We start from the raw sequence: 115,343 nt of genomic DNA, 5'->3' as shown, positions 1-115,343 counted from the left end.
CGAACTCATTAAAATGACACCATATGACCCTGTCATCGTCATGTTCGATGACAATGGAGATTACGGCAAGGGTAGAGGGGAACGAGCACTCGAATACGTGGTGAAGCATCCTGATATCGAAGTAATCGGTGCGATTGCAGTAGCCTCGAATACACACTGGGTCAAGGGAGCGACGGTCTCTTATTCCGTAAACAACCAAGGACAAATTGTAGATGAAGCGGTGGACAAGGACGGGTACGCAGACGAGCAACTTCAACATCATATTTATGGAGATACCGTAGACATCTTGAATTCCCTGCATATACCAAATGTCATCGGCATTGGAGATATAGGCAAAATGGAAGGCAGGGATAGTTTGCAAAACGGTTGTCCCATCACAACGAGAGCGGTGCAATGGATAATGGAAAGGAGCGGCGCTCATGACACAGGTCACGGAAAAACGGCATCCCATCTCGACTTATCTTGAAGAGAATCAGAGGTATTTGAACGACAGACTCGGTGTTGGTAAGAGCTTTGATATTGGGGTTCATGATTTTTATGTGGGTCATACACGAATGTTGTTGTATTACATAAATGGCTTCGCAGAAAGCTTACTGATTTCGCAGATCATGCGTGAGCTGAACGATGTGCGTGAGCGGGATCTGGCTGATAACGCTTTCGACCATTTGTTTCACAAATTCATCCCTTTCTACCAACTGAGCAAGGTAGAAACGACTGACGAATTTATTGATAAATTGCTCGTAGGTCAAGTAGGTCTGATTATTGACCGATCTCCCCACGCCATTATTCTCGATGCAAAAATCCTGCCGAATCGCACACCGCAGGAGCCAGATACGGAGAGAATCGTCCGCGGGGCGCATGACGGCTTTACAGAAGTACTCGTAACCAATACGACTCTTACGCGTCGAAGGATTCGTGACGAACGGCTCCGATTCGAAATCATGCAGATTGGAGAGCGGACAAAGACAGATGTTGCCGTTGCCTACTTGCATGATGTGGCGAATGAAGAGCTGATCCATACGTTGAAAGAGCGTCTACAAAATATCCAGATTGACGGGATACCGATGGCAGAAAAAACCGTCGAAGAATTTATCATAGGAAAAACGTTGAACCCCTTCCCTCTGGTTCGATACACAGAGCGTCCCGATGTAGCCGCTGTACATCTATTAGAAGGTCACGTACTGATTTATGTGGATACTTCGCCGAGTGTCATGATCACACCCGCCACTTATTTTCATCATGTACAGCATGCGGAGGAGTATCGACAAACACCAGTAATCGGTGCTTATCTGCGCTGGGTTCGCTTTTTGGGAATCTTTGCTTCAGTTTTTGTTTTGCCGATCTGGTTGCTCTTAGTCATGCACCCTACCATGATACCGGAGCCACTTCACTTCATGGGGATCAAAAAGATGGGGAGCATTCCTATTTTGGCACAATTCGTGATCGCTGAGGTTGGACTGGACTTGATGCGGATGGCCGCCATTCATACGCCAGCGCCGCTCTCGATTGCCGTAGGTTTATTGGCCGCGATTCTAGTCGGGGATGTGGCGATCAAGGTAGGACTCCTTGCACCTGAGGTTATCTTGTATCTGGCAGTGGCGGCAATCGGGATGTATGCGACTCCCAGTTATGAGCTGGGCTTGGCCAATCGACTGATTCGTTTGTTTCTAATTCTCATGGTGGGCTTTTTCTCTACGCCGGGTCTGATGATCGGACTTACGATCATCCTTATTTTCTTGGCTTCCACCCGTTCGCTCAATACGCCTTACTTATGGCCGTTCATTCCATTCAACTACAAAGGGATGAAGGATATTGTGGTACGACTGGCTGTGCCAAGCAAAAACAACAGGCCAAGTATCGTTCGCGCGCAAAATTCCTCTCGGCAATAATATTCTGAAAACGGTTGGCTTCACCCATTGTCAAACGCACAACCTTGTAGTAAATTGTAGGGAAGCCTTACGAACAAAAGTTTCTGTATGGCAACTGACGCTCCTCGTTGGTTGCCTTTCTCTATAACAGGTTGTCTATATACATCATCGGTGCGAATGCATTGGGGAGGAAACGAAACATGTACTTACACGGGACAAGTCGAGTGAATGAACAAGGAAACTTGGAAATCGGAGGCTGTGATACGACACAGTTAGCTGCTGCTTACGGAACACCTTTATATGTGTATGACGAACAACAAATTCGCACCAAATGCCGGGAATTTGTCAATGCGTTTCACAATACGGGTTTTTCCTTCCAGGTTGCTTACGCGAGCAAAGCTTTTTGCACGATGGCGATGTGCAAGTTGGTTGAAGAGGAAGGCTTGTCACTTGATGTAGTATCTGGTGGCGAATTGTATACGGCTCTGCAAGCTGGATTCCCCGTAGAACGCATCCATTTCCATGGCAACAACAAATCTCGTGATGAGTTAATCATGGCACTAGACGCCAAAATTGGCTGTTTCGTTGTGGACAACTTTTATGAGTTGCACATCTTGGCGCAATTGGCCGAAGAGCGGAACGAAAAAGTCTCCGTTCTCTTGCGTGTCACACCGGGTGTAGAAGCTCATACGCATGAATACATTTCTACAGGACAGATCGACTCCAAGTTTGGCTTTGACGTGCAAAACGGCCAGGCTCTTGAGGCGATTCAATTCTCTCACGAAAGCAATCATCTCCATTTATTAGGAGTTCATAGCCATATTGGTTCACAAATATTTGAAACAGAAGGTTTCCTCGTCGCTGTCAAACGATTGACAGAACTGTTGGGCGAAGCAAAAGGAAAGCTTGGATTCCTGCCGGAAGTACTAAATGTAGGAGGAGGCTTCGGTATTCGGTATGTAGAAGGCGATACACCGCAGCCAGCGGACACGTATATCAAAGCTATTACAGATATCGTTCGCCAAGAGCTCACAGCGCTGGAGATTCCTCTACCTGATATCTGGATCGAGCCAGGTCGGAGTATTGTAGGGGATTCAGGGACAACCTTGTACCGAATTGGATCGCAAAAGAACATTCCAAATGTCCGGAAATATATTGCGGTCGATGGTGGCATGACAGACAATCTGCGACCAGCTTTGTACGATGCAGAATATGAAGCAGCGATTGCGAACAAAATGAATGCACCTACTACAGAGGTGGTTTCCATTGCAGGGAAGTGCTGTGAGTCAGGTGATATGCTCATCTGGGATGTAAAGCTGCCAGAAGCGCAGGCGGGTGATATTCTCGCAGTCCCAAGCACAGGTGCATATGGATATTCGATGGCGAACAACTATAACCGGATCGCTCGTCCTGCTGTTGTATTTGTCAAGGATGGAGAAGCAGAAGTGGTCGTACGACGCGAAACGTACGCAGAAGTAGTCGGTCACGATGTTTTGCCAAAACGCGCGCAGCTTATGCGCTAAACTTCATAAAAAATGCACAAACCTTCCCGATCGTTTGGGAAGGTTTTGTATTTCCTTCATCTCCCATTCATGATTGCTTAATGTTTGCTCGGCATAATGGAAGGGTGAGGGGGAGCGATTCATCATGTTGTCGACTCTTATGAAGCGGTTTCGACGAATACCCTATATTTCATTGGATAAACGTCAATGGATGAAGGCGATGATTCGGCAAGAAGTGGAGAGAGAGAAGAAAGTCGTCATGTTTTATATAGATATCGTCAAGCTGACAGAGGTAGAGAATCGCTATGGCGATACGAGTGCCAAGAGAGTACTTCATATATTTGAAAGCATTTTGCCAGCAGTAGCTCGTCAAGCATTTGAAATCAAAGGGAGAATCATCGCGATTCAAAAGCTGTGGGGCGATGATTTTGCGATCTACACTTCCTTTTCAAAAATGATGAGTGAGGAAGACTGTCAAATGCTCTCGATTCATTTTCAGGAGTTGGCTGAACGACAGTTAAATCGACAAGTGAGCTTCGTCAATCGCGAGGAGCTTCGTGTCCATATCGGGTATGCGGAAATCATCGGAGAAGATATCGTGAAAGAGATGTATACCTCTGTCAAACATGCTGTTCATATGGCCAAATATGGGATTACCTCAGAAAAATATACGAACATCAGACAATTTCACAAGCTGCTTGCAGAAGAAAACGTTCAGATGCACTTCATGCCGATCATTCATTTGCCAAATGGCGAAGCTTTAGGATGGGAGGCGTTGGCGCGAGGGCCAGTCAACAGCCTCTTTGCAACTCCTGCTGCTTTGTTCAATTATGCGCAAGAGACGGATACGGTGTTTCGTTTGGAGCATATATGTCGCAAACGGGCATTGGAGCATATAAGCTACCTGAAACCGCATGAAAAATTGTTCATCAATTTGGACCCTAGGGCGATTGACGATCCGTTTCTATTGCGTGGGAAGGTGCAGATGCTTTTGGCAGAGTATGAGCTGACGCCACAAAACATTGTCTTTGAAATTACAGAGCGCCACGCGATTACGAATTACACTGCTTTTCGAAAAATCATCGAGGAATACCGCAAGCAGGGCTATATGATTGCCGTAGATGATGCGGGTGCAGGGTATTCCAGCTTGGAATCGATTACAGAAATCTACCCAGACTTTATTAAGCTCGATATGTCATTGATCCGCAATATCGATGTCGATCCGATTAAGCAGGCGTTGTTGGAAACATTCGTATCCTTTGCTGACAAAGTAAACTGCAAAATCATAGCAGAAGGGATCGAGACGGAGCGTGAGCTGGAAACGCTCATGGAGGTCGGTGTCATCTATGGCCAGGGTTACTATTTAGGCAAGCCGGACAAAGGGATGGCGCAGCTATGTGGAACGGCTATGAACTTCCTGCGGATTACGATGGAAAAGCGGATTGAGCAAGAAGCAAAACCAATGCTGCCTACTCCGGCTATGACGGAAATCTTGGCGAAAACAATCAGTGTTGAAAAACATGTGAAAGTAAGACGCATCCATGAGATTTTCGAACAAAATCAACGGATTGAAAGCGTGGTAGTGCTGGAGAACAGCATACCGGTTGGACTTGTCATGCGTTTTTCCCTGTATCAAATTCTCGGTGGTCAATACGGAATCGCACTGTATTATGAAAGGCCCGTTTCTCAAATCATGAATACGAACCCGCTCAAAGCTACCAAAGACGACAAGTTGGATGAGGTAGCGAAGCGGGCGATGGCCAGAGATGCTTATCATTGTATGATGTGGTCATTATCATTGATGAGAATGGCGAGTACATCGGTATCGTTACCGTGCAGAAGCTGTTGGACAAAATGGCTTCCATCAAACTCGAGCTGGCGAGCTCTGCCAATCCGCTGACAGGATTGCCGGGGAATGTGCAGATTGAAAGGGAATTGAATCAACGGCTGAAACGGAATGATCATCAGGTGGTCATCTACTGTGATCTCGACCGTTTCAAATGGTTTAACGACCGCTACGGGTTTGAAGTGGGGGATCAGATTATCGTTCGAACTGCGAACTTGTTGCGGGAAGCCTCGAAATGGTACGGAAGCGGGTCTGACTTCATTGGGCATATTGGTGGAGATGATTTTATCCTGATTACGACAGCACAATGTGCGAATGATGTCGTCCTGTTTATCATGGATGCGTTTACGCCGTACTTTTCGGACATTTATGAAAAGCGTAGAATGGGGGACGGTCAGGAGCTCTCGATGTCGATGGCAGGTGTCGTCCTATATGCAGGGAAGTACACCAGTGCGGAACAAGTTGCAGAGAAGGCAGCGTATGTGAAAATGGTGGCAAAGGCGAAGGTAGGAACTGTTTTTATTACCGACTGTGAGCTGCCTGGCGAAGAGCAGATCCGCATCGAGGGATAAATTGGACGTCAATCGATCTCCATGGTAGAATGGGTACGTTAACTTTACAAGGTATGGAGGTCAACATATGAAAAAGGCGCTCATCACCATGGAAAATGGTAACCAAATCGAGCTGGAATTGTTCGATCAAGAAGCTCCGGGTACAGTAGCAAACTTTGAGAAATTGGCGAACGAAGGCTTCTACAATGGTCTGTCTTTCCACCGCGTTATCCCTGGCTTCGTAGCACAAGGCGGTTGCCCTTACGGAACAGGTACAGGCGGTCCTGGTTACACAATCAAATGTGAAACAAAAGGAAACCCACACAAGCATCTGCGCGGTTACCTGTCCATGGCACACGCAGGAAAAGACACAGGCGGAAGCCAATTCTTCATCTTGTATGATGCTTTCCCTCACCTCGATGGCGTACATACAGTATTTGGTCGCGTCACTTCCGGTCTGGAACACATTGATGCAATCAAACAAGGCGATAAGATGGGTACAGTAAACGTAGGATAATAGAAGTTTCATGAACACCGATGAGGGATACCTTGTCGGTGTTTTTTCGTCAGGATGCATACTGGGTCAAGCTGGAATGGGGTTGTAAGCCTATCTATCTGCTGGTATGCTAGAAGATAGGAGATTTTTATATGGGGTTGTTCAAAAAGATGACTTTTTGAACTCGCATGATTGGAGGAAGCAATGGATCTTTTTCATTTTGAATGGAAAACGGTACCGTTTCGCTTAATTGCGTTCGTTATCGCTTTCACTTTGCATGAATGGGCGCATGCCTTTGTTGCCTGGAAGCTGGGTGACAATACGGCGAAATCGGAGGGTCGCTTAACATTAAATCCAATCCCGCATATTGATCCGTTTGGTTTGATTCTCATTCTGTTTGGTCCATTTGGTTGGGCAAGACCAGTGCCGATCAACCCACTGCATTTCCGTGGGAACAAGCGATTAGGGATTGTTTACGTTTCATTTGCAGGTCCATTAATTAACCTGATTCTCGCGGTATTGTTTTACATGGTGTATTTCGTAGTAATTAATTCCGGAGTACTGGTTGGAATGCAAGAAAAAGTGGCTTATGCAATTGATTTGACACTACGTTTTTCTGTTTTGATCAATACAGCTCTTTTTATCTTCAACCTTTTGCCGATTCCGCCATTGGACGGTTACAAAATACTACGATTTTTGTCTCCACGGAGTTGGGATGGAAAGTTTTACAATTATGAAGTCTACGGGCCGTGGATTCTCCTATTACTGATCTTTATTCCGGGGGTTAGCACAATCATTTTTGGTATTCCCCATGGGATTGCACTAGCATGGGTTCAACAAATTGGAAATAGTATCTTAAGCGTGTTCATCTAACGGAAACGAGGGACGTCTTTTGGCTTACAGCATCAAACTTGATTCTTTTGAGGGACCACTCGATCTGTTGCTCCATCTGATCGACAAGGCTGAGGTGGACATCTACGACATACCGATAGCGGAAATTACGGAGCAATACCTCGCGACGATTGACAAGATGCAAGAGCTCCAACTGGATGTGGCCAGTGAGTTCGTAGTCATGGCGGCTACGCTCCTCTCTATTAAAAGCAAGATGCTGTTACCCAAAAAGGAGGAGCATGTCTTTCAGCAGTTCCTCGATATGGATGTAGACGAGATAGACCCGCGTGAAGAGCTGGTTGCGCGTCTGTTGGAGTACAAGCGCTACAAGATGCTTGCCGAGAACTTGCGGGAAATGGAGATCGGTCGTAATCAAGTTTTCACGCGTCCCGCAGAGAATTTGTCACCTTATGCGCGTGAAGATGATCATACCGTAACGAATGTGTCCCTTTACGATTTGATCAACGCGCTGGAAAAGCTGGTGAAGAAAACGAAAGAAAAAGAACCGATGACCAAGGTGTCGCGCGACGAAATCTCCATCAAGGATCGAATGACGGAGATACGACAAGCGGTACGCAGCGGTGGGATGGTTCGCTTTTCTGAGTTGTTTTCCCAAGGTGCGACGCGCACAGAGATTGTAACTACCTTTCTCGCCTTGCTTGAGCTCATGAAGGCTAAGCACATTACGTGTGTACAAAATCAATTGTTCCAAGACATCATCATATGTGAAAACGGAACGGAAGGAGCCCATACCGATGGACTATGACAAGCTGAAAGGCGTAATCGAGGGCTTGCTGTTCATCTCGGGTGATGAAGGAATCGATGCCAAAGAAATCAGTGAAATCACTGAGGTGTCGGAAGAAGAGGTCATCGACTTGATCGAAGACATGAAAGCTGACTTCCGCCGGGCAGGACGCGGTATTCAAATCGTGGAAGTGGCAAAAGCGTATCAGCTGACCACTCTGCCCGAGCATGTGCCCTATTTTGAACGGCTAGCAACATCACCAGGTCAGTCAACGCTATCCCAAGCAGCACTGGAGACTCTCGCCATTATTGCGTACAAGCAGCCCCTGACCCGTTCGGAGATTGAAGAAATCCGTGGCGTTAAATGCGAAAAAGCACTGAACACCCTCTTATCCAAACATCTCATTCGCGAAGCGGGGAGAGCAGAGGGGATCGGACGCCCCATTTTGTACGCGACCACCAAAGAATTTTTGGAGCATTTTGGTTTACGGGAACTGGGCGATTTGCCAGAACCACCAGTCAATCTTGATATTGAAGAAGCGCGACTGGAAGCATCAGCGCTATTCGGAAAAGCAGAAGAACCGACAAACGACTAGTTACAGCCCGGACAGTTTTTCGTACTATCATACGACTCGTCCCCATATACTATGGTACAAACCTGTGTATTGTGGTATAACGACGGCTTTTCTCTTGCCTAATAGGCAGGGTTGAGCCCAAGTTTTCAAATGGGGAGGACGTTTATGAGCATACGAAAATATCTGTCCGGCGTACTCGTCGTTTTTCTTTTTATACAGATGGCACTTACGCCGGCAGCGATGGTAAAAGCGGCTGCAGCTCCACCTAGCTTGTCAGCAGAAGGTGCAGCGCTTATCGATGTAGAGAGTGGGCGGATTCTTTATTCCAAAAACGGTACGAAAAAAATGAGGATCGCGAGCCTGACAAAAACGATGACAGCAATCGTAGCGATCGAGATGGGCAAGTTGGATGCACAGGTAACGGTACCGCCACAAGCAGTAGGCGTAGAAGGCTCATCGATCTACTTGAAAAATGGGGAGAAGCTCACGCTTGAAGAACTGCTGTATGGTTTGATGCTGCGATCTGGCAATGACGCGGCCGTCACCATCGCAACGCACATCGGAGGGTCAGTGCCTGGATTCACTTACTTGATGAATGAAAAAGCTGCGATGATTGGAATGGAGCATACGAATTTCACCAATCCGCATGGGTTAGATGACAGTAACCAGCATTACTCCACCGCGGAAGATATGGCAAAGCTGTCCGCCTATGCCTTACATAATCCGGTGTTTCGTCAAATCGTCTCAACGAAAGTCAAGGATATATCATGGGAAGGCGAGCAGTGGGACCGGCGTCTACTCAACAAAAACAAGATGCTTCACCTATACAACGGTGCTGACGGTGTGAAAACGGGATATACAAAACTCGCGAAGCGCTGCCTGGCTTCCTCTGCTACAAGGGATGGAAGGCAGTTGGCGACGATTACTCTGAATGCTTCTGATGACTGGAACGACTCCTCCAAGCTGATGGACTGGGGCTTTGCGAATTATCCGCTACAAGAGCTGGTCAAGAAAGGGCAGGAGGTAAAGCCTGACACGCCAGTCACATTTGAAACAGGAACTCATCTTGTCACAACAAACGCTTTTCAATATCCGTTGCAAACGGCAGAGGCAGATGGGATTCACAAGCGTGTCGTTATGGGTGAATCAACGGTTACCACGAAGATGAATGGCCAACTGGCAGGGTTTCTTCAACTCTATTTAAAGGAGAAGATGATTGGGCAGGTTCCGTTGCTAGTTAGTGTGGATGCGCCGACTTTAGCAGCTCCGCAAGCTTCACGCTCAATGTGGCAGCCATTTTGGGACATCGTGTCAGGGGGGCTGTGGAGTGCTTAATGTCATCTGGCTCGGTCTCATAGTCATTAGCATTGTCGTTGCCGCCATGACGGGGCGGATGGAAGCAATTAACGCAGCAGCGTTTGAGGGAGCTAAGACGGGAGTAACCGTTAGTCTAGGTCTTCTCAGTGTTCTCGCCTTTTGGATGGGAATGATGCGGATTGCAGAAAAGTCAGGACTCCTTGAGCTATTGGCACGGGTATTGTCACCGATCATCCAAGTCCTTTTTCCCGATGTACCAAAAGGGCATCCTGCTATGGGATACATCCTCTCAAATATGAGTGCAAACTTACTCGGGCTGGGTAATGCAGCAACTCCCATGGGGCTGAAAGCCATGGAGGAGCTCCAAAAGCTAAATTCAGATAAGCAAAACGCTTCGCCTGCCATGTGTACGCTACTGGCGATCAATACGGCGAGCATTACGATTATTCCTACGACGATGATCGCGATCCGCATGCAGTATGGCTCCGTGAACCCCGTAGAAATCGTAGGTACAACGCTATTATCTTCCTTTGCTGCCACCATTGTCGCCCTGTTGATTGATCGCATGTATCGCTATCGGCATATACGAAGACACAGATAGGGGGAGTCCTTATGTACCAATGGGTATCCCTGCTCTCTCTTTGGGCCATTCCCGTTACGATTGCCTTTGTCTTGTTGTATGGGTGGCGAAAACAAGTCCCCGTCTACGAGACGTTTGTAGATGGAGCAAAAGGTGGCTTAACCACTACGATTCGCATACTCCCGCACCTGATCGCCATGATGGTCGCGGTGAGTATGTTTCGGGAGTCAGGAGCATTGGATTTACTGCTTCGCGCGCTCAAACCGCTTCTTGACCTGTTGCATTTTCCGGAAGAACTGGTCCCATTGGCGTTGCTTCGTCCGTTGACGGGAACAGGCTCACTTGCGATTGCAACTGATCTGATCGCGCAGTACGGTCCCGATTCTTTTTTAGGCAGATTGGCAGCTACTATGCAAGGGAGCACAGATACGACACTGTATGTCCTAACCGTTTATTTTGGCGCAGTTGGCATTCGCAATTCTGCTTATGCGCTAAAGGTAGGCTTGTGGTCGGACCTGGCTGGTGTCATATTCTCGCTGCTCATTGTCTCCTACTTTTTCGCTTAAAAAGAGTTCAAATAGCGTAGGCAGTGAAAACTTCCTTATGGATATGGGGAAGTTTTTCCCTTTTTCTTGTCCACACTAGTAAGAATGGGTATGATGTTGTAGAGGTGAACCAACGATGGAACGTTTACAGAAAGTATTGGCGCATGCTGGAGTCGCCTCTCGTCGCCATTGTGAAGAATTGATTGCGCAAGGCAAGGTGCAGGTAAATGGCCAAGTCGTACGAGAGCAGGGAATAAAAGTCGATCCGCTCAAGGACAAAATTGTGGTGAATGGACAGCAGGTTAAGCTGGAGCAACATGTCTATCTTTTGCTGTACAAGCCTACTGGTGTCATTACGAGCGTCACAGACCCACGCGGCAGACGAGTAGTGATCGATCTGTTGAAGGGAATTAAAGAACGGGTATATCCAGTAGGTCGCTTGGATTACGATACTTCCGGTTTGCTGCTCTTGACGAACGACGGGGAGCTCGCCAACAGGCTGGCACATCCAAGCTATGAAATCGATAAAGTGTATCGGGCATGGGTAAAGGGAATCCCTAGTCAGGACGAAGTGCGAAAGCTAGCAACCGGCATTCGTTTGGAAGACGGCATGACTTCTCCCGGTCAGTCCAAATTGTTGAAGACAGAGTCAAGCAGCCAAAGGGCATTGGTAGAACTGACCATCCATGAAGGACGAAACCGCCAAGTGCGCAGAATGTGTGAGGCAATCGGTCATCCGGTGTTAACATTGGAGCGAATCCGTTTAGGGTTTCTCACATTAGATGGGCTAAAGCCGGGCGAATTTCGCAAGCTCACTCAAGAGGAAGTGGAGTGCTTGAAGCGGGGATTGGTTCAGAAGAAACGCAGTTCGCGGTCGAAACATTGATTCGTTCAAAATCTGTTCATAAGTTGTGCGCTGTCGGAAAAACTAGGAACGCTATAATAGAATGGGAAAAGGATGCAATTTATTAGCAGTAGATGGGAGTATGGCGTCATGAACAAAAGCAATCGTACATATGTCAGGATCGCGGTATTGGGTGTTTTGCTTGTAGCGCTGGTCTTTGCACTCTATTCCAGCTTTGTGAAGGACCCCGGTGCTGTGAAAGTAGGAAGCGATGCTCCGAATTTTAGTTTGGAGCAACTGAATGGACCAGAGCTGACTCTGGAAAGTTTGAAAGGAAAGGGCGTTATCCTCAATTTCTGGGGCACCTGGTGTGAACCCTGTAAGGAAGAAATGCCGGCATTACAACAGCAATACACGAAGTTTAAAGACAAGGGATTGGTTGTAGTCGGCGTCAATATCGGAGAATCGCCAGTTGCCGTAGAACCATTTGTGAAGCAGTTCGGGATTGACTTCCCTATTTTGCTCGATCGCCAATCGCAAATTACAAAGCTGTATCGAATCGGTCCGATTCCGACGACCTTTTTCATCGACCCAGATGGAGAAGTGCAAGAAATTTTCATCGGGCAGTTAGATGAAGCGATGATTGAGTCAAAAATAACAAAAATCTTGCCGTAAGTGAGGAGCAACGATGGATCAGAGAAAATGCGAATGCGGTCATACCAACCCGGTTGGGACGCTGCTCTGTGAGTCTTGCGGGAAGCCTTTGAATGTGGAAGTCCACGAGCAGACATCGTTTCCTGACATGCGTTATGAAGGAATGGCAAGACGTTCTCAAACGAATAAGACGAAGGTAATCGATCGAGTCTGGAACTTTTTTTCTTCGGTCAAAATTGCAATCGGTATCATTATTGTCATTTTGGTGGCATCTGCTGTCGGAACTATCTTTCCGCAACAAATGTACATACCGGTTCCCGTACCAACTGATGCAGATGTTGCCCGTTTTTATACGGAAACATATGGAACGATGGGAACGATTTTCTACGGCCTTGGATTTCACAATATGTACTCGTCCTGGTGGTTTGTGACGCTTCTGGTTATGCTCGGTACGTCTCTGGTTATCTGTAGTCTGGACCGCGTAGTACCGCTTTATAAAGCGTTAAAGAAGCCAAGATTGAACCAGCACAAGTCCTTTCTGAAAGGGCAAAAGCTGTTTGCAGAAGGTGAGCTTGCTCCAGAAGCCAATCAGGAAGCGATACTGGACGCCTCCGCTCTGGCCTTGAAAGAAAAAGGATACCGCATTTTCCGCACGGAACGAGCCATTATGGCTGAAAAAGGCCGTTTTAGCCGTTGGGGTCCTTACATTAATCACATTGGATTGATCTTGTTTTTGGTCGGTACCCTGATGCGAAGCCTGCCGGGCTTTTACTTGGACGAGTATGTCTGGGTGCGTGAAGGACAAACAATGGCGATTCCGAATACCCCTTACTACATAAAAAACGAGAACTACACGACAGAGTATTGGTCGAATGAAGAAATGCCGGAGCAACTGGAGCTTAAGGGCGGCGCCATTGTGAAGAGCTACCAGACAGAGGCCATTTTGTATGAAAATAAAAGTGCTGACGTTCCAGGGAAAAAGCCGGATTTGGTAGAAATACAGAAGGGGCCGATCGTCGTGAATCATCCGATGGAGCAGGACAGCCTCTACATTTATCAGAGCGGCGTGCAAGAGATGCAGCTTGGAGCGCTCAATTTTACATTGGTCGATTTGAAAAACAATAAAAAAGAGATCGGCCTTATTAAAATTGATCTGTACAATCCACAGCCCGAGCAAACCATTGCGGATGGGTACACGGTGCGGATTTTGGATTACTTCCCCGATTTTATAATGGGAAAAGACGGGAAGCCAGCGACGAAGACCAATTTGCCTAAAAATCCGATGGTAGCGTTAGAAATCATTGGTGAGAATGGCAAGCATAACGAAAAAGTGGTTTATCTAGAAGGAACCATTCTTACACAGAAAAATGATCCGCGTTACGGACTCGACATCAAAATGCCTGATTTAATCGATATTGCAGGGCTGAATGTACGGGTGGACAAAGCATTGCCACTGATTTATTTCGGTTCATTCATTTTCCTTGCGGGCGTTGTAATCGGGATGTTCTGGCAACATCGTCGGGTTTGGGTACAGACGCAAGAGGGAAGTATCTTGGTAGCAGCTCACACGAATAAAAACTGGTTCGGTCTTCGCAGAGAAGTAAATGGGCTGGTTAAACAAGCGGAGCTCCCTGTCACGATAGAAGATAAAACGCAGGCCAAGGCCTAAAGCTTCAAAGGGGGACAAACAACGTGCAGCTCATTCAACTGAGTGACTGGTTACTGGATATCGCGTTCCTGCTCTACGTCATCTCGTCTATCGTCTTCGCTGTAGCCGTGACGGGTAAAAATTGGGCAGGGCGTGATCCCAAGAAACATGAAGAGCGCTTTGGACGGATTGCGTATTGGTTAGCCGTTATCGGTTTTGTGGCGCAAACGGGGTATGTGATGGCTCGCTGGATTGCCGGCGGCCATAGCCCGACGAGTAACATGTTTGAGTTTATGGCATTCTTGGATTACTGTATTATCCTGGCCTACTTAATTATTTACCGGATCTACAAGCTGACCTCGATTGGAGCGTTCGTCCTTCCGCTTGGGGTTATCATGCTCGCGTACTCGTACGTGTTTCCGAAGGAAATCACTCCATTGATTCCGTCTTTGCAGAGCTACTGGCTGCATATTCACGTGACGACTGCTGCACTGGGTGAAGGAATTTTGGCGGTTGGTTTTGCAGCGGGTCTGATGTATTTGATCCGTACCGTTCCGCAGCATATTTCGACGAAAAGTACGAAATGGCTGGAGATCGTGCTGGCTGTGGTCCTGATGCTCGTTGGATTCATTTTGATGGATTCTACGTTTGCTCGGATGGATCAAAAGACGGTATTTGAGATGAAAAAGGAAGAAATGAATGCAGCAGGACAGATGGTAAAACCGAAAGTGGAGTACATCCTTCCTGCAATTGTTGCTCCTGCTGATTCAACCATCATCAAGGAAGGTCCAATGTCACCACTCTTTGAGGCACCTACCTGGATGGAAGGAAAAGACGCCGCACGCAAATTGAACACGATGCTGTGGTCAGTCCTTACAGGGGTAATTCTGTATGGCGGATTGCGTTTGATTTTCCGAAAACGATTAGGGGCTGCTATCAAGCCGTCCGTTGAGAGTGTCGATCCTGAACTTCTAGACGAGATCAGTTATCGAGCAATCAGTATCGGATATCCTGTGTTTACCCTCGGGGCCCTTATCTTTGCGATGATTTGGGCAGAAGAGGCATGGGGACGATTCTGGGGCTGGGACCCGAAGGAAGTATGGGCATTAATCGTCTGGCTCTTCTACAGTGCCTACTTGCACTTGCGTCTATCCAGAGGATGGATCGGTGCAAAATCAGCATGGATGTCCGTTATCGGGTTTGTCATTATTTTGATTACACTGGTCGTGGTCAACTTGGTCATTGCTGGTTTGCACTCCTACGCTGGGGTGTAAAATTTCCTCGAAAAGCTGGTTTTACCACCAGCTTTTTGGACTATCTTCTAACGGTTTTACGATATTATGAGAGCAAGAGGTGTTTCAGATGGAAAAAATGGCACGTATTCTCGTAGTGGATGATGAAGAGCGCATTCGCAGACTTCTGAAAATGTACTTGGAAAGAGAAAACTTCCTGATTGATGAAGCAGATAATGGAGAGCAAGCAGTCGAAATGGCTGTGGGAAGCGACTATGATATCATTTTGCTCGACCTGATGCTGCCAGGAATGGATGGGATCGAGGTATGCCAGCGTGTTCGTGAATTCAAGGCAACCCCAATTATTATGCTGACAGCAAAAGGGGAAGAAACGAACCGCGTTCACGGGTTTGAGGCAGGGGTAGACGATTATGTTGTGAAACCGTTCAGCCCGCGTGAGGTCATGTACCGGGTAAAAGCGATTCTTCGTCGCTCTTCCGCGACAGCTTATTTGAAGACAGAGACATTCAACAGTCATTCTGTCCTTGTTTTCCCGGAATTGACCATTGACCACGATGCACACAAAGTCATCGCAAGTGGCCAAGAGGTGAGCCTGACTCCAAAAGAGTATGAGCTATTGCACTACCTGGCATTGTCGCCGGATAAAGTGTTTACGCGTGAAGAATTGTTAAAAGATGTGTGGCACTACGAGTTCTTTGGCGATTTGCGCACGGTGGACACGCATATCAAGCGTCTCCGCGAAAAATTGAACCGTGTTTCTCCGCAAGCTGCCAATATGATCGCCACGGTTTGGGGCGTCGGATACAAGCTAGAGGTGCCTAAGTAAAGTGGACGTTATTTTTCGCAGTGTAGTCGGAAAGCTATGGATGACCATTATTGCCTTATTTGCTCTCGTCTTGACGATCTTCAGCTTGTTGCTTGTTCAATCCTTTGACAGCTTTTATAGCAATCGGCAGTCCAAGAATTTGCACGATCTGGCAGATGGCATCGCAATCGGTTTAGCGCAGAGTCCGGATATGACAGCAGCTATGGAGATGGCTTCCAGGTTTGGCTTGGTCCATCATACGGGCATGGTCATTCTCGATGAAACAGGCAAGCAAGTCGGTATGAGCGAGGGGGCTGGGCTCCCGCGTATTCCAGTAGAGCAATTGCTCCAAAATCCTGCCTTGCGTTTGCCTGATGCGCTGGCAGGTAAGCATCCTGCTCCCAAAACGATTTATATTAATGTGGAGAATTCCGCTGATCACACGAACAACAAGCATGAAATGCTTGCGGTCGCTGTGCCTTTAGAAATAGCAGCAGGGAAAACGGGTGCAGTGGTCATGTATCAGGCGATTGAAGATTTTGACGATACGGTTAGTGAAGTCAGATTTTTAATCTTTGTGGTTGGAGTCATCGGATTCGTCTCTACCACTGTATTCGCCTTTTTCCTCTCATCGCGTCTTACGATTCCATTACGTCAGATGAAAGAAACGGCGCATCGCATAGCGGAAGGGGACTTTCATGCTGAAATCCCGATTAGGACCCAGGACGAAACAGGTGAACTGGCGGCTTCGTTTAACACGATGGCAAGCAAGCTCAATCAGTTAGTCGATGCACTGTCCAAAGAGAAGGAGCAGCTGGCGAGCGTTCTTAGAAGCATGGTAGATGGTGTTGTGATGATAGATGCGAGCGGCAAGCTGGCTGTAACGAATCCTCCAGCAGAACGATTCCTGCGAGATTGGGATTTTGAGCATTCGGATGAGCCTGTGCCGCTGTTCTTGTTCTATCAGCGGGTTTTGCAAACCGGACAGGAAGTGACAGAGGATATCCCTGTTCAAGGGCGGATATGGTCCGTTGTCATGGTGCCTTTGAATGATCGGGATCAAATCCGTGGAGCTGTTGCAGTTCTTCGGGACATCACACAGGAGCGTAAGCTGGATAAGATGCGTAACGATTTTGTGGCTAACGTATCACATGAGCTGCGAACACCTTTATCCATGTTGCAAGGATACAGTGAAGCGATTGTGGACGATATCGTGGCTACACCGGAAGAGCATAAAGAATTAGCGCAGATCATCTATGACGAGTCAGCGCGTATGACCAAGCTGGTGAATGAATTGCTTAGCTTGGCACGGATGGAAGCGGGGCATGTTGAATTGTTCCAGGAGACGATGGAACTGCGTCCGTATTTGGAGCGTATTCAACGTAAATTTACCAATTTGGCGAGAGAACGCGAAATCCATCTCTTCCTGAAGTATCGACGATGCACACCCATGTGTTTATGGATCCTGATCGCATGGAGCAAGTGTTAACGAACTTGATCGATAACGCACTGCGCCATACGCCAAGTGGGGGAAGCGTCACCATACGTGCTCGCGGAGATAAAACGTTGCTGGTTGAGATAAGCGATACAGGCAGTGGTATTCCGCAAGAAGATTTACCGTTTGTTTTTGAGCGATTCTATAAAGCAGACAAGGCTCGCACGCGTGGACGACTAGGTGGAACTGGCCTTGGACTAGCCATCGCGAAAAACCTTGTCGAGGCACACGGGGGTACCATCAGTGTGCAAAGTAAACTGGGTGAGGGAACGACTTTTACAATCGCCATGATGCTGCATAAAAACAAATAGGAGTGTAGAGAGAAATGATCAAAACGATCTTATTTGATGTTGATGGGGTTATGTTGAGTGAAGAGCGTTACTTTGATGCTTCTGCATTGACAGTGTGGGAATTTTTGTATAGCCAGCAGTATGTGGGGCTTGCAGGGGAGGAATTCTCACCTGCTCCAGAAGAAGCGCAAATCAGACGAGTGCGCGAGCAAGTTTTCGCTCATGATGAAGTGCTGAATTTCATCAAGTCACGTGGAATCAACTCCAACTGGGACATGGTTTTCCTCGCGTTTTCCTACCAGTTGATTCGTTTAATTGAAGCGGTTAAAACGCAAGTGCCAGAAGCAACGAGCCTTCTCAGCGAACAAATTGATCGACCGCAACTGGCAAAAGTGAAAGAGTGGGCAGCCACTTATGCTCCTGATTTCCAAGTAGACTACGCAGCGTTCACCGCTGATTTTGCCAAAGGTTCCGCACAAAAAGCAGACATGCTGCTCTACTTGAATCAAATTGCAAAAGAGCGTTGCAGTGTTTCAACAGAAATGTTCTCTCGCAATAGTGATCTTTGGCAGCTGATTCAAAAGACGTTTCAAGAATGGTATCTCGGTGATGAGCGCGTGGCGGCATCAATTGGCCGTGAAACCATGCAGCCAGGCAAGAAGGGCTTCTTGTCAGACGAGATTCCGATTGTACCACCTGCAGAAATGGTCGAGTTGTTCCGCACGTTAAAAGAAAAAGGATACACACTGGGGATTGGAACAGGGCGCCCTACCATCGAGACGCATGTTCCCCTCAGTGAGATGAACATATTGGAATGGTTCGACCCGAACCGCGTCGTAACTGCCTCTCACGTGCTCGATGCGGAAGAAGAGTTTCCTAGCTTTGCGCCGATGTCCAAGCCACATCCTTACTCCTATGTAAAAGGATTGCTCGGACTCGATGCACCGATTAGCGATGCTGTCCATTTTTCATTGCCAATCGAAAATGGAGAAGAGGTGCTGATCGTAGGCGATTCACTCGCAGATTTTCTAGCGGCTCGCTCCATCGGTTGCAAGTTTGCAGCGACATTGACTGGACTGTCTGGTCAAGACGCGCGCAGCAAGTTTGAAGAGGAAAAAGCAGATTATATTCTGGATGATGTTCGCGATATCCTTTCCATTCTGTAGATAAAAAAACTCCGCCGTATGTAGAAACGGCGGAGTTTTTTTATTCCCAACAAATCGATTGTAAACATTTGAAACGAAAGGCATCAATCAAAAAGGATTCAATCATGTCCGTCCTAACGATTACTTCAAAAGAACCGTCTTCACGAGAAAAAAACATGACATCCGTATAGTCTTTGTTCCCTTCAAAATAACGGCGAACTTCTTTCACACGCTCTCGCATTGATTCGGTTTTGACGATGAATTGGAAAGAAGCGCCCTGCTCTGAAACAATTTCCTTTATCTCGATTTCTTTTTCATCATAGGTGTAATGAAACAAAAGGATTCCTCCTCACCAAATAAAATAGCGCAGGTAAACGTAGAGATGAGCAATCATGATAGAGATAATCATCAACGGAAAGGCGACCTTCATAAAGCTGAAAAAGCCGATATGATATCCTTCCTTTGAGGCCAAGCCAGCTACAATCACGTTGGCACTCGCGCCAATCAAGGTACCGTTTCCTCCTAAGCACGCCCCGAGTGCAAGGCTCCACCAAAGAGGCTCCAGGTTGGTGATCCCGAGGGCTCCCATTTCCTTGATCATCGGAATCATGGTGGCAACGAACGGGATATTGTCAACAAAGGCAGAAGCGATTGCACTCAACCAGAGGATCAATAGGGAGGTCTTCAATGGATCTCCACCCGTCAGATTCATTGCTTCTGTTGCGAGCTTTTTGATCACGCCTGTTTCCACTAAACCAGAGACGAGAACAAACAAACCGATGAAGAAGAAAATCGTATTCCACTCGACTTTGCTGATCGCGTCTTCTAAATAATGCTCTCCAGTAAGGAGGAGCAAAAGAAAAGCTCCAGTTAAAGCGATAGTTGCCGACTCCAAATGAAGGGCCCCATGGAGCATGAAACCAATAATGGTTAACCCCATCACCGTCAAAGACTTTTTCAATAAACGGCTGTCGGTAATTTCATCGCGCTCATTTAACTGCATGATTTTTGCACTTAACTCAGGTGACGTTACTAACTGCTTGCGATAAATCAAGACCAAGCAAACAACGGTTACAGCCATAATCACGATGATTATTGGGCTCAAGTTCACAAGAAACTTCATAAAATCAAGCTCCGGTACAGAACTGCCAATCATGATATTCGGTGGATCACCGATCAATGTAGCCGTTCCTCCGGCATTAGAAGCGATAATCTCACTGATTAAAAAAGGAATCGGATTGAGCTCGAGCTGGCGGGCGATGCTAAACGTCACAGGTACGATGAGAAGGACAGTGGTAACGTTGTCCAAAAAGGCGGAGGCAACGGCCGTGATCAAGCTCAGGTAGACGAGGATGCGAATCGGTTGGCCCTTTGCGACCTTTGCCGCACGGATGGCCACATACTTGAAAACGCCGGTCTGCGCCGTTATGGCAACCAAGATCATCATCCCAATGAGTAGACCGAGCGTGTTAAAGTCGATATGGTGAATTGCTTGTTCTTGTGTAACGATCCCGAACAAGACCATAAGAATTCCGCCGGACATGGCGACGATGGTTCGATGTAACTTTTCGCTAATAATAAATGCATAGGTAACTAAAAAGATAGCAATAGCGAATAATGCCTGGTTCGTCATAAGAAGCTCCTTCCAAGATGTATAGAATTATCTTGTCCCATTATAGCGCTAACCAAAATAAGGGTAAAGAAAAAGACCCGGCATATGGCCAGGCCTTTTTCGTATGGAAAGGAGAACCTACAGCTCAATTTGTGTAACGCTTTTCACTTCCGCCAGCTCGCCCATCGTATCGAGAAGCTCTGGCGTCAATGGTTTGTCGACAGAGAGCATCATGATCGCGTCTCCACCAATATCACGGCGTCCTACCTGCATCGTTGCAATGTTCACGCTGTTTTCACCCAAGATGGAGCCGACACGACCAATTACACCCGGACGGTCATTATGGTGAATGTAGAGGAGGTAGCCCTCAGGCGCTACGTCAATAGCAAAGTCATCAATTTTCACAATGCGCGCACCGTAACCATTGAGTCGTGTTCCAGCCACTGTGCGTGTCTCTTGCGTCGTTTTTAAGCTAACGGTCAATAAGTTCGTAAAGCCTTTGTTTTGTGCTGCCTTTTGCTCCGTTACGGTGATGTCACGCACTTTTGCCAGAATCGGTGCGTTCACATAGTTGACTTCCTCGCCTAAGCGGAAGGACAGTACACCTTTAAGGACAGTACGAGTCAGAGGAGAGGTGTCTACTTCCGTCAACTCACCGCTATATTTAATCGATATCTCCGAAATGGAACCTACCGTCACTTGGGCAAGGAAATGGCCCAGCTTTTCACCCAATGTAAAGTAAGGTTGAACTTTTTCCATTACGTGCGCAGGGATCGAAGGCAAATTCACTGCGTTTTTGAATGGCTCGTCACGAAGAACCTTCAGGATTTCTTCCGATACGTCTACGGCTACGTTTTCCTGTGCTTCAATGGTCGAAGCTCCTAGATGTGGAGTCGTTACCACTTGTGGCAGACCGACGAGAGGGTTGTCTACAGGTGGTTCTTCTTCGAAAACGTCCAGAGCTGCCCCCGCGACTTTTCCAGTGGTAATCGCTTCGTAGAGAGCCTTCTCGTCAATGATTCCCCCACGAGCGCAGTTGATCAAGCGAACGCCATCTTTCATTTTCGCGAATTCACGCGTGCTGATGATATGGCGCGTTTCTTTTGTCAGCGGAGTATGGACGGTAATGAAATCTGCTTTGCGGCAAATTTCATCGACAGTTGCGTTGGTTACACCGATCTTTTGTGCACGTTCCTCGGTCATGAAAGGATCGAAGCCCATGACGGTCATGCCAAATGCTTTCGCACGCTTCGCAACCTCTGAACCGATACGGCCCATCCCGAGGACTCCCAGTACTTTGTTATTCAACTCAACCCCTTGGAAGCTTTTGCGATCCCATGTACCGTCTACCAGCTTCTTATGCGCTTGAGGGATGTTACGAGCGACAGCCATCAGCATGGCAAACGAATGCTCTGCAGTAGAGATGGTGTTGCCGTCTGGAGCGTTGATGACTGGAATACCTGCTTGGGTGGCAGCGTTGATATCAATGTTATCGACCCCAACACCCGCACGACCGACTGCCTTCAGCTTTTTGCCGGCAGCGAGTACTTCTGCTGTTACTTGGGTTTGGCTGCGCACGAGGAGTGCATCGTAATCGCCAATCACATCGATCAGTTCGGCAGGGGAGAGGTTTGTTTGACGAACCACTTCTACATCAGAAGCGTCCAAGAGCTGTTGAATTCCAAATTCGCTAAGTGGGTCAGTAATGAGTACTTTATACATGTGCAATGAGCACCTCCTGAGCAGCTTTTACACCAGCACCCAGCTCTACTGGGGCACCGATTTGGTGAAGCGACAATTCGATGGCAGAAATGACTTGCAGTACATCCAATGGCTCGCAATAACCCATGTGCCCGATACGGAAGATCTTGCCTTTCAGGTGCTGCTGGCCGCCAGCAATCGTGATGTTGAATTGCTGAGTTAACATTTTGCGGAGAGCTTCTGCATGAAAGACACCAGCAGGATCACAAGAAGTTACGGTCGTCGATGCGTACTGATCTTCCGCCATGAGTTTGATGTTTAATGCTTTCATCGCTGCGCGAGTCATGTCTCTCATCAGTTCATGGCGCTTTACGATAGCTGGCAAGCCTTCTTCCTCCAACATATCCAATACTTCAGCGAGACCGAAAATAAGGGATACAGCAGGCGTATATGGTGTTGTTTGCTCTGCCAAGCTCTTGCGGTATGCTTTCAGGTCCAAATAGAAAGCGAGCGATTTGTTTTGCTCAATCACTTGCCATGCGCGTTCACTCGCAGCGAGGAAGGCAAGGCCTGTTGGCAGCATGAAAGCCTTTTGCGAGCCTGTTACCACTATATCGACACCCCAAGCGTCCATCTCGCATGGAACCGCACCAAGGTTGCTTACCGCATCCACAATGAAGAGGGCGTCCGAATGTGTGCGGATTGCTTTCGCCAAATCAGCAATCGGATTTTCTACCCCAGTGGATGTTTCACAGTAGGTTGCAAATACGGCTTTTACCTGCGGCTTTTTTTGCAAGAATGTTTCAACTAGCTCAGGTGTTACGGCGTTTCCCCAAGGCACTTCTAACCGATGGGCGATTACACCGTAACGTTCGCAAATTTTTGCAAAGCGCTCACCAAATGCACCGCTGACGAGGACGGCAGCTTCATCGCCTGGTTGGAGCGTGTTTACGACGCCCATCTCCAGCGCGCTCGTTCCGCTACCTGCCAAGATGTATACGTCCTGCTTGGTGCCAAAGTAAGGCTTCAGTCTTTCAGCAGTACGGGCGAAGAGAGCGGAAAATTTGCCGCTGCGATGTCCAATCATCGGTTGATTCATTGCTGTTTGAACACGTGCTGGAATGGGGGTAGGACCAGGGATTCTCAAGATCATTTTGTCTGTAAACATGGTTTTCTCCTCCTATATATGTGCATATCAAAAAAACCTCCCGTTCTCACACTGCTCCTATTACAGAACAGTGAGGGACGAGAGGCTTTGCTTCGCGGTGCCACCCTCATTCGCTCTTTTTTTCTCAAAAAAGAGCCTTGGTAGGTACATGACCTAAAAGAGATAACGGATCTACCGTTTGCGTCTACTGGGGTGGTGAACCCTCTTTTCAACGCAGCAGCTCAGAAGTGCTTAACCGTGGGAGAAATCGCCGATTCGCAGCAACCATCGGCTCTCTGGGGATTTCTCGATCACAGCGTTTCTTCGTCAACGCCGTTGTTTTATAAAGTGTTTCGTAAGATTTGTACTTACGATATCACGTCAAAATAACACCGTCAAGAAGAAAAACGAGAAAAAATGAACATTATTTATTTTAAGACGGTTATCGTTCGTGAATAATACTCATTTTTGTGCTGGGAACACGTTGAAAATGACCAAAACACGAACATTAAGATATTGACATCACAAAAAATGGAAAAAACACGTTTTAATGTTCGGTTTTTGCTGTTGCTTTTATCATACCGAAAAATATCACAGAAGAAAGAACAGGAAGTTGTCGATCATTCGTTCAGTGGAGGAGAGGAGGATATAATGAAAAACCTCTTACATACCGGAGTACGTAAGAGGTCTCTTCCATTAGTAGATGGAATACTATTCCACTTTAATAGAGTCGGTCGGGCATCCTTCAGCAGCATCACGAACATCGTCATGCAGGATATCCGGGATTTCAACGCTGTTAGCATTGTCATCCAACTTGTTGAACGCAAGGCCCTCATCGTCGTAATCAAAGACGTCAGGAGCCGTGGCGCCACAAGCACCGCAAGCAATACAAGTATCTTTATCTACCCATGTAGTCATCGTGGTTTCACCTCCCATACCGAAGTGGTACGTCCACTATCATAGACCATTGTATGCTCTTGGTGACAAGATTTCAAGATTGAATCAGTCTAAAAATGTACGACTACTTATAAAGAGGGATTTCAGGTGCCCTCAGCACGGAGTAGAGCTGTGTATTTAAGCGTTTAAAATCTCCCGCAGATACTGCATCTGTCGCGTTCAAAATCTTCACGGCAGCGGCTAAATCCTTGATTCCTAGTGCTTGAACTTCATTAGAAGCGATGAGCAAATCAAGTCTTGCAGTCAGGTCCTCAGGATTATAGCTGCTCCATTGATTGCTTGCCGACATGGCCACAGCTGCGAGATAGGTGCGGTAGTGAAACGGATACTGCTTCCACTGCGCGGTGTTAACGGCTCCAGGTACTTGCTTCGGTATGGCTTGCTTCACCACGTAAGCCGATTCCCAAGACGCGATGGAGTGATAGACCATTTCCTGTGCGGTTAGCCAATTATTTTGGAAAAGCGTCAGGCTAGCTCCAATAGAAGCTGGCGTAGCATTATTTTGATCGGAACGAATCTGCTCCATACTATCCAAATACGCCCGTACACTGTTCGTAAAAGTGGCATGAGCTTGTCTTAGCATGGGTGACGTCGGCAAGGGAACATTTTTCTCTAGCTCTTTCCTTGTCTGGTCAGCTAATTTGCTGAGCTGCTTCAAGCCATCCGTCCGTTCACTTTCGTTCATTTGATTCCATTTATCCATCGTATCAAAATGTGCTTGCTTCAGATCAAGCAGAGGTGCATAAACGGCATAGTAAAATCGGATAAAGTCCTGTTCGTTGTACAGCTTTTGCTCACGCAGCAGTTTTTCTTTTTCGGCTTCCTTTTTCTCTGCTTCGAGTACGGCGGCTTGTTCCGACTCCAATTGTGTCTTCATATAATGGGCCCCGAAAAAAAATCCACCAACTGTGCAGGCAAGTGTTATGATGATCATGTACGCCATCATAAATTCAGTTCTTTTTAATCGTTTTGTCATACTATCCTCCAAATCCAATGATGCAGTTTACTTCGCTTACTATAGAGCTTTGAAAAATATAGAATGATGTAAGGAGTACCAATGAACAGTCGGAACAGTGCGGCAGAGGAGCAAGACCTTTTATGTGCGGTCGCCTTGAATGCCATGTTACCTCTGGCCAATGAACGAACGCTGCAGTCAGCCTACTACATACTGCGTGGCAGAAAAGCCAATCAGACACTGCAAGATGTGCATTTGTATACCCTTTATCCGTATTATCGGATGTTTTCTCGTTTTCCAAGAGAGGATTGGGAGAAAATAGTTTCAACTTTATTTCAGGCGGGCTGGATTTTACCTGTGGATGCAGGTGGAACGAATTCGAAGCCGACATTTACCTTTTCTGATACAGGATGGCAGCATGCCAAGCATACGTACCAAAAATATCGGTTTGATGTATGGTTCGCACCTTTTACTCAGTCCGATTTGGCGGAGCGAATCGAACCATTTTGGAGCAGGCTTCATCTTATGGTGCAGACGATATCGCAAATGCATCATGGTGATCTTGGTTTCATTCCGGTCGTTTCGGACAAGACGGCACAGCGTTGGGTAAAAAACCAATTGGCTGATGGGGCAATAAGAAATGTGTGGAAACAGCAATTGTCTGCCGAGCTATATCGATTGTGGGAGCCTTTGGATGAAGATGTGCAGGAGCTTTTGTTTTGTCAACTGTCAGGGGCGGGACAAGTTGGCAAAACCATGGGACAAGTAGCAGATATTCGCCAAACGAGTCGTAGCTATCTCATGCTGCAATTTCGATACGGGCTTGCCGCGTCGATTCAGACGCTGCTTGCAGAGAGCAATCACTATCCTCTTTTATCAAAACTTGTGACAGAATCGCACAAGCTTGATCCACGTCTAACCGAAAGTGCTGCTCGAACGTACGCCCTTCTTCAGACTGGCTGTGACAAAAAAGAAATAGCGAAGAAACGACAAATGAAAGAAAGTACAATAGAAGATCATTTGGTAGAGATTGCCTTGCGCTGTCCAGAATGGGATATGACAACGTATTTGCCGAATGAGCTGGCAAAAGAGATCGTGGAGACAAGTGAGCGACTCGATACAAGCAGACTCCGGCTCATCAAGGATCAATTGGAAGCAACAGTGACGTATTTGCAAATCCGATTGGCACTGGCACGAGCGACAAGGGGGACAAAATGAATAAACAGCTCATGTACGACAGATTAAAGCTGCATTTTGGATACGACTCATTCCGTCCCGGTCAAGAGTCTATTATTGAACGTCTATTGCATGGACGAAGTGTTCTCGGGTTATTAGCAACAGGTGGCGGGAAATCAGTGACGTATCAGCTGCCAGCAATGCTTTTTCCAGGACTGACCGTCGTGGTTTCCCCGTTGATTTCCTTGATGGTCGATCAGGTGCAGCAGCTACGAGCGCGAAAGAAAATTCCGGCTACCTATTTGAACAGCATGCAGGATCCGACAGAGTCTCGCGAAATCTTAAAAGGGCTCTCAGAAGGCGCGTACAAGCTGTTGTATATTTCTCCAGAAAAGCTTCAACAGCCCTATGTCCAACAAGTGTTAAAGCGGGCGAGGGTGTCTTTGATCGCCATTGATGAAGCGCATTGCATCTCGCAATGGGGACATGACTTTCGCACAGATTACTTGCGATTGCCACAAGTCGTGAAACAATTGGGAGCACCTCCTGTTCTAGCTGTGACGGCAACCGCGACGGCGACTGTTCGTGAAGAAATTTGCAGCTTGTTTTCCATTGAAAAAGAAGACATCGTGTTGCAATCCCTTAATCGGGCGAATATCGCCTATGATCTGGTTGAAGTTGCGGAGGAAAGTGACAGGCGTTCGTATGTATTTGATCAGATCGATCGTTTGCAGGGCCCTGGGATCGTTTACTGCAGCACGCGACAAGCGGTAGATGTATTGGCAGCCTCTTATCAACTTGATGGAAAAAAACGCGTTCACGGTTACCACGGGGGGATGAACAGCATGGAGAGAATGCTGATCCAATCCCAATTTCTCGAGGGTGAGCTGGATGTTATTATTGCAACCAATGCGTTTGGTATGGGAATCGACAAGTCAGATATTCGCTACGTCATCCATTACCAAATGCCAGCCAGTTTGGAGGCATACGCACAAGAAATCGGGCGGATCGGCCGTGACGGCCAGCCTGGGTATGCGCTGCTTTTATTTTCGTGGGACGATTGGCAGATTCATCAACACATGCTGGAGAAGGAGTACCCAACACAAGCGCAAGTTCAAAAATACGAGCAGCTGTGCAATACTGGAGTACCCTTGACGAACGAGGCATTGGCGATGATGGACATATCCGAAGAAATGGGCGCACTTCTTGCCTTTTATGCGGAAAGAGTGCTGGCCTCCCACGAAGCTGCAGCTGCCGGAGAATCGTATCCGAAGGCTCAAATTATTTGGCAGGAAACGGAAAAAAGAAGAAGCTTTAAGCAAAAAAAGCTGGCAGAAATGGTGTCTTACGTAAGAGGAGAAAACTGTTTGCGTGCGAGCATCAATACGTATTTCAAAGAGAATGATCATCAATTTGATCTGTATTGCTGTAAGAAATGCGGCCTAAATAAGGATGCGTATTTCCAAACGAATGACAATGCAATTGCAAAGGATGAACAAATCAAATGGAATTTGCGGCAGGCGTTAGACACTCTTTTGCCGAACAAATAAAGGAGAGAAACATCGAGTGAGGGAAGATCGGCTAGAGGTGGATGAAGCCACGCTTTGGCTGAATCTATGGTTGACACAAGGAATCGTGATGGGAGTGGCTGCTGCCGGTAGCTTATTGGTGCTGGGTTGGGATGCTACTCTGTCCTTGTTTACTTTGCCAGACTGGAATGCCGTACTGTGGGCTGTGTTTGTAGCCGCAGGTATTATCAGCGCGAGTATTGCGATGGATCGTTACTTGCCTAAGCGATGGCAAGATGATGGCAGTATCAATGAGAAAGTTTTTGGGGCCATGTTACCATCCACTACGATTCTCGTCTGTATGGTAGTAGGAGTGGGAGAGGAATGGCTATTCCGGGGAGTCATTCAATCTCTTACGGGGAATTTTTGGAGCAGTCTTATTTTTACACTGATCCACGTGCGTTATTTGAAAAAACCGCTCATGATCATAAGTGTATTTGGTACAAGCTGGATCTTGGGACTCTTGTTTTCCCACTATCAGTCCCTTTGGCCCTCGATTGTGGCTCATATCCTTATTGACGTCATGTTAGCATTTTATTTACAAAATACGATCAAGAAAAGGGGGAGGAAGAGTGAATCTCGAGCATAATCCATTACCACCCCGACGCTCCCGTCATACTCGCCCTAAAGCGTCGTTCTCGTTTAAAAAGTGGATTCAACCGGGATTATACTTGTTTGGATTCGTCTTTTTCGGGTTAATTGGTTTTGAGTTGTACAGGGCCAATGTCACACACGAGTCAGCAGCTTCTGGTAGTGTTGAAGTGAAAGATGTTAGCAAAGCGAGTACCACTTCACAAGGAAGCAAGGCAGGAGAAAAGGAGCCTGTATCCGTCGTTCTTGCTGCTACGCCTGATCCCGGTGCAAGTGTGACCACCCCACCTGCCAAGGTGAAAACGATCGAATCAAAACCAGCTGAGCCTGGAGTGAAGGCAACCACAAGCATACAGACACCTGCTGTAAGCCCAGTCCCAGCCCAAACTTCGAATGGTACACCTGTAAACAAGGCAAACCAGATCGCGAGTACTTCTACTAGCAAAGTAGCTACACCGGGAAAACAAGCTTCAACGCCGCCTACAACAAAATCGAAGGTCGTCAAGCATGTGGTGAAGAAGGGTGAAACGCTGTTTATGCTGTCACGAAAGTACTATGGAAATAATTCGAACGTAGGACGAATCGCAAGATATAACGGACTTCATTCAGAAGCAGGGCTCGTTGAAGGAAAAATTGTTATGGTTCCCCTCCTTCAGTAATGAGATCGTGCTCCACTGGCAATGCTATCTGGAAAAGGATAAGCAGGTGGATGCAAGTGGAGTATGATACGGTCATTGTCGGCGGCGGGATTGCAGGGCTTCAAACCGCAATCCAACTAGCAAGATGCCTTCGACGCGTTGCAGTCATTGACATGCCGGGTGGTCGATCAACAGTCGCCAAAGCCTACCGAAACATTCTCGGATTTTCGGAGGGGGTTAGTGGCGATTTTTTGCGTCAAGCGGGCAGGGAGCAAGCACAAAAATATGGCGCACTCTTGATAACAGATGAGGTAACAAGGCTTGCTACTGACTCAAGCGGCTTATTTACAATAGGTACGAAAAGTGGCATACATACGCTTACTTCGCGAACGCTGGTATTGGCAACCGGCATTTGTGATCCGTTTCCAACGATTCCTGGCTTCTCCGATTGTGTAGGGATATCGATTTTCTTGTGTCCCGACTGTGACGGCTATGAAACAGTTGAGAAAGACACGGCAATCATTGGGGCGGGCCCACACGCTGTTTCGATGGCCGACGAACTTATTTATTATACAAACAGGTTAACAGTCATTAACCATACACAAGTGCAGGTGGATACGCAGGCTGTCTTTGGACTGAGCCAGCGAGGGATTATGTATCGGGAGGAAAAAGTATGCGCCCTTCATCATACAGCGGGGAAATTGCAAGAAATCGAACTCTCTTCAGGGGAACGCTTGTCTGCAGAAAGAGCATTTCTTGCCTTTCCTGGTGCTCATGCTCTGACAGAGCTTTTGCGTGGTTTTTCCGTGCAAATTCATGAAAAGGGCCACATCCATACGAATCCGCGAACAAAAGAAACCGATCATCCCAACCTATGGGCTGTCGGCGATATTAATGAGCATTCTCAACAAGTGTCGATTGCCATGGGTGATGGAACACAGGCGGCCATTTGGATTCAAAAGCGGCTGCGTGAATATGAGACGTAGAAAAACGCCTGATTCTGGGCGTTTTTTCATGTACAAACCTTTAAGAATGAGAAGGAACCCGAACTAGCAGGGCCAAATATAAATACAGAAGAAGAACCAAGAGGGGGAACTTTTCCTGGGAAAGCGCAGGAAATGACAGGCAACAACAAAGTTTCTTTTTTCGTGAGTGGATTCGACATCGAAAGGTGAACGCAGCGTAGGTGTCATGGTAGCTTTGTTCCAGTAAATAAATGTGATATGATAGGACTACCCCGTATTTTCCAGTCCATCAAAAAATGGATGAATGCCAACAGGTATTCGCCGGAGAATGTGGAGAACTCTTACAGGCTTACCATCATATTTTGTAGTACGACTGGATGGCGAGGAGGGACAGTCATGCGTGTTGAACGCCTTGGTCAAGATAAAATACGAATCTTTTTAACTTTTGACGACCTCTCAGAGCGCGGGATAGAAAAAGAAGACATGTGGCGTGACATTCCTAAAGTTCATGAACTGTTCAACGACATGATGGAACAGGCTTATCACGAATTAGGATTTGAGGTATCAGGGCCTGTTGCAGTTGAAGTGTTCGCCTTGCCAGCTCAGGGAATGGTCGTAATCGTAACACGTGGCAAGACGGGCTCAAAGGACGGAAAAGAGGAAGAATTCGAAGACGAGGATGTATATGAGCTAGAGGTTACATTGGAAGAAAGCGATCTAATCATGTATGCCTTCCGAGACTTTGAGCATATGGTTGAAGCCGCCCATCGCATTAACGCCCTTTTGACCAATGGCGGAGCTGCCTACTTCTACCAGGGGAAATATCATCTGGTGCTGGAGGAGGTCGACTTGGATCAGGAGCGTTATCACAAGTTAATTGCGATCCTCTCTGAGTACGGAGAAGCGACGCCGATAACGATTTATGTGTTGGAAGAATACGGGAAAGTGATCGTTGCCGACGATGCTGTGAAAGAAATATGCAGGCATTTCGCGTAATCGAAAAAGAAATGTCTGGGAATATAAAACAGCACCTAGTCAACCAACTAGGTGCTGTTGCTGTCTGTACAGATTATGCTAGGCCGTCAAAAAAATCAGCCTCTTTACCTTGAATGGTATAGTTCGGAAGGCTGTGCCAAGCCAAGATGTAATGATTGTTCGGCGGAACAGAATGGTGCTCGCCTTTTGTTACACCTGGGAAAACGCGTTCTACTGATAGGTGCTGTGTTCTGTGCGCCCGCAAGGCATCTGCTACTTTTTGCATGCATTCGGGGGCGTGAATGATCGTCGTAATGCTCTCGATTGGATCCGTAAAGGGAGGTTTCATTGTACCAAATCCTTCGTCGGATGAGCGAGTCGCATAATAAAGCTTTCGCACACTCGTATCTGGGCCTAAAGAAAGGATTGCCTGGGTGGTAGCATGACTAATCGCCAAATGGTCAGGATGTCCGGAGATGCCATGCGGTGCAAACGTGACGACGATTTCCGGTTGGATCTGGTGAATAGCCTGATGGATACGAGTAACGAGCTCATCTACAGATACTGTGTTTAGGAGCTTATCCTGATATTCCCAGACGTCTACCTGATCGAACCCGAGTATGGCACAAGCGTCGCGAAGCTCTTGCTCGCGAAAGCGAGGGAGTTCTTCCGGTGTGCATAACGGTGGCTCACCAGCTTTTCCTGCTTGCCCTTTTGTTGCACACAATAGATGAGTGCTGGCCATATTGGTTTCACTATATTTGGAAATGGAAATCCCACAAGCAAACGTTTCGTCATCGGGATGGGCAAAAACAAACAAAATAGACTTTTTTTTCATAAAAACACCTCCATGAATAAACTTCCACCATTACTTTTTCCATTATGGCATAAATTCACTATTCCTGTAATGAAAGAAACAAGTTTGGGGACAATACAAGCATGACTGGACGTGCATTTGAAGCTTTTTGGACAAAATGCAGTCTGTAAAAGCGATTTCAAAATGGATGGTAAATAATTGAATGATTATGCAAAACAAGGTACGAAAACGTTTTCGAAATGGAAAAAAAACATTTTTAAGCTTCTCATAAATGATACAAGCGTGTATACTAAAGGCGGCATTGACCGAAAACATTTTTGAGGTGGTAAGTAATGGGTAATCAAGACGTGGTAACCGAAAGCACCGAAGGGAAAGAAAAGCAAGAATCATTGAACTTGCTCCATTCAACTCAAACGGTGATCAAGGAAGCACTGGAGAAACTAGGTTACCAAGAATCGATGTTTGAACTCTTGAAGGAACCGCTACGCGTTTTGACTGTACGTATTCCGGTTCGCATGGATAATGGCGAAGTAAAGGTATTTACGGGCTATCGTGCACAGCACAACGATGCAGTAGGTCCGACCAAGGGGGGCATTCGTTTCCACCCGGAAGTTACTGAGGATGAAGTTAAAGCACTTTCTATCTGGATGAGCCTCAAAGCAGGTATCGTCGATCTGCCATATGGCGGTGGTAAAGGCGGTATCATTTGCGACCCGCGTGAAATGTCCTTCCGCGAACTGGAAAGACTGAGCCGCGGTTACGTTCGCGCAATCAGCCAGCTTGTGGGTCCTACTAAAGATATTCCAGCTCCGGACGTCTTTACGAACTCACAGATCATGGCATGGATGATGGACGAATATAGCCGTATCCGTGAATTTGACTCGCCTGGTTTCATTACGGGTAAACCAATTGCGCTGGGTGGATCCCATGGCCGCGAAACAGCTACGGCAAAAGGTGTAACGATTTGCATCCGTGAAGCAGCGAAGCGTCGCAACATCGACGTAAAAGGTGCTCGCGTAGTTGTACAAGGCTTTGGTAACGCTGGTAGCTACTTGGCAAAATTCATGCATGACGCAGGTGCTAAAGTTGTAGGTATCTCTGATGCTTACGGTGCCCTGCATGATCCGAACGGTTTGGATATTGACTACTTGCTGGATCGTCGTGATTCCTTTGGTACAGTTACAAAACTGTTCAACAACACGATTTCCAACAAAGAGCTTTTGGAACTGGAATGCGACATTTTGGTTCCGGCAGCGATCGAAAACCAAATCACAGCTGCAAATGCTCACAACATCAAGGCGTCAATCGTAGTAGAAGCGGCAAATGGCCCAACTACTTTGGAAGCGACCAAGATTTTGACTGAGCGTGGAATTCTTCTGGTTCCAGACGTACTGGCAAGTGCCGGTGGTGTGACTGTTTCCTACTTCGAGTGGGTACAAAACAACCAAGGCTACTACTGGTCTGAAGAAGAAGTAGAAGAGAAGTTGGAAAAAGTAATGGTTCGTTCGTTTGAAAATGTATACAACATGTCGCAAACTCGTCGTATTGATATGCGTCTGTCTGCTTACATGGTTGGTGCCCGCAAAATGGCTGAGGCTTCTCGCTTCCGCGGTTGGGTATAATTTTTCAAACAACCCTCCATATATTGAGAAAACATGGCTTCGCCTTTATGGCGAGGCCTTTTTTATTGGGGCGTGTGATGTGGCTGTAGGGGAGAGAAGAATACTTCCAGGCTAGGCTCCAGGCTCCGTCCTGCTGAGGGCTGGGACGGTCCGCTCCGAAGGGATTCGCGGGGAAACGCAAAAGTGGTAGCCGCTTCGAAGTAGGAGCACGGTTGCGTTTCTTTTGCCCGCAAATCCCTTCTCCGCTAGGTAGGACTCCACAACTCGCTACGCCTGGCAATATTCTTCTCTGTCGTAACAGGTAACACTCTTCAATCTTTTAAGGCATTTAAAACCTGTCTAAAACGGTAAGCTTGTAGAGGAAACAGGAGAAAAAAGCGAAGATCTTAGGGATACCGACCGAGACGGAATGCAAAAAGCGAAACACGTTCTTAAGCGTCCACCTCTGAAACACATCCTGAAAGGACTACTTTGGACGCGGTTTCGCTTTTTGCATGGAGGCGGGTAGTCAATCCCACAGGGGGTGGCCCTAGAAGTTGAGCGTTTTCTCCTGTTTCCTCCCCTCCACAACAGCTTCGTATAACATATTTTCAAAGAAGAAAAAACCTCCTGATGGGCAGGAGGTTGTAGTCATATTATTTACTGGTCGAACAACTGCTGTAGCTCTTTGAAAGTCCGTGTTTTTTGCAGCGTTACAATTAACTTGAGACGAGCCTTTTGCCCGTTCAAGCCATTGGAGAAGATGATGCCCATCTCTTTTAGTTTGCGGCCTCCACCTTCATAGTCATAGATATCCTGCACCTGGCCATTGTAGCAGCGGGAGACGAGCACGATGGGTACGCCTTTGTCAAGTAGTTGCTGCAGGGTAGGGATGATAGCGGGTGGAAGATTTCCTAATCCAAACGCCTCTACGACTAGTCCATCAATAGGCTGCTCCAATAAAAACTGCAGCCAAGCAGGCTCCATGCCAGCAACTGCTTTGATCAGCGGCACATTCGCATTAGCGTGGGTAATGGCGTAATGCTCTCGATCCAATGGAGCATGGTGGTATTGCACACTTTTTTTCGCAATGGTTCCAATCGGTCCGTATTGTGGCGACTGGAAGGTAGCGACATTGCTCGTGTGTGTTTTGGTTACGTGACGAGCCGCGTGAATTTCATCATTAAAAACAACGATAACGCCTTTGTTCAAACTGTAGGAGTCAGCGGCTGCACGAACGGAAGAAATGAGATTAACGGGGCCGTCCGCTCCGAGTTCATTGCTGCTGCGCATGGCTCCGGTAACGACAATTGGGACGTTAACGGATAAAGTCAGGTCGAGAAAGTATGCCGTCTCTTCCAACGTATCAGTCCCATGGGTAATAACAATGCCATCGTAGTGATCATTGTGAAAGGCTTCCTCAATATCGAGTCGTAGCTGATTCATGATCGCAGGAGTCATATGAGGGCTAGGTAGGTTGAGTACATTTTTCATGGTGACATCCGCGTGTTTTTCTAAAAAAGGAAGGATTTTGTTGACTGCTTGATCATCCAATGGCTTTACGCCTTCTGAGTCATCGACAGACATGGCAATTGTACCGCCTGTGTTCACTACCAAAATTTTTTTTGACATGATCTCTCTCCTGTAGCGGGTTTTCATCAACCAGTATTCATGGTACGATGAACAATAGTCTTGTGTAAAGGAGTAATAAAAGATGATTGCTTTGATCGGCGCGGCAGTTGCCCCCGGTATCGCCATCTTAAGTTACTTTTACCTGCGTGACAGTCTCGAACCGGAGCCGATTTCGATGGTGATCCGGTCGTTTATCTTTGGGATGCTGCTGGTCGTACCGATTATGGTGCTCCAGTACATCATGCAGAATGAATGGAACTGGCGGGATGGCATTGTCGCGGAAGTTTTCCAATCCGCTGTCGTGGAAGAATTTTTTAAATGGATGGTCATCTATTTTACGGTTTATAAACATTTGGAATTTGATGAGCCATACGATGGAATTGTTTATGCGGTTGCGGTGTCACTTGGTTTTGCTACGTTGGAGAATTTGTTCTACCTCATTATCAACGGAACGAATATCGCCATCTGGCGAGCCTTTCTGCCGGTATCCAGCCATGCGTTGTTTGCAGTGTGGATGGGCTATTATCTCGGACGGGCCAAGTTTTCCAAGGACGCCAAACATGAGCGGCTTTTTTTATGGATGTCGATTACCTTGCCAATCGGATTGCACGCACTGTACAACGTGATTTTTTTGGCAGTGCAAAACTGGTTGGTAGTGATTGTGCCGTTCATGCTCGTTTTGTGGTGGCAGGGTTTAAAAAAGGTACAAAGAGCACACGATTTCGGTTCTAAAAATCTCTCTTCACGTCCACAATAGACGGTAAGGAGGAGACGTACGTGCTAAAAACCGAACGAGCAAAAGTGACAATTCAATGCAATGTATGTGGAGAAAAGTTTACACTGCGTGGTCATCGAGAACCTGGAGGGCAAGTAGAAACAGGGTTCAAGCAATGCCTGTGTGACAATGATAAGCATTTTCGGATTAACGAGTCCTGATCTTTTCCTTTCCCAACTAAAAATGCGTGACAAATCTATGTGGGCCGATGCAAGTAGCATCGGTCTTTTTCTATATCCAGATTTACATGCATAATCCATTCTTCCTCCACCAACACTATGCAAAGATTTCAATACATGCCAAGGAGGATTCAGCCGTGCGTACAATCTGGATCGCAGGTGTGTTGGTGATGTTGGTAGCAGCGGGGTTAAGTGGATACAAGGTTGTCTGGAAAGAAAAGAATGTAGCTGCCGTACAAGAACAGCAGATAGCTGCACCTGCTGCAAAGAAAAATACGGCCAAAACCAAAGCCAGCTTTCACCCTTCACGGGTCTCTGACAATGATTTAAAAATCATGGCGAATGCTGTTTACGGGGAGGCAAGAGGAGAGCCGTTTGAAGGGCAAGTAGCTGTCGCAGCCGTTATTTTGAACCGAGTCAAGAGCCCTTCGTTTCCTGATACGCCATCGGCTGTGATATTCGAACCACGTGCTTTTACGGCAGTTGCTGATGGTCAAATATGGCTTACACCGAATGAAAGCTCAACGAAAGCGGTGAAGAATGCACTAAACGGCTGGGATCCGACAGGAGGGTGCACGTACTATTTTAATCCGGATACAGCAACATCCGGTTGGATTTGGACCAGGCCGCAGGTCAAAAAGATCGGGAAACACATCTTCTGCAGATGATGGATGCATAATCAAAGGAGGAGTGGCAAGGGATGGTATATGGAGCAACAGCACGCGTGTTATTTCCCATTGCCCTGGTCGCCTTAATAGGCGCTGGCGTGTGGGGATATCAGGAGCACAATGAGAAGAACTCGGTCCTGATCAAAGCGGAAAACTCATACCAACGAGCTTTTCACGATCTCACTTATCATGTGGATAAGTTGCACGATGAGCTTGGCAAATCGCTGGTGGTCAACTCGCGCAGACAAATGACACCAATTTTGACGAATGTTTGGCGGCTTTCCTATGCGGCACAAGCGGATGTCGGACAACTTCCACTGACCTTGATGGCGTTTAGCAAAACCGAAGAAATGCTATCGAGGGTCGCAGATTTTTCTTATCGCGTCGCTGTGCGTGATCTGGACAAGCAGCCATTGAGCCAGAGTGAATACAAGACATTGAAGAGCCTGCACACCCAAGCAAAGGATATCCAGGATGAGCTACGTAAGGTACAAACCCTCGCGATGGACAAACAACTGAGGTGGATGGATGTCGAGACGGCATTGGCCTCGAATAAAAGCAAAGAGGACAATTCCATCATCGATGGTTTCCAAACCATTGAGAAAAAAGTGCAGGAATACCCTGATTTAGACTGGGGCGTCGGGATACAGAGTCTCGATAAGAAAAAGCAGCAGCGAATCAAAGGGATCGATGGCAAAGCAGCCACCAAAGAGGAAGCAGAGAAGAATGCACTGGCGTTTCTCGGGTTGAAGCCAGGGGATGCGAAAGTAGAAGTGAATGAGAACGGCAAGGGGCAAGAATACTCGGCGTATAGTGTACGTGTCACGCCAAAAGGACACAAGACAGGCATTAACCTCGATGTCACTAAACGCGGCGGCAAAGTGGTTTGGATGATGAACGAGCGTGGGGTTGGCGAGGAAAAGCTGGACATGACACAGGCGGAAGAAAAAGGTCGAGTGTTCTTGCGCAACCACGGATTTGACAATATGCAAGTCTCCGAGATCGACAGCTACGACCGCAACGCACTCTTTACGTTTGTGCCTGTTCAGGATGGCGTCAGAATTTATCCTGACGGGGTGGTCGTCGAGATTGCGTTGGACAATGGAGAGGTTACTGCCTTAAACTCGACGGAGTATCTGTTTAATCACAAAAAGAGAATTCTCTCTGAGCCTCGTCTCACGAAAGAAGAAGCAAGGAAAAAAGTCAATCCAAGCGTAAAAGTGACGGATCAACGGCTTGCTCTCATCGAAGGGAAAAACGATGGAAAAGAAGTGCTGACATGGGAAATGACAGGCAGCTTTGAAGGAAATTCGTACATGGTCTACATCAACGCCATGAATGGAGACGAAGAAGAAGTTGTGAAAATGGAAACGGGATCAGCACAGAACGAGGGACAATAGCGTTAAAAAAATCATGGGGAAAGCTAGTTTTTTAGCGGCTTTCCCTGTTTGCTGATTCGAAACAAAAGGGTATATAATGGAAAGGGTGATAGGGAAGGGGAGGAACATTTACTTTATGATGCTTCCACGAATAGGACAAACAATCAGACTAAACTTCACGAGTTCCTCAGAAGAAATGGAGCTGCAAACGTTCAAAAGCCGTGTGGCTGATTTGAAGAATGATGTAGCTTCTATCGAGTTGCCAACCAGCGAAAACACTGGACGGACTGGGATATTTCAACCAGGGACAGAATGCTTGGTTTGGTATGTTGGCGAGGATGGCTCACGCTATGAATTCCGCTCTGCGATTGTCGGCAGGGAAAACAATCACATTCCTGTACTGCTTTTGCAACTGCCGGCCAAAGAGGAGATTGTGCGCACACAGCGACGAAACTACTTGAGAATTGACACCACGGTAGACATCGCAGTCAAACTGGATGATCCGATTCGACGCTATCATTTTCTGGCACGAACACTGGATATTAGCGGTGGTGGTCTGTCTTTTAGCTGTGAGGAAAGCTATCATTTGAAGGAAAAAGACAACTTGCACGTCTGGATTTCCCTTCCAAACAAAACTGGACAGGTTCAACATGCTTTTGTTGAGATGGAAATCGTCAGACAAAAACCGGCGGAAGAACAAGGTTTGCATCAATGGATTTCGGGTAAGTTCACCCAAATCAGCGAGCAAGATCGGGCAAAAGTGGTTAGAGCGTGTTACGAGAGACAGCTAGAGCTTCGCAAAAAAGGCGTTGTGGATTGACGCTTCATCAGAGGAAGTGACCCTATTGACCAGTCAGTACAACGATCGTTTTCGCAGCTTTTCCAAACGGGTAGAAAAAGGCATCATGATTGGAATTGTCGTATGTGCGATTGTACTGACCATAGGCGAAATCCTCATTCAGTACGTACCCGCAAGACTAGTATTAATCGAAACAGAGCGCTTGGAAGGCGTGTCCAGAGAGCCCTAAAGGTTTGCGCATGCTTCCATACTATGGTACTATTATAGATAACATAGAAAACGGTCTTAGATCGTTTTTTTGTAGACCGCTAGTGGTCACAGCCAAATCCGAAAAACGCAATATCGTTTTTCATCACACAAAGAATGGGAAAGGGCTTCGACAGAAGCTTTTCTTGTTTTATTCCCATCCGAACTAACGTACATAGCAGGTGAGAAGTAATGAACATTGCCATTGATGGACCAGCGGGAGCAGGCAAAAGCACTGTCGCCCAAAAAGTAGCGGGACAACTGGAATACGTGTACATTGACACGGGTGCCATGTATCGTGCCCTCGCTTGGGCAGTCCACCACCTTCAGCTCCCTATCAACGATGAGTCTGCAGTTTCCGAACTTTTGCAAAAAAACAAGATTCAACTGGTTCGGGAAAACGGACAGCAACATGTACACTGGAATGAAATCGATGTCACAAGCTGGATACGTTCCACAGAAGTGAGCCAGTACGCCTCCATTGTTGCGAGCTACGGTTCCGTACGTGAACAAATGCTTGTGCTCCAGCGACGATTGGCGACTCAAGGCAATGTCGTCATGGACGGCAGAGATATCGGTACTCATGTTTTGCCTGATGCAGATGTGAAGATATTTCTGACAGCCTCCATCCAAGAGCGTGCAGAACGCCGCTGGAAGGAACTGCTCGCGAAAGGTACCCAGACAGACTTGGCTGAGCTGGAAAAAGAAATCGAAGAGCGAGATCGACGGGACATGCAGAGAGAAGTCGCGCCGTTGCGCCAGGCGGAAGATGCCGTTTTGGTAGACACAACAGGAATGACCATTGATCAGGTGGTCGATCGCATCTTGCAAATCTGCGAGCGAACGGGAGAGTCAACCCATTGAGTTACTATCGTTTATTCAGAGGTTTTTTTCGCATAATTTTTTCGCTTGTCTATCGTTGGCAAGTGATCGGGCGTGAACATATACCTAAGGAAGGCCCAGTGATCCTTTGTGCCAACCATATTTCTTTGTGGGATCCACCTCTTCTCGGTAGTGGTATCGAGCGTCAGGTTCATTTCATGGCCAAAGAAGAGCTTTTCAAAATTCCGATCATATCCTTTTTGATTACCAAATTCGGTGCATTTCCGGTCAAACGGGGTGCAGGAGATCGTGCGGCCATTCGTACGACTCTCAAATTGCTGGAAGATGGAAAAATCTTTGGAATCTTTCCTGAGGGAACCCGCAGCAAAACAGGGGAACCTGGGGAAGCGATGTCGGGTGTGGCGATGTTCGCTCTCAAGTCAGAAGCCGCGGTCATTCCGGTAGCCATTATCGGGCCATATCGACCGTTTCGTTCCATTAAGATTGTTTACGGTAAACCGATCGATCTGACTCAACTGCGCGAGGTCAAATCAAGCGCTGATACGTTGAAGGAAGCGAGCGATCTGATTATGGAGCACATCAAGCAATTACGTAACCAGCATCTCTCTTAGCAAACGGTATAGAATTGCTAAAGGGACGAATACTAAATCTGCTGGAACTTACTGGCTTCATCAGTACTAACTGCCAGCCATCAGGCTACAGTTAAAAATATACATGCTCCCGCTTCATGTAGTGAGGTTGTACACAACCTGTACATAGACGTTTGGGACTGGATGGTATTAAGGAGGTCTTTTGAATGATGGAAGAAACGAACGTAAGCTTGACGGATGCAACAACCATTTCCGTAGGAGATGTCGTAAAAGCAACCGTAACAAAAGTTGAGGACAAACAAGCGCTTGTAGATCTAGGCTACAAGTACGATGGTCTGATTCCTATCAGCGAACTGTCTCCACTCCATGTTGAAAAGGTATCTGATGTAGTAGTGGTTGGTGATACTTTCGAAGTGAAAGTCATCAAGCTAAACGATGAGAAAGAAGAGCTCGTTGTTTCCAAGAAAGCCGTAGCGATGGAATCCTCTTGGTCTGATCTTGAGCAAAAAATGCAAGCGGGTGAAATCATCGAAGCGTCCGTGAAAGAAGTAGTGAAGGGCGGACTGGTTGTTGATGTAGGTGTTCGCGGCTTCATTCCGGCTTCCATGGTAGAGCGTCATTTCGTTGAAGATTTCTCTGATTACAAAGGCAAAACATTGGCTTTGAAAGTAGTAGAAATGGATAAAGAAAAGAATAAAGTCATCCTGTCCCACAAAGCGGTTTTGGAAGACGAAGTAAAAGTGCAAAAGCAATCCATTATGGATAAAATCCAAGTGGGTCAAGTATTGGAAGGAACGGTTCAGCGCATGACCGATTTCGGCGTATTCGTGGATATCGGTGGTGTTGATGGATTGGTTCACGTATCTGAACTTGCTTGGAACCGTGTAGATAAGCCGTCCGATGTTGTGAAGGAAGGCGACAAGGTACAAGTGAAGGTCCTCAAAATTGACCGTGAAAACGAGCGCATTGGCCTTAGCATTAAGGAAACGCAAGCAGGACCATGGGCGAACGTTGCTGAAGATTTCAAAGCGGGCTCTATTTTGAATGGAACGGTAAAACGTTTGGTGTCCTTCGGTGCATTTATTGAGCTGGCTCCTGGAATCGAAGGCCTCGTACACATCTCGCAAATTGCAAATCGCCGGGTGAATACACCGAGTGAGGTGTTGAAAGAGGGCCAAGAAGTACAGGTAAAAGTTTTGGATGTTGTTCCACAAGAACAGCGCATTAGCCTCAGCATCCGTGCAGTAGAAGAAGACCGTGTGGAGCAGGCAGAACGTGCGAGCAAGCGTGAGCAGCAACAATTCACGCAAGAAAACAACCAACCAATGGGCGTGACATTGGGCGAGTTGTTCGGTGATCTGAAAGACAAGTTCAAGTAAGATAAAAAGTAGGATTCATGGGGATACGCTCTGGCGTATCCCTTTTTTCTGGGAGTGAAAGTCTAGGAGGGGTAGAATGGATCATCGTTCGATTAGAAAACTGGACCATATTCGAAATGCTCTTGTCACCGGGGAAGATGGTGCGAATAGTTTTGACGATGTTAGCTTTGTTCCGAATAGCTTGCCGAATGCAGCGTTTGCCGAAACCTCACTGGACACTGAGATCGCATCCTTACGACTTTCCTCACCGATTATGATTAATGCGATGACGGGTGGAGCTGGTGGGACTACGCAGATCAATCAAAAACTGGCGATCATTGCGAGGGAACGCAATCTGGCTATGGCTGTTGGCTCACAAATGGCCGCTCTGCGTGATCCAGATGTTACGGATAGCTATCGAATTGTCAGAAGGGAACATCCACAGGGGATCTTGTTTGCAAATGTTGGGGCGGAAGCGACAGTGGAGCAGGCAACAGCAGCGGTGGAGATGATCGAAGCGAACGGACTGCAAATCCATCTGAATGTCATGCAAGAACTGTTGATGCCTGAGGGAGATCGGGATTTTCGCGGCTATCTCGAACGCATTCAAGCGATCAAGGAGAGTCTGGATGTGCCGGTTATAGTCAAAGAAGTCGGTTTTGGCATGGCGAAGGAATCAATGGAGAAGCTCATAGAAATCGGGATCAGAACCATCGATGTGGGTGGAAAAGGCGGAACAAATTTTGCTCAAGTTGAAAATATGCGTAGTGATCATCCTCACGCCATGTTCGAGGATTGGGGATTCACGACGGTAGAGAGCTTGCTGGAAGCGAATGCTGTCGGTCATTCAGGAATGTCGTACATAGCAACAGGCGGTGTTCGACATGGACTAGATGTAGTCAAAGCTGCTTCTTTAGGCGCGTCCGCTGTCGGGATGGCAGGGGCAATGCTGCGTCTGGTTCAAAGCGAATCTCTGGAAGAATGCTTGTTTACCGTCGACAGATGGCATCATCAAATTCGTGTGGCGATGACGGCACTAGGAATGAAAGGTCTGGCAGACGCTGTTTGTATTCCTGTTATGATCACGGGAAAAACAGCGGAGAGAGCTAGGCTTCGTCACATCCAATTGGAAAGACAGGCGCAACGTTAGTTAGTGGACGAGCATTCGATTCATGAAATTTCCTTGGTTGAGGCATACTTTTGGGGGAGACAACCATCATTCTGAGGAGATGAACATGAACGAGGGAACCGTTGCGATCCTCATCCAGTGGTCTTTACTGTGTCTTGTCTGGATGGGAAGCTTTGACTTACAGCTGCGAAACATGAAGATGGAACGCAGACGAGTGCTCGCAGTGATCAGTGCGTTTTTAATTTGTACGTTTGTGAACTGGGAAATCTATTTTGCCCCCATTCAAGTTAGTCTAAGTGGAACGATACTGCCACTGATCGCAAGCATTGTCCTTTACACCAAGCTCATGTCCAAAATACGCAGATTGTACTTGCTGAGTGCGCTGGCAACCGCCCTTTTGCTATTTTGGCTGCGCTGGCTGTTTTTTACCGATCCGATCTTGCTTTTTTGGGATGAGAGGATCATCGTACCCGCTGTTGGAGTCAGTACGATTTTTTTGATGAGCAGAACGAATCTGGGACAGCTGTTTCAGCTCACGCTCGCCATGCCACTCGCAGATGTGATACATTCGCTATATTTTTGGAAATTGTCGGGTTCCTGTCATTGGGGATCGGAGTATGCGCAAGATCTCTTGTGGAGTGGCATATCACTATGGGCTCTCGTCAGCATCGTCTGGTCTGCGATTCGTCGTATTCTTGGTAGAACAGAAACAGAGTCTTCCCATTCCGATACGGGCAGGTGACGCTAGGGTGTTTAAGGAATTGCTAGCTTATCAATATGTATTTCCGTTAGTTCTGGGTTTCCTTTTCGGCATTATGTGCCGAATTCATCTTTTGCGAACAGATTATCGACAATATCCAACCTATCCCCACGGAAAAATTATTCACGTTTCACTTGGGGTGATTGCATCTGCGCTCGGAGCATTAGCGATTCCCGCCCTGCTCAAGGAGAATTACACGGCGGTCACATTTTTGACGGTGGCTGCTCAGCAATTCCGCGATGTCAGGAACATGGAACGCACTACGCTCACGGAGATCGATAAGCAGGAGCTAGTGCCCCGTGGTGGCCCCTACATCGAAGGAATCGCCATGGTGTTTGAAGGGCGCAATTACATGGTCATGTTTACCTCTTTGGTGACAACGACGGCTACCATCCTTTTTCATTGGTGGGGAGGTGTCATCGCGGGTGTCATTGCCTTAATGATCTCTCGCAAGCTGCGCTCTGGAAAAACACTGTCGCTGATTGCAGAGATCGAACCGGGCGAAGTGAGAATGGATGGAAAAGACTTGTATGTCAACGACATTTACATCATGAACGTCGGGTTGGCAGATGCCCAAGAGATCATACGTGAGCAAGGAGTGGGTTTTATTCTCACGCCGAGGGATGCCAATGCCAAGGTCACGATTGCCCATCCAGGACAGCGGCAAGCGATATTGCACGATGTCGCGACACAGCTCGGCGTATATACAGATACAGGAGAGCCATCGTTAACACCATTGGTAAAACGTGATATACAGTCAGGAAGACTGGGTGTCTTTTTATTACCACAAGAAAAAGATGTCAAACGCGCAACGTCCGTCATTCGTGCAGTCCCGATTCTCGAAAGCGTCTTCCGAATGCCAACGAAGACTAGAATCCTGAAAAAGGAGCTGTAGGCCATGACAGGATTAATCTTGGCGGTGATTACGACGAACAAAGACAGGATTGCGGGTGGTGTCCCGATTTTTATCGAGTCTACTACGGAGAAGATGCAGCAAACAGCTTTCACGCTGGAAAAGATACTGGACGCGATGGTGCATGAAGTCAGTGACGATACCCTTATCATTGTTCGGCATAAGTAGTGTATGGTATGATTAGCTAGTCAAAACGTAAAATGAGAGAGAGTGTTGTTGATTATGGGATTACCAGTGGTAGCCATTGTGGGGAGACCCAACGTGGGAAAGTCCACGATTTTTAACAGATTGATTGGCGAACGAGTCGCGATCGTGGAGGATATGCCGGGAGTAACCCGTGACCGCCTGTACGGGAAAGGTGAATGGTTAACGCATACTTTCCATGTGATTGATACCGGTGGAATTGAGTTTGGCGAGACCGACGCGATTCTTACACAGATGCGTTACCAGGCAGAGCTTGCGATTGACGAAGCAGATGTCATCATTATGATTGCAGATAGCCGCACAGGTGTGACCGATGCAGACGTTGAATTGTCACGAATGCTGAATCGGACAGGAAAACCTGTCGTACTCGCGGTGAACAAAGCGGATAATCCGGAAATGCGTGCGGATATTTACGACTTTTACTCCTTGGGCTTGGGCGAGCCATTCCCTGTCTCGGGTAGCCATGGTCTTGGCTTGGGCGATATGCTGGAAGACGTGGTTCAGCATTTCCCAGCAGAGGATGACGAAGAGAAAAGAGACGATATCATTCGTGTATCCATCATCGGTCGTCCAAACGTCGGGAAGTCTTCCTTGACGAATGCGATTCTCGGTGAAGAGCGAGTTATTGTCAGTGAGGTTGCCGGAACGACCCGTGATGCGATCGACACGCCATTTGAGCGTGATGGCCAAAGCTACATTCTCGTAGATACAGCAGGTATGCGCAAGCGCGGGAAGGTGTATGAAACAACGGAAAAATACAGTGTGATGCGTGCGATGCGTTCCATTGAAGATTCCGATGTCGTTCTTGTTGTCATTAACGGGGAAGAAGGCATTATCGAGCAGGACAAGAAGATCGCGGGTTATGCACATGAGGCTGGCCGTGGTGTCATTATTATCGTGAACAAATGGGATGCTATTGAAAAAGACGACAAAACGATGCAACGCTTCACAGAATTGATCCGCGAAGAATTTAAATACCTGGATTACGCTCCGATCATGTATGTGTCTGCAAAATCGAAGCAACGTGTCCATACGATTCTGCCGAAGGTCGATGAAGTAGCACAAGCACATACGATGCGCGTTCCTACCGGCGTTCTCAATGATTTGATAACAGATGCGACGATCCGTACACCTCCACCATCTGATCGCGGCAAACGCTTGAAGATCAACTATGCGACACAAGCGACGGTGAAACCACCGACGTTCATTCTGTTTGTGAACGATCCAGAACTTATGCACTTCTCCTATGAACGTTACATAGAGAACAAGATCCGTGAAGCATTTGTGTTTGAAGGCACACCAGTTAGAATCTGGACACGGAAAAAAACGTAGGGAGAGAAAAGCGCCATGGTGTTATTATCCTGGGTGATTAGCTATTTAATCGGTTCTATTAGCTTTAGCTATCTTATCGCCAAAAAAGTCGCAGGAATTGACATACGTTCTCATGGCAGCGGAAATGCCGGAGCAACTAATACCTTAAGGGTGTTAGGAAAAGGCCCCGGCATTGCCGTTCTCCTTCTTGATGCACTAAAAGGAATAGCTGCGATGGGACTGACTCACCTGATGACAGGGGACCCGGCAGCGTATGCAGTGGCAGGCTTGTTTGTTATCGCAGGTCACAATTGGCCGATCTTTTTTGGATTCCGCGGAGGGAAAGGCATTGCGACCACGCTAGGTGTCGTGTTAGGTTTTTCTCCCTTGGCTTTTTTGATCGCTGCCGTGTTGGCTGTCATCGTCATTGCGATCACTCGCTTTGTTTCATTAGGATCATTGGTTATCGTAACGGTTATTCCATTTACCCTTTACTTGTTGGACAAACCTGTTTCCTTTATTTGGGCGAGCTTGGCGATCGCAGTCTTTGCTTACATTCGTCATTTTAATAATATCCGCAATCTTCTTTCAGGAAACGAACGGAAACTAGGAGATAAGTCCAACCGGAAGCTGGGATAATGTACGAACGGACATGAGAAAAGTGGAGGGGGACGTATTGATTCAAAATGTTACGGTGATTGGGGCCGGAAGCTGGGGAACGGCACTTGCGACTGTTTTGGCGGACAACGGGCATCAGGTTACGCTTTGGGTACGGGATACCAAGCTGGCAGAAGAAATAAACAGCAAGCATGTGAATGAAAAATATCTGCCTGGAGAAAAGCTTTCAGCAAACATAGTGGCGACGACCAACATCCAAGAGGCTGTAGTAGGCAAGCGAATTGTTCTTCTCGTTGTTCCTTCTCATGCCATGCGCCAAATCTGTCAGCAAGTGGCTCTGTACTTAGAACCGGATGTACTTTTGATTCATGCGACAAAAGGCTTTGAACTGGAAAGTCTGAAGCGAATGTCAGAAGTCATTGTGGAAGAGGTGCCGAAAGAGATTGCGTCTAGATTGGCTGTGTTGTCAGGACCGAGCCATGCCGAGGAAGTAGTCAAACGGCAACCAACGACAGTTGTGATGGCGTCTGAATCGGAAGAAAGCATGCTGCGCTCTCAGGATTTGTTGATGAATACGAATTTTCGTGTGTATACCAACCCGGATTTAATTGGCGCTGAGATCGCTGGAGCGTTGAAGAACATCATTGCACTTGGTGCAGGGATGTCTGATGGCTTAGGGTATGGAGACAACGCTAAGGCAGCGCTGTTGACCCGTGGCTTGGCGGAAATTAGCCGTCTGGGCATTAAGCTCGGTGCTAAGCCGCTTACGTTTTCAGGTCTGGCTGGTGTTGGCGATTTGATTGCCACATGTACGAGTAAACACAGCCGGAACTGGCGTGCAGGCTATATGCTCGGACAAGGAAAAAGACTCGATGACGTACTGGCGCAGATGGGTATGGTCGTCGAAGGCGTTCGCACAACAAATGCAGCCTTTTCCTTATCGCGACGCGAGCAAGTGGAAATGCCAATTACTTCTGTTCTGTACGGCATGCTGTTTGAAGGAAAAGAAGCTCGTCAAGGCGTGGAAGAACTGATGGGGCGCGGAAAAACCTATGAAATGGCATACCTCAATCCCGATGCGGAATAAGTCATGAATGGAGTATCACCGATTTAGGCTTCTGCACATACGATAGGGTGAAAGCCCATGTGCAGGAGGAGATTTCACATGAATAATATGTCGAAACGACTTTTTGAGCGTTTGCAAGGGAAAGCAACGGAAAATGTCGATGAAGAAAAGCTTCGCTCACTAGCAGGTCAGGTCAAGCGCAGCGATTTTGAAGATGAGACTAAGCTACGTCAAATCATTCGGACACTCGCTACCCTTAGCGGCAAGCAATTAACTCCTGAAAAGGAGGATAAGGTCATTGAAATGTTTCGTAATCAGGAAATCAATCTCAGTGACATGTCCACCTTGACCAAGCTGCTCAAATAAGAGAAATGGGCGATTATGCCCGTTACCTGCAACAAAAACCGTCATACAGTAAGACTAGGAACAATCATGGCTCTACAGGGACATGGCTGACCTACAGATTGCAAGAAAAAAAGAGGGATCTTATCCCTCTTTTTTTCGTTCCTTGGAGTTGCCGCTTACCTGTGTAATCAGGTTCTGGACCAAAGGGGATTGCAGGAGACCAAGTAATTGCCCGATATCTATATTGCCCAAAAGGTTGCCTAAACCTAAGCCTGATTCCTGTGGTGCTGGTTCTGCTGCCTTTTGTGGCTCTGGAGGAGCGGCTTTGCGTTTGCCAGCAGGCTTTTCGGCAACGACCTCAGGCTCCGGCGCGCGTTTTCCGAGGTTCTCCATCATCTCCATTGCCCCGTACAACGAATCCATCGTGTCTTCTACCTGCCGAATCGTGCTGCCGATCCCTTTGATGTTATGGCGCATTTTCGTAACAGAGGTGCGCAAATCAACCGTGGGCAGGATTCTTTTTTGTGAAATGGAAAGCGAGACATTTTCGACTTGGTCGCTTAATTTTTTGCTGGGTATAGGTGCGTATGGATTCCGCCATTTTCGATTATTTATTTTATTACTCAACGTTTCATCCCTCCAATGGGCGAATTCATCACGATAGTCTATGCGAATGTCTAGTATTAGGTTCGCAAGCATCAGACGAAGAGGGGGAATTATGGTATAATAAAGCAAAAAATGCAAAGGATGCTGCAGTCCCGATGTATATTGATCCTATGACAAAGATGAACATTTCCTTAATTGCCATTGGGCTCATGTTCGTCTGCAATTTAGTTATGATCTTTGCCAGAAAAATAACCAATGCGTTTTTGCGGTTCCTTGTGAAGACCTTCGCATTTTTACTATTACTCGTCGTGCTTGTCATGATTTTGATTGTGATTTTTGTCTAGGGAGGATTATCGATGTCAACGGTCACACTACTTACTCGTGCAGGCAGTCATGAAGTCTCGATCGAGTTGAATCAATCCATTGTTGCTCTTGCGAAAAAGAACAACGTCGTGTGGGGCCATGCCTGCCAAAGAGGGGTATGTGCACAATGCCGTACGCATGTTCTGGAAGGGGCAGAGTACTTAAACGAAGTGACACCAGAAGAAAAACTGCGTTTGCGCAAGGCTGAACGCACAGAAGGCTACAGATTAGGCTGCCAGACAAAGATTGTTTCAGCAGGAACAGTCAAGGTAGCTCATCGGCCGTACTAGTAAAGGAAGTGACAAAATGGGGAAAGTAACCTTTCTCCCGAGCAAGAAGAGTGTGAAGGCGCGGACAGGGCAAACCTTGGTCGGTGTAGCTTCGTCAGCTCGCGTCGTAATCCCACAGAGATGCGGTGGACACGCATCTTGTCTGATGTGCCGTGTGGTCGTTGAGAATGGCCTGCTGTGCCCGCCAACGGCGCTGGAAAAGCGCAAGCTGCCTGAAAAGGATCTCGCAAATGGGATTCGTTTAGCCTGTCAGGCAAAAACGACGGAAAAGGATTGCACGGTCAGGATTCCAGAAAACAAGCTGAAATCAGTGGTAGCGGCTGCACTCGAGCGACAACGCAAAGAAAATGAAGATGGAATGTAAGAGGTGTGTACATAAGATGTGGCAATCGTGGCGAAAATCGTTCAAGCTCATGATCAGCTTAACGATTCTGTCTTCCCTTTTATCCGGATGCTTGTATCCGGATGAACGCAGAGCAGAGAATCAAATTCCTAGTACCTTTTTTGTAGAAGCAACACAAAAAGCGATTGAGCAATTCCAAAAAGACACAGCAGTATTGCCAATCGTAACGAAACCCCTCGATACTCCTATTTTTGAAAAATATGAGATTGATTTCCGCAAGATGATCCCTAAATACATGCCGGATGTACCTGGGAACGCATTTGAAAAAGGCGGCGTATACAAGTACGTATTGATTGATGTGGATACAAAGCCGACAGTGAAGCTCATTCATTTGACCGCGGTCAGTACGGTAGCGGATGTTCAGAGCGAAGTAGACCGTTACAAGGGCCATTTTGAAAAGCTGCCTGTACTCGCTGACTTGGGGAATGGCTACTATTCCATCGATCATGAACGACTCGGGTTAAAAGCGTGGCAGGTGCCGTCCACGATGGGGACTTACTTATTGCCACTGATCATGAACGCTGAAGGTCAAGTCGGGATTGATTATGCTGCGGATATCGCGCAATTACTTCGGGATACAAAAGTAACCGTACCGGAAAAAACAGATCCGAGGTACGTTCTTGCACGAAATTCGATGTTTGTTCCAGCGAAATCGTTTCCTTATGAAATGGTCGATGGTGACCCAAGTCTTCTCAAACTAAATTAACTTTACGAAAAACGACTCTGATCAGGGTCGTTTTTTTTGTTCTAGTTAACGCAAAAATACATATATTTGTACTGTCCACAAAACTAGTACGAGATTCCCTACGAAAATACTGGCGGTCAGGGATAATTCGGAAAATCGGTCATAGTGTAAAAATAGACAAATAGAAGGAGGTCATCGATCGTGGAACGAGTCGACATCTTTAAAGACATTGCCGAACGGACGGGCGGAGACATCTACCTCGGAGTGGTAGGCCCTGTTCGTACGGGAAAGTCGACCTTTATCAAGCGGTTTATGGAGCAAGTTGTCATCCCGAATATCAACTCTGAAGCGGAGCGGATACGAGCGACAGACGAGTTGCCGCAGAGCGCTTCAGGACGAACAATCATGACAACTGAACCCAAATTTGTTCCGAATCAGGCCGTTAACGTACATGTGACAGAAGGACTCAGCATCAATGTCCGCCTTGTTGACTGCGTTGGCTATACGGTGCAAGGGGCAAAGGGTTTTGAAGACGACAATGGCCCAAGAATGGTAAATACACCTTGGTATGAAGAGCCTGTACCATTTGAGGAAGCGGCCGAAGTCGGGACACGCAAGGTTATCCAGGAACACTCAACCATCGGGATCGTTGTGACAACGGATGGCAGCATCGCGGAAATACCGCGTGTAGGATACATCGATGCAGAGGAGCGGGTTGTAAACGAGCTGAAGGAAGTCGGAAAACCGTTCGTAATCGTTGTAAACTCGACGCGTCCGCGGGCCGACGAAGCACAAAACCTTCGCTTACAGCTGCAGGAAAAATACGATGTCCCAGTCGTTGCCTTGTCGGTTGATCATATGACAGAGCAGGAAATCTTGCTCCTCATGAGAGAAGTCCTGTTTGAATTCCCTGTTCATGAAGTAAATGTAAATCTGCCGAGCTGGGTAATGGTGCTGGAAAACGGGCACTGGCTACGTCAGAACTACGAGGAAGCTGTACGTGAGACCGTGCAGGACATCCGCCGGTTACGCGATGTGGACCGTGTCGTCGGCTTCTTCAATGACTATGACTTCGTAGAGAGAGCCTCCCTTGCAGGTATGCATATGGGGCAAGGGATCGCAGAGATTGACCTCTACGCGCCAGATGAACTGTATGACCGTATCTTGATGGAAATTGTCGGTGTGGAGATAAATGGCAAGGATCACTTGCTGAAAATCATGCAGGAATTCGCACACGCCAAGCGCGAGTTTGATCAGGTAGCGGAAGCGTTGCACATGGTCCGAAGTACGGGCTACGGTATAGCAGCCCCGTCGTTGCATGAAATGACCTTGGACGAACCTGAACTAATCCGCCAGGGACCGCGCTTTGGAGTCAGACTCAAAGCAACAGCGCCGTCTATTCACATGATTCGGGTGGATGTCGAGTCTGAATTCGCTCCAATTATCGGAACAGAGAAGCAGAGTGAGGAGCTTGTCCGCTATCTGATGCAAGATTTTGACAAAGACCCGCTTTCCATCTGGAACTCCGATATTTTTGGACGCTCGCTCCATTCCATCGTAAGAGAGGGCATTCAAGCAAAAATTACCATGATGCCAGACAACGCCAGATACAAATTACAGGAGACTTTAGGCCGAATCATCAACGAGGGATCGGGTGGCCTGATTGCGATCATACTTTAATAAATAGTTCTATAGTCCTATAAACAACAAATATAGGGAAGGCATCTGATATGACGAGATGCCTTTTTTTCTTGTATTTCGTTCAATTTCGACAGGAGGGGCTTGAATTTAAGAAATCGGTGTATTACTATAAGCTTGTCAGATCGGTAAAAACAACCAATCGTGTATAAAACGCTTCGTTTCGGTTAAGAAAAATAATAGCTAGGACTTGGTGTTCTTTGAGGGGAGGTGAATAAAATGAACAAAACAGAACTGATTGCAAAAGTGGCTGAAACCACAGAACTCACCAAGAAAGATGCAACAAAAGCAGTTGATGCAGTTCTTGACGCAATTGCAGATGCATTGAAAACTGGTGATAAAGTCCAACTGATCGGCTTTGGTAACTTCGAAGTTCGTGAACGTGCGGCTCGTAAAGGTCGTAACCCACAAACTGGTGAAGAGATCGAAATCGCTTCCAGCAAAGTACCTGCGTTTAAACCAGGTAAACAACTCAAAGACTCCATCAAGTAGTTGTTTCTTTTGAGAACGAAGCACTTACATAAAAAAAATCCACATTGATAAAATGTGGGTTTTTTTCTTTGTTCATACAGTTTGCCTATGAAAATACTGGCATATTTTTTTGTCTTTTTTAAAACGATATGGTAAGATTGGCTTTGATCGCGAGCGGGCAGACCTTTTAAATGAGAATCAAGGCGTATGCCGTTACGTAGGAGGTACAATGATGAACGTCGACTTGGATAAAATACAGCAAGCTGTTCGCATGATCCTAGAAGCAGTAGGGGATGATCCTAATCGGGAAGGAGTCCTCGATACTCCTAAGCGAGTTGCGAAGATGTACGCTGAAGTATTTGAGGGCATGCATATAGACGAAGATCAGTATTTTGAGACTGTCTTTAGCGAAGATCATGAGGAAATGGTGTTAGTGAAGGACATTCCGTTTTACTCCATGTGTGAGCATCACTTAGTTCCCTTTTTCGGTAAAGCGCATGTCGCTTACGTACCACGTGGGGGCCGCGTGGTTGGACTGAGCAAGTTGGCGCGTGCGGTTGATACCGTTGCCAAACGCCCACAGTTGCAAGAACGCATTACATCGACAGTAGCAGACGCGATTATGCGCAAGCTCGATCCGCATGGCGTTGTTGTGGTTGTTGAAGCAGAACATATGTGCATGACAATGCGTGGCGTGAAAAAGCCAGGCTCGAAAACGATCACCTCTGCTGTTCGCGGGATGTTTGAGAAAGATGCGGCTGCCCGTGCAGAAGTATTTAGCTTGATTCGCTAAGAATTCAAAAATAAGGAAATTATATTGACTCTATAAGTAAAATATTGTATAGTACGGATGTACAGTCGGGATGTGGCGCAGCCCGGTAGCGCGCACCCTTGGGGTGGGTGAGGTCCAGGGTTCGAATCCCTGCATTCCGACCATCTGCATATAACGATCAGAAGCCTTGAGCAAAGGCTTCTTTTTTATGTAAAATTACTACTCTCCCAAGTAGTGCCATTTTGCTATTGGCTTCCTGATCTTTCTTTTTTATAATGATAGGTAGACAAGCTAGGGAAGGGTTGTTCAATGCTATGAAAGTGCCTGTATCACTTCAACCATATTTGCAAACATTGCCGCAAAACTATGACGCCTCTTCGCTTTCGTATGGAGACGAGGGGCTCTTCTCGGACATCCTGCAGTCCCAGTTAGCAACAACCGGCCAGCGGGTTATCAGTTCGCAGGAGATTTTAGCCAAGTTAGACGGTTCTAGGACCTGGAAGATTCCTACCCAGATTCAAAATGAGCAGTCCTTGTCTTTTGCAAAAGGGCCATCTGTACCTACCCCGGAAATCTTGGGCAAGATTGATCAGACAGCGAAAGCGATGGGAGTGGACGTTGATCTGGTGAGAGAGGTCGTCAGGGCCGAATCCAATTTCAATCCGAATGTAGAATCTCACGCAGGGGCGAAGGGCTTGATGCAGTTGATGGACAATACGGCAAAAGCCATGCAAGTCCGCAATGTATACGACCCTGATGAAAACCTTGAAGGTGGAACAAAATATTTGAAGTCGCTTTTGGATCGTTATGATGGAGATGTGAAAGTAGCACTTGCTGCTTATAATGCTGGCCCAGGTAGGATGAGTCGTCTGGGAATCAGCAGTGATGACGAACTAGAAGCGAAGTTTGACCAATTGCCGCAAGAGACACAGCGCTATGTAGACAAGATCATGAGCCGACTGGAGTCAGAAGGGGCATCATACTAGACGTACGCGCATATCGTATTGGTCAGGAGGAAACATATTGGCACAACCATCTGGATTTAATCAGGATTATTTCGTAGTCAAAGCGAAGGAAAATGGCGTTCATGTGATCGGATTAACAAGAGGTACTGATACGCGTTTTCATCATACAGAGAAGCTTGATAAAGGCGAAGTCATGATTTTTCAATTTACGGAGCACACCTCTGCGATTAAGGTGCGAGGTAAAGCAGTGATTTACTCGCAGCATGGCGTCGTGGATACGACCGAATAAAGAGCAAGTCGTTTTGCTAAGAAGCAGGCATAGCCTGCTTTTTTTGTTTGTACAATGGAGGAGAGGAGGGATGTCTATGCCGCGCCAATTGTTGATGGCAATTGCTGTTTCCACTTTTTTGGCTCTGATGCTTTCGCTCGTTCCCACAAATCAGTGGATGCAAGCGGATATACCGACATTTCAGTCGGCACGAGCCATTCATTTAAGCGAGCAAAATGCCCTTGATTTGTTTACAAGGATGTCGACACATTATAATATTAAGCGTATAAAATGGGAAAACCCATCGATCTATGTCGATTTTGTGGTGAAACCTGCCGAAAAAGTAGAGCTAAACACCGTCTATCAAGATTTTTACCGTTTGACATACGACTTGCGTACCTATGCAGACAATGTCGGGCCCGTGTACTATCGCTTGTTGGAGGAGACGGATCCACCAAAAGAATCGAGATTATTGATTGCCATACAATCGACAAAGGGAAATCTCGCAGGACATGACAAACCTTTGACCGACCCTTCGGATATCCAGTCCTTTGTAAGCAGTACATTTCCCATTCGAATCGAGTCGTATTTTTATGAGCGAATTAGTCCCTGATGGAAGAAGTATGGTATGATAGTAGAGACGGCCTTTTGACCGGACGGCAGAGGAAGACCGAAGAGTAAGGAACAGTACGGAACAGGCAGACATCTATAGGTTGTGCAGCTTGTGGAGGAGGACGCATGAGCAAAGAACTTTCCCCGAATGTAGAAGAGGTTCGGTCCATTATCGAACAAATCTACAAGAGAATCACCCATTCCTATGTAGAACATTATGTTGACGTTCCTTCCATGGCGGAAAATCGTCTAGAGCTGTTGTACCTTTTTTTGCTGGAACAAGGTATGCCGAAGGAAAAGGCATCAGTTTTATGTACAGCAACAGGACTTGTCCAATTGGGACTGGACACGCATGAGCTCGTGAAAAATGAGTACGAATCCTCACAGAGCGCGGAGCGAAACCGACAGCTGACCGTACTTGCGGGTGATTATTACAGCAGTCGCTATTATCACCTTCTGGCATCAGCGGGAGAAATCCAAGCTATTCAAGTGTTGTCGGCAGCCATTCAGCGAGTGAACGAAGCGAAAATGAGGCTCTACATCGCTGGGCGAGATAGCAAGATTTTATCAGATGAAGAGTACTGGGAACTGCGAAATACGATTGATACGGGCTTATACGTGGCTGTTGTAGAGGAGTATGCCGATTCAACTGATCGCCGTCGATTCTGGAGCGATCTGATGAAGGAAACAGCCAAGGTTGAGAGTGTGATCGGAGAGTGGGAGCAGCTCAAATGGCAAGAACAAGTCCCTTTTGGTTTTGCCGTTTTTGCTGCAAAAACCTGGTGCTACACTCGCGCAAGTTTTGTCTGGCGTTGAGGGGAAAGCCATCGAATTAATCGGTTTATGTGAGCAAATGGTGCGTACGCTGCATCCTGCAGAGACGCAGAATATGCTTGCATCCATTACGGAACGGTACTCCCATCGGATCAGTCGCTTGAAGAAGGTAATTGAGGAGATGTAGCCAAGTGAACCAGACACAAATGAATGAGAAAGCAGAGTACGTTCACTCCGTTTTCGAGAGCATTGCAAACGATTACGACAAAATGAATAATGTAATCAGCTTTGGCAGTCATGTTGCTTGGCGTAATTACACGATGAAGCAGATGAATATCCAGCCTGGGCATACGGCGTTGGATGTTGCTTGTGGTACAGCAGACTGGACCATTGCATTGGCCAAGGCAGTTGGTAAAGAAGGCAGTGTTGTTGGTCTTGATTTCAGTCAAAATATGCTCGATGTCGGGGCATATAAAGTGGCGAACGCTGGTGTTGGCAACAACGTAAAGCTAGTGAACGCAGATGCAATGAATCTACCCTACGAGGATAATACATTCGACTTCGTAACAATCGGGTTTGCCTTGCGCAATGTACCGGATGTTCAGCAGGTCTTGAATGAAATGGCGCGTGTTGTGAAGCCGGGCGGTAAAGTCGTTTCTTTGGAAGTGTCCAAGCCCCCGTTCATTCCGTACCGGAAGCTATTTTACTTATATTTCTACAAAATCTTGCCTTTTATCGCGAAGCTGACAGTCAACAAGTACGAAGAGTATGCTTGGCTGCCTCAATCCCTGACCAATTTCCCGGACAGTCGCGAACTGGCAAGCATGTTTCAGAAAGCAGGCTTGGACCCGGTTCAGGTCAAATTGTTTATGGGCGGCGTATCAGCATTGCATATGGGCACAAAGCCATAGGTTGACGAATGCGATGGCGCCAAACGCGTATATGGGGAGTAAACCGGTATTTCTTCACTAGATAGGAAGTGTCATAGATGGGTCTACGTAAATTGAAAATCATCTTGGAAATGATTAAATTCGAGCACTCCCTTTTTGCCTTGCCTTTTGCTTTTATGGGAGCTGTTTTGGGAAGTATTGTGGTAGAGAATGCATGGCCTACCTGGTCGGAAATTTTCTGGGTGACGGTAGCAATGGTGGGCGCTCGCAGTGCAGCGATGTCCTTAAACCGTGTCATTGACCGGGTGATTGATGCGAAAAATCCTCGGACGGTCACACGAGCGATTCCTGCTGGCCTCCTTTCGATTGTGGAAGTTATTTTGTTTATCGTGGTGTCCTTTGCAGTGTTGTTCATTGCTGCATACCAGTTAAATGATTTGGCTGTGAAATTGTTGCCGCTCGCTGTGTTTGTTCTTGTGCTTTATTCCTATACGAAACGCTTTACTTGGCTCTGCCACTTTGTTCTCGGGATTGCTATCGGGTTTGGTCCGTTAGGTGGCTGGGTAGCGACAACGGGTCAAGTAGATGGCATCGGCCTTCTATTGTTTGCATCCGTTATGTTCTGGACAGCAGGATTTGATATCATTTATGCGTGCCAGGACGCAGATTTTGACCGTAAAGAAGGACTTTATTCCATGCCGAGCCGCTTCGGAATTGCCAATGCACTTCTGATCGCCCGCGTATGCCACGTTCTTACTTTCGTTGGTCTGATGTCGTTGTATGTAGTCGCAGACTTGTCTATTTGGTTCTTGGTAGGTGTGCTCATTTCTGGTGCGATTTTGATCTATGAACACACGCTGGTGAAGCCAACAGACCTGTCCAAGCTAGATATGGCATTCTTCAATATGAATGGCATCTTGAGTGTCGTGATGTTTACCTTTACGATGATTGATTTGGTGATTGCATGAACAAGCAAAAGTGGGCTGTCGGGATAACGGGTGCAAGTGGTGCTATCTATGGTGTTCGAGTCGTCCAGGAGCTTTTACGTGCTGGACATATCGTTCACTTGATGATTACAGAAGCAGGCTGGCAAGTATTTCGTGATGAACTGGATTGGCACACAGATGACAGAGAAGATCTATTGCAGGAGAAGCTGCAACAAGACTTTTCAGGTGAGCTACATTATTGGGGACTGCGAGATTTCAATTGTCCCGCAGCCAGTGGTTCCTATCGTTGTGACGGTATGATCGTAGTACCGTGCTCGATGGGGACTGTTTCTGGCATCGCGCATGGTGCGTCCGGTAATTTGCTGGAGCGCGTTGCTGATGTCATGATAAAGGAAGGTCGGCGCTTGGTCATCGTTCCGAGAGAGACACCGCTCAATGCGATTCAGCTCGAGAATATGCTCAAATTAAGCCGTCTGGGAGTTAAGATTCTGCCTGCTATGCCAGGCTACTATCAGAAACCACAAACGATGGATGATCTGATCAATTTTGTAGTAGGGAAAACTTTGGATGCAATTGATGTACCACATTCGCTGTTCCGGCGTTGGGGGGAATAAACGCATGCAAAAGTCTTTTCGTGTTGGACAAATTTTGTATACCAATGTATTGCCGGTTTACTTCTATTTTGATCAGGCGAAATTTGAAGACCGAATCGAATTCATCCGCCAAGTTCCTGCCCAGTTAAACACCGCAATGGCGAATGGCGAGATTGACTTGGGACCGATTTCTTCGTTTAGCTATGCAGAGCATGCCTCCGAATACGTGGCATTGGCAGATCTGTCTGTCAGTGCCAAGGGGAGAGTAGGCTCCCTTTTCTTGTTCAGCAAAAAGCCGATTGAACAATTAAACGGTGCCAAAATAGCCTTGACCAACACATCGGCTACCACAGTAAACCTCTTAAAGATCATTCTCCATAAGTTTTACGATTATGAGATTTCTTACGTTACACAGGAACCCATTTTGCAAGAAATGCTGGAGGATGCTGATGCAGCGCTCTTGATCGGGGACGACGCTATTTCGGCTGAGCGAACTGTCAAAGACCTGCATGTCTATGACTTAGGAGAGCTGTGGCATCAATTTACGGGCTATTCCATGACCTTTGCCATTTGGGCTCTTCGTCGAGCGGTTATTGCCGATCATCATGATTTGATCGCGGATGTCCATGCCTCTTTTTTGGAGAGCAAAAGGAAGACAAGAGCGAATACAGCCCCATTGATTGATTACGTTCACACACATTTCGGTGGAGAGAAAGAGCAATGGATCCACTATTTCCAAGGATTACAGCACGATTTCGGTGACGTTCAGCGGATTGGACTGGAGTACTATTACCGATGCGCAGCGGAGCTGGGACTTCTATCGGCACCTGCAACCGTCGATCTGTGGCAAGCTGGCGGCCGACAGACCAATACTACGTTGACGAGATAGGTGGAACGGATGAATCTAGTCGATATTTACTTCAAGATGAAAAAAGATGTCCAATACATAGAAGATGAACTGGAAAAAGCAATTGATACGCCGGTTCGAGAGCTGTATCTATCTTCGACTCACTTACTCAAGGCAGGGGGAAAGCGGATTCGTCCCGTTTTTGTTTTGCTTGGCGGTAAGTGGGGCAATTACGATGTCAAAAAGCTAAAGCATGTGGCCGTTCCTCTCGAACTGATCCACATGGCTTCCCTTGTGCATGATGATGTGATTGATGATGCGGATAAGCGTCGCGGAAAAGATACGGTTCGAATGAAGTGGGATAACAAAGTAGCCATGTACGCCGGCGACTATATTTTTGCGCGGGCATTGGCCATTGCCTCCCAGCTCCCGATTCCGCAATTGCACCAAATTCTCTCGAATGCAATCGTCGAGGTTTGCAAGGGAGAAATCGAGCAAGTAAAGGATTTAAATAACTGGGACCAAAACTTCCGTACGTATTTGCGCAGAATCAAACGAAAAACGGCGCTTCTAATTGCGATTAGCTGTCAATTAGGAGCAGTGGCAAGTGGTGCGTCAGATGAAATGATTCGCAAAATGTACTGGTACGGCTACAATGTGGGGATGGCTTTTCAAATTACCGACGACATTTTGGACTTTACAGGGACTGAGAAGCAGTTAGGGAAGCCTGCTGGAAGCGATTTGGTGCATGGAAACATTACTTTGCCTGCGCTTTATTCGGCTCATCATGGAAAGGCACGTGCGCAATTCCAGGAATGGATCGCGCAAAATACGTTCTGGGATCATACGGATGAAGCGGTTCGTATGGTGCGAGAAGATGAGGGCATTGCTTTTTCGCTGCGCCTCGCTGAACGTTATATCGCCCGTGCGCATGCCATTCTCGCAGATTTACCTAACAACCAAGCTAAGACATCCTTGACAGGTATCGCCAATTATATTATCGATCGCAAATTTTAATGAAATTTTGACGGACTTCCTGTTGCTTGACCACTCTAGTTTTGATAAAATTTTCGTTGGTGTCCTATTCACCAATACATAGCTCTAATGGAGGCATACTTACAATGGAAAAAACATTCCTTATGGTAAAACCAGATGGCGTACAACGCAACCTGATCGGGGAAATCGTATCCCGTTTTGAGAAAAAAGGCTACCAACTCGTAGGTGCTAAGCTGATGACAGTAAGCCGCGAACTGGCTGAAGAACACTATGCAGAGCACAAAGAGCGCCCATTCTTCGGTGAACTGGTAGACTTCATCACTTCCGGACCAGTATTCGCTATGGTATGGCAAGGTAACAACGTAATCACAACTGCTCGCGCTATGATGGGTAAAACAAACCCAGTAGACGCTGCTTCCGGTACTATCCGTGGCGATTTCGCTACTTCCGTTGGCATGAACATCATCCACGGTTCTGACTCTCCTGAGAGCGCTGAGCGTGAAATCGGCCTGTGGTTCTCCGCTGAAGAAGTTCTCTCCTTCGAGAAAACAATCCAACGCTGGATCTAAGACTGATCGAGAAAACCCCATTTATTGGGGTTTTCTTTTTTTTGTCAAAATCTTTGTCAAAACAGATAGGATAATGACGAAATATAGCGAATCAAGTTAAGGAGTTTTCAAAGGGGGTACGATTCAGCATGGAAGATAAGGACTTTCTCCAATTTATTGCTAGTGTTAAGAAAATGACTGGAATTGATCTTGCCCTCTACAAGGAAGCACAGATGAAGCGCCGTCTAACCTCGTTGAGACAAAAGCGGGGGTACAACACATTTGCCCAGTATTTCGATGCCATCGCTAAAGACAAGGAGCTTTTCTATGAGTTCCTCGATAGGATGACCATCAACGTATCGGAATTTTTCCGCAATCCAGGCCGGTGGGAAGTTCTCGAGAATAAAATTTTGCCACGCTTGGCGAAGCAATCGCCGCGGGTGAAATGCTGGAGTGCGGCATGCTCGACAGGGGAGGAGCCGTACACACTCTCACTGATTTTGCTACGTAAGAAGCTGGATGCGACCGTGCTCGCTTCCGATATTGATGAGGGAGCACTAGCAAAAGCAAAGCAAGGGGTATACACGGACCGCTCTCTGCAAGATTGTCCGAAAGACCTCGTAACGAAGTATTTTGAAAAAGATACACTCAGCTATCGCATAACGGACGAAGTGAAGAAAAAAGTGACGTTCAAAAAACATAATTTGTTGGCGGACTCATTTGATTCTCAATTTGATTTGATTATTTGCCGGAACGTGATGATTTACTTTACCGAAGAAGCAAAGCATGAGCTGTATCATAAGTTTAGCCGGGCACTGAAACCTGGTGGGGTACTCTTTGTAGGCAGCACGGAACAAATTTTTCAGCCGCAACAATACCAACTGGAGACAGAGGATACGTTCTTCTATCGAAAAATGGGTTGATTCATGTTGGCCTTGGTATATCTCTGCTGTTTTTTTCCAAGACTAGGAATACCTACTTTGCAAGAGGAGGCAGCAGATGGATAAACACAAGGTCATCGAAGCATACCGTCGAGGGCTGATCACGCTGCAGGAATGTGGTCAGATTTTAGGGGCGGAGAGGACACAACTAGATGATTTGATACGCGTGGATCACACTCGCAAACCGCTGAGCCCCAATCCTTTTTTCAACGTGTAGGTATGTCAATCCTGATTTATTCGCGATAGCGTAAAGAGAGCGCTTCTCCTTATACGGAGGGGCGTTTTCCTGTAAGAAGAAAAGGTTTTTCACACACGTTTGCCACTTTTGTATTTCCACGGCGTACTAGGTATGATATTATAGCGCTTAAAAGTGATAAAGGACAGCACCCCGAAAAGAGTGTCTTTAGGGGATACAGCTGCCTGGAGGATGGAGGAAGGATAGAGATGCGTTACTTGACAGCAGGGGAATCCCACGGGCCGCAATTAACAGCTATCATTGAGGGCGTACCGAGCAACTTGCCGATTTCCATTGAGGAAATTAATGAGCAGTTGGCACGTCGTCAGAAAGGCCATGGTCGCGGCAGAAGAATGCAGATTGAAAAGGATCAGGTGAAAATTCTTTCTGGTGTCCGTCATGGATATACAACCGGAGCTCCTATCACACTGGTCGTTGAAAATAATGATTGGACGCATTGGCAAGGAATCATGAGTGCTGAACCTGTAGAGGAAGGCACTGAAGAGAAGCGTCGCGTTTCCCGTCCACGCCCTGGACATGCTGATTTAAACGGGGCTATTAAGTATCATCAACGTGATATGCGTAATATTCTGGAACGTTCCAGCGCTCGTGAGACCACTGTCCGCGTAGCTGTTGGTGCAGTAGCTCGCCAATTGCTGGCTCAATTTGGTATCCGTATTGGCGGACAGGTACTCCAGATCAATGAGATCGTGGCGAAGCGACAAGAAGTAAGTCTGGACGAGCTGATTGCGCGCACAGAAGAATCGCCAGTGCGCTGCTTGGACAAAGAAGCAGAGCCACTGATGATGGCGGCGATTGATAAAGCAAAAGAAGACGGGGATTCCCTCGGTGGTACCGTAGAAGTTATCGTTGAAGGCGTGCCGATTGGTTTGGGTAGCCATGTGCAATGGGACCGCAAGCTGGATGGGCGTCTTGCACAAGCGATTATGAGCATTCAGGCTTTCAAAGGTGTCGAAATCGGTATCGGGTTCGAGGCATCCGGTCTGAAAGGCTCCCAAGTTCATGACGAGATTATTTGGAACGAAGAAACCGGCTACAGCCGTAAAACAAATCGTGCAGGTGGTCTTGAAGGCGGAATGACGACAGGAATGCCTGTAGTTGTTCGCGGTGTCATGAAACCGATCCCTACCTTGTACAAACCGTTGATGAGTGTGGATATTGACTCGAGAGAGCCATTCTCAGCGAGCATTGAGCGTTCCGACAGTTGTGCTGTTCCAGCGGCAAGTGTGGTTGCGGAGGCAGTGATAGCATGGGAGATCGCAAGTGCAATGTGCGAAAAATTCCCTTCTGATTCTCTGGACGACATGGCAGAAAACGTAAGTCAATACCGTGCGTACACGGAGAAATTCTAATGAGTGTAGAGAAGCTGACTGTTGAGCTGGGGGAGCGTTCCTACGAGATAGTGATAGGCGACGGTCTTTTGCACGATGCAGCAGCGTTGCTAGTAGAGGCAGGAATTGCTTCTACTAGCAAGCTGATGATTATCACAGATGAGAATGTGGCGGTTCATTACCTAGAGCCTTTGCTTGATGTTTTACGGCAGCATGGCTATCAAGCCCACTCAGCTGTCATCGCTGCTGGAGAACAATCGAAGAGCCTGGCTGTCTACGAACGATTGATGACTGAGGCAATTGATGCAGGACTGGACAGGAAATCTGCTGTATTGGCTCTCGGTGGTGGAGTCGTCGGAGACTTGGCTGGATTTGTGGCTGCTACGTACATGCGCGGCGTTGATTTCGTTCAAATGCCGACTACCTTGCTCGCACATGATAGTTCGGTTGGTGGAAAAGTAGCGATCAATCATCCACTCGGAAAAAATCTCATTGGTGCTTTTCATCAGCCGAAAGTTGTCATTTACGACACGAAAGCATTGCATAGCTTACCGAAGCGGGAAGTCGCAGCAGGCTTTGCAGAAGTTGTTAAGCATGGTCTTATCGCCGACGCTGCCTTTGTCGATTGGCTCGAAGAAAACGCGGATAGGCTATGGCAGCTCGATTCAGAATTATTAGGGAAAGCGATTGAAAAAGGTTGCGCTGTCAAAGCGGCTATTGTTTCGCAAGACGAGACAGAGCAAGGACAGCGTGCATTGCTTAATTTGGGTCATACGTTTGGGCATGCGTTTGAAGCGTTGTCTGCTTACTCCATCCTGAATCATGGGGAGGCCATCTCAATTGGGATGTGTTTGGCAGCCAAGCTAGCGGAACGTATTGGTTTTGCCGAGACAGGTGTATACAATCGCACGAAACGGATGCTGGAATTGTTCCACCTGCCAAAGGCGTGGCCGGGTAATCTCTCGCCAGAAGTTGTGCTGGAAGCCATGAAACGAGACAAAAAGACGGTAGGCGGAAAGCTCGCATTGGTGTTACCTAGGGCAATCGGGCAGGTTGAAGTCGTCAAAAATATAGAAGAAGAACTCATACTGGGCGTCATGAGAGAAGAAGTGGAGGGATAAGGATGGGAATGAGAGGAATCAGAGGCGCAGTCACGGTGGAAGCCGATACGCGTGAAGAGATTGTCTCCTCTACAAAATGGTTGTTGGAGGAGATGGTAAGCCGCAATGAAGTAAACCCCGAAGAAATAGGCAGCATTATTATCACGACGACAGAGGACCTCTGTGCGACCTTCCCTGCTCAAGCAGCACGCCTGCTTGAAGGAGAAGCTTGGCAATATGTGCCACTCATGTGCGCAAGAGAAATCCCGGTACCGGGTGGCTTGCCGCTTTGTATTCGTGTCATGATGCATGTGAATACGGACAAGACAGCAAAAGACATTCATCACGTCTTTTTGCGTGATGCAGTCAAGCTGCGACCAGATTTGACAAATCGCGGTTGACAATTAGGGCGCTCTCTTTTACCATAAGTGAAACGAGAGCGCCTCGTTTTTCCGGTAATAAGCAAAAGCCGGCTGAGAGCAGAGAATGAGTTGAGCAGAGTTGAGATGAGTTAGGTTGAGGAGAGAAGAGAAGGCTGGGTACATATTGACACCCAATCCAGGTCTCTTTGTCTGGGTTTTTTTGCATACAAAAAATTCTCCCCCTACCTCTCGCTCTAGGAAGCGGGTGTAGAAAAGGTGGATGTCTGATTCCCTTTTCTCTCCCACTAATTGAGGAGATGAGAGTCCATGTATTTCCCTTCCCTTGCCGAGGTTAAGACCCTCTCGGCGTCGTATTCCCTTATCCCTGTAAGCATGAAACTGTTGGCGGATCAGGAGACACCGATTCGCTTGTATCAGAAGATTCGCACGAGTAATTCCTTTTTGCTGGAGAGCGTAGAAGGTGGTGCGCGATGGGCTCGTTTTTCGTTCATTGGCATGAATCCTTTTCAAATCATAGAAGCAAAAGGTGAAGAAATCACGGTTTCCAATCGCGCTGGTGAAAAGCTTGTCCAGACAGGAAATCCCGTCTCCTTTTTGCGTGAAGAAACCGATCGCTACAAAAGCCCGAAGCTACCCGGGTTACCTCGTCTTAGTGGTGGTGCGGTAGGCTTTTTCGGCTACAATACGCTGCGCTATTTTGAAAATTTGCCAGCACATCGCAAGGAAGCTGTACGAGTGCCGGATATGCGCTTTCTGTTCGTTGATGAGATGATCGCCTTTGATCATTTGAAGCAGGAAATTCAATTGATTGTGAACCTCCATGTGGAGCCAGGCGACACTGCGGATACTATTGGCAAAAAATACAAGCAAGTCTGCGAACGAATCGAGGAGCTGGCTGCAAAAGTTATGGCTCCGCTTGAAATGGATCAACGCATTCAAGTAGCGGCAGATGCACCAACGCCATTAACAGTAGAACCAAATATGACGCGTGAGCAATACGAGCAGCTAGTCGTGCAGGCGAAAGAATACATCGCAGCTGGAGACATTTTTCAAGTCGTGTTGTCCCAACGTTTTTCTGTAAAGACAGATGTCGATCCTTTTGCCGTGTATCGATTGTTGCGCACGTTGAATCCTTCCCCGTACATGTACTATCTCGAATACGAGGGCGAGACAGTCGTCGGAACATCACCAGAACTGCTCGTGCGTGTAGAAGATGAAAAAGTAGAGATGCGGCCGATTGCAGGAACGCGGAAAAGAGGGACGACCCCGCAAGAAGATGCGGCGTTGGCGGCTGATCTTTTGGCAGATAAAAAGGAGAGAGCCGAGCACTACATGCTGCTGGATCTAGGGCGCAACGATGTAGGAAAGGTCTCAGCTTACGGAAGCGTGAAAGTGGAGGAAGCATTGGTTATTGAAAACTACTCCCATGTGATGCATATGGTTTCGCATGTGACCGGCAAGCTCCGAGAGGGACTGCACGCTTTCGATGCATTGCTGAGTGCTTTTCCGGCAGGTACGGTATCTGGTTCTCCCAAGCTGCGAGCGATGGAAATTATTGCAGAGCTCGAGCCTGACGCACGCCATCTGTATGCGGGAGCAATCGGCTATATTTCATTTGATGGTTCACTCGATAGCTGTATCACGATTCGAACGTTGTTCTTTCAGGATGGTTACGCACATGTACAGGCGGGTGCAGGCATCGTAGCGGACTCGGTCCCTGCGAGTGAATATCAAGAGACGGTGAACAAAGCAGCAGCGATGCTCTCCGCGTTAGAGAAAGCCGAACAAATGTTTGTCAGAAAGGTGGAGTTGTCATGCTAACGTACGCGCTGGAACAAATTCTGCTTGGGAAGCACTTAACACGGACGGTTGCAGAAGAGGCCATGGGCGAGATTATGGACGGAAAGGCAACTCCAGCTCAGATTGGTGCATTTTTAGCGAGTCTTCGCTTGAAAGGCGAGCAAGTGGAAGAGATTATCGGTTTTGCCAAAGCTATGAGAGCGCGGGCGATGAGCTTTCCGATCGATCTGCCAGGTCTGGTAGACACCTGTGGAACGGGTGGAGACGGAAGTCATACCTTTAACATTTCGACGGCGAGTGCCATTGTTGCAGCAGCTGACGGTGTACGTATCGCCAAGCACGGGAATCGTGCAGTTTCCAGCAAAAGCGGCAGTGCTGATGTGTTGGAAGCGTTGGGAGTGCCCGTTAATTTATCTCCAAATGACGCCGCAGATTGCCTGCGTGCGACCAATCTCTGCTTCCTGTTTGCTCCACTGTACCACCAAGCAATGAAGCATGCGGCTGGTCCACGAAAAGAATTGGCGATTCGCACGGTTTTTAATTTGCTTGGACCTTTGACGAATCCAGCGGGAGCCAGCCATCAGCTGATGGGCGTGTATGATGCCAAGCTGCTTCCAAATGTAGCCGCAGTCTTACACGAGCTGGATGTGAACAGAGCACTCGTTGTCGCGGGCTCGGATGGTCTAGATGAATTGACGGTCACGGGAACGAGCCATATTGCCGAGTTGCGCGATGGGCGTATTTTGACTTATGAAATCGAGCCTGAGCAGTTCGGACTTCGCAGACATGAAAAGGATGCTTTGCGCGGCGGTGATGCCAATGAGAATGCCAAGATCATTCACGACGTGTTTTCTGGTGCACGTGGGGCAGCACGAGACATCGTTTTGCTGAATGCGGGCGCGATCCTCTACCTCTCCGATCGTGTTAGCTCGATTGAAACAGGGGTTATACGTGCAGCGGAACTGATCGACGGCGGACTGGTCATGCGAAAGCTCGAGCATGTTCGTCACATCGCAGGAGGTATGATTCATGCTTCGTAAAATCGTAGAAAAGAAACGCGAAGAGATCGCACGTCTTTATACAGATACAACGGTTTCGGCATTGCTTACAGCAACGAAGGAAGTTCAACGTCCACGCGGATTTCGTCAAGCATTGGAGACGAGTGTACGGCCTGTAAGCGTGATTGCCGAAGTAAAAAAAGCATCGCCATCCAAAGGGTTAATCCGACCTGATTTCCAAGCAGTGGCCATAGCGAAGGCTTATCAGGCCGCTCGCGCAGAATGTTTGTCTGTTTTGACAGACGAGTGCTTTTTCCAAGGGAGCTTGAGCTATCTACGGCAAATTCACGAGGCAATTGATCGTCCTTTACTCAGAAAAGACTTTCTGCTTGATGAAATTCAAGTCGTGGAAGCAAGAGCAGCAGGAGCTGATTGTGTGTTGCTCATTGCTGCCATTCTCGATCGGGAAACACTTCGCCATCTGAAACAAACTGCCGAGGAGCTGGGCATGGATGTACTGGTGGAGGTTCATGACAAACGCGAATGCGAGCTTGTTTTTCAAGCTATGGAACCTAAATTGCTCGGGATCAACAATCGAAACTTAAATACGTTTCAAACGGACCTAGCCGTTACGCATGAGCTGATTGCAGAACTGCCTCCGTCCTTGACGATTGTGAGCGAAAGTGGGATTTCGACGCCAGGGGATATTGAGAATGTACGAAGTGCAGGTGCCCGGGCTGTGCTGGTTGGAGAGCATTTCATGCGCCAAACAGATGTAGAGCGCGCAGTCATTGATCTCGTGGGAGAAGCAGCACCGGGGGTGAGTGTATGACTCGTTTAAAAATATGTGGAATTAAGCGAGCGGAAGCACTAGCGCTCTTAAAAGAGCTGGAAGTCGATTACGTAGGCCTAGTTTTTGCCCCAAGTAAGCGACAAGTAGATGCCCAGACTGCTGGACAATTGCTTGCAGCCGTTCCGGGCCATCCTCCTGCTGTTGGTGTGTTCGTTAATCCGACGATGGAAGAGCTGGAGGAAGTGCTAAGCGAGGCATCGTTATCGGTGATCCAATTGCATGGACAAGAGACGCCACAATTTTGCCAGCAAGTTCGGGAGCGGTTTGCTATTCCGGTGTGGAAGGCGTTGGCAGTGGGCGGAGAAGCGGATGCTGCTCAAGCCATTCAATCCTATCGAGGCATTGTCAGTGCCTTTTTATTTGATACGTATGACTCTAGTCAAGCAGGTGGCACAGGGAAAAAGTTTTCGTGGGAGCAAATCCCTACTTTGCAAGCAGCATGCGAGGAAGCAGACTGCATCATTGCTGGAGGGATTCATGCGGAGAATGTCGGGGAATTACTAGGACAGTATCAAGCAGGGATAGTCGATGTGTCCAGTGGAGTAGAGACGGATGGCGAAAAAGACGCCGAAAAAATAAAAACATTGGTGGAGAGGGTGAAGGCGCATGAACAACATTCAAGCAACTACGCGAGTCGTGCCTGACGAAAACGGACGATTTGGTGCCTTCGGAGGCAAGTATATTCCGGAAACCTTGATGAATGCGGTGACAGAGCTCGAGATCGCTTTTGAAGAAGCTCGTCGTGACCCGGCATTTATTCAAGAATTGAATGGACTGCTCAGCGAGTATGCTGGACGCCCAACCCCGCTCACTTATGCAGATCGTTTGACGAAAGCGGTCGGCGGTGCCCAAATCTATTTGAAACGAGAAGATCTCAACCATACGGGTGCACATAAATTGAACAATGCTTTGGGCCAAGCCTTGCTAGCCAAGCGCATGGGCAAAAAATCAATTATTGCCGAAACAGGCGCTGGTCAGCACGGAGTGGCAAGTGCAACCGTTGCGGCAAAGCTCGGACTCTCTTGCAAGGTGTTCATGGGGGAAGAAGATATTCGTCGCCAGTCGTTGAATGTTTTTCGGATGAATCTGCTTGGTGCCGAAGTTATCCCTGCTGTATCCGGCTCACGTACACTTAAGGATGCGACAAACGAAGCGATTCGCCATTGGGTTTCCCATGTCGAAGAAACGTTTTATGTCATCGGATCTGTCGTTGGCCCACATCCGTACCCATACATCGTACGCGAATTCCAAAAAATTATCGGAGAAGAGACTCGCAGTCAAGTCCTGCAAATGCTCAAAAGGCTTCCAGACGAGGTCGTTGCTTGCGTTGGTGGCGGCAGTAATGCGATTGGCATGTTTTATCCGTTCATTCAAGATGAGTCTGTCGCACTTAGAGGGGTCGAAGCGGCAGGAAAAGGAATCGATACCGAAAAGCATGCGGCAACACTAACACTTGGACAACCGGGAGTCATCCACGGTTCCTTAACCTACTTGTTGCAGGATGAATGCGGACAGGTGCAAGAAGCGCATTCGATTTCGGCTGGCTTGGATTATCCAGGAGTAGGACCTGAGCACGCCTATCTCAAAGACAGCGGACGAGTGACCTATACATCGGTAACAGATGCGGAAGCGCTCGAGGCAGTACAAGTGCTTTGCCAAACGGAAGGTATCATTCCAGCGTTGGAGAGCGCACATGCGATAGCTGAAGCGATAAAACGTGCGAAAGAGATGTCATCAGACAAAATACTCGTGATCTGCTTGTCTGGTCGAGGGGACAAAGACGTACTGACTATTCAAGAAGCGCTGGCAGCAGGAGGGGGAGAGTAATCATGACGACAGCTCTTAACAGAATCGATCAATTATTCGCGGATCGTGATCGCAAACGATTCATCCCGTTTCTAACGGTAGGAGATCCTTCAATAGAAGCAACTTTCCAGCTCGTAAAAGCAATGGTCGAAGCAGGAGCAGATCTCATCGAGCTCGGTGTCCCTTACTCCGATCCTTTGGCAGATGGCCCAACGATTCAACGTGCTTCAGAACGCGCGCTGAAAAATGGCGTGACGATCAGGGATGCTTTGCAATTGGTCAAAAGGCTTCGTGAATCAGGTATGGAGGCTTCCATTGTCCTGTTCACCTATTTCAATCCGGTTTTACAATATGGCATCGAGCGCTTTTTTGCCGATCTCGCTGCCTATGGTGCTGACGGTGTTGTCATTCCTGATTTGCCGATCGAGGAAAACCGTCCAGCAGTAACCGCAGCAAAACAGAATGGCATTCATGTCATTTCGCTGGTGGCGCCAACTTCCAGTTCGAGAATCAATACGATTGGCGCACAAGCAACCGGATTTCTTTATTGTGTATCGTCGCTCGGTGTGACGGGTGCCCGTGCTGACCTGCGAGAGGATTTGGCAGATTTTCTGGAACGAGTAAAGGCCAGTACATCGGTTCCTACTGCGGTTGGCTTCGGAATATCCACGCCGGATCAGGTACGAGCAGTAGCACCCCATACGAATGGTGTCATTGTGGGAAGTGCCATTGTACAGCAAATCGAGGAGCATGCTGAGCAGCTGAAAGACCCAAAACAGATGCCAGATGCTGTAGAAAAAATAAAAACGTTTGTACATCAGTTAGCCAGTGCGCTACAATAGTGGGAAAAATGTGACTGGAGTGAACGTGGATGCAACCGAAACAACGCATACTCAATGCCCCGGTATATCAACCTGGCAAGCCCATTGATGACGTTAAACGTGAATTTGGTTTGACGGAAGTCATCAAGCTGGCGTCCAACGAAAATCCTTTTGGTTCCTCACCAAAGGCCAAAGCAGCTATTGCGGAACAGTTGGACAATTTGGCCCTATATCCAGATGGTGCAAGCCTTAATCTACGCTGGGATCTTGCTGACTTCCTCGGTGTTAAGCCAGGTCAATTGTTTTTCGGCAACGGGTCTGATGAAATTCTGTTGATGATCTCTCGTGCTTTTTTGGGCGAAGGAACAAATGCAGTCATGGCGACGCAAACGTTCTCACAATACCGCTCAAATGGGATTATTGAAGGTGCAGATTTGATTGAGGTGCCGTTGAAAGATGGCGTTCACGATCTCGAAGCGATGGCGGCTGCTGTCAACGAACAGACGAAGGTCGTATGGGTATGTAACCCGAACAATCCGTCTGGCACGATTGTAACAACATCCGAGTTGGAAGCTTTTTTGAAAAAGGTTCCCAAAAATGTGCTGGTCGTTTTGGATGAGGCTTACTACGAGTATGTGGTGGATCCAGAATATCCACAAACAGTACCGATGCTTGCTGAGTATCCGAACTTGATTATTTTGCGTACGTTCTCCAAAATCTACGGTCTGGCTGCGCTTCGTATCGGCTACGGAGTCGCGTCAGAGGAGCTCATTTCCTCGTTGGAACATGTGCGTGAGCCGTTCAACACAGGCACACTTGGCCAAGTAGCAGCACGTGCGGCGTTAAAAGACCAGGAATTTGTAAAAACATGCCGTGATCGAAACCGTGAAGGCATGAAGCAGTTTACTGATTCCTTTGACGAGTGGGGAATTTCCTACTATCCATCTCAGACCAACTTTATCTTGGTTGATTTGAAAAGGGATTCCGATGAAGTATTCAAGAAGCTGCTCTCTCAAGGCATCATCGTTCGCTCTGGTAATGCGCTAGGCTTCCCAGGTTTTCAACGTATTACCATTGGGACCAAAGAGCAAAATGATAAGATTCTTGCTGTATTAAAAGAAATCGTGACTGGAGCATTGAAATAAAGGACAAAGATGCCGGGCATGCCTCGGCATCTTTGTCTAAGAGAGACGAAGGAAGGATAGAGAGTGGAGATGAAAAAAACCACCATTACTGTAATCGGCGTCGGATTGATTGGCGGCTCAATCGCGCTGTCCATGCGACGTGATCCAAATATTCGGGTAGTCGGCTACGATTTACGTCAGGATTGCTTGGATAAAGCACTGACGCTTGGTGTCATTCATGCTGGCACAACTGATTTGCAGACTGCAGTTCGAGAAGCAAATGTCATTTTCCTCGCATCACCTGTAGAGCAAATCGTTGCAACCATTCGCTCGTTAGTCGAAATGGATCTGCAGCCTGGTGTGATCATTACGGATGTTGGCAGTACAAAGGCAGGTATTGTGAGACAAGCGGTGGATGTCATTCCTGATCATGTTACGTTTATTGGCGGACATCCGATGGCTGGCTCGCATAAATCCGGCGTGGAAGCTGCTTCTGACCGTCTTATGGAAAACGCCTATTATGTTTTGACACCAGCGCCGGGAACACCTGAAGAAAAAGTAAAGCAATTGTCTGAACTACTTACACTGACTCGCGCAAAAGTCGTGCAAATGGACGCAGCTTCGCATGATCAGGTCGTGGGTGCAGTCAGCCATTTCCCGCACATTCTCGCTTCTGCTTTGGTCAATCTGGTGGCAGGGTACGACGAGGAAAATGCTTGGCATGCAACGCTTGCTGCTGGTGGCTTCCGTGACATTACGCGCATCGCCTCGAGCAACCCTCAGATGTGGCGTGACATTTTGCTGCAAACCGTGATCCGATCCTGAAAATCGCAAAAGATTGGGCAAACGCATTGGAAGATGTCGTTCACCTTGTCGAACAGGGAGATCCAGAAGGAATCGAGCATTTCTTCAAAGCGGCACGAGAATTCCGCGACAGTTTGCCTGAGCGTAAAACGGGTGCATTGCCTCCTTTGAACGATTTGTATATCGATATCCCTGACAACCCGGGTGAAATCGGACGTATTACGACACTATTGGGAGCAAGAGAAATTAATATCACGAATCTCCAAATCAGAGAGACACGAGAAGACATTTATGGTGTGCTACGCATCACGTTCCATTCTCAACAAGAGTTGGAAAAGGGAGAGGAAGTTCTTCGCTTTTTCGATTACAATGTATACAAGCGCACATAAGTTTTTTTATGCAAACACACTTTACAACGAAGACGCTTCACAGTGCGACTGGTGTTCTGGGAGAGCGTGAGAGAGAAAAGGAGTGGAAGAAATGCTTCGCGTACAACAAGCCAAACAAATCAAAGGTACCGTTCGCGTGCCAGGAGATAAGTCCATTTCCCATCGTGCAGTTATGTTTGGAGCTCTAGCAGAAGGAACCACAACCATCGAAGGCTTTTTGCCGGGTGCTGATTGCTTGAGCACGATTAGCTGCTTTCGTCGGATGGGGATTGAGATTGAACAACAAGGAGATGCCGTAACCGTACAAGGAAAAGGCTGGTATGGCTTGCAGGAACCGTCTCAACATTTGGATGTAGGGAACTCCGGTACGACCATTCGTTTAATGGCGGGGATCATGGCAACACAGCCTTTCCATGTGGTGATGGAAGGTGATGAGTCCATTGCCAAAAGACCAATGCGTCGTGTGATCGGACCGCTCCGTCAAATGGGCGCCAAAATCGATGGAAGAAAAGACGGTGAATACACACCGTTATCCATTCGAGGCGGGGAGCTTCAAGGGTTCGCGTATCAATCCCCAGTTGCAAGTGCACAAGTGAAGTCAGCGATTATGCTGGCAGGGTTGCAGGCAAAAGGCGTGACGAGTGTAACAGAGCCGCATTTATCCCGCGATCATACGGAGCGTATGCTGCAAGCGTTTGGTGTACAAGTCGTGCGTGATGGCTTGACCGTTTCAGTAGAAGGCGGACAAAAGCTGAAGGGCCGTGCCATTTCTGTTCCTGGTGACATTTCTTCCGCTGCCTTTTTGATTGCAGCTGTAATGGTTGTACCAGGCAGCTCTCTTCTCATTGAAAATGTCGGAATTAACCCAAGCCGCACGGGCATCATTGATGTTGTCAAGGCGATGGGGGGAAGCCTGGAGCTTTTGAATGAGCGAGTCGTAAATGAAGAGCCGGTTGCAGACCTCCTCGTGACACATTCGGAGCTGCACGGTATTGAAATTGCTGGAGATATCATTCCACGCCTGATTGACGAAATTCCGGTGATTGCGGTCATGGCAACGCAGGCTAAAGGTCAAACCGTTATCCGTGACGCCGAAGAGCTGAAAGTAAAGGAGACAGACCGTATTGCCACGGTGGTTAGTCAACTGTCCAAATTCGGTGCTAGGGTGACACCTACAGATGACGGAATGATCATCGAAGGAAAGACAGGATTGACAGGGGCTGTCATCGATAGCATGGGGGATCACCGAATCGGCATGGCGATGGCAATTGCGGGTCTCGTTGCCGAGGGAGAGACGACCATCGAAAATGATGATGCGATTGATGTATCGTTCCCTGGCTTTCATAACTTGCTTGTGAAAATCAGCCAATAAGAAAGAATGAAAGAGAAGTCTGTGCCTTTATAGGGTAGCAGGCTTCTTTTTGGTGCGAAGGCAAAGCGTTCCGAATTTTAGCAAAAATGATTTGACAAGCGCTTACATTCCGTTTATTATAAAACTACAGTATGGTTTCTCTCCACTCCTATCCAATATAAGAAAGCACGTGTGTGCTACCGTCGTTTGAATGCGCTTACATCAACGGCGGTCTTTTTTTGTTTAAAAAGCGGTTTGGCCCCTAATTAGTACTTTTTCCCCTTTCTGTGCATATGCTCGTACAAGGGTAGTATGTGCATGAGAAGCGGGAGGGGGACGAGCTATGCTGGAGCGAGGGATGGTCATACGTGGGGGAACGATTGTCACAGCACTAGGAATGAAAGAAGTAGACATATGGATCCGTCATGGGAAAATTGTACGAATGGCTAAAGATACCTTGACGAAAAACCCCTTCAACGATTTATATGAAGAAATAGATGCTACCGGTATGTATCTTTTGCCCGGTTTCGTCGCACTCCCGACACATTCGTTGTATAAAATCAAAGATGTAGATGTCTATATAGAAGCCATGCGAAATCTCATCAGCTCGGGATGTACAAGCCTGGTGGACGTCTTCCGGCCAGAGCGTTGGATGAGTAGACCGCAAATTCACTATCAACAAACCCAGCACTTCAACAGTTTGTTGGATTATGTTTGGCATGTGGAAATCGATGTTGCTGATCTTCACGGTGACCGTTTAGCCGAGTGGATGAACCTTGGCTATTCTTCGTTTCATGTCACGATTCGAGATCCAGAAGAAATTTCCACAATAAAATGGGAAACGCTTTTGCAACTTCATACGTCTAAACATACGATCCTGCACATGCAGGTACAAAATGATCCGTTTTTGAAAAAAGAACAACGGGAACTCATTCGACAAATTTGGATGGAGGCTACTCGTTATTGGCGATTACGCACAGTCATCACTGATTCTCAAGCGGCCTTTCATTTTGAAGATAATGACCCGTACCTGCATATCTTTCGTTTGCCTGCTGAAGTGACGGATCAAGGTCTTCGTCAATTACATCGTCAATGGTTTGGAAGCTGGCAGGTAGCGTCTCCGATTCACGATGTGCGGATTGATACACGAAAGAGCTGGTGTACGCCTGAGGAATTGCTTTGCTTGCTCGTCAGGCTCACTTCGACAAATGTCGCAAAAGCAATTGGTCTGTATCCGCGAAAAGGAAGCTTGACAACTGGCGCAGACGCTGATATCGTTTTCCTGAAAAAGGAAAACTGGTTGACAAAGAATGATCTTTCCACTATTCTCAATTTTAGTGAAATGCATCTTCCAACATCTGTTATGTCGAACGGTAAATGGATATATCGAAATATGCGATTTATCCCTTTGATTGGTATGGGTAAGTGTTTATTTGACACGAAGCCCTACGCTTATGTCATATAACCCCGGTTTGGGGGTTTTTTCGTGAATGGTTTCCAGCAGACAGACGAGAAAAAGAATCGTAAGGTCGCGCAACTTTTTACATCCCCAGCAGTCTAATTATGCAAAAGGCCGCTGAGGGATCGGAATCGCAAGGAGGTAATCCTGATCATGACCGATTCCCAGCTTATCCGAGAGATTAAAGAAGGTAATCTGGAATGCTATGCTGAACTGATTCGTCGATATGAAAAAAAGATCCTCTCATTTGTCACTCATCTTTTGCGTCAGGCACATTTAGAGCATATAGCGGAGGATATATGTCAGGAGACGTTTTACAAGGCGTATAAGAGCATTCATTCTTTCCGAGATGTAGAAGCTACATTCTCCACCTGGCTCTATACGATTGCACGCAACTCCGTACTCAGTGAATTGCGCAAGAGTCGCAATTCTGACGTGTATCTGGATGATACGTTGCAAGTGCCTATGGCATCTCCCAAGTCACTGCCTGAGCAAGTTTTGCTCCGGAATGAACGGGAGAGCATGGTAAGACTGGCAATCAACAGTTTACCAGAGAAGCAACGCTCAGCACTGATATTACGCGAGTACGAACAAATGGATTACACAGAAATCGCTACGATTCTGGATTTAACAGTGAGCTCTGTGAAGTCTCTACTGTTTCGAGCGCGGCAAAGTATTCGTGGACAGTTGGAAAACTACATCCTGGACCCTCATTTGGATGAAGCTGAAGGGATGAATCGATGATGAGATGTGAAGAAGTTCAGGAAATTCTGCCTGAATACGCCGAAAATCTGTTGCCTGAGGTGACCCAACGTCGGGTTGATCACCATATGGCGGCATGCTATGCCTGTCGTTCCGACTATGAGATTTGGTCGGACAGTGGTGAGTGGATGGAAATGGATAAAGAAGAATATCATTCTGTAACTCCATCACGTTCCATTGTAGACGCGGTGATGGCCCGTATATTATCGGAAGAGCAGTGGGCGATCCCGATCGGCAGAAAAATTTTCAGCGTGACAGCGAGAATGCGACGCATGGCTGCGAGTGTAGCTGTTTTGTTGCTCATGGTCTTTTCGTTCACTTTATATGTGAATACAAGTACCACGGAGCATGCGAATTCTCTCGTTATTAACGGAGAAGTCATGGAGATTAACACGCCAAAGGCGCAAGTTATTTCTTCTTCCTTGCAAACAGACGACGGTACATACGTGGTAGAAGCACAGCCATATACGTCGCAAGGAGATTCACTGGAACATGCTACTGCTTCGATCGTACCGCTCGATGGAAAGCCGACGTCTACTGATTTAGCCAAACCGAATTACAGCATTGTGCTTAGTATTTTTGGAATCCTTATTACTGTTCTTACAATGAGCTGGCTAACGCGAGCATAATGGTATATGATCAAGAGTAAAAGAAAAGACCGTCTTCGGACGGTCTTTTGTGGCTATTTTATTAGAGTGGTTGTTCAGCAAGCGGATAGAGCAACAAGGCCACGCAAAATACATATGAGGTGAAAGAAATGCCGAAAAAGTGGCTGTATGTCATAGACGAAGCGATCAAGCGAATCGAAAACGATGAAGTGGAGCTGGGCTTGACCGCTCTGCAAAAGGTTCAGGAGCATGGAAAAGATTTGCCGGATGTCATGATGTATTTGGCAGAGGTCTGGTATCGACTCGGTCATTTGGAAGAGGCGAGTCAATTGCTGACAGATGTCATGGCCAAAAATCCGCAAATGGATTCCTCCTTGCGTAGAGAATGCCAGCTGCTACTAGCGGAGATTGCTTTGGATTCCAGTGATTTTGAGACGGCGCAACATCTTCTCTATGAATGCAAAGAATCTGGCTTTGAAAGCATCCAGCTTGACTTGTTGCTAGCGGATCTGTATTCCCTCCAAGATTTAGATGAAGTAGCGGTCAAGTATTTGGAGCAAGCAAGACTGAAGGAGCCAGACAACCAAGATATTATGGCAGCGCTGGGTAACTTGTATTTCCGCATTGGAGAAGACGAGAAAGCAATGAAGCTCCTGGAACTAGCCGGGGATGAAAGTCTGTCCATGCTTTTGACAAAGGGGCGCTCGTACGCACAAAGCGGTCAATTCGAACAGGCATACCAAGTATTCCGTCAGGCGCTGGTCATGGATCGTTCGCCAGAAGTACTCTACGGATGTGCACTGATGGCATTCCACGTAGGACGACTAGATGAAGCAGCAGAATTGGTTAGCAGTTTGCAAGCGATTGATGAGGAGTATGTGGCTGCTTACCCATTAGCTGCAGATGTGAATCTTTCGATGGGGAAAACAGAAGCAGCTATTGAGGCGCTAAAGCAATATGTATCGTTGTCAGGTTTTGATTTGGATCAGATCCGCAGGCTGATCGCTCTTTTGACTCAAGCCGGGCGCTATGAGGAAGCGAAAGAATACCAACAGCTTCACGACCAGTGGGACCATGAGTCCGAAGAGGAGCAATAAAAAAATCGACAAACAGGAAGTCACTTCGGTGGCTTCCTGTTTATTTTTCCGCTTTTTGGCAAGAATGAGAGACAAGTAAGCCATCGTAAAGAAGGGATGCACAGATGAACTTGGCTGAGATCTTGGTGTACACCGATATCCGGCAGCTCCATCAGATTGCCAACCATTACGGATGCGAATGCAACCCTCATTCCAAAAACGAATTGATTACGTCACTGTTGTCTAGCTTGAGGCACAGGTTGACAATCTCTCAAGAAGTTGAGCAGCTGAGCAGTTCAGAAACCCATTTTTTGCTCCAATTGTTCCTGGACAAGCGTACGGTCATGTCGCTTGAGGATTTGTTGGCGAAAGCCGGGGTGGCACTGGAGTGTGAAAAGGAAAAAAAGCAGGAGGAAGGCCGGAAGTTTGTCGCAGCAGCAATGAAGCGAGGGTGGATTTTTCCGGCGAAAAGTAAATCCGTAGGGCAGTATCAAATTCCGCTGGACATCCGTGAGCCGTACTTGCAAGCGTGGCTGACAAAATGGCGTGATTCAAACGCATTACTTCATCCCGGTCCGCAAGCTTATAGGGATGAGGGAACAGCACTATGCGATGATATCATGCAATTTTTACAATTTCTCCAGCAGGAGCCAGTACCGTTAACCGCAGAAGGTGGTATGTACAAGCGTCATCAGCAGCAGCTTTTTCAATTTTTGTACGTAAAAGAAGAGCCTCTATTGCCGCAAAAATGGCGTTTTGGGTACGGTCTACATTTTGATTTATACCCTGACCGTTTTTCCTTGCTCTACGATTTCTGTTACTATCACCGATGGATTGTAGAAGTGGACGGCAAGGTAGCAGTAACGGAAGCGGGGAGGGAGCGACTGGAGCAACCGTATAACGATCAATTGTACCATGATGTCATTCGCTTCTGGATGAGGCTGTACAAGCGGGCTGTCCCGAACTTGCCGATGCTGGTTCAGCTCATTCCGTTGATCGCGTCGGGTGGATGGGTAAGTCAGCAATCGCTTATGGATACGCTACTCCATTGGATGAAAGAGTTTTACTACGATTCACCTACAGATATCTTGGTGAATCGGGTATGCAAAATGATGGTGCATCTAGGGTTGTTGCGCGTCGGCCAAGACGAACAAGGGCAGTGGTTATACACCGCAACGTATGCGAGCCAAACTTGGCTTCGAAAATACAATGGTTTTACCGAAACGACTATTTTATTGAAGTGAGGGATGGGTATGGAGTGGCCGAATTTCTATTCCAACGCGTACGGAACGAACAATCAAATGGTTTCCGGTTTGCTATCTGAAATGGTGATCGACGAGCAAATGCGTCAATATCGCAAGCGCACGCTTATCCAGGAGATTGATGAGGCACTTGCATCGAAAAACAAAGAGTTGTTTTTGCGCTTAACAGACGAATTAAAAGAAATCATGGCTTACGAGCAAGCCTAAATACATAATCGTATGCGTTATTGCGAGTCTCCAACCATTCATGGTACGCTTGTTTCCAGAAATGAACAAGGAAATGAGGAGACGGCTCTATGCAGTGGAACTTGAACGATTTTGAAAACTGGGAGGAGTTGCGGTCCTTTGTGGATACCGCGCTGCTCCCTCTTTATTTGTACAACTCGGATAGAAAAGTAGAAGAGCATGTTGTACGCATGAACTACTTATTAAATGTAGCGGCCGGGATTGAGCAGCGACTGAAGGGACGCGTACTGCTATTTCCGTTAAGCTATCAAATAGGAGAAGAGCAGCTGGAACAACGAACGCCGGCGGAATTCTCTTATAAAGTACTGCTTCATTTTCGGGGAGAACAGATTCAATTAAAAGATCGAACGGAAGAAGGCGTGTTGACTTTATTGGTAGGGGATGAAGATCTGGAATCTTCTTTGCGTTTCGAAGTGACAGTGGATGTGCTGTACAAAGAGATCATCAAGTTGTGGCAAACCGGGCGGGGATAATCGTTTTGACTAAAAAAGAGACGCAATAGAGAAAGCGTTTTCCGGTAATACTACAGAAAAATGGGTGGGGCAAGGTCATAAATTTGACAATCTGGCAACAATATCCTGTCACACATCGTTTGGGTAAAGACATGTCCACTGGACATTCTTGACATCTTTATAGGCGTTAGCTATGATTGGGATTGACCTAGTGTATATGTATGAAAATGCCATCGTAGCGCTATTTTACAGGATAAGGAGGGAAAAAAGATATGGGAGACAAACGCGAAATTTCCAGGCGTACATTTTTGAATTACGCCCTGATGGGAACTGGCGGATTCCTTGCTGCGGGAATGATCACCCCAATGATTCGCTTTGCGGTAGACCCCCTTCTGCAAGGACATGCAGGTGGAGATAAAGTAGCTGTCGGCAATCCGGATGAGTTTAGTGCCGTGCCGAAACGCGTAGAATTCAAGGTCCATACCAAGGACGGTTGGTATGAATCAGAATCTACACTTACTGCATGGGTTACCAAGAACGACAAGGGTGAGATTCTTGCACTGTCCCCGATCTGTAAGCACTTAGGGTGTACGGTTGACTGGGGAACTGGCGCAGGACAACCAAATGAGTACTTCTGTCCTTGCCACATGGGTCGTTATTCGATCAATGGCGAGCACATTTTGGGAACGCCACCGACGGCCTCTCTCGATGAGTATGAGACAGAAGTGAAAGACGGAAAATTGTATTTAGGTAAAGTAAAAGCAAATCCTCGTCCGGGGGTGAACGGCTAAAATGATGCAAAAAATGTATGATTGGGTCGACGAACGCTTAAACATCACTCCGATGTGGCGTGACTTGGCTGACCACGAAGTACCTGAGCACGTGAACCCGGCACATCATTTTTCAGCTTTTGTTTACTGCTTTGGTGGACTAACGTTCTTTATTACCGTTATTCAAATCTTGTCTGGTATGTTCTTGACGATGTACTATGTACCAGACGTTATCAATGCTTACGAATCCGTTAAGTACCTGCAGAACGAAGTAGCGTTCGGGGTAATCGTACGCGGTATGCATCACTGGGGCGCGAGCTTGGTAATCGTGATGATGTTCCTACATACTTTGCGTGTATTCTTTACAGGTGCATACAAAAAGCCTCGTGAATTGAACTGGGTAGTCGGCGTACTGATTTTCTTCGTTATGCTGGGTCTTGGTTTCACAGGCTACCTCTTGCCTTGGGATAACACGGCATACTTTGCGACCAAAGTAGGTGTGCAGATCGCAGACTCGGTACCATTTATCGGTCCGTATGTGAAAACATTGCTCACAGGTGGAGACATTCTAGGTGCGCAAACGCTTACTCGCTTCTTCGCGATTCACGTGTTCTTCCTGCCAGGCGCACTGCTTGGACTGTTGGGAGCTCACTTTGTTATGATCCGTTCGCAAGGTATCTCGGGTCCACTATAATTGGTCTTCGAAAAAAGGAGGAAATAGCATGGCAAAACAAGATAAAGATGCTACCTTCGTCGGAGATTCCCGAGTATCGGCGAAGCGTATCCCAAACATTTCTCCATCCTACTCTGACTTTCCAGGTAAAAACGAGCCATTCTGGCCAAACTTCCTGTTGAAAGAGTGGATGGTGGCAGCCGTTTGCTTAGTTGGCTTCCTCGTGTTGACGGTTTCTCATCCGTCGCCGTTGACTGACAAAGCAAACCCGAATGATACTTCATTCATCCCGTTGCCAGACTGGTACTTCTTGTTCCTGTATCAATTGCTGAAATATCCATGGGCTGCAGGGGATTGGGTCGTTCTTGGAATCGTTGTTATTCCAGGTATCGCATTCGGTGCACTGATGCTGGCGCCTTGGCTGGATACCAGCAAAGATCGTCGTCCTAGCAAGCGTCCAGTTGCTACAGGCTTGATGCTGACAGCACTGGTAGGTATTTTCTACCTGACTTGGGCGGCAAATCATGAATATCATCTGGCTCACCCAGATAAAGGTAAAGGTACTGGTGGCAAAGAAGGATCGAGTGCAACTGCACCGGCTCCAGCGGACACTAGCTTTAAAGCAGATGCGCTTTGGAAAGCGCAAACAAGCTGTATGGGATGCCATGGTAAAAACATGGAGGGTGGCATGGGTCCAAACCTCCAAAAAATCGGTGCAACTTTAGATGCAGCCAAGATTACTGACGTCATCAAGAACGGTAAAGGCGCAATGCCAGGCGGTATGATCAAAGATGATGCAGAAATCGCAAAGCTAGCTGAATACATGGCTGGCTTGAAATAAGCTAATAGGGGAAAAGCTGGCTGGTAATGCGGTCAGCTTTTTCGTTAGCGGCGTACACAGCGGGAGACGATTATAGATGATCTGGATATGGGAGTGGTTTCGGCAATCTTTGGGCAAAAGGTGGTTTCTTTGGACGCTGTTCGTCGTCAACTTTTTGGGAACCATATATGGATTTATCTGGTACGGTAACCAATTAGCTGAAACACCAGCATATTTGATTCCTTTTGTTCCGGACAGCCCGACAGGTAGCGGACTTTTTTCGCTTGTACTCCTTACCTATTTGTTGGGTCGCCACATTCCTGTACTGGAAGCTTTGGCTGGCATCACCAATTTTAAGTATGGTGTCTGGGCCGTTTGCATTATCGTGGCTGGTTGGTTGATGGGCAATGAAGTGCGTTGGACAGACGTGATGCTGATCATTTCCCACACCGGCATGGCTGTGGAATCTGTTTTGTATGCGCGTTTTTACAAGCTAAGTCTTCTGCCGGTGGGAATCGCTGCGCTGTGGACACTGAATAATGATTTTCTCGATTACGTCATGGACATCCATCCGTGGCTTCCGAGTGTACTGGATCCATATGAGGGCTTCGTTGGTTTGTTTACGGTTCTTCTCAGTCTGATCTCAATCTCGGTGATCTGGTGGGTGAATATGAAGTATACGACAAATAAGGTCTAATCTTGTCCTCCTTTCCATAGGCTGTACTAGGGAAGGAGGTTATTTGCGTTGAAGAAAAACATCCGGTTTTTATTATTCTTTCTCATGATCGGGTTGTTCTTGTCGTGGCCCATTCATAATTTGTACTCGAAGCTGAATCAACCGATAGAAGAAAAGCAGTTGGCAGCGTTGGATCAAATTGCGCATGAGTTCCTGACGTATGCAAAAAAGGGAGATCTTGAAGGGGCAGAGCAGCGCATTGTACAGCTGGCAGAACGATTCCCGAACCAGCACTTGCCCAATCCGATACGAATTGAGAGTCTAAATGCAGTGACACAGTCCATACTGGCAGCCAAGCAAAGTTTTGCTTCCACAAACGCAAGTGAACAGCAATTGCTGTGGCATGCCACACGGGTCCGTATCGCCATAGACGCACTAACGCATGATCACCAGCCGATGTGGCGTAGCTACTATCCTTCTCTCGTAACACAGGTCCAAAACCTGCAACTATCGGCTGTTGAGCGGAATTTCAGTCAGTTTCGCGAACAGTTCGATGAGAATTACCGATTATTTTTGGCCATTAAGCCAGGGATGAGTATTCAGCTTCCAGAGGGGCACATGTCCTCGATTACGGTTGCGTACGATATCATATCCAAAGAGATGCGAAACAGCCAAGTAGATTGGCAGCAGGTACGAGAGGCGTTGCGAGAATTGAACAGCTCTTTTCAAGTGGCTTTTGTGGGAGAAGAAAAGAGTACGTTTGCTCGTTTAATGATGCGGCCAGATTCACCTATTGTCATTCTCACCTCGATTTCGATTGCTTTGATCATGGCCTTGTCTTATGTGGCGTGGAAGAAATATAACGGAGAAATCCGTTCGACTTAATGGATGCAAAAACCCTTGCCTGTACGAAAAGGCAAGGGTTTTTGCTATGCTGCTTCGTGCTAGTCGTGAAGCGGTTTCTTGTTTTCATCAAGGGTGAAGCCTTCTCCGAGTACCTCATGAACATCGTTGACGATGACAAAAGCATGTGGATCGATTTCTTGCACGATATTTTTAAAACGCATCACTTCGTTGCGGCTGATAACCACGTAGATTACTTTCTTTTCATCGCCAGAGTAGGCGCTTTTCCCGCTAAAAGGGTAACGCCACGACCAAATTCAAGGATTTGATTGGCAATCTTGTCCGCTTCGTTGGAAATGATCGTCAGTGCTTTGCCGGCATATGCCCCATCTTGGAAAAAGTCGATGACACGCGCGGCGATAAAGACGACGACAAGTGTGTACATGGCGCTTTCTAGATTCAAATAGACGAGGGATGCCCCGATGACCAAGATATCTCCAAAAAACAACGTTCTCCCCATACTGACACCCATGTATTTCTGAAGCAGTCTGGCAATGATGTCCACTCCGCCAGTGGTCCCACCGTAACGGAAAATAATCCCTAAACCGACTCCGACAGCTACCCCAGCATAAAGAGAGGCGAGCAAGCGATCTTTCATTTGAAGCGGGAGAACGCCATCAAACAAGGATAAGAAGACGGAGAGTGAAACCGTTCCCAAAATGGTGTAGAAAAAAGAAGTTCGTCCAAGAATTTTCCAGCCTAGAAAAAATAACGGTACGTTTAGGACAAAGAAGACGACTCCCTGGTCCACAGCAGGAACTAACAGCTTGATCAAAATACTGATACCGGTGATACCGCCCTCAGCTAAATGGTTGGGAATGTTGAACGCATTAATACCAAATCCCATAATGGCAGAACCGATGATAATGGCAAAGATACTATCAAGACGAATTTTCATATGTCCTCCTGTTCGCCGGATCAGGAATGGCTTCCCCCCGGACATGATGTGCAGGTAATACTTTAGTTACCTGAGGGCTATCCGAAAGCCATTATAAATGAACGCTCGTTTGATTGTCCATATGCTGGAAAGACGAAGTATTGTGATTTGGCAAACGAAGCCTTTTTTAGTACGATAGGTGAAAGAGAGATGACTGTGAAAAAGGAGTGGGCGGATGGAACGGCAAAAGACTATGCAAGAGATGCAGCAAGAAGTTGATCAATACATATCGCAGTTTAAAGAAGGATATTTTTCTCCGCTTTCGATGCTGGCTAGAATGACAGAAGAAGTAGGAGAATTAGCCAGAGAGATTAACCATTTTTATGGAGAAAAACCGAAGAAAAAGGACGAAGGCGAAAAAACAGTAGAGGAAGAGCTGGGTGACGTACTCTTCATCGTGATTTGTTTCGCAAACTCGCTCGGAATCGATTTGCAGGAAGCATTTGATCGTATTATGCACAAGTTTAATACTCGCGATAAAGATCGCTGGACGAGAATAGAGGAGAACGAGCAACATGACTAAACAAATTCGTGTAGCAGTTGCAGGAGCAAATGGTCGAATGGGGCAAGAGGTAGTGAAAATGCTGGCGCAGGATACCGCGCTCGTTTTTACTGGCAATCTGGATACGCGTGTGAGCGAAGAGGAAATCAATCAACAACTGGACGAAATGAAGCCAGATGTTCTGGTCGACTTTACGACACCGCATACGGTATACCGTCATATGGAGCTCTGTCTGGCTCGTGGTGTGAGACCGGTTGTCGGAACAACGGGCCTGACTACAGAGCAGCTGCAAGAGATGAGTGCGCGCTATAAAGAAGCGGGACTGGGTGCCATCATTGCCCCGAATTTTGCGATCGGCGCGATTCTATGTATGAAGTTTTCCGCAATGGCAGCAAAATATATGCCACATGTGGAAATTATCGAGCTGCATCATGACCGCAAGCTGGATGCGCCAAGCGGAACTGCTTTGAAGACCGCAGAGATGATTGCAGCCGTTCGGGAAGAGCTCAAGCAAGGGCATCCTGAAGAGGTAGAAACGATTCCAGGCGCTCGTGGAGCAGATTACGAAGGATTCCGGATTCACAGTGTCCGTCTGCCAGGTATGGTTGCTCATCAGGAGGTTTTGTTTGGTGCAACAGGCCAAACTCTGTCCATTCGCCATGATTCGATTAACCGGGAATCTTTCATGCCAGGCGTGAATATGGCCATTAAAGCCGTAATGAATATGAACGGATTGATTTACGGATTGGAACATTTGATTGATTAAACGCTTGATTAACATACACACGATACCCAGCCATAAAGGGAGAGGTTTTCTTGAAAATTGCATTGATTGCCCATGATCGAATGAAAGAACAGATTGTGCAACTAGCGATGGCCTATGAATCCATTTTGGCAAAACATGACCTGTTTGCCACCGGGACAACTGGGTCGCGAATCATGGAAGCTACGTCGCTGTCCCTAACCCGATTTCTGTCAGGGCCATTAGGAGGCGATCAACAAATCGGTGCGATGATCGCCCGCAATGAGATGGATTTGATTATCTTTTTGCGTGATCCGCTTACCTCTCAACCACATGAGCCTGATATTATTGCATTGCTTCGGCTGTGTGATGTGCACAAAATACCGTTTGCCACCAATCTCGGTTCGGCAGAAATCATGCTGAAGGCTTTGGAGCTGGGACAATTGGATTGGCGTGAAGTGGTGCATGAGGAGAATGAAGCATGAGTTCACTCGATATTTTGGCAATCGGCGCTCATCCTGACGATGTCGAGATCGGCGCAGCAGGTAGTCTGATTTTGGCAGCCAAAGAGGGGAAGCGCGTAGGGATTCTCGACTTGACCTATGCCGAATTGTCTTCGAATGGAACGGTTGAAAGAAGGCAGCAAGAAGCGACTGCAGCTGACCATGTGATGGGAGTGGCTGCTCGCTATAACTTTGGCCTGCCTGATCGTGGCTTGGAAGCAGTCAGGGAAAGTGCGATTGAACGTGTCGTCAAGCTCATTCGCGAAACTCGTCCAGCCATTGTGCTTGCGCCTTATTACGCGGATCGTCATCCAGATCACGAAAGCGTAAGTCGGATCGTTCGAGAGGCGGTGTTTAACGCAGGAATCCGCAAGTATTTGCCGGAGCCTTCTTTGCCTGCCTATCGACCTTCACAATTCCTATACTATTTTATTAATTCCACTGTCCCGCCTCAGGTTGTTGTGGATATCACCGCTGTTTATCCGCAAAAAATGGAGGCGCTGCGTTGCTACCGCAGTCAGTTTGAGCTAGAAGAAGGCAGCGTTCAAACGCCGCTTACCAACGGGTATCTGGAGTCTGTCGAGTATCGAGAGCGACTATTTGGTCAGCAGGCTGGTGTAGCCTACGCAGAAGGATTTGTCAGTGCAGCTCCGTATGTATTAAAGAGCTTGTGAGAAGGAGTGACACTGTATGAAGATCGGGATTACTTGCTATCCGTCATTGGGCGGATCGGGGGTAGTAGCCACAGAGCTGGGGAAGCTATTGGCCGAGCGAGGACATCAAGTCCATTTCATTACAGGTGGAATGCCATTTCGCTTAGGCGCGTTTCACCCGAACATTTTTTATCATGAAGTAGAAGTCAACAACTATGATGTTTTTAAATATCCACCTTATGATTTGACCTTGGCGAACCGAATGGCGCAAGTGGCGAAGAATGAAAACCTGGACTTATTACATGTACATTATGCTGTGCCACATGCGTTGTGTGCGTTCCTAGCCAAGCAAATGGTAGGGGATCATTTGAAAATTGTGACCACCTTGCACGGGACTGATATTACTGTTCTGGGTTATGACTCGAATTTGAGTGATATGATCCGCTTCGGCATAGAGCGAAGCGATTTGGTAACCGCGGTGTCCAATGATTTGATCAGGCAGACGAAAGAGCTGCTCCATGTTGAAAAAGAAATTGTCCCTGTGTACAACTTCGTAGACAAGCGGCGTTATTATCCAAAAGAGGTTACGAAGCTGAAAAAGGTATTTGCACCGAATGGTGAAAAAATTCTTATGCACATTTCTAATTTCCGTCCGGTCAAACGAGTGCCGGATGTGATTGAAATATTTTCGCGTGTACGTGAAGAAGTGGCTTCTAGACTAATCCTCATTGGTGAAGGTCCCGAAATGGGTCTGATCCGCAAGATGATCGCTGAGCTCGGGCTGAGCGACGATGTTTGCTTCCTCGGCAAGCAAGAAGACGTCGCTGAGGTATTGTCGATGGCAGACATCATGCTGCTTCCATCAGAAAAGGAAAGCTTCGGACTCGTCGCATTAGAAGCAATGGCTTGCGGTGTGCCTGTCGTCGCTACAGTGGCAGGAGGCTTGCCCGAAGTCGTCCTGGATGGTGTGAACGGCTTCTTGCGTCCAATTGGGGACGTTGAAGGCATGGCGAAAGAAACGATTCGTCTCCTGCAAAATGAAGAGCTATACCGCGAATTCTCGGCGAATAGCATCGAGCGATCCTGCAAAACGTTCTGTCACGAAACGATTGCCTCCCAGTATGAAGCGCTATACGCCAACCTGCTGGCAAGCAATCCGGTGAAGAATTAAGCTTTTGAACGTAAGATTGAGCTTTTGGCTAATTGATGCACCTTGGATATTAAAATAAACAATCCATACAAAACTCTCATGCAAAACGCCTCCTTGTGTAGATCAGGCGGAGCAAACCAGAAAGGGGGGATTGGATTGGCGATAGAATTGGCAAAGCGTGTTCTCGACAAATTGGAGGAACACGGCTTCGAAGCTTATTATGTGGGTGGTTGCGTCCGCGATTGGTTTTTACAACGACCTGTTCATGATATAGATATATGTACGAATGCCCATCCCGGCGACGTCATCCGATTGTTTCCCGATCATGTCCCGACTGGCCTGAAACACGGTACTGTGTCTGTAAAAGTCGAGGGGCAGATGTTCGAAGTAACCACGTTTCGGACGGAAGGAAAATATGAAGATTACCGTCGACCCGCTGAAGTTCAGTTCGTTTCAGAACTTCGGCTCGATCTGGAGCGACGAGATTTTACGATGAACGCAATGGCAATGGATCGTAATCAAGTATTGCACGACCCGTTCGGTGGACGAGAGGATATGCAGCATCGGCTGGTTCGGGCTGTAGGCATTCCGCTTGAGAGATTTCAAGAGGATGCCCTTCGGCTTTTACGAGGTGTGCGCTTTGCTTCCCAGTTAGGTTTTGCGATAGAAGATCAGACCATGCTTGCTATGAAACAGACTGCGCCTTTGTTAGCTCATATTGCTGTGGAGCGCATAAGGGAAGAGCTGAATAAAACGCTCGATAGCAAAGCACCAGAAGTAGGTTGTCAGTTGTTGAATGAAACGAGGCTCATGGCATATGCCCCTGAGGTAGAAGAATTGTTCGTCCTCTCAAATGAGCATGTCTGGCGGCTGCATCATTTGCAAACCGTGACGCAAAAATGGTCGTTGCTACTGTTTGCGGCGAATTATTCACCTGTGCAATCGCATGAAGTATGCCAATTCCTCAAAATGTCCAAACGCGAAACAGAAGCAATTTGCTGCTTGGTTGAACTTCTGACGCGATTGCAGCCACATTGGGATGTCCCTCAAGCGATTGAGTGGGGGCCACTGCTACTTGAAGTCGGTTTGGACACGTGCAACGAGTTCTTCCTTTTATTGCAAGCGTGCTGGTGGAAGGAAAGGCAATCGTTTTCGATGCAAGCACTCCGCGATCAATACGAAAACATGCCTGTCAAAACCATCAAGGATTTGGCGATCACGGGGCTTGACCTGCAAGTAGCCATTCAGAAAAAGCCAGGCGAGTGGATTTTCCGCGTCTTGGAATCGTTACTTAGACAAACGGCTTTGCACGGTTTACCAAATACACCAGAAGCACTCGTCGAAGTTGCAAAGAAAGAGGTTGCACAAGATGAACATTAAGCAAGTCATCCTTCAAGCATTCCGTGACCATCCCGGCAGTTTCATCTCTGGTGAAGAATTAAGCCAGACATGCGGTTGCTCTAGGACGGCGGTTTGGAAACATATCGAAGAGCTGCGCCGAGATGGCTACGAGGTGGAGGCGGTGCGAAAATCGGGGTATCGCCTGCTGGTTGCCCCTGATCGGTTGTCAGCAGCAGAAATTATGGCTGGTCTGGAAACGGATCGGATCGGACAAAATGTTATCGCTTACGATGAGGTGGTATCTACACAACCCCTCGCACATGAGGCTGCGGCAAAAGGGGCAGTAGAAGGTACGATCGTGCTGGCAGAGCTGCAAACAGGTGGAAAAGGCAGACTAGGTCGACCATGGCATTCTCCGAAAGGAACGGGGATCTGGATGAGCTTGATCATCCGACCTGTGATTCCGTTACCGAAGACACCTCAGATGACGTTGCTAACGGCAGTTGCAGTAGCGAGAACGATCCGAGAAGAGACTGGATTGCCTGTCAAAATCAAATGGCCGAACGATATTTTTATCGGAGACAAAAAAGTATGCGGGATTTTGACAGAACTCAATGCTGAATCTGATCGCGTCAATTATTTAGTCATCGGGATAGGGCTCAATGCCAACAGTGTCGAGTCAGATTTCCCATCTGAACTGGCACAAATTGCGACTTCGCTTCGAATTGAATCTGGTGAGCCACTCAAGCGCGTTTCGTTTATCCAGCGACTCTGCCGAATTTTTGAAGAAGAGTACGACCACTATTTGCAGGCTGGCTTCGAGCGTGTAAAACAAGAGTGGGAGAATCATTCATACACCATTGGCAAATGGGTGTCCCTCCAGACGATTTCACAACAGTTTGAAGGTCGTGCCGTTGGCTTGGATGAGGAAGGCGTACTCAAGGTCGAGGATCAGGCGGGACAGATTCACAAAGTTTATTCGGCTGATGTCAATTATCGTGCAAATGATTAAATCATTTGCTATACTCCAATTTGGAGGCTGTATCACCTCGTGAACGGTACTCCCGGAGTATTTTTGTATCTATCGTGTAATCTTAAAGCAATACGTGTAAGGACAAAAATCTGCTCAGAGCCTGTGTGGACCGAGACAGAAGGAATCCGTTGGACGCAAATGTCTTTTTGACATGGACAACCTTCTCCCGATTGACGCGAGAAGGTTTTTTTATTCCTCACACGATCCACGGGCTTGATGCGAAAGAGGAGAAATGAACAATGGCAACAAACGACAGACCCATTACGACTTCGAGTATCCGCAAGAAAAAAGAAACGCGAACCCCGATTACCATGGTGACCGCTTATGACTATCCGTCAGCCAAATTAGTAGATGAAGCTGGCGCTGATATGATTCTGGTTGGTGATTCATTGGGAATGGTCGTACTCGGTTATGACTCCACCATCCCTGTTACGATGGAGGACATGCTACACCATACGAAAGCAGTAACGAGAGGGGCCAAGCGTGCATTTGTCGTGGCAGACCTGCCTTTTCTCAGCTATCACGGAACAGTTGAGGAAGCGGTGAAAAACGCGGGCAGACTAATGCAAGAAGGGCTGGCCAAGGCGGTCAAAATGGAAGGGGGCCGTGAACTTACCCCAATCATTACACGCTGTGTACAAGCAGGCATCCCAGTCGTTGGACATATTGGGCTTACTCCGCAATCGGTACATCAATTAGGCGGGTACAAAGTGCAAGGAAGAGATCTGGAGGCAGCCAAAAAATTGTTGGATGAGGCCCTTGCGATTCAAGAAGCGGGTGCATTCGCCATTGTGCTGGAATGTGTTCCGGAAGAGGTCGCAGGCATGATTGCAGACAAGCTGGACATCGCTGTGATCGGAATCGGAGCGGGTACGACTTGTGATGGGCAAGTGCTGGTGTTCCATGATATGGTCGGCTACGCGTCGGATATCACACCGAAATTCGTGAAGCGTTACGCAAACATCGGTGAAACCATTCGCGAAGCAGTTGAGACTTATAACAAAGAAGTGGAAGCAAGAAGCTTCCCAGGGCCAGAGCATGTCTTCCATGCCTCTGAAGAAACCATCAAGGAATTGTACGGGGAAGGAGTGAAGCAATCATGATGCAAACAATGATGCAGCAGGTCTCCACCATCGAAGAGATGCGCGTTCATATAAAAGAAGCACGTCGGCAAGGCAAAACGATCGGAATGGTACCGACCATGGGTTTTTTGCATGAAGGTCATCTCAGCTTGGTAAAAGCTGCCCGTGAAGTATGCGATTTGGTTGTGATGAGCATTTTCGTAAACCCGCTGCAATTCGGACCGAATGAAGACTTTGATCGCTATCCGCGTGATATCGAACGGGATAGCAAAATGGCGGAAGAAGCGGGTGTGGACTTCCTGTTTACCCCGGAAGTCAGCGAGATGTATCCGAAGCCAATGCTGACCAATATTTCAGTAGCAAATGTGACGACTCTATTGTGTGGAGCTTCTCGTCCGGGTCATTTTGATGGTGTATCGACTGTCGTCAATAAATTGTTTCAAATTGTCCAGCCCGATTACGCCTTTTTCGGACAAAAGGATGCCCAGCAAGTAGCAGTTGTGACGCAAATGGTTCACGACTTGTCGATGCCAGTACAAATTGTTCCATGCCCAATTTTACGCGAAGCGGATGGGCTTGCTCTGAGCTCTCGGAATGTCTACTTGTCAGCGGATGAGCGAGTACAAGCACTCGTGCTATCACAGAGCCTCAAGCAAGCAGAAGAATGGTTGGGACAGGGCATGGCTCTTTCTGAAATCAAGGATCGTATATCGCAAATGATTTCCGCGAAGCCGTTGTCTGATATTGATTATGTGGAAATTTTGAGCTATCCAGAGCTCACACCCGTCGAGCAGGAAACGGCAGGTCAGACGATCGTCATCGCGTTAGCTGTTCGTTTTGGCAAAACACGCCTGATCGACAATACGATTACATCAATCAAATAGAGATAAGGGAGGAATTTTTAGTGTTCCGCACCATGATGAAAGCAAAAATCCATCGCGCAACGGTAACTGAAGCAAACTTGAACTATGTTGGCAGTATTACCATCGACAAAAATTTGTTGGATGCACTGGATATTTTGCCAAATGAAAAAGTACAAATCGTTAATAACAACAACGGAGCGCGTCTAGAAACATACGTCATCGAAGGTGCTCCAGACAGTGGCGTCATTTGCTTGAACGGAGCAGCTGCACGTCTCGTTCAAGAGGGCGATATCGTCATTATTATTGCCTATGCGATGATGACGGATGAAGAGGCGAGAACCTACAAGCCACGTGTCGCCATCATGGATGAAAAAAATCAGATCAAAGAATTGATTGCGGAAGAAGTGCACGCGACGATTCTGTAAGCGATCTGTCTGTTCCTGCATAGAGCCACCTGCCTTGTGAGACAATGAAAGTACTCATGCCTCATAGGGGGTGGCTTTTCTTGTGAAAATCGAGGACTGGTTTCATACACTTCGTAACAAAGCGCAGACGATTGAAGAGAAGTGGCAGGGGGCTACTGAACAAGAACGTCTACAGCTCGCGGAACAATTATTTCAATTGCGCCAAGTAAGTGATACAGTCGTAGACCTATGGCTGCAATTCGAAGAAAAATTATCCAATGCGATTCGTAGCATTAAGGAAATGGAAGGACAGCTTCCGGCGGAAGAGAAAAAGACGGATCAGGCGAAGGTGCATACAAAATCACCAAAGGACGTTGAAACGAATCCGTACGCGCCCATTTTTCGTCGTGGGGAAGGCTTTTATCATTTGCGCATGTTCCAAGACGCGAAAAAGTGTTTTGCAGAATTAGTCCAAAAATCGCCAGACTGGGAAAGTGGACGTCTGTACTACGCCTACAGTCTCCTTTTGTGTGAGGAGAATGAATTAGCCTTTCGGGAATTCCGTCTTCTCGGCAGGACAGCAAGCTCACCTACCGTTGTGGCCATCAGCTTTAATGCCATCGGTTGCATATTGGCTGAAGAGGAACAATGGTTAGAAGCGGTGCAAGCTTTTAAGACATCTCTCGAGATCAAGCCAGAACAGGAAGAAGCCAAGTACAACCTCGCGCTATGCTATTTAAGTGATGGCGATGCACAGGAAGCTTTGGACGAATTGGAACCGTATCTAGAAAAAAACGAGCACGATTGGGAAGCGCAGATGCTATGGCTGCGTGCTGCGAAATTACTGCATACGATGGATCAGACGGTGGAGTGGAGCCCGCCGAAAGGCTTGCAACTGCCGACACGTGATTTGGACAGTGATACTCTTCAGGAAATGGCCTCACTATACGAAACCGTGGGCAATTATCACCGGGCACAAATTTGCTATCACTTTTTGACGGAGCGTTCCCCAAAAGATGGGTGGACGTGGCATGGCTTGGCCTGGAATACGTGGCTCATTGCAGGTACGAAGCGGGCATTGACGCTCGTCAAAAAAGCCATCAGTCTTGCACCCGAAAATGACGACTTTCTTTTTAGTTATGGATGGATGCTGTTGTTTGATGGAAGGGTAGAGGAAGCAATCAAAGCGTTTCGGATCATGCTGGAGAAAAACCGAGACAATCGCCTCGGACAATCCGGGATGATTTCCGCATACGAAAAGCTGGGGGATACACAAGAAGCAAAACGGTTGGCAAAGTATTTCCTGGACGACGCTGAGCCATATGTACGTTCGTTAGGGTATTTTCATCTGGGAAGAATCGCGGTTGTGGAAGAAAATTGGCGCCTAGCTGAACAATATTTTCAACGGGCATTGCCATTCGCAGAACAGTTATGGGAAATCCCCATCTATCTGCAATTATGTGCAGGCAAGCTCGGTCAATCAGAAGTACAAACCGAGCTCGTACAGCCTTAAATGTACAGGAGAGCAGGAATATTTCCCATCGTTGCCGAATGTGAATGGGTGCGGATTGAATGTTTCCGCCCAGGTTACGAGGTGACAGCGTTTGAATCGATTACTAGTTGTAGATTTTGAGACGACGGGAAGCCATCCACGCCAAGGTGACAGCATCATTCAGATTGGTGCTGTCGCAATCGATGACGGGCAGATTACCGAGAGTTTTTCCACCCTGATTCATCCAGGCCAGGATATTCCACCGTTTATTACCCAATTAACAGGGATTACCAATGAGATGGTTGCAGATGCTCCTTCCTTGGAAGAAGTGTTTCCAGATTTCTTGCGTTTATTGGACGGACGAGCTTTTGTTGCACATAATGCAAGCTTTGATCTCCAATTTTTACAAGAAGCCCTGCTGAGCCAGGGCTATTATGCGTTTGACGGTTACGTGTTTGATACAGTGGAGCTATCCCGCGTTCTTTTGCCGATGCAAAATAGCTACAGACTCGGGGAACTGGCGTCTGAGCTGGAAATCGAGCACGATAATCCCCATCAAGCAGACAGCGATGCACTAGCGACGGCACAACTGTTTCTCCACTTGTTGGATATTTTAAAGAAACTGCCGCTTGTGACGATCCAGCGCCTGCAGATGCTCGTCTCTTCGTTTCGCTCTGATATCGAGGTTCTTTTACGAACCATCGAGATGGAAAAGCTCGTAGAACTACCAGAGCTGGATGGAACGCCAACCGAAACGGATTCCGCAGACATGTGGGATGTTTATCGCCAGCTTGCCCTTCGGAAGCGAGAAGAAAAATTAACCGCCTCGCTAAAACGTTCTCATGTTGATGCGACAGTGACCAAAGCGTTTGCCGACCAGCTCGAGGATGTTTTGGGTGAAAACGGGCACATGCAGGCGAAAATGTCGGGGTATCAACGTCGGGATGCTCAGGAAGCGATGATGCATGCCGTCTATGAGGCAATGGAGGATGGTGCCCATTTATTGGTAGAGGCAGGGACAGGTACGGGAAAATCATTAGCCTATCTCTTGCCGGGGATCATTTGGGCTCATCACAATCAGCAGCAGTTGGTGGTCAGTACCAATACCATTCAATTGCAGGAACAGCTTTTTCATAAGGAAATTGCTACCTTGCAGGAGTCTCTGCCGTTTTCCTTTACAGCTTCTACGCTAAAAGGCAGAGGAAACTACTTATGCCTGCGTAAATTTGAACAAGCCGTGGATGAGCCTGTAGAAGGAAGTAGCCAAGAAATGCGCTTGGTCAAAGGACAGATGCTGACGTGGCTCACGCAAACCGTTACCGGTGACGTGGAGGAACTGAGCATGCCTCCAAGTGGTCAACTGCTGTGGCAACAGGTAAAAAGTGATACGAGCTCTTGTTTAAACCGGGCTTGTCCGTGGTTTAGTCGCTGTTATTATTTTCAGGCGAAGGAACGGGCTCGCGATGTCGATGTACTCATCGTCAATCACGCCCTTTTCATCAGCGACTTGCAAGCGGAAAACAGAATCCTCCCTTCGTATGAAGTTGCCATCGTCGATGAGGCCCATCATTTGGAGGATGCTGCCACACAGCATTTAGGCAAGCAGTTTTCAACCACGCAGCTTCTTTTCTTGTTAGATCGTGCATCGGTTGAAGAGGGTGGGCAATTGCCCGCTTCGCAGAAGAGCTGCAAAGCTGGATGCCTGCGGTACAAGAAGATGTCGCCACAAAACTTCCTGAGCTGAGAAAACAGTCCGCTGCCTTACGTGAGAAAGCGCAGCAATGGACACAGCTCTTGTATGCATGGGCATCAGACCGTGCGGAGGAGACGACGGATGCCGGACGTGAGACAGTACGTTACCGGACCGAATCGTTTGTAGGCAAACACGAGAAGATACGCAAAGTGACCAAAAAGCTGATTGAAGGGATGACCGCATACGCAGCGGGAATCGAGCAGCTTTTACGAACGACTCCGCAAGAGGAAAAGCCTACTTTTGCGGTACGCAGTCTACTGACAGATTTATTCGGTCTCATCAAAGACTGGCAAAACACTGTGGAGCTGCTTCACTTCTTTTTGCTTGAGCAAGATGCCGAGTATGTATATTGGATGGAAGTAGAGTCCCGTACAGCTCGCAAGCAGGTCCATTTGTCAGCAGCGCTCTTGAAGGTTGCCGACTCACTGGCAGAACCACTTTTTGCGCAGAAGCGGAGTCTGATCTTGACCTCAGCCACTCTGACGGTCAAAAACAGCTTCTCCTACATCAAAAGCCAGTTTGGTCTCGACCAACTGCCCGAAGAACGAGTGCGTACCTTGTCACTGCCATCGCCGTTTCATTATGAAGAGCAGGGGTTACTGTTGATTCCATCTGATTTCCCCGCACCAGGCAAAGAGAGTGATCATACGTATGTGGAGGCGGTCATTCAAGGGTGTGTTGATGTCGTATTGGCTTCGAAAGGAAGGACGCTGATTCTATTCACCTCCCACTCGATGCTTCGACTTGTTTACCAAGCAATGAAGGAACGCCTTGCGGAGGCCCCAGAACCGTATACGTTATTCGGTCATGGGATTGATAGCAACAATCGGAGCAAGTTGGTGCGTCTGTTCCGAAGCATGGAGAGAAGTGTCCTGCTTGGGACGAGCAGCTTCTGGGAAGGCGTGGATATCCAAGGGGAATGGCTGAGTAGTTTAGTCATTGTTCGCCTCCCGTTTGCACCGCCGAATCATCCTGTCTATCAAGGAAGGGCAGAGCTTTTGAAGGCAGAAGGAAAAAATGCTTTTATGTCCTTGTCTCTTCCACAAGCTGTTCTGCAATTTAAACAAGGGGTAGGTCGATTAATTCGCCACCACTTGGATCGAGGGGTCGTGATCGTTCTTGATACGCGTGTGGTTGAGTCGAGATATGGACGCTCATTCCTTCAATCTTTGCCGCCATTTGAGATCGAAAGTGGTCCATGGCCAACGCTTCGAGAGCGTATAGAGCCATTCCTTAGTATGCAATCCCTGTCAGATTCATAAAATGAAGCAATAGTCTCATAGGGATTAAGGTGATAAAATAAATGTTATGGAAAAAAGAGTGGCGTTGGTGGATTGTAGTTCTTAGTGCGATTTTCCTTTGCGGATGCTCGATTGATAGCCATTTGTATGTACAAGAAGCAGCAGTGAAGATAGATGACCCATTTGAAACAGAGACAGAACAGGAATTTTCGGGTCTCATTATCACCTACTTGGCACTTCCACATGGTGAGAGTACGCTTTTGAGAATGCCAGGCGGCAAAACGATGCTGATTGATACGGGTACGGCAGATGATTGGCCCGTTCTCTCGGCACGCTTGGCAGAGCTCAAGATCACACGGCTCGACTATGTAGTGTTGACGAACGACCAGCCCGAGCATATGGGAGGCTACGCTTCATTGAGCCAGCAAGTGCTTGTTGATGCCGTCATTTTGCCCAAGCTGATCGCATCATCGCTTCGCCATGTCGTGCTGCTTCGCTCCAACCAAAAGCAGATGGAAGCAGAGCAAGGACAAGTACTCACTCTTGACCAAGAAATCTCCATGGAAGTTTTGCTCCCGGATGAACCGTTATTTTTATCGCCTCAGAACAATTCCCTCGTTTTTCGATTGACGCACGGTCAATTACGATTTTTATTTATGAGCGCCGTGAATGAAAAAGCAGAAGAGCGACTGTTGGAACGGCAAAATGACAGACTGAAGGCGGAAGTGCTAAAGGTAGCGGGTCAGGGGAGCAATCAAGGATCTTCGCAACCATTTCTGACGAAAGTCGATCCACAGGTCGCCATTATTCAGACAGGTGGATCGCGGGATCAAATGAAAGACGGCCAGGCAGAAGTCATGGAGCGCTTGGGTGAGTCATGGGCCGAGACATACGTTACCAGCCACGACGGTTCCATTACCATTTTATCGAACGGAAAAGAATATCGGATTTTGAAGCAAAAGAATTAAGGGGGAAGACCGAACGTGGCAAAACACGAAAAGATTTCAGAAGCGGTCGTCCGTCGTTTGCCGATTTATCTGCGTTACCTCAGTTATTTGCAACAGGTTGAGGTGACCACCGTTTCCTCCCAACAGATGGGTAAGAATCTTGATGTGAATCCTGCCCAAATCAGAAAAGATCTTGCAGCTTTTGGTGATTTTGGAAAAAAGGGAATCGGCTATGATGTCGATTATCTGGTGGAAAAAATCCGTGAAATTCTGAAGCTAACGGATGAAATCCGTGTCGCTTTGGTCGGAGCTGGGCATTTGGGCCATGCTATTAGTAACTACAACGCTTATTTGAAAGATAACATGCGGATTGCGGCCATCTTTGACAATAATCCAGAGAAGCAGGGCAAAAAAGTCGCAGGTATATCGATTCAGCCTTTATCAGAGCTGGAAGAAACGGTCGTCGACAAGCAAATCAAGCTGGCGATTATTACGGTACCGGCACCTGCAGCGCAATCCGTATGTGATCAGTTGACTCAAGCGGGTATCAGGGGGATCTTGAATTTTGCCCCTACGACGATTCGCGCAGGAAAAGATGTTCGCATTCACTATGCGGATGTGACGTCCAACCTGCAAAGCTTGGCCTACTATTTGACGTAAGAATGGAGTGTTTACTATGAAAAAGACGATCCTCATTCACGCAACAGTTATTACGGTTAACGATACGAATGAAGTCATTTACGATGGTGCCGTAGCATTCGAAGGCAACAAGATTACGTATGTGGGCCCAACTCCTGAGGACCTGTCGGAAGCGGGATACGATGAAGTCATCGATCAAAAAGGTGATTACATACTGCCTGGCTTAATCAACACGCATGGACATGCTGGTATGTCCCTCCTACGTGGTTATGCAGATGATTTGCCACTGCAACAATGGCTGGAAGACAAAATGTGGCCATTGGAGGCACAATTCACGGGAGACACAGTAAAATGGGGTACCCAGCTCTCACTTATCGAGATGATTCGTACCGGTACCACTACATTTGTGGATATGTATGATCACATGGATGTCGTGGCGAAGGAAGTCGATGCTGCTGGAATGCGCGCTCGCCTTTGCCGAGGGATGATTGGTCTGTGCTCCGAAGAAGAACGTCAAACAAAGCTCAAAGACGCGACTCTTTTTGCAAAAGAATGGCATAATCAGGCGGACGGACGTATTACCGTCATGATGGCACCGCATGCGCCGTACACCTGCTCGCCAGAATTTATTACCCAAATTATCGAAAAAGCTGATGAGCTTTCCTTGCCGCTTCATATCCATATGTCTGAAACAGCTTGGGAAGTCGGTCAAAACGAGAAGGACTACGGGCTTCGTCCAGTTGCTCATTTGGAAAAACTGGGAATGTTCAATCGCCCAACACTCGTCGCGCACGCTGTTCACTTAACGGATGAAGAAATCGACATTTTGGCAAAATACAATGTGAGAGTTTCTCATAATGTAGTGAGCAACCTGAAGCTGGCTAGTGGTGTTGCGCCAGTTCCGAAAATGTTGGCAAAAGGTGTAAGCGTGTCACTGGGTACCGACAGCTCGGCGAGCAACAACAATTTGAATTTATTTGAGGAATTGAAACTCGCTGCGATATTGCACAAAGGTGTGAATAACGATCCAGTAGCGGTTCCAGCAGAGGAAGCACTTCGCATGGCTACTCGTTATGGCGCAGAAGGGGTATTCCAAGAGGAAACACTCGGAAGCATTGAAGTAGGCAAGCAAGCTGACTTGATCGTTCTGGATAGCCACCAAGCCCATTTCCACCCGGCACACCAACCGATTTCACACGTGGTATACGCAGCAAATGGACGAGATGTGAAAGATACGATTGTAGCGGGTAAATTCTTGATGCGTAATCATAAACTGTTGACCATCGATGAGGAGCGCGCGATTTATGAAGCAAACCGCGTATTCCAAACGCTAAAACGGTAAAAGGCTCCTGTCAGGTGGGGGACAGGAGTAAGGCAGTGCAGGTGTAGGTAGGGGAATTGGATACTACGACGTTCCGTTGTTCATTTTTGCCACAGCTTTTGTCAGGAGATGATGGCGAAAATGAAGAGTGGGTGTGTGCGACCATTGACGCAAGGGAGACGACAATCCTGCCCAGGAGACGCGGTATTCCTGTAACAGAAACCCAAGTATGTCAGGAGATGTGGTTTGTTGCGAAGATGTCACGCGCTCACCTCCTCGGGGTGTATATGTAGTATGACCGCCCGACCTTAAGCTATGATTAGCAACTTTTCCGTGTCGTTCTAAAACCTTCCCGTATAGCATAGGCTAAAGACAAAAATGGGACAGGGGGAACGACATGTACATCCGGCCCAAAATGCTGTGGTGGCTCATTCCTATCCTACTCGGTCTATTTCTCCTAGGGATTGTATTGGGGACAGTAAGTCGATCAGCCAATACTGACAGCACTGATACTGCGTCTACGGTCAGACAAACAGCAGGAACGGAGCAGACAGCGACGACGGTAGCGGAGCTTTTGGAGCAGATCACGAAGGACGAGGAACGCTCATTTCTGGTATACATGCAGGATCAGACCTTGCATGGGCGATATCAAAATGAGCAATTTCAGCTCACAGGAGAAATCGGTGGCCACCAGCTTGAAATAGCCAGAAAAGATGGGCAACCAGTATCGGTGCGAATTGATGGACAGATACAGGATCATGCTGCACTGCCGTATGCGATGTTCACCCCGCATGAGCACGCAGTATTGCTCAAGGGAGTTTTGCAATCGGTTAGTCCTGAACACCTTGAAGATACTACAGGGCAAGGATGGAGTGGATATCGGATAGCGGTTCCACCAAAGGAAGTCTCTTCGTTATTATCGATGTGGTTAGGTCCATCCTTCCCTATTCAGGATTTGACTTCGAACGTAACGAACGGAATGAAAGTCAATTACCAACTATGGTACGAGTCAACTACGGGGCAGCTTCGCCAACTGGAGCTGGATTTGCAAATACAAACGGCAGTTGGAGTGAAGAGAGACCAGCTTCGATTCCGATTGTAATGTCAGCCACGTAAAGGAGTTACTTTGCTGTGTTAGTACGAATTATCCTATCAATCGTAGCCGTTATAATACTTACGGGAGCTGGGTTCGCCTATCACCTGACGGCTTCTGTAGCAGGAGAGCGCAATCAATTTGAGGAAACCGTTCGTCAGTGGGTCCAGGATCGCACGACAATCACGGAGATTGAATCCATTGATGAATATCGAGGCAAGGAGAGCTACGCTGTCGTCATTGGGAAAAATAAGGCGGGTACACAGGTTGTTGCATGGATGACAGATCAGAAAGTTAGTTTCGATCGAATGGATCTAGCTGTTCCAAAAAAGAATGTAGAAGAGGCGGTTTACAAGTCATTCCCGCAATCGGAGATCACTCATTTGGTTCCTGGTCTCGAAAACGATAAGAAATTTTGGGAAGTCACTGTCAAAGACAAAGACGGGCGTTTTCACTATATTCACTATGATCTATTCACAGGTGCTTTGTTAACCTCATACGCGCTCGCGCCAACCTAATACGCTTACTTGACAACAGGCCTTTTCCTTATGGGAGAAGGCCTGTTTGGTATTGTATCCAACATCTGTATAAGAAATTGATATACTCATGTGATATACTGGGGACGTTGCAGAGAGAGATAAAACGAGAACGATATTTATGGGGGGAGTAGCCGTGCAGTTGAAAAAGAGCGCAATTGGATTATCTTTGGTAGCAACATTGGCACTCCTGTTCGGAGGGTGGTTCTTGTATCAAAAGATGGAGATTGAGGAGCCAATCCGTGCAGAAATTGGACAAATGCAGTCCGCAACATTGGGCAATTTGGAGATCAGCAAAGATAAAATTCAAATAGATGTAACTGTTACAAAACCAGACGCGTTTCCAGCAGAATATCGCAATCTGCTAATGGAAACACAAAAGATCGCAGGGGAAAAAGAAGTGGTCATTGACATTGACAATCAGTCGACAGCGATGAACGATATATGGAAGAGCGGTCAATTTGTGTTTACAGAAGCAGTAGAGTTGCATGAATATAGCCGTATTCCAGTCCTTGTGGAACAATGGAAAAAGGGGAATCAGCTGGACGAAGCATCTACATTGATGGATGACAAGAACATTTATGTTTACTTGAAAAAAGGAACGGAGGATTTCTACACCATCATACCCCGTTCCATTGAAAAAGAGGTGACGGCACGTGCGTAAGGAAGTACTGATCGGCGTCGTACCTGCACTGTTGATTTTTCTTGTTTTTCTAGGTGTAAATATAACGCCATTCTTGGTCTTCGGAGCCGTACTGGGGGCGATTTACTTTCTGGTCATCCGTCAGCAAAATGGACAAGGCGGGAATGTCGCCCTCGGTGGGAAAAGAAAAGTAAACAAGCATGAGCTGCCGAAATCGGACATGCAGTTTGCCGATATCGGTGGACAGGAACGCGCTAAAAAAGAACTGAAGGAATCGCTTGATTTTCTCGTGTATAAAGACAAAATTGAACAGTACGGGATTCGCCCGATCAAAGGTGTACTTTTGACAGGTCCTCCTGGTACGGGTAAGACACTGATGGCAAAAGCCGCGGCGAATTATACAAATTCTGCCTTTGTGGCGGCATCAGGTTCGCAGTTTGTAGAGATGTACGTCGGTGTCGGTGCACAACGTGTTCGTGAATTGTTTCAAGAAGCGAAGACATTAGCAGAGAAAAATGGGCAAGACAGCGCGATTATTTTTATCGATGAGATTGATGTGGTCGGTGGAAAAAGGGACGGTCAACAGCAACGTGAATACGATCAGACCTTGAATCAACTGTTGACGGAGATGGATGGTGTAGCTACGACCGACAAGCCGCGGATTTTAGTCATGGCAGCTACGAACCGGAAAGACATGCTCGACGCAGCGCTGTTGCGTCCTGGCCGTTTTGACCGTCATATTAGCGTTGATCTTCCAGACAAGCCAGCACGCGAGCAGATTTTGACTATTCATACGGCCAATAAACCGCTTGGCGAAGACGTCACACTGGAAAAAGTGGCACAAGAGACATTCGGTTTTTCTGGCGCACAGCTGGAAAGTGTAGCCAATGAAGCGGCTATTTACGCCATGCGTGACCGTCAGGACAAGATCACTGCGAAGCATTTTGCTTATGCCGTGGACAAGGTCATGCTCGGAGAGAAAGTAGACCGTCAAGCATCAGAGGAAGAGAAGAAGCGTGTTGCTCTCCATGAATTGGGGCATGCGATTGTTAGTGAGATGGTGCGACCAGGTTCTGTCTCGCAGGTCACGCTGAGTCCACGTGGCAAAGCACTAGGATACGTCCGACAAAATCCAATGGAAGACCGCTATCTGTATACCAAGGATGCGATGGAAAAGCAAATCATGGTTAGCCTTGGAGGAGCCGTAGCGGAGGAAATCTACTACGGTGGGCGCAGTACTGGATCGAAGAATGACTTCGAGCAAGCGCTGGGAATGGCACAGGAAATTGTGCAAAGCGGTATGTCGGATCTGGGGATTGTACATTTGCAATATGTGGATAAGAGTCGTATTCATGACGAGGTTGAGCGTTTGCTGGAAGGATTGCTCGTAGAAACTCGCAGTCTTTTGAGACAGTATGACTCCGTATTCCAAACAGGTTTGTACACATTGATGGAAGCGGAAGTTCTGCAAGGCGATGAGTTCAGGACGCTTTTGTCACAAACGAAAGAAGAAGTTGCCGTATAAATGAAGACAAAGAACCTGCTAGCCAAATGGGGGAGTTGGCCAAGCAGGTTTTTTGTGTTTGCTGGAAACTTAGGCTTATAAGGATGAAACAATTTTGTAGACACGGTGCCAAATAGGTAAATGGATGAATATCCTACAAAAGTGATACGGGAATGAAATCAGGAGGCAAGGAGACCCTATGGCCAATGTGAACCGGCGAAAAGCAAACAAAAGTCTGAGCAAAACCTTTAGGCAGACAATGAACGAGTTACCGCTCTCATATACATCATCACCGATCGGGAGTGGATGGAAGACCTCGAATTAAATCTGCTTGAAAGTAATTTGGAGAGCAGTCACAGAATACCTCCCATCTCTGCAACCACACCGAAAGAGCAACAACAACCGATTCCCAAAGTACCCAAGCAGGACCTATCCTCCAAGCAAGACTCGTCTTCTAGACAGGACCCGTTTTCCAGACAGGACCCGTCTTCCAGACAGGACTCGTCTTCCAGACAGGACTCGTCTTCCAGACAGGACTCGTTTTCCAGACAGGACTCGTCTTCCAAACAGGATTCATCTCTCAAACAAAACGTATCCGCCAAACAAAACGCATCTTCCAAACAAAACGTATCCTCCAAACAAAGCTCAACTGCTAATCCGAACTTTTATTCGAAAGTCATCAAAGACCGTAATGATGATCGTGTCCAATCGTTTGTCTATACAGACGACTTGACAGATCAATCGGTGACAACAGAAAAAATTGCGAACCGTGCCATTGACTCGTCCAAGATTAAACAAGGCGCCGTGGATAATTCGATTTTGAAGGATTATGCGGTGGATAGTAGTAAACTCGCGGACAAAAGTATAACCTCCACTAAACTCGCACCGCATGCGGTACAGAGGGATCATCTGGGGCAGGGAATCGTAAGCGGCGAGCATTTGCAGGATTATTCGATATCCGCGCAAAAATTGATCAACCATAGCATTACGTCCGAGAAGCTAGCTGATAAAACCATCGACTCGATGAAATTTGCCGACCACTCGATCCAGAGCAAGCATATTCAGGAGCAAGCGATCACGAATGAGTTGATGCAGGATCAATCGATTACCTCGGAAAAAATAAAGATGGGGACCATTCAAACAAGTAATCTCGCCAATTATGTGATTAATACAGTAAAGATTGAGGATGGAGCTGTCTCAGGGGATAAAATACGCGATGGAGCAGTAACTTCGACGAAGATAGACGAGGATGCGATCGAGTCTCAGCATATTCGTGAAGGCTCCATTTACCATCACCATCTCACTGAAGAGATAATAGATGGCAGTAACATTACCGCTGGCAGCATCACGGATCATCACATAGCATTTCAGGCCATTTATAGCCAGCATTTACATCCAGAAGCGGTGACCAGTGATAAAGTGGGGCCATATGCGATTTTGACTGAGCATTTGGACAACAACAGTGTCACGACAGAAAAGCTCGTCAAAGAATCAATCAGCAGCACACATTTACAAGCTGGAAGTGTCCTATCGAGCCACTTGCAAGATGGGATGCTGACATCCAAAAAAATCGGGGATCAGCAGATTACCACTGCAAAGATAGCTGACAAGGCTGTCACTACCGACAAATTAGCGAACAGGAGTGTAGGAGAGCAACACTTGCTCGATGAGATCGTGAGTTCACGACATCTGATTGACGGGTCCATTCGCTCAGAAAAGCTGGCAAGAAGATCGGTAGAAGAACAACATTTGACTGACAGACTTATTGGGGGCAATCATCTACGTGAGTACATCATCCAGACGCAGCATCTGCATGACCACTTGGTGACCACGTCAAAATTGGCACCGGAATCTGTTTCCACAGACAAAATTTCAGATTTAAGCATTACGACAAGCAAACTTGGGGATGCCGTCATCACAGCACCCAAAATAGCCAAAGATGCGATCAAAACTCGCCATCTCGGCAGATCAGCCGTCACGGGGGAAAAGATTGCGGAAAAAGCAATATCGTCTACACATCTCAACAATCACATCATTCAAGCGGAGCATCTCCAGGGTAACTCTATTTCCAAGGAAAAAATACAGGACGGCAGTGTCACTCGAGATAAATTAGCAGATCAGAGCATCGATGCGAGCAAGCTAGATAGCCATTCTGTTCATGGTGCTCATGTCATAAAAGGCAGCTTGGATGGAACTCATATTAAGGAAGGGACGCTCAAAGGAAATCATCTTGTTAGCAAGAGCATAACAGAACAGCATCTGCAAAACCGGATCATTACGCAGGAAAAACTGGCAGAGGACTCCGTGACCGGTTCTAAAATTGCGTCCAAAGCTGTTACTACGCACCACATTGCGGATCAGTCAATTAGTGCTGAGAAGATGACCTTTCCGGTAATTGAGACACATAATCACATAGGAGTAACCTTGCAACAATACGGTTTCGTTCCATTCAGACTTTCTGCCACGAGCAAATCTACAGATGTAACCATTCGATTGCCACAGCCTTATGCGGATACACATTATTGTATGGTGGCGATGACCAATCAACCTGGGATTTATACATCGCTCAAATACACGAAAAGAACTTCAGCGATCATCACCGTATTTCGTAATCAAGAGGGTCAGGAAGCGACTGGTGTGATTCACTGGATCGGGATTGGAGTAAAAGGGGGAGATGTCCCACAAGAAATGTTGGAATGGTCAACAGAGGTGGGACAATTGGAGGCAGAAGAAGTCGAGGAAGATCAAAGTGACGAAGAGAACGACTTTGAAGAGGAAGACATCGATGATGAAGACACATATGATGAAGACGTGGAAGATGAGGACGTGGAAGACGAATATTCGGATGATGAAGACGTGGAAGATGAGGACATGGAAGACGAAGATACGGATGATGAAGATGGGGAAGATGAAGACGAAGACATGGAAGACGAGTACACGGACGAGGATGACATGGAGGATCACGACATGGATGAAGATGACGAAGACACGGATGAAAGTGATCTCGAGCAAGATTATGAAAGTAGTGAAGAATACGATAGCGATATCGAAAACGATAAATAATTCGGTAGGAAACAACAATGGGGCGAGTGAATGATTCAGAAGCAGGGAGGCCGATGTTGAGATCAGGTCTCCCAAATGTACATTTGTTTACATAATTATTTTATGGTTAACATTATGCAGGGAGACTTTCATTGAATTTGCGTCCCCCCAATAGTATAATTGTTAGGTATACTTAGTCTGTATTTGCGTGGCATGGTAAATGGAGGGAATCATTCAATGTTGACGACGATTGCCCGAATCGGGCAGCATGTTGGACAAGAAGTACGCCTGGGATGCTGGTTATACAATAAACGCAGCAGCGGCAAGATTCAATTTTTGCAGCTCCGCGACGGCTCCGGCTTCATCCAAGGTGTAGTAGTAAAAGCGGAAGTAGCGGAAGAAGTGTGGGAGAATGCATCGCAGCTCACACAAGAAAGCTCACTTTACATAACCGGTGTAGTTCGTTCGGATGACCGCGCACCAAGCGGTTACGAACTGACAGTAACAGGTGTGGAAATTATTCAGATCGCTCAGGAATATCCGATCTCCTTGAAGGAACACGGTGTTGACTTCCTCATGGACCATCGCCACCTGTGGCTTCGTTCTCCACGTCAGCGTGCAGTCATGGCTGTGCGTTCCGAGGTGATTCGCGCCATGTATGAGTTCTTCCACGAGAACGGTTTCGTAAAAGTAGATCCACCGATTTTGACACCGACCTCTGCGGAAGGTACCACCAATCTGTTCCATACCAAATATTTTGAGGAGGATGCGTATCTCTCGCAGTCCGGCCAGCTTTATATGGAAGCAGTCGCTATGGCGTTAGGTCGCGTTTACTCTTTCGGTCCAACTTTCCGTGCCGAGAAATCCAAGACACGTCGTCACTTGATCGAGTTCTGGATGATCGAGCCGGAGATGGCTTTCGTGGATCACGAAGAAAATCTGCGTATTCAGGAAGCGTTTGTTTCTCATGTGGTACAATCCGTATTGAAAAACTGTGAGCGCGAACTGAAAACGTTGGAGCGCGATACAACAAAACTGCAAAATGTAACGGGGTCGTTCCCACGCATCTCTTATGATGATGCGATTAAACTGTTGCAGGAAAAAGGTAGCGAGATCAAATGGGGAGACGACTTCGGGGCACCGGATGAGACGATGATTGCGGACCATTTCGACAAGCCTGTTTTCATCACCCATTATCCTACCGAAATCAAGGCTTTCTACATGAAGCCACATCCTGAACGTCCGGAAGTGGTTCTGTGCGCGGACATGATCGCACCGGAAGGCTACGGTGAAATCATCGGGGGTAGCCAGCGGATTGATGATCCAGAACTCTTGGAGAAACGTTTTGCTGAGCATGAGCTTTCGGAAGAGGCATATCGCTGGTATTTGGATCTGCGCAAATACGGTACAGTTCCTCACTCGGGCTTTGGTTTGGGTCTGGAGCGTACGATTGCATGGATTTGCGGTCTGGATCATGTGCGTGAAACCATTCCATTCCCACGCATGCTGAATCGTCTCTACCCATAGAGTTCCCTTATCATTGAACGATCTACACCCTGTTGCGCGAGGGCAGCAGGGTGTTCCTATTGTTTGACAGCGCGTTTTACGCACTCCCTTGTTATTCCAACCCAGAGGTGAATATGCGTTATGGACTCCCATATATTGCAATTGTTGCAAGAAGGAGCAACATCCGTCTCCAACCTTCTTTTGAAAATGTATAAGCGTATGTCATTGACTGATGATGAGATGATGCTACTAATTCATCTGCTATCCTTTCAGCAGGAAGGGAACCGATTCCCGACCTTAACCGAGCTGGAGGAGCGCATGTCCATGACGAGCAGGAGATTGATTCAATCTCTACAAAAGCTATTAAAAGAAGATTGGATTACGATAGATGAGTTTATCGATCCACAGACGGGCATGCGTCATGAGCAATACAATTTGACCCCTTTGTACAAAAAGCTGTACCAGACTTGGCGGGAGCAGCAAGCAGACCCGAGAAGCATGGAGCCCTTTATGGAAGTGGCCGTTTCTCTGGATGCCGAACCGGTTGCCATTTACGCTCGTTTTGAGCAGGCATTTGGTCGCCCGCTAGCGCCATTTGAATTGGAGAACATCCACATGTGGACCGAACAGGACGGCTATCAGGAAGAATTGATTTTGACCGCTTTGCGTGAGGCTGCAACCGTCGGCAAACTTCACATCCGCTATATCGACAGGATCTTGCTCGAATGGCAAAAGCAACAGATTACAACCGTAGAACAAGCGCGTCTTTACAGCTTGAACTTCCGTAGACAAGCAAATATGAGAGACCATGGGCAACCGCTTTGATTTTATCCAAATCAAGCGGTTTTTTCTATGTCACCGTACACGTACCCATTTTCCTTGTCTGTCATAACATATTACGTAGATGCAAGCTTCAGGAGGCGATGATTTGTGGAAAAACGGAAAAAATGGGATCTGTCTCATTGGGTAACGCCAGGTGTGTTTTCAGGAAGTTATGTCGTAGATGAGGCAGTTCAACGTATTTCAATCGTAAAAGCCAATGAAAAACAGCAAGAGGAAGTAACGGAAAACGTTCAAGAGTTAGTTGTAAATACAACAGTAGAGCAGCCGAAGGAACTGGTCTTGGAGCCTACCTTCGAAATTATTATGAGAGAGACCGACGAGGTAGTCGTGGAACAGGTTCACAAGCTTGAACAAGAAGTGATGGAGCTAAAAGAGGCGCTGACTTCGTGGGAAGAAAGATGGGAGAAGCTTGAAGAGAACCATACCAAACAATTGCAGTACCTGTATCAAGTAGTTCTTTCACTGAAAAAGGAGTGGGAGATCGAGCGAAATGAACATCGCAATTATTAGTCCGGGTCCCTTTTCTGTACCACCGGTCAAAGGAAGCTCGGTCGAACACGATATTGACGAGGTCACAAAGATGATCGAGCCCATGCATAACGTGACGATCTACACTCGTAAATGTGCGACCTATCCAACCTCATCCGTGGAAGAAAACCGGCAGTTCATTCGCGTCCCGTATCAAGGGCCAAAGCCTTATTTACGCCGGATTATTCATCATATCAAAAAGAACAAGCCAGATGTCATCCTCGTGGAAAACAGACCGATCTATGTTCTCACATTAAAACGCCATTTTCCCAAGATCCCGGTCTTTGTGAATATGCACTCTCACGTGTATGGGTCACAGCCGATCATCAACAAGGAAAATATGCGGCGAGCCGTTCGACTGGCAACAGGTTTTATTACGAACAGTGAATTTTTACGTCAACATTTTATTCGGACGTGCAAGATTCCTGCCAATAAAATTCATGCGGTTCATCTCGGAGTCGATGTCACTCCTTATCAGGTTGCAAAGATAGCGGTCAAAAAAATGCGTCAAGAACTTGGGTTGAAGCCAGATGATCGCGTCTTGTTTTATGCCGGCAGACTCATGCGCGGAAAAGGGGTGCACGTGCTGATCAAAGCCTTTCGCCAGGTGAGCAAACAAGACCCGAAAGCCAAACTCGTCATTGTGGGCGGAACGGGATACGGCAGTAATCGCCTGAATCCGTATGTTCGAGAACTCAAGCGACTTGCGAAGCCTTTAGGCGAAAAGGTGCGCTTCGTCAATTTCGTACCATCCGCAAAAATGCCGCTTTACTATCAAATTGGGGATGTCGTGGCGACACCATCCGTTTGGAAAGAAGCGTTTTGCCGTGTCAATTTAGAGGCAATGGCTTCCGGAAAGCCTGTCATTTCTACTCCACGAGGCGGTATTCGTGAAGTCGTTGCCCACGAGAAAAGTGGGTTTATCATTCCGCCAAAAGATTGGGGAAAAGGATTGCCTGCTGTCTGGGAACTGTTGTGGAGTTCACCTGCGGTCCGGAATGAAATGGGCAAACAGGCCCTGCAACGAGCCAAGTTTTTTTCTTGGTACGCGACAGCGCAAGGCTATCTGAACGTGTTTGAAACTGTTGTTCCAACGCGAAGTGAAGAGAAACATCAGCTTTTAAAAACAGGTTAATTCGAATGGAAAGGATGTAGGTGGTTGCCTTTTCTTGCGCCAATGTGGACGTCTGCCCTGTCCAGCTATCCAGATACGCATACCTTATAAGTATCGCAGAGCACAACTGGGGAGTGATACTTGTGAAAGGGTTAATCTTGTGTGCTGGACGTGGGTCGCGACTGCACCCCTTTTCCTATTCGCAACCGAAAACCCTCCTCCCTGTGGCCAATCACCCGGTCTTACACTATTGCATTCGCAAACTGCGTGAAGTGGGCATTCAGGACATTGGCATCGTGATACATCCTTCTCAATCACAGATTCCTCCCATGGTGGGCGATGGTAGTCAATTCGGGGCTACCATTACGTTTATCAGGCAGGAGGTACGACTGGGAATTGCCCATGCTGTCCAGCTAGCGCAACCGTTTTTGCAAGACGAACCGTTTATCTTGCTACTAGGTGATAATTTATTGATGGATTCGCTTCACGGACTTACAAAAGCGTTTACGAAGGGAAAATCTGACGGTGTCGTAATGCTAAGTAAAGTGGAGAGACCACAGGATTATGGGATCGCAGAAGTACAAAAAGGACGACTAATCTCTGTAGAGGAAAAGCCACGTCAGCCAAAGAGCAATCTGGCGGTTATTGGCGCATACCTGTTTACGCCACCTATTTTTGAGTCGATTGCTACCCTGCAGCCATCTCCCCGAGGCGAACTAGAAATAACGGATGCGATTCAATCGATGATTAATCGCGGATTCAAATTGGCTCACTCCGTCACCAACGGAGAGTATTCGGATGTGGGAACCATCGATCGCTGGCTGGAGGCCAACCAGTGGATGCTTACGAGGGAGCTAGGCAATCAATATCAAATTGGCAAAGGAACCATAGTGAAAAATGCGAAGATTACGGGTCCTGTACTAATCGGTGATAATTGTGTGATTGAAAATTGCCAAATCGGACCGTACGTCTCGATCCAAAATGGCGTAAGCTTGAGAAATTGCTCGTATATCGAAAATAGTATCCTGCTAGAAAACAGCTCGCTGCATGAAGTTGCTTGGAAAATAACAAACAGCGTTTTCGGCCGCTCATCGATGCTGACGGGTCAATCTTCTAACAGTACGGGAGTCTTCATTGTAAGCGACAAATCGTCCATTTGCATTCCGGCTGTCAAGAGGGAGGACGTATGAATCCGACCTTTACTGTAGTTATTCCGACATACAATCGCGCCAAGTTTATTCGCAAAGCCATCAACAGTGTCTTGAATCAAACCTCAAAAGATTGGAAGCTGTTGATCATTGACGATGCGTCCACGGATCACACCAGAAGTAAAATTGAAAAATATATGTACCACCCAAACATTATGTATCATCGAATGGAACAAAATTCTGGAATCGGCAAAGTCATGAATCAGGCATTGTCTATGGTGGATACTCCTTATCTCGTACAACTCGACTCCGATGACTGGTTACCGAAACGAACGCTGGCAGTACTCAAAAAGTACATTCACAAAAGCAAGAAAGGCACAGCTCTCTTCTATGGCAACATGAACATCTGGAAAGTTAGGCACGGAAAGTATACCAACACGATTAAGGTGAAGCATAAAACATTTTATAACAAATACCAGTTTCTGAAGTACAATCGCTGGATGGTTTCTCCACGTTGCTATCGCGTAGAAGCCCTGCATAAAGTGGGTGGTTGGGATACCGCGGATCGATACGAGGGAAGGATTATGGAGGATCGGCGAATCATTTTGCGATTAATTGAAAAGTATCGGGTGAGATACATCAACCAGATCCTTTACAACCGGACGAAGCATAAAGGTCAGCTCACGGACAGCAAGATGAAGTTCCGCCGTAATTATTTGCGAAAAAAAACATTCAAATTTTATCTGAACAGGTGGGGCAAGAAGTACAGGGCCATCTATGGTTACAAGGACGGTTATTTAGTCATTAGAAGGCTGAAGAAAGTGAGGCGTCGGAGGCGATGAAGAAAGCTCTAGTCACCGGCTGTGCAGGTTTTATTGGGTCTCATTTGACGCAGCGCTTGTTGAACGATGGCGTGACAGTCATCGGAATAGACGGGTTCATCGATAACTACGATGTTGCTGCGAAACTGCGTAATCTGGCCGAAATAGGAAAACATCCTGCCTTCACCTTCCACTCTACAACGCTTCAGACTGGGCGTTGGGACATTTGGCTCGAGAACGTCGATGTTGTTTTCCATCTCGCTGCCTTGCCGGGCGTGAGAAACAGCTGGGGAAAGTCTTTTGCTGATTATGTTAGCCATAATATTTTGGCTACACAAGAATTGCTGGAGGCTTGCTTACAAAGACCGAAGCCACCTGTCATCGTGGTCTCGTCCTCTTCCTCGGTTTACGGGACGATGCAAGGGACAGTAACCAATGAAAATGCGCCTCTTCGCCCAGTTTCCCCTTATGGTGTGACCAAGGAAGCGATGGAGCAAATCTGCTCCGTTTATGTAAAAGCTTATGGACTCCCGGTTTCCATGCTGCGCTACTTTACGGTATACGGTCCAAGACAGCGTCCCGATATGGCTTTTCATCGTTTCTTTCGTCAAATGTTGAAAGGAGAGCAGGTTGTCATCTATGGTGATGGCCAGCAATCACGAGACTTTACGTATGTGACAGACGCGGTAGAGGCGAATCTCCTCGCTGCACAGCATGCTGTTCCCGGTGACATTTTTAATGTAGGTGGAGATCGGGAAATCAAGCTCATCGATGTGCTATCCATCATGGGCACGTTACTGAATCAGACCCCTCGCATTGCGTATCAAAATGGGCCAGCAGGTGACTCCTTACGAACCTGTGCGGATATCCAATTTGCCCAACAACGCTTGGGATACAAACCAAAAGTGACGCTAGAAGAGGGCCTTCGCCATCAATTAGCGGAGATTCGTTCGCAATCGAAGGGGTAACACCCAACACCCGTTATCAAGGAGGCCAGTTGCAT

120 protein-coding genes, 1 tRNA gene, 5 pseudogenes and 1 other annotated feature (2 of these 127 cut by a window edge) are annotated in these 115,343 nt (G+C 47.3%); of the genes and pseudogenes, 115 read left to right on the top strand and 11 right to left on the bottom strand.

Features of this window, described 5'->3' with window-relative positions; translation table 11 throughout:
• The 19 genes and pseudogenes from ACQ5DJ_RS02075 to ACQ5DJ_RS01985 all read left to right on the top strand — a co-directional run.
• Positions 1–466, top strand: partial view of a stage V sporulation protein AE gene (locus ACQ5DJ_RS02075; RefSeq protein WP_429840976.1) — the 3' portion only. 149 nt of this gene lie to the left of the window's left edge; 466 of the gene's 615 nt are visible here — the last part of the coding sequence; its start codon lies beyond the left edge, outside the window; the stop codon is at positions 464–466.
• The gene (locus tag ACQ5DJ_RS02070) at positions 420–1,889 is read left to right on the top strand and encodes a spore germination protein (RefSeq protein WP_429840975.1); all 1,470 of its coding nucleotides are present in this window, start codon (positions 420–422) and stop codon (positions 1,887–1,889) included. Before ACQ5DJ_RS02075 ends, ACQ5DJ_RS02070 begins: the two co-directional genes overlap by 47 nt.
• 179 nt (positions 1,890–2,068) lie before the next feature.
• A complete protein-coding gene (gene lysA, locus ACQ5DJ_RS02065; RefSeq protein ID WP_429840974.1) occupies positions 2,069–3,391 on the top strand; it encodes a diaminopimelate decarboxylase in 1,323 nt (440 codons plus the stop codon).
• Between the two features lie 124 nt (positions 3,392–3,515).
• A complete protein-coding gene (locus tag ACQ5DJ_RS02060) occupies positions 3,516–5,270 on the top strand; it encodes an EAL domain-containing protein (protein WP_429840973.1) in 1,755 nt (584 codons plus the stop codon).
• Positions 5,225–5,788 carry a GGDEF domain-containing protein gene (locus tag ACQ5DJ_RS02055; protein ID WP_429840972.1) on the top strand — a complete coding sequence of 188 codons (564 nt, stop codon included), beginning with the start codon at positions 5,225–5,227 and terminating at the stop codon, positions 5,786–5,788. The genes ACQ5DJ_RS02060 and ACQ5DJ_RS02055 overlap by 46 nt, the downstream gene beginning before the upstream one ends.
• A 67-nt stretch (positions 5,789–5,855) precedes the next feature.
• Positions 5,856–6,284 carry a peptidylprolyl isomerase gene (locus ACQ5DJ_RS02050; protein WP_144616096.1) on the top strand — a complete coding sequence of 143 codons (429 nt, stop codon included), beginning with the start codon at positions 5,856–5,858 and terminating at the stop codon, positions 6,282–6,284.
• A gap of 183 nt (positions 6,285–6,467) precedes the next feature.
• Entirely contained in the window at positions 6,468–7,136 is a 669-nt protein-coding gene (locus ACQ5DJ_RS02045) for a site-2 protease family protein (RefSeq protein WP_392428764.1), read from the top strand.
• Positions 7,137–7,155: 19 nt separating this feature from the next.
• Positions 7,156–7,920, top strand: a complete 765-nt coding sequence (locus ACQ5DJ_RS02040; protein ID WP_392428763.1) for a segregation/condensation protein A — start codon at positions 7,156–7,158, stop codon at positions 7,918–7,920.
• Entirely contained in the window at positions 7,910–8,494 is a 585-nt protein-coding gene (gene scpB / locus ACQ5DJ_RS02035; RefSeq protein ID WP_429840971.1) for an SMC-Scp complex subunit ScpB, read from the top strand. The genes ACQ5DJ_RS02040 and scpB overlap by 11 nt, the downstream gene beginning before the upstream one ends.
• A gap of 144 nt (positions 8,495–8,638) precedes the next feature.
• Positions 8,639–9,808 (top strand): serine hydrolase, encoded by a 1,170-nt coding sequence (locus ACQ5DJ_RS02030; RefSeq protein ID WP_429840970.1) that lies wholly within the window; start codon positions 8,639–8,641, stop codon positions 9,806–9,808.
• Positions 9,801–10,391, top strand: a complete 591-nt coding sequence (locus tag ACQ5DJ_RS02025; RefSeq protein ID WP_429840969.1) for a nucleoside recognition domain-containing protein — start codon at positions 9,801–9,803, stop codon at positions 10,389–10,391. The genes ACQ5DJ_RS02030 and ACQ5DJ_RS02025 overlap by 8 nt, the downstream gene beginning before the upstream one ends.
• A gap of 11 nt (positions 10,392–10,402) precedes the next feature.
• A complete protein-coding gene (locus ACQ5DJ_RS02020; protein WP_429840968.1) occupies positions 10,403–10,936 on the top strand; it encodes a spore maturation protein in 534 nt (177 codons plus the stop codon).
• Positions 10,937–11,051: 115 nt separating this feature from the next.
• Positions 11,052–11,801, top strand: coding sequence for a pseudouridine synthase (locus tag ACQ5DJ_RS02015; protein WP_429840967.1), 750 nt, complete (start codon positions 11,052–11,054; stop codon positions 11,799–11,801).
• Between the two features lie 108 nt (positions 11,802–11,909).
• Positions 11,910–12,434 (top strand): thiol-disulfide oxidoreductase ResA, encoded by a 525-nt coding sequence (resA, locus tag ACQ5DJ_RS02010; protein ID WP_376898559.1) that lies wholly within the window; start codon positions 11,910–11,912, stop codon positions 12,432–12,434.
• 13 nt (positions 12,435–12,447) lie between these two features.
• Positions 12,448–14,082, top strand: a complete 1,635-nt coding sequence (resB, locus tag ACQ5DJ_RS02005) for a cytochrome c biogenesis protein ResB (protein WP_429840966.1) — start codon at positions 12,448–12,450, stop codon at positions 14,080–14,082.
• Between the two features lie 23 nt (positions 14,083–14,105).
• A complete protein-coding gene (gene ccsB, locus ACQ5DJ_RS02000) occupies positions 14,106–15,335 on the top strand; it encodes a c-type cytochrome biogenesis protein CcsB (RefSeq protein WP_429840965.1) in 1,230 nt (409 codons plus the stop codon).
• Positions 15,336–15,423: 88 nt separating this feature from the next.
• The gene (locus ACQ5DJ_RS01995; protein ID WP_012686105.1) at positions 15,424–16,140 is read left to right on the top strand and encodes a response regulator transcription factor; all 717 of its coding nucleotides are present in this window, start codon (positions 15,424–15,426) and stop codon (positions 16,138–16,140) included.
• 1 nt (position 16,141) lies between these two features.
• Positions 16,142–17,925 (top strand): annotated as a pseudogene (locus tag ACQ5DJ_RS01990) (ATP-binding protein).
• 14 nt (positions 17,926–17,939) lie between these two features.
• Positions 17,940–19,070: an HAD family hydrolase gene (locus tag ACQ5DJ_RS01985; protein ID WP_429840964.1), complete on the top strand. Its 1,131-nt coding sequence runs from the start codon at positions 17,940–17,942 to the stop codon at positions 19,068–19,070.
• 40 nt (positions 19,071–19,110) lie between these two features.
• On the opposite strand, the gene ACQ5DJ_RS01980 is transcribed toward ACQ5DJ_RS01985, so the two are convergent.
• From ACQ5DJ_RS01980 to ACQ5DJ_RS01955, 6 genes are all read right to left on the bottom strand, one after another.
• On the bottom strand, positions 19,111–19,386 hold the full coding sequence (locus tag ACQ5DJ_RS01980) for a hypothetical protein (RefSeq protein WP_429840963.1): 276 nt from the start codon (positions 19,384–19,386) through the stop codon (positions 19,111–19,113).
• 12 nt (positions 19,387–19,398) lie between these two features.
• A complete protein-coding gene (locus ACQ5DJ_RS01975) occupies positions 19,399–20,682 on the bottom strand; it encodes an SLC13 family permease (RefSeq protein ID WP_429840962.1) in 1,284 nt (427 codons plus the stop codon).
• A gap of 117 nt (positions 20,683–20,799) precedes the next feature.
• On the bottom strand, positions 20,800–22,383 hold the full coding sequence (gene serA, locus ACQ5DJ_RS01970) for a phosphoglycerate dehydrogenase (protein ID WP_429840961.1): 1,584 nt from the start codon (positions 22,381–22,383) through the stop codon (positions 20,800–20,802).
• A complete protein-coding gene (locus ACQ5DJ_RS01965; protein WP_429840960.1) occupies positions 22,376–23,530 on the bottom strand; it encodes a pyridoxal-phosphate-dependent aminotransferase family protein in 1,155 nt (384 codons plus the stop codon). The genes serA and ACQ5DJ_RS01965 overlap by 8 nt, the downstream gene beginning before the upstream one ends.
• A 70-nt stretch (positions 23,531–23,600) precedes the next feature.
• Positions 23,601–23,849, bottom strand: a binding site (T-box leader).
• Positions 23,850–24,220: 371 nt separating this feature from the next.
• Entirely contained in the window at positions 24,221–24,427 is a 207-nt protein-coding gene (locus tag ACQ5DJ_RS01960) for a ferredoxin (RefSeq protein WP_007724004.1), read from the bottom strand.
• A 103-nt stretch (positions 24,428–24,530) separates the two neighbouring features.
• The gene (locus tag ACQ5DJ_RS01955; protein WP_429840959.1) at positions 24,531–25,442 is read right to left on the bottom strand and encodes a hypothetical protein; all 912 of its coding nucleotides are present in this window, start codon (positions 25,440–25,442) and stop codon (positions 24,531–24,533) included.
• An 81-nt stretch (positions 25,443–25,523) separates the two neighbouring features.
• Here ACQ5DJ_RS01955 and ACQ5DJ_RS01950 point away from each other — a divergent pair, with 81 nt between their 5' ends.
• The 6 genes from ACQ5DJ_RS01950 to ACQ5DJ_RS01925 all read left to right on the top strand — a co-directional run bounded on the left by ACQ5DJ_RS01950 (position 25,524) and on the right by ACQ5DJ_RS01925 (position 31,355).
• Positions 25,524–26,639, top strand: coding sequence for a helix-turn-helix domain-containing protein (locus ACQ5DJ_RS01950; RefSeq protein WP_429840958.1), 1,116 nt, complete (start codon positions 25,524–25,526; stop codon positions 26,637–26,639).
• Positions 26,636–28,147 carry a RecQ family ATP-dependent DNA helicase gene (locus ACQ5DJ_RS01945; protein WP_429840957.1) on the top strand — a complete coding sequence of 504 codons (1,512 nt, stop codon included), beginning with the start codon at positions 26,636–26,638 and terminating at the stop codon, positions 28,145–28,147. The genes ACQ5DJ_RS01950 and ACQ5DJ_RS01945 overlap by 4 nt, the downstream gene beginning before the upstream one ends.
• A 16-nt stretch (positions 28,148–28,163) precedes the next feature.
• On the top strand, positions 28,164–28,754 hold the full coding sequence (locus tag ACQ5DJ_RS01940; RefSeq protein ID WP_429840956.1) for a CPBP family intramembrane glutamic endopeptidase: 591 nt from the start codon (positions 28,164–28,166) through the stop codon (positions 28,752–28,754).
• Positions 28,738–29,415, top strand: coding sequence for a LysM peptidoglycan-binding domain-containing protein (locus ACQ5DJ_RS01935; protein ID WP_429840955.1), 678 nt, complete (start codon positions 28,738–28,740; stop codon positions 29,413–29,415). Before ACQ5DJ_RS01940 ends, ACQ5DJ_RS01935 begins: the two co-directional genes overlap by 17 nt.
• Positions 29,416–29,465: 50 nt before the next feature.
• Positions 29,466–30,380: an NAD(P)/FAD-dependent oxidoreductase gene (locus ACQ5DJ_RS01930; protein ID WP_429840954.1), complete on the top strand. Its 915-nt coding sequence runs from the start codon at positions 29,466–29,468 to the stop codon at positions 30,378–30,380.
• Positions 30,381–30,755: 375 nt separating this feature from the next.
• Entirely contained in the window at positions 30,756–31,355 is a 600-nt protein-coding gene (locus ACQ5DJ_RS01925) for a genetic competence negative regulator (RefSeq protein WP_144616076.1), read from the top strand.
• A gap of 73 nt (positions 31,356–31,428) precedes the next feature.
• Here ACQ5DJ_RS01925 and ACQ5DJ_RS01920 read toward each other — a convergent pair whose 3' ends face one another.
• Entirely contained in the window at positions 31,429–32,172 is a 744-nt protein-coding gene (locus ACQ5DJ_RS01920) for a PIG-L deacetylase family protein (protein WP_429840953.1), read from the bottom strand.
• 311 nt (positions 32,173–32,483) lie between these two features.
• Between ACQ5DJ_RS01920 and ACQ5DJ_RS01915 the strand changes: the two genes are divergently transcribed.
• Positions 32,484–33,773 (top strand): Glu/Leu/Phe/Val family dehydrogenase, encoded by a 1,290-nt coding sequence (locus ACQ5DJ_RS01915; RefSeq protein ID WP_017248085.1) that lies wholly within the window; start codon positions 32,484–32,486, stop codon positions 33,771–33,773.
• A gap of 639 nt (positions 33,774–34,412) precedes the next feature.
• Here the strand turns inward: ACQ5DJ_RS01915 and ACQ5DJ_RS01910 are convergent.
• Positions 34,413–35,384: an asparaginase gene (locus tag ACQ5DJ_RS01910; protein ID WP_429840952.1), complete on the bottom strand. Its 972-nt coding sequence runs from the start codon at positions 35,382–35,384 to the stop codon at positions 34,413–34,415.
• An 82-nt stretch (positions 35,385–35,466) separates the two neighbouring features.
• Here ACQ5DJ_RS01910 and prsW point away from each other — a divergent pair, with 82 nt between their 5' ends.
• The 17 genes from prsW (at position 35,467) to ACQ5DJ_RS01825 (ending at position 48,588) form a co-directional block, all read left to right on the top strand.
• Entirely contained in the window at positions 35,467–36,141 is a 675-nt protein-coding gene (gene prsW / locus ACQ5DJ_RS01905) for a glutamic-type intramembrane protease PrsW (RefSeq protein ID WP_017248088.1), read from the top strand.
• A 20-nt stretch (positions 36,142–36,161) separates the two neighbouring features.
• Entirely contained in the window at positions 36,162–36,320 is a 159-nt protein-coding gene (locus tag ACQ5DJ_RS01900) for a hypothetical protein (protein ID WP_429840951.1), read from the top strand.
• A gap of 26 nt (positions 36,321–36,346) precedes the next feature.
• Complete coding sequence (locus ACQ5DJ_RS01895; RefSeq protein ID WP_429840950.1) at positions 36,347–37,006, top strand: cell wall hydrolase; 660 nt, start codon at positions 36,347–36,349, stop codon at positions 37,004–37,006.
• 32 nt (positions 37,007–37,038) lie between these two features.
• On the top strand, positions 37,039–38,406 hold the full coding sequence (gene ypeB, locus ACQ5DJ_RS01890; RefSeq protein ID WP_429840949.1) for a germination protein YpeB: 1,368 nt from the start codon (positions 37,039–37,041) through the stop codon (positions 38,404–38,406).
• Positions 38,407–38,521: 115 nt separating this feature from the next.
• The gene (locus ACQ5DJ_RS01885) at positions 38,522–39,205 is read left to right on the top strand and encodes a flagellar brake protein (RefSeq protein ID WP_429840948.1); all 684 of its coding nucleotides are present in this window, start codon (positions 38,522–38,524) and stop codon (positions 39,203–39,205) included.
• Between the two features lie 25 nt (positions 39,206–39,230).
• A complete protein-coding gene (locus ACQ5DJ_RS01880) occupies positions 39,231–39,413 on the top strand; it encodes a hypothetical protein (protein ID WP_429840947.1) in 183 nt (60 codons plus the stop codon).
• Between the two features lie 209 nt (positions 39,414–39,622).
• Entirely contained in the window at positions 39,623–40,294 is a 672-nt protein-coding gene (gene cmk / locus ACQ5DJ_RS01875) for a (d)CMP kinase (RefSeq protein ID WP_429840946.1), read from the top strand.
• On the top strand, positions 40,291–40,884 hold the full coding sequence (locus ACQ5DJ_RS01870; RefSeq protein ID WP_429840945.1) for a lysophospholipid acyltransferase family protein: 594 nt from the start codon (positions 40,291–40,293) through the stop codon (positions 40,882–40,884). Before cmk ends, ACQ5DJ_RS01870 begins: the two co-directional genes overlap by 4 nt.
• Positions 40,885–41,069: 185 nt before the next feature.
• Entirely contained in the window at positions 41,070–42,242 is a 1,173-nt protein-coding gene (rpsA, locus tag ACQ5DJ_RS01865; RefSeq protein ID WP_429840944.1) for a 30S ribosomal protein S1, read from the top strand.
• Between the two features lie 76 nt (positions 42,243–42,318).
• Positions 42,319–43,371 (top strand): type 2 isopentenyl-diphosphate Delta-isomerase, encoded by a 1,053-nt coding sequence (fni, locus tag ACQ5DJ_RS01860; RefSeq protein ID WP_429840943.1) that lies wholly within the window; start codon positions 42,319–42,321, stop codon positions 43,369–43,371.
• 85 nt (positions 43,372–43,456) lie between these two features.
• Complete coding sequence (locus tag ACQ5DJ_RS01855) at positions 43,457–44,092, top strand: YphA family membrane protein (protein ID WP_429840942.1); 636 nt, start codon at positions 43,457–43,459, stop codon at positions 44,090–44,092.
• Between the two features lie 7 nt (positions 44,093–44,099).
• The gene (locus tag ACQ5DJ_RS01850; RefSeq protein WP_429840941.1) at positions 44,100–45,005 is read left to right on the top strand and encodes a YIEGIA family protein; all 906 of its coding nucleotides are present in this window, start codon (positions 44,100–44,102) and stop codon (positions 45,003–45,005) included.
• A 3-nt stretch (positions 45,006–45,008) separates the two neighbouring features.
• Positions 45,009–45,191, top strand: a complete 183-nt coding sequence (locus ACQ5DJ_RS01845) for a capping complex subunit for YIEGIA (protein ID WP_144616063.1) — start codon at positions 45,009–45,011, stop codon at positions 45,189–45,191.
• A 54-nt stretch (positions 45,192–45,245) separates the two neighbouring features.
• A complete protein-coding gene (der, locus tag ACQ5DJ_RS01840) occupies positions 45,246–46,559 on the top strand; it encodes a ribosome biogenesis GTPase Der (protein WP_429841110.1) in 1,314 nt (437 codons plus the stop codon).
• A gap of 15 nt (positions 46,560–46,574) precedes the next feature.
• Positions 46,575–47,177 carry a glycerol-3-phosphate 1-O-acyltransferase PlsY gene (gene plsY / locus ACQ5DJ_RS01835; protein ID WP_429840940.1) on the top strand — a complete coding sequence of 201 codons (603 nt, stop codon included), beginning with the start codon at positions 46,575–46,577 and terminating at the stop codon, positions 47,175–47,177.
• A gap of 13 nt (positions 47,178–47,190) precedes the next feature.
• Positions 47,191–48,243, top strand: a complete 1,053-nt coding sequence (locus ACQ5DJ_RS01830) for an NAD(P)H-dependent glycerol-3-phosphate dehydrogenase (RefSeq protein ID WP_429840939.1) — start codon at positions 47,191–47,193, stop codon at positions 48,241–48,243.
• A gap of 78 nt (positions 48,244–48,321) precedes the next feature.
• Positions 48,322–48,588, top strand: coding sequence for a stage VI sporulation protein F (locus tag ACQ5DJ_RS01825; protein ID WP_017248102.1), 267 nt, complete (start codon positions 48,322–48,324; stop codon positions 48,586–48,588).
• A 120-nt stretch (positions 48,589–48,708) separates the two neighbouring features.
• Here the strand turns inward: ACQ5DJ_RS01825 and ACQ5DJ_RS01820 are convergent, their stop codons facing one another.
• A complete protein-coding gene (locus ACQ5DJ_RS01820; protein ID WP_429840938.1) occupies positions 48,709–49,194 on the bottom strand; it encodes a hypothetical protein in 486 nt (161 codons plus the stop codon).
• Between the two features lie 134 nt (positions 49,195–49,328).
• Here ACQ5DJ_RS01820 and ACQ5DJ_RS01815 point away from each other — a divergent pair, with 134 nt between their 5' ends.
• From ACQ5DJ_RS01815 to ACQ5DJ_RS01600, 44 genes and pseudogenes are all read left to right on the top strand, one after another.
• Entirely contained in the window at positions 49,329–49,517 is a 189-nt protein-coding gene (locus tag ACQ5DJ_RS01815; protein WP_017248104.1) for a DUF2768 family protein, read from the top strand.
• 12 nt (positions 49,518–49,529) lie between these two features.
• The gene (locus ACQ5DJ_RS01810; RefSeq protein ID WP_429840937.1) at positions 49,530–49,826 is read left to right on the top strand and encodes a 2Fe-2S iron-sulfur cluster-binding protein; all 297 of its coding nucleotides are present in this window, start codon (positions 49,530–49,532) and stop codon (positions 49,824–49,826) included.
• 16 nt (positions 49,827–49,842) lie between these two features.
• The gene (locus ACQ5DJ_RS01805; protein WP_392429482.1) at positions 49,843–50,190 is read left to right on the top strand and encodes a 2Fe-2S iron-sulfur cluster-binding protein; all 348 of its coding nucleotides are present in this window, start codon (positions 49,843–49,845) and stop codon (positions 50,188–50,190) included.
• A gap of 16 nt (positions 50,191–50,206) precedes the next feature.
• On the top strand, positions 50,207–50,935 hold the full coding sequence (locus tag ACQ5DJ_RS01800; RefSeq protein ID WP_429840936.1) for a hypothetical protein: 729 nt from the start codon (positions 50,207–50,209) through the stop codon (positions 50,933–50,935).
• A 180-nt stretch (positions 50,936–51,115) separates the two neighbouring features.
• Positions 51,116–52,594: a stage IV sporulation protein A gene (spoIVA, locus tag ACQ5DJ_RS01795; RefSeq protein WP_069845504.1), complete on the top strand. Its 1,479-nt coding sequence runs from the start codon at positions 51,116–51,118 to the stop codon at positions 52,592–52,594.
• Positions 52,595–52,831: 237 nt separating this feature from the next.
• Positions 52,832–53,104 (top strand): HU family DNA-binding protein, encoded by a 273-nt coding sequence (locus ACQ5DJ_RS01790; RefSeq protein ID WP_005831316.1) that lies wholly within the window; start codon positions 52,832–52,834, stop codon positions 53,102–53,104.
• A gap of 208 nt (positions 53,105–53,312) precedes the next feature.
• Positions 53,313–53,876 carry a GTP cyclohydrolase I FolE gene (gene folE, locus ACQ5DJ_RS01785; RefSeq protein WP_429840935.1) on the top strand — a complete coding sequence of 188 codons (564 nt, stop codon included), beginning with the start codon at positions 53,313–53,315 and terminating at the stop codon, positions 53,874–53,876.
• Positions 53,877–53,942: 66 nt separating this feature from the next.
• A tRNA-Pro gene (locus ACQ5DJ_RS01780) sits at positions 53,943–54,019 on the top strand.
• A gap of 111 nt (positions 54,020–54,130) precedes the next feature.
• Entirely contained in the window at positions 54,131–54,841 is a 711-nt protein-coding gene (locus tag ACQ5DJ_RS01775; protein ID WP_429840934.1) for a lytic transglycosylase domain-containing protein, read from the top strand.
• Positions 54,842–54,878: 37 nt separating this feature from the next.
• Entirely contained in the window at positions 54,879–55,109 is a 231-nt protein-coding gene (gene mtrB / locus ACQ5DJ_RS01770) for a trp RNA-binding attenuation protein MtrB (RefSeq protein ID WP_007716531.1), read from the top strand.
• Positions 55,110–55,185: 76 nt separating this feature from the next.
• Positions 55,186–55,701 carry a hypothetical protein gene (locus tag ACQ5DJ_RS01765; RefSeq protein ID WP_429840932.1) on the top strand — a complete coding sequence of 172 codons (516 nt, stop codon included), beginning with the start codon at positions 55,186–55,188 and terminating at the stop codon, positions 55,699–55,701.
• Positions 55,702–55,826: 125 nt separating this feature from the next.
• Positions 55,827–56,661: pseudogene (locus ACQ5DJ_RS01760) on the top strand (heptaprenyl diphosphate synthase component 1).
• A gap of 4 nt (positions 56,662–56,665) precedes the next feature.
• Entirely contained in the window at positions 56,666–57,385 is a 720-nt protein-coding gene (locus ACQ5DJ_RS01755) for a demethylmenaquinone methyltransferase (RefSeq protein WP_429840931.1), read from the top strand.
• 77 nt (positions 57,386–57,462) lie between these two features.
• A complete protein-coding gene (locus ACQ5DJ_RS01750; RefSeq protein WP_429840930.1) occupies positions 57,463–58,332 on the top strand; it encodes a UbiA-like polyprenyltransferase in 870 nt (289 codons plus the stop codon).
• Complete coding sequence (locus ACQ5DJ_RS01745) at positions 58,329–58,925, top strand: UbiX family flavin prenyltransferase (RefSeq protein ID WP_429840929.1); 597 nt, start codon at positions 58,329–58,331, stop codon at positions 58,923–58,925. The genes ACQ5DJ_RS01750 and ACQ5DJ_RS01745 overlap by 4 nt, the downstream gene beginning before the upstream one ends.
• Positions 58,926–58,929: 4 nt before the next feature.
• Positions 58,930–59,793: a menaquinone biosynthesis protein gene (locus tag ACQ5DJ_RS01740; protein ID WP_429840928.1), complete on the top strand. Its 864-nt coding sequence runs from the start codon at positions 58,930–58,932 to the stop codon at positions 59,791–59,793.
• A 9-nt stretch (positions 59,794–59,802) separates the two neighbouring features.
• Complete coding sequence (locus ACQ5DJ_RS01735; protein WP_429840926.1) at positions 59,803–60,768, top strand: polyprenyl synthetase family protein; 966 nt, start codon at positions 59,803–59,805, stop codon at positions 60,766–60,768.
• Positions 60,769–60,872: 104 nt separating this feature from the next.
• Positions 60,873–61,316, top strand: coding sequence for a nucleoside-diphosphate kinase (gene ndk, locus ACQ5DJ_RS01730; protein ID WP_007716560.1), 444 nt, complete (start codon positions 60,873–60,875; stop codon positions 61,314–61,316).
• A 128-nt stretch (positions 61,317–61,444) separates the two neighbouring features.
• Positions 61,445–62,218, top strand: coding sequence for a CheR family methyltransferase (locus ACQ5DJ_RS01725; protein ID WP_429840925.1), 774 nt, complete (start codon positions 61,445–61,447; stop codon positions 62,216–62,218).
• Positions 62,219–62,294: 76 nt separating this feature from the next.
• Positions 62,295–62,453, top strand: a complete 159-nt coding sequence (locus ACQ5DJ_RS01720) for a hypothetical protein (protein ID WP_007716564.1) — start codon at positions 62,295–62,297, stop codon at positions 62,451–62,453.
• 227 nt (positions 62,454–62,680) lie between these two features.
• A complete protein-coding gene (aroC, locus tag ACQ5DJ_RS01715) occupies positions 62,681–63,844 on the top strand; it encodes a chorismate synthase (protein ID WP_429840924.1) in 1,164 nt (387 codons plus the stop codon).
• Positions 63,844–64,944, top strand: coding sequence for a 3-dehydroquinate synthase (gene aroB / locus ACQ5DJ_RS01710; RefSeq protein ID WP_429840923.1), 1,101 nt, complete (start codon positions 63,844–63,846; stop codon positions 64,942–64,944). The genes aroC and aroB overlap by 1 nt, the downstream gene beginning before the upstream one ends.
• Before the next feature lie 2 nt (positions 64,945–64,946).
• A complete protein-coding gene (gene aroH / locus ACQ5DJ_RS01705; protein ID WP_429840922.1) occupies positions 64,947–65,324 on the top strand; it encodes a chorismate mutase in 378 nt (125 codons plus the stop codon).
• 288 nt (positions 65,325–65,612) lie between these two features.
• The gene (gene trpE / locus ACQ5DJ_RS01700; protein WP_429840921.1) at positions 65,613–67,127 is read left to right on the top strand and encodes an anthranilate synthase component I; all 1,515 of its coding nucleotides are present in this window, start codon (positions 65,613–65,615) and stop codon (positions 67,125–67,127) included.
• Positions 67,121–68,146, top strand: coding sequence for an anthranilate phosphoribosyltransferase (gene trpD, locus ACQ5DJ_RS01695; RefSeq protein ID WP_429840920.1), 1,026 nt, complete (start codon positions 67,121–67,123; stop codon positions 68,144–68,146). The genes trpE and trpD overlap by 7 nt, the downstream gene beginning before the upstream one ends.
• Positions 68,136–68,936, top strand: coding sequence for an indole-3-glycerol phosphate synthase TrpC (gene trpC, locus ACQ5DJ_RS01690; protein ID WP_429840919.1), 801 nt, complete (start codon positions 68,136–68,138; stop codon positions 68,934–68,936). The genes trpD and trpC overlap by 11 nt, the downstream gene beginning before the upstream one ends.
• Positions 68,933–69,601, top strand: coding sequence for a phosphoribosylanthranilate isomerase (locus tag ACQ5DJ_RS01685; protein ID WP_429840918.1), 669 nt, complete (start codon positions 68,933–68,935; stop codon positions 69,599–69,601). Before trpC ends, ACQ5DJ_RS01685 begins: the two co-directional genes overlap by 4 nt.
• Positions 69,564–70,784, top strand: a complete 1,221-nt coding sequence (gene trpB, locus ACQ5DJ_RS01680; protein ID WP_429840917.1) for a tryptophan synthase subunit beta — start codon at positions 69,564–69,566, stop codon at positions 70,782–70,784. Before ACQ5DJ_RS01685 ends, trpB begins: the two co-directional genes overlap by 38 nt.
• 2 nt (positions 70,785–70,786) lie before the next feature.
• The gene (gene trpA / locus ACQ5DJ_RS01675; protein ID WP_429840916.1) at positions 70,787–71,605 is read left to right on the top strand and encodes a tryptophan synthase subunit alpha; all 819 of its coding nucleotides are present in this window, start codon (positions 70,787–70,789) and stop codon (positions 71,603–71,605) included.
• Positions 71,606–71,634: 29 nt separating this feature from the next.
• The gene (gene hisC, locus ACQ5DJ_RS01670) at positions 71,635–72,729 is read left to right on the top strand and encodes a histidinol-phosphate transaminase (protein ID WP_392428995.1); all 1,095 of its coding nucleotides are present in this window, start codon (positions 71,635–71,637) and stop codon (positions 72,727–72,729) included.
• Between the two features lie 69 nt (positions 72,730–72,798).
• Positions 72,799–73,901, top strand: a pseudogene (locus tag ACQ5DJ_RS01665) (prephenate dehydrogenase).
• Positions 73,902–73,992: 91 nt separating this feature from the next.
• A complete protein-coding gene (gene aroA / locus ACQ5DJ_RS01660) occupies positions 73,993–75,273 on the top strand; it encodes a 3-phosphoshikimate 1-carboxyvinyltransferase (RefSeq protein ID WP_144616038.1) in 1,281 nt (426 codons plus the stop codon).
• A 322-nt stretch (positions 75,274–75,595) separates the two neighbouring features.
• Positions 75,596–76,717, top strand: coding sequence for an amidohydrolase family protein (locus tag ACQ5DJ_RS01655; protein WP_429840915.1), 1,122 nt, complete (start codon positions 75,596–75,598; stop codon positions 76,715–76,717).
• Positions 76,718–76,864: 147 nt separating this feature from the next.
• Positions 76,865–77,455 (top strand): RNA polymerase sigma factor, encoded by a 591-nt coding sequence (locus tag ACQ5DJ_RS01650; protein ID WP_106837510.1) that lies wholly within the window; start codon positions 76,865–76,867, stop codon positions 77,453–77,455.
• Positions 77,452–78,102, top strand: coding sequence for a zf-HC2 domain-containing protein (locus tag ACQ5DJ_RS01645; RefSeq protein WP_429840914.1), 651 nt, complete (start codon positions 77,452–77,454; stop codon positions 78,100–78,102). The genes ACQ5DJ_RS01650 and ACQ5DJ_RS01645 overlap by 4 nt, the downstream gene beginning before the upstream one ends.
• A 128-nt stretch (positions 78,103–78,230) precedes the next feature.
• Positions 78,231–79,178, top strand: coding sequence for a tetratricopeptide repeat protein (locus tag ACQ5DJ_RS01640; protein ID WP_429840913.1), 948 nt, complete (start codon positions 78,231–78,233; stop codon positions 79,176–79,178).
• Positions 79,179–79,282: 104 nt separating this feature from the next.
• On the top strand, positions 79,283–80,401 hold the full coding sequence (locus ACQ5DJ_RS01635) for a hypothetical protein (protein ID WP_429840912.1): 1,119 nt from the start codon (positions 79,283–79,285) through the stop codon (positions 80,399–80,401).
• A gap of 9 nt (positions 80,402–80,410) precedes the next feature.
• Positions 80,411–80,626 carry an IDEAL domain-containing protein gene (locus ACQ5DJ_RS01630; protein ID WP_007716588.1) on the top strand — a complete coding sequence of 72 codons (216 nt, stop codon included), beginning with the start codon at positions 80,411–80,413 and terminating at the stop codon, positions 80,624–80,626.
• An 89-nt stretch (positions 80,627–80,715) separates the two neighbouring features.
• Entirely contained in the window at positions 80,716–81,138 is a 423-nt protein-coding gene (locus ACQ5DJ_RS01625) for a DUF2487 family protein (protein WP_429840911.1), read from the top strand.
• 251 nt (positions 81,139–81,389) lie between these two features.
• Complete coding sequence (locus ACQ5DJ_RS01620) at positions 81,390–81,908, top strand: ubiquinol-cytochrome c reductase iron-sulfur subunit (protein WP_429840910.1); 519 nt, start codon at positions 81,390–81,392, stop codon at positions 81,906–81,908.
• A gap of 1 nt (position 81,909) precedes the next feature.
• The gene (gene qcrB, locus ACQ5DJ_RS01615; RefSeq protein ID WP_012686173.1) at positions 81,910–82,581 is read left to right on the top strand and encodes a menaquinol-cytochrome c reductase cytochrome b subunit; all 672 of its coding nucleotides are present in this window, start codon (positions 81,910–81,912) and stop codon (positions 82,579–82,581) included.
• A 28-nt stretch (positions 82,582–82,609) separates the two neighbouring features.
• Positions 82,610–83,401 (top strand): c-type cytochrome, encoded by a 792-nt coding sequence (locus tag ACQ5DJ_RS01610; protein WP_429840909.1) that lies wholly within the window; start codon positions 82,610–82,612, stop codon positions 83,399–83,401.
• Between the two features lie 76 nt (positions 83,402–83,477).
• A complete protein-coding gene (locus ACQ5DJ_RS01605; protein WP_409178652.1) occupies positions 83,478–84,077 on the top strand; it encodes a DUF1405 domain-containing protein in 600 nt (199 codons plus the stop codon).
• Positions 84,078–84,125: 48 nt separating this feature from the next.
• Positions 84,126–84,941: a sporulation protein YpjB gene (locus tag ACQ5DJ_RS01600; protein WP_429840908.1), complete on the top strand. Its 816-nt coding sequence runs from the start codon at positions 84,126–84,128 to the stop codon at positions 84,939–84,941.
• A gap of 59 nt (positions 84,942–85,000) precedes the next feature.
• Here the strand turns inward: ACQ5DJ_RS01600 and ACQ5DJ_RS01595 are convergent.
• Positions 85,001–85,857 (bottom strand): annotated as a pseudogene (locus ACQ5DJ_RS01595) (YitT family protein).
• A gap of 214 nt (positions 85,858–86,071) precedes the next feature.
• On the opposite strand from ACQ5DJ_RS01595, the gene ACQ5DJ_RS01590 reads away from it, so the two are divergent.
• From ACQ5DJ_RS01590 to ACQ5DJ_RS01520, 15 genes and pseudogenes are all read left to right on the top strand, one after another.
• The gene (locus ACQ5DJ_RS01590; protein ID WP_016740047.1) at positions 86,072–86,419 is read left to right on the top strand and encodes a nucleotide pyrophosphohydrolase; all 348 of its coding nucleotides are present in this window, start codon (positions 86,072–86,074) and stop codon (positions 86,417–86,419) included.
• Positions 86,412–87,164, top strand: a complete 753-nt coding sequence (gene dapB, locus ACQ5DJ_RS01585; protein ID WP_429840907.1) for a 4-hydroxy-tetrahydrodipicolinate reductase — start codon at positions 86,412–86,414, stop codon at positions 87,162–87,164. Before ACQ5DJ_RS01590 ends, dapB begins: the two co-directional genes overlap by 8 nt.
• Before the next feature lie 50 nt (positions 87,165–87,214).
• Positions 87,215–87,625: a methylglyoxal synthase gene (locus ACQ5DJ_RS01580; RefSeq protein WP_429840906.1), complete on the top strand. Its 411-nt coding sequence runs from the start codon at positions 87,215–87,217 to the stop codon at positions 87,623–87,625.
• Positions 87,622–88,317 carry a bacillithiol biosynthesis deacetylase BshB1 gene (gene bshB1, locus ACQ5DJ_RS01575; RefSeq protein ID WP_429840905.1) on the top strand — a complete coding sequence of 232 codons (696 nt, stop codon included), beginning with the start codon at positions 87,622–87,624 and terminating at the stop codon, positions 88,315–88,317. Before ACQ5DJ_RS01580 ends, bshB1 begins: the two co-directional genes overlap by 4 nt.
• A gap of 16 nt (positions 88,318–88,333) precedes the next feature.
• Positions 88,334–89,467 (top strand): N-acetyl-alpha-D-glucosaminyl L-malate synthase BshA, encoded by a 1,134-nt coding sequence (gene bshA, locus ACQ5DJ_RS01570; RefSeq protein WP_429840904.1) that lies wholly within the window; start codon positions 88,334–88,336, stop codon positions 89,465–89,467.
• Between the two features lie 135 nt (positions 89,468–89,602).
• Positions 89,603–90,826 (top strand): CCA tRNA nucleotidyltransferase, encoded by a 1,224-nt coding sequence (locus ACQ5DJ_RS01565; protein ID WP_429840903.1) that lies wholly within the window; start codon positions 89,603–89,605, stop codon positions 90,824–90,826.
• Positions 90,816–91,799: a biotin--[acetyl-CoA-carboxylase] ligase gene (locus tag ACQ5DJ_RS01560; protein WP_429840902.1), complete on the top strand. Its 984-nt coding sequence runs from the start codon at positions 90,816–90,818 to the stop codon at positions 91,797–91,799. The genes ACQ5DJ_RS01565 and ACQ5DJ_RS01560 overlap by 11 nt, the downstream gene beginning before the upstream one ends.
• Before the next feature lie 260 nt (positions 91,800–92,059).
• Complete coding sequence (gene panB / locus ACQ5DJ_RS01555) at positions 92,060–92,923, top strand: 3-methyl-2-oxobutanoate hydroxymethyltransferase (protein ID WP_429840901.1); 864 nt, start codon at positions 92,060–92,062, stop codon at positions 92,921–92,923.
• On the top strand, positions 92,920–93,786 hold the full coding sequence (gene panC / locus ACQ5DJ_RS01550; protein ID WP_429840900.1) for a pantoate--beta-alanine ligase: 867 nt from the start codon (positions 92,920–92,922) through the stop codon (positions 93,784–93,786). Before panB ends, panC begins: the two co-directional genes overlap by 4 nt.
• Positions 93,787–93,806: 20 nt before the next feature.
• Positions 93,807–94,190, top strand: coding sequence for an aspartate 1-decarboxylase (gene panD / locus ACQ5DJ_RS01545; protein ID WP_429840899.1), 384 nt, complete (start codon positions 93,807–93,809; stop codon positions 94,188–94,190).
• 82 nt (positions 94,191–94,272) lie between these two features.
• Positions 94,273–95,682: a tetratricopeptide repeat protein gene (locus tag ACQ5DJ_RS01540; RefSeq protein WP_429840898.1), complete on the top strand. Its 1,410-nt coding sequence runs from the start codon at positions 94,273–94,275 to the stop codon at positions 95,680–95,682.
• A 91-nt stretch (positions 95,683–95,773) separates the two neighbouring features.
• Positions 95,774–98,676 (top strand): annotated as a pseudogene (gene dinG, locus ACQ5DJ_RS01535) (ATP-dependent DNA helicase DinG).
• Between the two features lie 41 nt (positions 98,677–98,717).
• Positions 98,718–99,623, top strand: coding sequence for a ComEC/Rec2 family competence protein (locus ACQ5DJ_RS01530; RefSeq protein ID WP_429840897.1), 906 nt, complete (start codon positions 98,718–98,720; stop codon positions 99,621–99,623).
• A gap of 15 nt (positions 99,624–99,638) precedes the next feature.
• Entirely contained in the window at positions 99,639–100,262 is a 624-nt protein-coding gene (locus tag ACQ5DJ_RS01525; protein ID WP_429840896.1) for a redox-sensing transcriptional repressor Rex, read from the top strand.
• Between the two features lie 16 nt (positions 100,263–100,278).
• The gene (locus tag ACQ5DJ_RS01520) at positions 100,279–101,583 is read left to right on the top strand and encodes an amidohydrolase (RefSeq protein ID WP_007723137.1); all 1,305 of its coding nucleotides are present in this window, start codon (positions 100,279–100,281) and stop codon (positions 101,581–101,583) included.
• A gap of 63 nt (positions 101,584–101,646) precedes the next feature.
• Here the strand turns inward: ACQ5DJ_RS01520 and ACQ5DJ_RS01515 are convergent, their stop codons facing one another.
• Complete coding sequence (locus ACQ5DJ_RS01515) at positions 101,647–101,826, bottom strand: hypothetical protein (RefSeq protein ID WP_133257456.1); 180 nt, start codon at positions 101,824–101,826, stop codon at positions 101,647–101,649.
• Between the two features lie 133 nt (positions 101,827–101,959).
• Between ACQ5DJ_RS01515 and ACQ5DJ_RS01510 the strand changes: the two genes are divergently transcribed.
• The 13 genes from ACQ5DJ_RS01510 to ACQ5DJ_RS01450 all read left to right on the top strand — a co-directional run.
• Positions 101,960–102,664: a hypothetical protein gene (locus ACQ5DJ_RS01510; RefSeq protein ID WP_429840895.1), complete on the top strand. Its 705-nt coding sequence runs from the start codon at positions 101,960–101,962 to the stop codon at positions 102,662–102,664.
• A gap of 29 nt (positions 102,665–102,693) precedes the next feature.
• Positions 102,694–103,173: a DUF5590 domain-containing protein gene (locus ACQ5DJ_RS01505; RefSeq protein WP_429840894.1), complete on the top strand. Its 480-nt coding sequence runs from the start codon at positions 102,694–102,696 to the stop codon at positions 103,171–103,173.
• A 154-nt stretch (positions 103,174–103,327) separates the two neighbouring features.
• Positions 103,328–103,855, top strand: a complete 528-nt coding sequence (locus ACQ5DJ_RS01500) for a hypothetical protein (RefSeq protein ID WP_429840893.1) — start codon at positions 103,328–103,330, stop codon at positions 103,853–103,855.
• Positions 103,848–105,359 (top strand): AAA family ATPase, encoded by a 1,512-nt coding sequence (locus ACQ5DJ_RS01495; RefSeq protein WP_429840892.1) that lies wholly within the window; start codon positions 103,848–103,850, stop codon positions 105,357–105,359. Before ACQ5DJ_RS01500 ends, ACQ5DJ_RS01495 begins: the two co-directional genes overlap by 8 nt.
• 285 nt (positions 105,360–105,644) lie before the next feature.
• Complete coding sequence (locus tag ACQ5DJ_RS01490; protein ID WP_429840891.1) at positions 105,645–108,401, top strand: WIAG-tail domain; 2,757 nt, start codon at positions 105,645–105,647, stop codon at positions 108,399–108,401.
• Between the two features lie 216 nt (positions 108,402–108,617).
• Positions 108,618–109,907 (top strand): asparagine--tRNA ligase, encoded by a 1,290-nt coding sequence (gene asnS, locus ACQ5DJ_RS01485; RefSeq protein WP_429840890.1) that lies wholly within the window; start codon positions 108,618–108,620, stop codon positions 109,905–109,907.
• A gap of 120 nt (positions 109,908–110,027) precedes the next feature.
• Positions 110,028–110,711 carry a DnaD domain-containing protein gene (locus tag ACQ5DJ_RS01480; protein WP_007723121.1) on the top strand — a complete coding sequence of 228 codons (684 nt, stop codon included), beginning with the start codon at positions 110,028–110,030 and terminating at the stop codon, positions 110,709–110,711.
• Positions 110,712–110,816: 105 nt separating this feature from the next.
• A complete protein-coding gene (locus ACQ5DJ_RS01475; protein WP_429840889.1) occupies positions 110,817–111,239 on the top strand; it encodes a hypothetical protein in 423 nt (140 codons plus the stop codon).
• The gene (locus ACQ5DJ_RS01470; RefSeq protein WP_429840888.1) at positions 111,220–112,392 is read left to right on the top strand and encodes a glycosyltransferase family 4 protein; all 1,173 of its coding nucleotides are present in this window, start codon (positions 111,220–111,222) and stop codon (positions 112,390–112,392) included. The genes ACQ5DJ_RS01475 and ACQ5DJ_RS01470 overlap by 20 nt, the downstream gene beginning before the upstream one ends.
• 122 nt (positions 112,393–112,514) lie before the next feature.
• Positions 112,515–113,561, top strand: a complete 1,047-nt coding sequence (locus tag ACQ5DJ_RS01465) for a glucose-1-phosphate thymidylyltransferase (protein ID WP_429840887.1) — start codon at positions 112,515–112,517, stop codon at positions 113,559–113,561.
• The gene (locus ACQ5DJ_RS01460) at positions 113,558–114,361 is read left to right on the top strand and encodes a glycosyltransferase family 2 protein (protein ID WP_429840886.1); all 804 of its coding nucleotides are present in this window, start codon (positions 113,558–113,560) and stop codon (positions 114,359–114,361) included. The genes ACQ5DJ_RS01465 and ACQ5DJ_RS01460 overlap by 4 nt, the downstream gene beginning before the upstream one ends.
• The gene (locus tag ACQ5DJ_RS01455; protein WP_429840885.1) at positions 114,358–115,308 is read left to right on the top strand and encodes an NAD-dependent epimerase/dehydratase family protein; all 951 of its coding nucleotides are present in this window, start codon (positions 114,358–114,360) and stop codon (positions 115,306–115,308) included. The genes ACQ5DJ_RS01460 and ACQ5DJ_RS01455 overlap by 4 nt, the downstream gene beginning before the upstream one ends.
• A 33-nt stretch (positions 115,309–115,341) precedes the next feature.
• Positions 115,342–115,343: a 2-nt sliver of a glycosyltransferase gene (locus ACQ5DJ_RS01450; RefSeq protein WP_429840884.1), read on the top strand. The gene runs 1,072 nt beyond the window's last position; only 2 of the gene's 1,074 nt are visible here; only part of the start codon is in view: it crosses the right edge, with 2 bases visible at positions 115,342–115,343; its stop codon lies beyond the right edge, outside the window.

It is taken from the genome of Brevibacillus sp. FIR094, assembly GCF_050477165.1.
Lineage (GTDB): Bacteria > Bacillota > Bacilli > Brevibacillales > Brevibacillaceae > Brevibacillus.
This window is presented reverse-complemented; position numbering and strand designations above follow the sequence as displayed.

Coding starts and splice junctions, on each gene's coding strand:
- ACQ5DJ_RS02070 (WP_429840975.1), top strand. CDS start 420: ATGACACAGGTCACGGAAAAACGGCATCCCATCTCGACTTATCTTGAA.
- lysA (WP_429840974.1), top strand. CDS start 2,069: ATGTACTTACACGGGACAAGTCGAGTGAATGAACAAGGAAACTTGGAA.
- ACQ5DJ_RS02060 (WP_429840973.1), top strand. CDS start 3,516: ATGTTGTCGACTCTTATGAAGCGGTTTCGACGAATACCCTATATTTCA.
- ACQ5DJ_RS02055 (WP_429840972.1), top strand. CDS start 5,225: ATGGCTTCCATCAAACTCGAGCTGGCGAGCTCTGCCAATCCGCTGACA.
- ACQ5DJ_RS02050 (WP_144616096.1), top strand. CDS start 5,856: ATGAAAAAGGCGCTCATCACCATGGAAAATGGTAACCAAATCGAGCTG.
- ACQ5DJ_RS02045 (WP_392428764.1), top strand. CDS start 6,468: ATGGATCTTTTTCATTTTGAATGGAAAACGGTACCGTTTCGCTTAATT.
- scpB (WP_429840971.1), top strand. CDS start 7,910: ATGGACTATGACAAGCTGAAAGGCGTAATCGAGGGCTTGCTGTTCATC.
- ACQ5DJ_RS02030 (WP_429840970.1), top strand. CDS start 8,639: ATGAGCATACGAAAATATCTGTCCGGCGTACTCGTCGTTTTTCTTTTT.
- ACQ5DJ_RS02020 (WP_429840968.1), top strand. CDS start 10,403: ATGTACCAATGGGTATCCCTGCTCTCTCTTTGGGCCATTCCCGTTACG.
- ACQ5DJ_RS02015 (WP_429840967.1), top strand. CDS start 11,052: ATGGAACGTTTACAGAAAGTATTGGCGCATGCTGGAGTCGCCTCTCGT.
- resA (WP_376898559.1), top strand. CDS start 11,910: ATGAACAAAAGCAATCGTACATATGTCAGGATCGCGGTATTGGGTGTT.
- resB (WP_429840966.1), top strand. CDS start 12,448: ATGGATCAGAGAAAATGCGAATGCGGTCATACCAACCCGGTTGGGACG.
- ACQ5DJ_RS01995 (WP_012686105.1), top strand. CDS start 15,424: ATGGAAAAAATGGCACGTATTCTCGTAGTGGATGATGAAGAGCGCATT.
- ACQ5DJ_RS01985 (WP_429840964.1), top strand. CDS start 17,940: ATGATCAAAACGATCTTATTTGATGTTGATGGGGTTATGTTGAGTGAA.
- ACQ5DJ_RS01975 (WP_429840962.1), bottom strand. CDS start 20,682: ATGACGAACCAGGCATTATTCGCTATTGCTATCTTTTTAGTTACCTAT.
- serA (WP_429840961.1), bottom strand. CDS start 22,383: ATGTATAAAGTACTCATTACTGACCCACTTAGCGAATTTGGAATTCAA.
- ACQ5DJ_RS01965 (WP_429840960.1), bottom strand. CDS start 23,530: ATGTTTACAGACAAAATGATCTTGAGAATCCCTGGTCCTACCCCCATT.
- ACQ5DJ_RS01960 (WP_007724004.1), bottom strand. CDS start 24,427: ATGACTACATGGGTAGATAAAGATACTTGTATTGCTTGCGGTGCTTGT.
- ACQ5DJ_RS01955 (WP_429840959.1), bottom strand. CDS start 25,442: ATGACAAAACGATTAAAAAGAACTGAATTTATGATGGCGTACATGATC.
- ACQ5DJ_RS01950 (WP_429840958.1), top strand. CDS start 25,524: ATGAACAGTCGGAACAGTGCGGCAGAGGAGCAAGACCTTTTATGTGCG.
- ACQ5DJ_RS01945 (WP_429840957.1), top strand. CDS start 26,636: ATGAATAAACAGCTCATGTACGACAGATTAAAGCTGCATTTTGGATAC.
- ACQ5DJ_RS01930 (WP_429840954.1), top strand. CDS start 29,466: ATGCAAGTGGAGTATGATACGGTCATTGTCGGCGGCGGGATTGCAGGG.
- ACQ5DJ_RS01925 (WP_144616076.1), top strand. CDS start 30,756: ATGCGTGTTGAACGCCTTGGTCAAGATAAAATACGAATCTTTTTAACT.
- ACQ5DJ_RS01920 (WP_429840953.1), bottom strand. CDS start 32,172: ATGAAAAAAAAGTCTATTTTGTTTGTTTTTGCCCATCCCGATGACGAA.
- ACQ5DJ_RS01915 (WP_017248085.1), top strand. CDS start 32,484: ATGGGTAATCAAGACGTGGTAACCGAAAGCACCGAAGGGAAAGAAAAG.
- ACQ5DJ_RS01910 (WP_429840952.1), bottom strand. CDS start 35,384: ATGTCAAAAAAAATTTTGGTAGTGAACACAGGCGGTACAATTGCCATG.
- prsW (WP_017248088.1), top strand. CDS start 35,467: ATGATTGCTTTGATCGGCGCGGCAGTTGCCCCCGGTATCGCCATCTTA.
- ypeB (WP_429840949.1), top strand. CDS start 37,039: ATGGTATATGGAGCAACAGCACGCGTGTTATTTCCCATTGCCCTGGTC.
- ACQ5DJ_RS01885 (WP_429840948.1), top strand. CDS start 38,522: ATGATGCTTCCACGAATAGGACAAACAATCAGACTAAACTTCACGAGT.
- cmk (WP_429840946.1), top strand. CDS start 39,623: ATGAACATTGCCATTGATGGACCAGCGGGAGCAGGCAAAAGCACTGTC.
- rpsA (WP_429840944.1), top strand. CDS start 41,070: ATGATGGAAGAAACGAACGTAAGCTTGACGGATGCAACAACCATTTCC.
- fni (WP_429840943.1), top strand. CDS start 42,319: ATGGATCATCGTTCGATTAGAAAACTGGACCATATTCGAAATGCTCTT.
- ACQ5DJ_RS01855 (WP_429840942.1), top strand. CDS start 43,457: ATGAACGAGGGAACCGTTGCGATCCTCATCCAGTGGTCTTTACTGTGT.
- ACQ5DJ_RS01845 (WP_144616063.1), top strand. CDS start 45,009: ATGACAGGATTAATCTTGGCGGTGATTACGACGAACAAAGACAGGATT.
- der (WP_429841110.1), top strand. CDS start 45,246: ATGGGATTACCAGTGGTAGCCATTGTGGGGAGACCCAACGTGGGAAAG.
- plsY (WP_429840940.1), top strand. CDS start 46,575: ATGGTGTTATTATCCTGGGTGATTAGCTATTTAATCGGTTCTATTAGC.
- ACQ5DJ_RS01830 (WP_429840939.1), top strand. CDS start 47,191: ATGAGAAAAGTGGAGGGGGACGTATTGATTCAAAATGTTACGGTGATT.
- ACQ5DJ_RS01825 (WP_017248102.1), top strand. CDS start 48,322: ATGAATAATATGTCGAAACGACTTTTTGAGCGTTTGCAAGGGAAAGCA.
- ACQ5DJ_RS01815 (WP_017248104.1), top strand. CDS start 49,329: ATGTATATTGATCCTATGACAAAGATGAACATTTCCTTAATTGCCATT.
- ACQ5DJ_RS01810 (WP_429840937.1), top strand. CDS start 49,530: ATGTCAACGGTCACACTACTTACTCGTGCAGGCAGTCATGAAGTCTCG.
- ACQ5DJ_RS01805 (WP_392429482.1), top strand. CDS start 49,843: ATGGGGAAAGTAACCTTTCTCCCGAGCAAGAAGAGTGTGAAGGCGCGG.
- ACQ5DJ_RS01800 (WP_429840936.1), top strand. CDS start 50,207: ATGTGGCAATCGTGGCGAAAATCGTTCAAGCTCATGATCAGCTTAACG.
- ACQ5DJ_RS01790 (WP_005831316.1), top strand. CDS start 52,832: ATGAACAAAACAGAACTGATTGCAAAAGTGGCTGAAACCACAGAACTC.
- folE (WP_429840935.1), top strand. CDS start 53,313: ATGATGAACGTCGACTTGGATAAAATACAGCAAGCTGTTCGCATGATC.
- ACQ5DJ_RS01775 (WP_429840934.1), top strand. CDS start 54,131: ATGATAGGTAGACAAGCTAGGGAAGGGTTGTTCAATGCTATGAAAGTG.
- ACQ5DJ_RS01765 (WP_429840932.1), top strand. CDS start 55,186: ATGCCGCGCCAATTGTTGATGGCAATTGCTGTTTCCACTTTTTTGGCT.
- ACQ5DJ_RS01750 (WP_429840930.1), top strand. CDS start 57,463: ATGGGTCTACGTAAATTGAAAATCATCTTGGAAATGATTAAATTCGAG.
- ACQ5DJ_RS01745 (WP_429840929.1), top strand. CDS start 58,329: ATGAACAAGCAAAAGTGGGCTGTCGGGATAACGGGTGCAAGTGGTGCT.
- ACQ5DJ_RS01740 (WP_429840928.1), top strand. CDS start 58,930: ATGCAAAAGTCTTTTCGTGTTGGACAAATTTTGTATACCAATGTATTG.
- ACQ5DJ_RS01735 (WP_429840926.1), top strand. CDS start 59,803: ATGAATCTAGTCGATATTTACTTCAAGATGAAAAAAGATGTCCAATAC.
- ndk (WP_007716560.1), top strand. CDS start 60,873: ATGGAAAAAACATTCCTTATGGTAAAACCAGATGGCGTACAACGCAAC.
- ACQ5DJ_RS01725 (WP_429840925.1), top strand. CDS start 61,445: ATGGAAGATAAGGACTTTCTCCAATTTATTGCTAGTGTTAAGAAAATG.
- ACQ5DJ_RS01720 (WP_007716564.1), top strand. CDS start 62,295: ATGGATAAACACAAGGTCATCGAAGCATACCGTCGAGGGCTGATCACG.
- aroC (WP_429840924.1), top strand. CDS start 62,681: ATGCGTTACTTGACAGCAGGGGAATCCCACGGGCCGCAATTAACAGCT.
- aroB (WP_429840923.1), top strand. CDS start 63,844: ATGAGTGTAGAGAAGCTGACTGTTGAGCTGGGGGAGCGTTCCTACGAG.
- aroH (WP_429840922.1), top strand. CDS start 64,947: ATGGGAATGAGAGGAATCAGAGGCGCAGTCACGGTGGAAGCCGATACG.
- trpE (WP_429840921.1), top strand. CDS start 65,613: ATGTATTTCCCTTCCCTTGCCGAGGTTAAGACCCTCTCGGCGTCGTAT.
- trpD (WP_429840920.1), top strand. CDS start 67,121: ATGCTAACGTACGCGCTGGAACAAATTCTGCTTGGGAAGCACTTAACA.
- trpC (WP_429840919.1), top strand. CDS start 68,136: ATGCTTCGTAAAATCGTAGAAAAGAAACGCGAAGAGATCGCACGTCTT.
- ACQ5DJ_RS01685 (WP_429840918.1), top strand. CDS start 68,933: ATGACTCGTTTAAAAATATGTGGAATTAAGCGAGCGGAAGCACTAGCG.
- trpB (WP_429840917.1), top strand. CDS start 69,564: ATGAACAACATTCAAGCAACTACGCGAGTCGTGCCTGACGAAAACGGA.
- trpA (WP_429840916.1), top strand. CDS start 70,787: ATGACGACAGCTCTTAACAGAATCGATCAATTATTCGCGGATCGTGAT.
- hisC (WP_392428995.1), top strand. CDS start 71,635: ATGCAACCGAAACAACGCATACTCAATGCCCCGGTATATCAACCTGGC.
- aroA (WP_144616038.1), top strand. CDS start 73,993: ATGCTTCGCGTACAACAAGCCAAACAAATCAAAGGTACCGTTCGCGTG.
- ACQ5DJ_RS01655 (WP_429840915.1), top strand. CDS start 75,596: ATGCTGGAGCGAGGGATGGTCATACGTGGGGGAACGATTGTCACAGCA.
- ACQ5DJ_RS01650 (WP_106837510.1), top strand. CDS start 76,865: ATGACCGATTCCCAGCTTATCCGAGAGATTAAAGAAGGTAATCTGGAA.
- ACQ5DJ_RS01645 (WP_429840914.1), top strand. CDS start 77,452: ATGATGAGATGTGAAGAAGTTCAGGAAATTCTGCCTGAATACGCCGAA.
- ACQ5DJ_RS01640 (WP_429840913.1), top strand. CDS start 78,231: ATGCCGAAAAAGTGGCTGTATGTCATAGACGAAGCGATCAAGCGAATC.
- ACQ5DJ_RS01635 (WP_429840912.1), top strand. CDS start 79,283: ATGAACTTGGCTGAGATCTTGGTGTACACCGATATCCGGCAGCTCCAT.
- ACQ5DJ_RS01630 (WP_007716588.1), top strand. CDS start 80,411: ATGGAGTGGCCGAATTTCTATTCCAACGCGTACGGAACGAACAATCAA.
- ACQ5DJ_RS01625 (WP_429840911.1), top strand. CDS start 80,716: ATGCAGTGGAACTTGAACGATTTTGAAAACTGGGAGGAGTTGCGGTCC.
- ACQ5DJ_RS01620 (WP_429840910.1), top strand. CDS start 81,390: ATGGGAGACAAACGCGAAATTTCCAGGCGTACATTTTTGAATTACGCC.
- qcrB (WP_012686173.1), top strand. CDS start 81,910: ATGATGCAAAAAATGTATGATTGGGTCGACGAACGCTTAAACATCACT.
- ACQ5DJ_RS01610 (WP_429840909.1), top strand. CDS start 82,610: ATGGCAAAACAAGATAAAGATGCTACCTTCGTCGGAGATTCCCGAGTA.
- ACQ5DJ_RS01605 (WP_409178652.1), top strand. CDS start 83,478: ATGATCTGGATATGGGAGTGGTTTCGGCAATCTTTGGGCAAAAGGTGG.
- ACQ5DJ_RS01590 (WP_016740047.1), top strand. CDS start 86,072: ATGGAACGGCAAAAGACTATGCAAGAGATGCAGCAAGAAGTTGATCAA.
- dapB (WP_429840907.1), top strand. CDS start 86,412: ATGACTAAACAAATTCGTGTAGCAGTTGCAGGAGCAAATGGTCGAATG.
- bshB1 (WP_429840905.1), top strand. CDS start 87,622: ATGAGTTCACTCGATATTTTGGCAATCGGCGCTCATCCTGACGATGTC.
- bshA (WP_429840904.1), top strand. CDS start 88,334: ATGAAGATCGGGATTACTTGCTATCCGTCATTGGGCGGATCGGGGGTA.
- ACQ5DJ_RS01560 (WP_429840902.1), top strand. CDS start 90,816: ATGAACATTAAGCAAGTCATCCTTCAAGCATTCCGTGACCATCCCGGC.
- panB (WP_429840901.1), top strand. CDS start 92,060: ATGGCAACAAACGACAGACCCATTACGACTTCGAGTATCCGCAAGAAA.
- panC (WP_429840900.1), top strand. CDS start 92,920: ATGATGCAAACAATGATGCAGCAGGTCTCCACCATCGAAGAGATGCGC.
- ACQ5DJ_RS01530 (WP_429840897.1), top strand. CDS start 98,718: ATGTTATGGAAAAAAGAGTGGCGTTGGTGGATTGTAGTTCTTAGTGCG.
- ACQ5DJ_RS01520 (WP_007723137.1), top strand. CDS start 100,279: ATGAAAAAGACGATCCTCATTCACGCAACAGTTATTACGGTTAACGAT.
- ACQ5DJ_RS01510 (WP_429840895.1), top strand. CDS start 101,960: ATGTACATCCGGCCCAAAATGCTGTGGTGGCTCATTCCTATCCTACTC.
- ACQ5DJ_RS01490 (WP_429840891.1), top strand. CDS start 105,645: ATGGAAGACCTCGAATTAAATCTGCTTGAAAGTAATTTGGAGAGCAGT.
- asnS (WP_429840890.1), top strand. CDS start 108,618: ATGTTGACGACGATTGCCCGAATCGGGCAGCATGTTGGACAAGAAGTA.
- ACQ5DJ_RS01480 (WP_007723121.1), top strand. CDS start 110,028: ATGGACTCCCATATATTGCAATTGTTGCAAGAAGGAGCAACATCCGTC.
- ACQ5DJ_RS01470 (WP_429840888.1), top strand. CDS start 111,220: ATGAACATCGCAATTATTAGTCCGGGTCCCTTTTCTGTACCACCGGTC.
- ACQ5DJ_RS01460 (WP_429840886.1), top strand. CDS start 113,558: ATGAATCCGACCTTTACTGTAGTTATTCCGACATACAATCGCGCCAAG.
- ACQ5DJ_RS01455 (WP_429840885.1), top strand. CDS start 114,358: ATGAAGAAAGCTCTAGTCACCGGCTGTGCAGGTTTTATTGGGTCTCAT.